General features: G+C 56.5%; 86 protein-coding genes and 3 tRNA genes (2 of these 89 only partly in view). 40 read left to right on the top strand and 49 right to left on the bottom strand.

The window, feature by feature from the left end:
* The 14 genes from LAO21_05725 to trpC all read right to left on the bottom strand — a co-directional run.
* On the bottom strand, positions 1-250 hold the 5' portion of the coding sequence (locus LAO21_05725; GenBank protein MBZ5552198.1) for a UBP-type zinc finger domain-containing protein. Its footprint begins 44 nt before the window's first position; the window shows 250 of its 294 coding nt (coding positions 1-250); the start codon lies at positions 248-250; the stop codon falls past the left edge of the window.
* Positions 251-331: 81 nt separating this feature from the next.
* The gene (locus tag LAO21_05720) at positions 332-2,011 is read right to left on the bottom strand and encodes an FAD-dependent oxidoreductase (GenBank protein ID MBZ5552197.1); all 1,680 of its coding nucleotides are present in this window, start codon (positions 2,009-2,011) and stop codon (positions 332-334) included.
* Positions 2,012-2,156: 145 nt separating this feature from the next.
* Positions 2,157-2,234 (bottom strand) — tRNA-Glu (locus LAO21_05715).
* A 320-nt stretch (positions 2,235-2,554) separates the two neighbouring features.
* A complete protein-coding gene (locus tag LAO21_05710; protein ID MBZ5552196.1) occupies positions 2,555-4,111 on the bottom strand; it encodes a benzoate-CoA ligase family protein in 1,557 nt (518 codons plus the stop codon).
* 54 nt (positions 4,112-4,165) lie between these two features.
* The gene (locus LAO21_05705) at positions 4,166-5,446 is read right to left on the bottom strand and encodes a cation:dicarboxylase symporter family transporter (protein MBZ5552195.1); all 1,281 of its coding nucleotides are present in this window, start codon (positions 5,444-5,446) and stop codon (positions 4,166-4,168) included.
* Between the two features lie 95 nt (positions 5,447-5,541).
* Entirely contained in the window at positions 5,542-6,405 is an 864-nt protein-coding gene (locus LAO21_05700) for an NAD(+)/NADH kinase (GenBank protein MBZ5552194.1), read from the bottom strand.
* 13 nt (positions 6,406-6,418) lie between these two features.
* A complete protein-coding gene (locus LAO21_05695) occupies positions 6,419-7,150 on the bottom strand; it encodes a TlyA family RNA methyltransferase (GenBank protein MBZ5552193.1) in 732 nt (243 codons plus the stop codon).
* A 999-nt stretch (positions 7,151-8,149) separates the two neighbouring features.
* Positions 8,150-10,075: a 1-deoxy-D-xylulose-5-phosphate synthase gene (dxs, locus tag LAO21_05690; protein MBZ5552192.1), complete on the bottom strand. Its 1,926-nt coding sequence runs from the start codon at positions 10,073-10,075 to the stop codon at positions 8,150-8,152.
* 74 nt (positions 10,076-10,149) lie between these two features.
* The gene (locus LAO21_05685) at positions 10,150-11,040 is read right to left on the bottom strand and encodes a polyprenyl synthetase family protein (GenBank protein ID MBZ5552191.1); all 891 of its coding nucleotides are present in this window, start codon (positions 11,038-11,040) and stop codon (positions 10,150-10,152) included.
* A gap of 6 nt (positions 11,041-11,046) precedes the next feature.
* Positions 11,047-11,322 (bottom strand): exodeoxyribonuclease VII small subunit, encoded by a 276-nt coding sequence (xseB, locus tag LAO21_05680; GenBank protein ID MBZ5552190.1) that lies wholly within the window; start codon positions 11,320-11,322, stop codon positions 11,047-11,049.
* Positions 11,323-11,374: 52 nt separating this feature from the next.
* Positions 11,375-12,769 (bottom strand): exodeoxyribonuclease VII large subunit, encoded by a 1,395-nt coding sequence (xseA, locus tag LAO21_05675; GenBank protein MBZ5552189.1) that lies wholly within the window; start codon positions 12,767-12,769, stop codon positions 11,375-11,377.
* Between the two features lie 100 nt (positions 12,770-12,869).
* Positions 12,870-14,078, bottom strand: coding sequence for a tryptophan synthase subunit beta (gene trpB, locus LAO21_05670; protein MBZ5552188.1), 1,209 nt, complete (start codon positions 14,076-14,078; stop codon positions 12,870-12,872).
* 37 nt (positions 14,079-14,115) lie between these two features.
* A complete protein-coding gene (locus LAO21_05665) occupies positions 14,116-14,751 on the bottom strand; it encodes a phosphoribosylanthranilate isomerase (protein MBZ5552187.1) in 636 nt (211 codons plus the stop codon).
* Complete coding sequence (gene trpC / locus LAO21_05660) at positions 14,748-15,536, bottom strand: indole-3-glycerol phosphate synthase TrpC (GenBank protein ID MBZ5552186.1); 789 nt, start codon at positions 15,534-15,536, stop codon at positions 14,748-14,750. The genes LAO21_05665 and trpC overlap by 4 nt, the downstream gene beginning before the upstream one ends.
* Before the next feature lie 473 nt (positions 15,537-16,009).
* Here trpC and LAO21_05655 point away from each other — a divergent pair, with 473 nt between their 5' ends.
* The 4 genes from LAO21_05655 (at position 16,010) to LAO21_05640 (ending at position 22,595) form a co-directional block, all read left to right on the top strand.
* Complete coding sequence (locus LAO21_05655) at positions 16,010-16,294, top strand: FixH family protein (GenBank protein ID MBZ5552185.1); 285 nt, start codon at positions 16,010-16,012, stop codon at positions 16,292-16,294.
* A 354-nt stretch (positions 16,295-16,648) separates the two neighbouring features.
* A complete protein-coding gene (locus tag LAO21_05650) occupies positions 16,649-20,626 on the top strand; it encodes an FAD-dependent oxidoreductase (protein ID MBZ5552184.1) in 3,978 nt (1,325 codons plus the stop codon).
* 105 nt (positions 20,627-20,731) lie between these two features.
* The gene (locus tag LAO21_05645; protein ID MBZ5552183.1) at positions 20,732-21,337 is read left to right on the top strand and encodes a peptidyl-prolyl cis-trans isomerase; all 606 of its coding nucleotides are present in this window, start codon (positions 20,732-20,734) and stop codon (positions 21,335-21,337) included.
* Positions 21,338-21,620: 283 nt separating this feature from the next.
* On the top strand, positions 21,621-22,595 hold the full coding sequence (locus LAO21_05640) for a hypothetical protein (protein MBZ5552182.1): 975 nt from the start codon (positions 21,621-21,623) through the stop codon (positions 22,593-22,595).
* A gap of 141 nt (positions 22,596-22,736) precedes the next feature.
* On the opposite strand, the gene LAO21_05635 is transcribed toward LAO21_05640, so the two are convergent.
* Both LAO21_05635 and LAO21_05630 read right to left on the bottom strand, forming a co-directional pair.
* On the bottom strand, positions 22,737-24,122 hold the full coding sequence (locus LAO21_05635) for an NCS2 family permease (GenBank protein ID MBZ5552181.1): 1,386 nt from the start codon (positions 24,120-24,122) through the stop codon (positions 22,737-22,739).
* 226 nt (positions 24,123-24,348) lie between these two features.
* Positions 24,349-24,930: a sigma-70 family RNA polymerase sigma factor gene (locus tag LAO21_05630; GenBank protein MBZ5552180.1), complete on the bottom strand. Its 582-nt coding sequence runs from the start codon at positions 24,928-24,930 to the stop codon at positions 24,349-24,351.
* Positions 24,931-25,180: 250 nt separating this feature from the next.
* On the opposite strand from LAO21_05630, the gene LAO21_05625 reads away from it, so the two are divergent.
* Entirely contained in the window at positions 25,181-28,426 is a 3,246-nt protein-coding gene (locus LAO21_05625; GenBank protein ID MBZ5552179.1) for a hypothetical protein, read from the top strand.
* A gap of 28 nt (positions 28,427-28,454) precedes the next feature.
* Here LAO21_05625 and LAO21_05620 read toward each other — a convergent pair whose 3' ends face one another.
* Together LAO21_05620 and LAO21_05615 are read right to left on the bottom strand one after the other, a co-directional pair.
* Positions 28,455-31,253 (bottom strand): SpoIIE family protein phosphatase, encoded by a 2,799-nt coding sequence (locus LAO21_05620; protein MBZ5552178.1) that lies wholly within the window; start codon positions 31,251-31,253, stop codon positions 28,455-28,457.
* A 725-nt stretch (positions 31,254-31,978) separates the two neighbouring features.
* Positions 31,979-32,521 carry a hypothetical protein gene (locus LAO21_05615; GenBank protein MBZ5552177.1) on the bottom strand — a complete coding sequence of 181 codons (543 nt, stop codon included), beginning with the start codon at positions 32,519-32,521 and terminating at the stop codon, positions 31,979-31,981.
* A 283-nt stretch (positions 32,522-32,804) separates the two neighbouring features.
* Here LAO21_05615 and LAO21_05610 point away from each other — a divergent pair, with 283 nt between their 5' ends.
* The 4 genes from LAO21_05610 (at position 32,805) to LAO21_05595 (ending at position 36,192) form a co-directional block, all read left to right on the top strand.
* Positions 32,805-34,262, top strand: coding sequence for a beta-lactamase family protein (locus LAO21_05610; GenBank protein MBZ5552176.1), 1,458 nt, complete (start codon positions 32,805-32,807; stop codon positions 34,260-34,262).
* Between the two features lie 60 nt (positions 34,263-34,322).
* Positions 34,323-34,616, top strand: coding sequence for a DUF493 domain-containing protein (locus tag LAO21_05605; protein MBZ5552175.1), 294 nt, complete (start codon positions 34,323-34,325; stop codon positions 34,614-34,616).
* Between the two features lie 107 nt (positions 34,617-34,723).
* Entirely contained in the window at positions 34,724-35,458 is a 735-nt protein-coding gene (locus LAO21_05600; protein ID MBZ5552174.1) for an SDR family oxidoreductase, read from the top strand.
* 287 nt (positions 35,459-35,745) lie between these two features.
* Complete coding sequence (locus tag LAO21_05595; GenBank protein MBZ5552173.1) at positions 35,746-36,192, top strand: 6-carboxytetrahydropterin synthase; 447 nt, start codon at positions 35,746-35,748, stop codon at positions 36,190-36,192.
* Between the two features lie 117 nt (positions 36,193-36,309).
* On the opposite strand, the gene LAO21_05590 is transcribed toward LAO21_05595, so the two are convergent.
* The 10 genes from LAO21_05590 to LAO21_05545 form a co-directional block, all read right to left on the bottom strand.
* Entirely contained in the window at positions 36,310-39,690 is a 3,381-nt protein-coding gene (locus LAO21_05590) for a hypothetical protein (protein MBZ5552172.1), read from the bottom strand.
* A gap of 534 nt (positions 39,691-40,224) precedes the next feature.
* Positions 40,225-41,016 carry an SDR family oxidoreductase gene (locus tag LAO21_05585; protein ID MBZ5552171.1) on the bottom strand — a complete coding sequence of 264 codons (792 nt, stop codon included), beginning with the start codon at positions 41,014-41,016 and terminating at the stop codon, positions 40,225-40,227.
* Between the two features lie 166 nt (positions 41,017-41,182).
* A tRNA-Cys gene (locus LAO21_05580) sits at positions 41,183-41,257 on the bottom strand.
* A gap of 146 nt (positions 41,258-41,403) precedes the next feature.
* Positions 41,404-41,479: transfer RNA gene (locus LAO21_05575), tRNA-Gly, on the bottom strand.
* Between the two features lie 216 nt (positions 41,480-41,695).
* Positions 41,696-42,697, bottom strand: a complete 1,002-nt coding sequence (gene galT, locus LAO21_05570; GenBank protein MBZ5552170.1) for a galactose-1-phosphate uridylyltransferase — start codon at positions 42,695-42,697, stop codon at positions 41,696-41,698.
* A gap of 41 nt (positions 42,698-42,738) precedes the next feature.
* Positions 42,739-43,209: a YraN family protein gene (locus LAO21_05565; protein ID MBZ5552169.1), complete on the bottom strand. Its 471-nt coding sequence runs from the start codon at positions 43,207-43,209 to the stop codon at positions 42,739-42,741.
* Positions 43,210-43,315: 106 nt separating this feature from the next.
* Positions 43,316-44,656: an acetyl ornithine aminotransferase family protein gene (locus LAO21_05560; GenBank protein ID MBZ5552168.1), complete on the bottom strand. Its 1,341-nt coding sequence runs from the start codon at positions 44,654-44,656 to the stop codon at positions 43,316-43,318.
* Positions 44,657-44,870: 214 nt separating this feature from the next.
* Entirely contained in the window at positions 44,871-46,268 is a 1,398-nt protein-coding gene (gene cysS, locus LAO21_05555; protein MBZ5552167.1) for a cysteine--tRNA ligase, read from the bottom strand.
* Between the two features lie 211 nt (positions 46,269-46,479).
* Complete coding sequence (locus LAO21_05550; protein MBZ5552166.1) at positions 46,480-47,538, bottom strand: hypothetical protein; 1,059 nt, start codon at positions 47,536-47,538, stop codon at positions 46,480-46,482.
* 151 nt (positions 47,539-47,689) lie between these two features.
* Positions 47,690-48,223 (bottom strand): TlpA family protein disulfide reductase, encoded by a 534-nt coding sequence (locus LAO21_05545; GenBank protein MBZ5552165.1) that lies wholly within the window; start codon positions 48,221-48,223, stop codon positions 47,690-47,692.
* Between the two features lie 257 nt (positions 48,224-48,480).
* On the opposite strand from LAO21_05545, the gene LAO21_05540 reads away from it, so the two are divergent.
* Entirely contained in the window at positions 48,481-49,389 is a 909-nt protein-coding gene (locus LAO21_05540) for a bifunctional DNA-formamidopyrimidine glycosylase/DNA-(apurinic or apyrimidinic site) lyase (GenBank protein MBZ5552164.1), read from the top strand.
* Between the two features lie 119 nt (positions 49,390-49,508).
* Here LAO21_05540 and LAO21_05535 read toward each other — a convergent pair whose 3' ends face one another.
* The gene (locus tag LAO21_05535; GenBank protein MBZ5552163.1) at positions 49,509-51,029 is read right to left on the bottom strand and encodes an AsmA family protein; all 1,521 of its coding nucleotides are present in this window, start codon (positions 51,027-51,029) and stop codon (positions 49,509-49,511) included.
* Positions 51,030-51,192: 163 nt separating this feature from the next.
* Here LAO21_05535 and bcp point away from each other — a divergent pair, with 163 nt between their 5' ends.
* The 16 genes from bcp to LAO21_05455 all read left to right on the top strand — a co-directional run bounded on the left by bcp (position 51,193) and on the right by LAO21_05455 (position 64,936).
* Positions 51,193-51,648: a thioredoxin-dependent thiol peroxidase gene (gene bcp, locus LAO21_05530; GenBank protein MBZ5552162.1), complete on the top strand. Its 456-nt coding sequence runs from the start codon at positions 51,193-51,195 to the stop codon at positions 51,646-51,648.
* Positions 51,649-51,707: 59 nt separating this feature from the next.
* Positions 51,708-52,253 carry an SET domain-containing protein-lysine N-methyltransferase gene (locus LAO21_05525; protein ID MBZ5552161.1) on the top strand — a complete coding sequence of 182 codons (546 nt, stop codon included), beginning with the start codon at positions 51,708-51,710 and terminating at the stop codon, positions 52,251-52,253.
* A gap of 143 nt (positions 52,254-52,396) precedes the next feature.
* The gene (locus LAO21_05520) at positions 52,397-53,887 is read left to right on the top strand and encodes an amidohydrolase family protein (protein MBZ5552160.1); all 1,491 of its coding nucleotides are present in this window, start codon (positions 52,397-52,399) and stop codon (positions 53,885-53,887) included.
* 88 nt (positions 53,888-53,975) lie between these two features.
* Positions 53,976-54,674: a rhomboid family intramembrane serine protease gene (locus tag LAO21_05515; GenBank protein MBZ5552159.1), complete on the top strand. Its 699-nt coding sequence runs from the start codon at positions 53,976-53,978 to the stop codon at positions 54,672-54,674.
* Positions 54,675-54,754: 80 nt separating this feature from the next.
* Positions 54,755-55,432 (top strand): hypothetical protein, encoded by a 678-nt coding sequence (locus LAO21_05510; protein MBZ5552158.1) that lies wholly within the window; start codon positions 54,755-54,757, stop codon positions 55,430-55,432.
* A gap of 141 nt (positions 55,433-55,573) precedes the next feature.
* The gene (locus tag LAO21_05505; protein MBZ5552157.1) at positions 55,574-55,819 is read left to right on the top strand and encodes a carboxymuconolactone decarboxylase family protein; all 246 of its coding nucleotides are present in this window, start codon (positions 55,574-55,576) and stop codon (positions 55,817-55,819) included.
* Positions 55,820-55,897: 78 nt separating this feature from the next.
* Positions 55,898-56,179 (top strand): hypothetical protein, encoded by a 282-nt coding sequence (locus LAO21_05500; protein MBZ5552156.1) that lies wholly within the window; start codon positions 55,898-55,900, stop codon positions 56,177-56,179.
* Between the two features lie 4 nt (positions 56,180-56,183).
* The gene (locus LAO21_05495) at positions 56,184-56,708 is read left to right on the top strand and encodes a nuclear transport factor 2 family protein (GenBank protein MBZ5552155.1); all 525 of its coding nucleotides are present in this window, start codon (positions 56,184-56,186) and stop codon (positions 56,706-56,708) included.
* Between the two features lie 69 nt (positions 56,709-56,777).
* Positions 56,778-57,110: a carboxymuconolactone decarboxylase family protein gene (locus LAO21_05490; protein MBZ5552154.1), complete on the top strand. Its 333-nt coding sequence runs from the start codon at positions 56,778-56,780 to the stop codon at positions 57,108-57,110.
* A 53-nt stretch (positions 57,111-57,163) separates the two neighbouring features.
* On the top strand, positions 57,164-58,117 hold the full coding sequence (locus LAO21_05485; protein ID MBZ5552153.1) for a lysophospholipase: 954 nt from the start codon (positions 57,164-57,166) through the stop codon (positions 58,115-58,117).
* 248 nt (positions 58,118-58,365) lie between these two features.
* Positions 58,366-59,085, top strand: coding sequence for a (Fe-S)-binding protein (locus tag LAO21_05480; protein MBZ5552152.1), 720 nt, complete (start codon positions 58,366-58,368; stop codon positions 59,083-59,085).
* 42 nt (positions 59,086-59,127) lie between these two features.
* Complete coding sequence (locus LAO21_05475; GenBank protein MBZ5552151.1) at positions 59,128-60,525, top strand: iron-sulfur cluster-binding protein; 1,398 nt, start codon at positions 59,128-59,130, stop codon at positions 60,523-60,525.
* Entirely contained in the window at positions 60,522-61,247 is a 726-nt protein-coding gene (locus LAO21_05470) for a lactate utilization protein (GenBank protein MBZ5552150.1), read from the top strand. Before LAO21_05475 ends, LAO21_05470 begins: the two co-directional genes overlap by 4 nt.
* 156 nt (positions 61,248-61,403) lie before the next feature.
* Entirely contained in the window at positions 61,404-62,339 is a 936-nt protein-coding gene (gene cysK, locus LAO21_05465; protein ID MBZ5552149.1) for a cysteine synthase A, read from the top strand.
* Between the two features lie 68 nt (positions 62,340-62,407).
* Entirely contained in the window at positions 62,408-63,778 is a 1,371-nt protein-coding gene (locus LAO21_05460; protein ID MBZ5552148.1) for a hypothetical protein, read from the top strand.
* Between the two features lie 96 nt (positions 63,779-63,874).
* Positions 63,875-64,936: a phenylacetate--CoA ligase family protein gene (locus LAO21_05455; GenBank protein MBZ5552147.1), complete on the top strand. Its 1,062-nt coding sequence runs from the start codon at positions 63,875-63,877 to the stop codon at positions 64,934-64,936.
* On the opposite strand, the gene LAO21_05450 is transcribed toward LAO21_05455, so the two are convergent.
* Positions 64,933-65,409, bottom strand: a complete 477-nt coding sequence (locus LAO21_05450; GenBank protein ID MBZ5552146.1) for a peroxiredoxin — start codon at positions 65,407-65,409, stop codon at positions 64,933-64,935. The two genes, LAO21_05455 and LAO21_05450, sit on opposite strands and share 4 nt — an antisense overlap.
* Before the next feature lie 468 nt (positions 65,410-65,877).
* On the opposite strand from LAO21_05450, the gene eno reads away from it, so the two are divergent.
* Positions 65,878-67,161, top strand: coding sequence for a phosphopyruvate hydratase (gene eno / locus LAO21_05445; GenBank protein ID MBZ5552145.1), 1,284 nt, complete (start codon positions 65,878-65,880; stop codon positions 67,159-67,161).
* Between the two features lie 256 nt (positions 67,162-67,417).
* Here eno and uvrB read toward each other — a convergent pair whose 3' ends face one another.
* The 3 genes from uvrB to aroB form a co-directional block, all read right to left on the bottom strand.
* Positions 67,418-69,409, bottom strand: coding sequence for an excinuclease ABC subunit UvrB (uvrB, locus tag LAO21_05440; GenBank protein ID MBZ5552144.1), 1,992 nt, complete (start codon positions 69,407-69,409; stop codon positions 67,418-67,420).
* A 204-nt stretch (positions 69,410-69,613) separates the two neighbouring features.
* Positions 69,614-70,348 (bottom strand): bifunctional demethylmenaquinone methyltransferase/2-methoxy-6-polyprenyl-1,4-benzoquinol methylase UbiE, encoded by a 735-nt coding sequence (gene ubiE, locus LAO21_05435; protein MBZ5552143.1) that lies wholly within the window; start codon positions 70,346-70,348, stop codon positions 69,614-69,616.
* Between the two features lie 11 nt (positions 70,349-70,359).
* Entirely contained in the window at positions 70,360-71,559 is a 1,200-nt protein-coding gene (aroB, locus tag LAO21_05430; protein MBZ5552142.1) for a 3-dehydroquinate synthase, read from the bottom strand.
* A gap of 289 nt (positions 71,560-71,848) precedes the next feature.
* On the opposite strand from aroB, the gene nadB reads away from it, so the two are divergent.
* Together nadB and LAO21_05420 are read left to right on the top strand one after the other, a co-directional pair.
* Positions 71,849-73,450 carry an L-aspartate oxidase gene (gene nadB / locus LAO21_05425; GenBank protein MBZ5552141.1) on the top strand — a complete coding sequence of 534 codons (1,602 nt, stop codon included), beginning with the start codon at positions 71,849-71,851 and terminating at the stop codon, positions 73,448-73,450.
* A 16-nt stretch (positions 73,451-73,466) separates the two neighbouring features.
* A complete protein-coding gene (locus tag LAO21_05420; GenBank protein ID MBZ5552140.1) occupies positions 73,467-74,711 on the top strand; it encodes a hypothetical protein in 1,245 nt (414 codons plus the stop codon).
* Between the two features lie 231 nt (positions 74,712-74,942).
* Here LAO21_05420 and LAO21_05415 read toward each other — a convergent pair whose 3' ends face one another.
* On the bottom strand, positions 74,943-75,797 hold the full coding sequence (locus tag LAO21_05415; protein MBZ5552139.1) for a hypothetical protein: 855 nt from the start codon (positions 75,795-75,797) through the stop codon (positions 74,943-74,945).
* Positions 75,798-76,151: 354 nt separating this feature from the next.
* On the opposite strand from LAO21_05415, the gene LAO21_05410 reads away from it, so the two are divergent.
* Positions 76,152-78,071 carry a LysM peptidoglycan-binding domain-containing protein gene (locus tag LAO21_05410; protein MBZ5552138.1) on the top strand — a complete coding sequence of 640 codons (1,920 nt, stop codon included), beginning with the start codon at positions 76,152-76,154 and terminating at the stop codon, positions 78,069-78,071.
* Between the two features lie 62 nt (positions 78,072-78,133).
* On the opposite strand, the gene LAO21_05405 is transcribed toward LAO21_05410, so the two are convergent.
* The 3 genes from LAO21_05405 to LAO21_05395 form a co-directional block, all read right to left on the bottom strand.
* Positions 78,134-79,387 (bottom strand): hypothetical protein, encoded by a 1,254-nt coding sequence (locus tag LAO21_05405; protein MBZ5552137.1) that lies wholly within the window; start codon positions 79,385-79,387, stop codon positions 78,134-78,136.
* A 79-nt stretch (positions 79,388-79,466) separates the two neighbouring features.
* Entirely contained in the window at positions 79,467-82,619 is a 3,153-nt protein-coding gene (locus LAO21_05400) for a hypothetical protein (protein ID MBZ5552136.1), read from the bottom strand.
* A 178-nt stretch (positions 82,620-82,797) separates the two neighbouring features.
* Positions 82,798-83,928, bottom strand: a complete 1,131-nt coding sequence (locus LAO21_05395; GenBank protein ID MBZ5552135.1) for a patatin-like phospholipase family protein — start codon at positions 83,926-83,928, stop codon at positions 82,798-82,800.
* Positions 83,929-84,756: 828 nt separating this feature from the next.
* Between LAO21_05395 and LAO21_05390 the strand changes: the two genes are divergently transcribed.
* The 8 genes from LAO21_05390 to LAO21_05355 all read left to right on the top strand — a co-directional run bounded on the left by LAO21_05390 (position 84,757) and on the right by LAO21_05355 (position 97,110).
* Positions 84,757-86,289, top strand: coding sequence for a YifB family Mg chelatase-like AAA ATPase (locus tag LAO21_05390; GenBank protein MBZ5552134.1), 1,533 nt, complete (start codon positions 84,757-84,759; stop codon positions 86,287-86,289).
* A 59-nt stretch (positions 86,290-86,348) separates the two neighbouring features.
* The gene (locus tag LAO21_05385) at positions 86,349-87,167 is read left to right on the top strand and encodes a helix-turn-helix domain-containing protein (GenBank protein MBZ5552133.1); all 819 of its coding nucleotides are present in this window, start codon (positions 86,349-86,351) and stop codon (positions 87,165-87,167) included.
* Positions 87,168-87,252: 85 nt separating this feature from the next.
* Positions 87,253-87,717 (top strand): VOC family protein, encoded by a 465-nt coding sequence (locus LAO21_05380; protein MBZ5552132.1) that lies wholly within the window; start codon positions 87,253-87,255, stop codon positions 87,715-87,717.
* 587 nt (positions 87,718-88,304) lie between these two features.
* The gene (locus LAO21_05375; protein ID MBZ5552131.1) at positions 88,305-91,775 is read left to right on the top strand and encodes a PDZ domain-containing protein; all 3,471 of its coding nucleotides are present in this window, start codon (positions 88,305-88,307) and stop codon (positions 91,773-91,775) included.
* 70 nt (positions 91,776-91,845) lie between these two features.
* A complete protein-coding gene (locus LAO21_05370; GenBank protein MBZ5552130.1) occupies positions 91,846-92,358 on the top strand; it encodes a LytTR family DNA-binding domain-containing protein in 513 nt (170 codons plus the stop codon).
* Positions 92,359-92,867: 509 nt separating this feature from the next.
* Positions 92,868-93,629: a hypothetical protein gene (locus LAO21_05365; protein ID MBZ5552129.1), complete on the top strand. Its 762-nt coding sequence runs from the start codon at positions 92,868-92,870 to the stop codon at positions 93,627-93,629.
* Between the two features lie 59 nt (positions 93,630-93,688).
* Positions 93,689-96,331: a M1 family metallopeptidase gene (locus LAO21_05360; protein ID MBZ5552128.1), complete on the top strand. Its 2,643-nt coding sequence runs from the start codon at positions 93,689-93,691 to the stop codon at positions 96,329-96,331.
* 308 nt (positions 96,332-96,639) lie between these two features.
* Positions 96,640-97,110 (top strand): DoxX family protein, encoded by a 471-nt coding sequence (locus tag LAO21_05355; GenBank protein MBZ5552127.1) that lies wholly within the window; start codon positions 96,640-96,642, stop codon positions 97,108-97,110.
* A 914-nt stretch (positions 97,111-98,024) separates the two neighbouring features.
* On the opposite strand, the gene LAO21_05350 is transcribed toward LAO21_05355, so the two are convergent.
* From LAO21_05350 to LAO21_05315, 8 genes are all read right to left on the bottom strand, one after another.
* Positions 98,025-99,146: a hypothetical protein gene (locus LAO21_05350; protein ID MBZ5552126.1), complete on the bottom strand. Its 1,122-nt coding sequence runs from the start codon at positions 99,144-99,146 to the stop codon at positions 98,025-98,027.
* Positions 99,147-100,363: 1,217 nt separating this feature from the next.
* The gene (locus tag LAO21_05345; GenBank protein MBZ5552125.1) at positions 100,364-101,239 is read right to left on the bottom strand and encodes a hypothetical protein; all 876 of its coding nucleotides are present in this window, start codon (positions 101,237-101,239) and stop codon (positions 100,364-100,366) included.
* Positions 101,240-101,427: 188 nt separating this feature from the next.
* On the bottom strand, positions 101,428-101,772 hold the full coding sequence (locus LAO21_05340; GenBank protein MBZ5552124.1) for a hypothetical protein: 345 nt from the start codon (positions 101,770-101,772) through the stop codon (positions 101,428-101,430).
* Positions 101,773-102,206: 434 nt separating this feature from the next.
* Entirely contained in the window at positions 102,207-102,860 is a 654-nt protein-coding gene (locus LAO21_05335; GenBank protein ID MBZ5552123.1) for a Crp/Fnr family transcriptional regulator, read from the bottom strand.
* Between the two features lie 1,384 nt (positions 102,861-104,244).
* Complete coding sequence (locus tag LAO21_05330) at positions 104,245-106,203, bottom strand: acetoacetate--CoA ligase (GenBank protein ID MBZ5552122.1); 1,959 nt, start codon at positions 106,201-106,203, stop codon at positions 104,245-104,247.
* A 467-nt stretch (positions 106,204-106,670) separates the two neighbouring features.
* A complete protein-coding gene (locus tag LAO21_05325) occupies positions 106,671-107,639 on the bottom strand; it encodes a TIGR04348 family glycosyltransferase (protein MBZ5552121.1) in 969 nt (322 codons plus the stop codon).
* A complete protein-coding gene (locus tag LAO21_05320) occupies positions 107,636-109,021 on the bottom strand; it encodes an SUMF1/EgtB/PvdO family nonheme iron enzyme (protein ID MBZ5552120.1) in 1,386 nt (461 codons plus the stop codon). The genes LAO21_05325 and LAO21_05320 overlap by 4 nt, the downstream gene beginning before the upstream one ends.
* Positions 109,022-109,141: 120 nt before the next feature.
* Positions 109,142-109,621, bottom strand: coding sequence for a GNAT family N-acetyltransferase (locus tag LAO21_05315; protein ID MBZ5552119.1), 480 nt, complete (start codon positions 109,619-109,621; stop codon positions 109,142-109,144).
* 220 nt (positions 109,622-109,841) lie between these two features.
* Between LAO21_05315 and LAO21_05310 the strand changes: the two genes are divergently transcribed.
* Both LAO21_05310 and LAO21_05305 read left to right on the top strand, forming a co-directional pair.
* Positions 109,842-110,204 (top strand): DUF5367 domain-containing protein, encoded by a 363-nt coding sequence (locus LAO21_05310; GenBank protein MBZ5552118.1) that lies wholly within the window; start codon positions 109,842-109,844, stop codon positions 110,202-110,204.
* Positions 110,201-110,884, top strand: a complete 684-nt coding sequence (locus LAO21_05305; protein MBZ5552117.1) for a TetR/AcrR family transcriptional regulator — start codon at positions 110,201-110,203, stop codon at positions 110,882-110,884. The genes LAO21_05310 and LAO21_05305 overlap by 4 nt, the downstream gene beginning before the upstream one ends.
* Here LAO21_05305 and LAO21_05300 read toward each other — a convergent pair.
* The 4 genes from LAO21_05300 to LAO21_05285 all read right to left on the bottom strand — a co-directional run.
* Positions 110,811-112,190 (bottom strand): amidohydrolase family protein, encoded by a 1,380-nt coding sequence (locus LAO21_05300; protein ID MBZ5552116.1) that lies wholly within the window; start codon positions 112,188-112,190, stop codon positions 110,811-110,813. The genes LAO21_05305 and LAO21_05300 overlap by 74 nt on opposite strands.
* Before the next feature lie 224 nt (positions 112,191-112,414).
* On the bottom strand, positions 112,415-114,127 hold the full coding sequence (locus LAO21_05295; protein MBZ5552115.1) for a glycosyltransferase family 39 protein: 1,713 nt from the start codon (positions 114,125-114,127) through the stop codon (positions 112,415-112,417).
* Positions 114,124-114,921: a class I SAM-dependent methyltransferase gene (locus LAO21_05290; protein MBZ5552114.1), complete on the bottom strand. Its 798-nt coding sequence runs from the start codon at positions 114,919-114,921 to the stop codon at positions 114,124-114,126. Before LAO21_05290 ends, LAO21_05295 begins: the two co-directional genes overlap by 4 nt.
* Positions 114,918-115,343: the end of a radical SAM protein gene (locus LAO21_05285; protein ID MBZ5552113.1), read on the bottom strand. The gene runs 573 nt beyond the window's last position; 426 of the gene's 999 nt are visible here — the last part of the coding sequence; the start codon falls outside the window, past its right edge — the gene reads right to left on this strand; it ends in the stop codon at positions 114,918-114,920. The genes LAO21_05290 and LAO21_05285 overlap by 4 nt, the downstream gene beginning before the upstream one ends.

The raw sequence follows: 115,343 nt of genomic DNA, 5'->3' as shown, positions 1-115,343 counted from the left end.
CCGCCATCTGGTCCACGTAACACCATACCCAGTTTTCGCCGGGCTCGATGGAGCGCACCAGGGGGTGCTTGCTGTGATGAAAATGTTTGGTGGCGTGCTTGTTCTTCGAGGAGTCGCAACAGGCCACGTGCCCGCACTCCAGGCAGAGGCGCAGATGTACCCAGGTATCTCCGATTTTGACGCAGTCCTCACAAACGTGCTTCTTAGTACTGGTATACTTGATCGCATTGAGATGAGGACATTCAGCCATTAGAATCTCCTTGACCCGGGGGGTTTAAGGATCGATGCAGCTATGGCTCGGGCGCGGGGGATCGCCCCGCCTTCGGCCTCTTCAGGGTTCTGCCAGGGCACGATGGACGAGATGGACGGCAATGGCCCCTTCGCCCACCGCTGAGGCCACACGCTTCACATTCCCCGAGCGAACATCGCCGACCGCAAATACCGCGGGAAGACTGGTCTCGAGCATCTGCGGAGAACGCCGGAGCGGCCAAGCAAGAGGTGAAGCGATGCCGCCCGCCCCATCGAGATCTCGCCCGGTCAGGATGAAGCCTTTGTCGTCCATGGCCACGCAACCTCGCAGCCAGTCGGTTCGGGGCGAGGCCCCCGTCATGATGAACACGTGGCAAATGGGATGACTTGAAGTTTCACCGGTATTCCCGTCAAGCCATGTGATGCGCTCCAGTTGGGTGTCGCCCTCCAAACCAATGATTTCCGTTCTATAATGCAGCTCAATGGCAGGGTTTTCCGCGATCCGCTGAATCAAGTAGCGCGACATTGTCCCCGCCAGTTCTCCGGATCGCACCAGCATGTAGACCTTGCGTGCGGTCTGTGACAGGAACACCGCGGCCTGTCCGGCTGAGTTCCCTCCACCCACCACGATCACATCTTCGTTTTCGCACAGTTGCGACTCGATGTACGTCGCCCCGTAGTAAATGCCTAGACCTTCGAACTTCTTCAGGCTGGCAAGAGCCGGTTTCTTATACTGAGCCCCGGTCGCAATGATGACGGCGCGCGCAGCGATTGCGCTGCCACTATCCAATACCACTTCGTAGGGCCGGCGGTTGCAGTTGAGGCGCACCACGCTGTGTGCCACCATCATCTTCGCGCCGAACTTCTGCGCTTGTGCGATGGCGCGCGCTGCCAGTTCCTGTCCGGACACGCCGGTCGGGAACCCCAGGTAGTTCTCGATCTTGGAGCTTGATCCCGCCTGACCGCCCGGAGACTCCGTTTCAATCACCAGGGCATCCAGACCTTCCGATGCGGCGTACACCGCAGCTGCCAGGCCGGAAGGTCCCGCGCCCACAATGACCAGATCACGCAACTGAGACTGATCAATGCTGACGTTAAAACCGAGGCAATCGGCCAGCGCCTGAGTCGAGGGATTGCGCAAGACGGTTTGGCCATTGCAGATGAGGACCGGAATCTCCGTCAATTTGACTTCAAAACGGTCCAAAAGCTCCTGCGAGGCAGAGTCGGTGTCGAGATCCACATAGGTGTAAGGATGCGCGTTCCGGCTCAGAAACTCCCTCAGGTGCAGCGTGTCGGCGCAGTGGCGCGAACCCATCAAAATGACATTACCCAGGCCGTGACTGATAAGTGCCAGCCGCCTCAGAATAAACGCCCTCATGAAAATCTCGCCCAGTTCGGCATCTTTAGCGACAAACGATCGGAAGGCATCCGCGCTGATCTCGAGAAACTCGCCCGCACTGGTCACCCGGCCCCGCACCAGACATCGTTGCCCGGAGATCATCGTGATCTCTCCAGTAAACTGGCCGGGGCCGTGCGTCGTTATGGGGCGTTCCCCCGTGAGATCCGGCTGTACGATCTCCAGGCCTCCCGAGAGCAGGACGAAAAAAGGCACTTCAGTATCGCCGGGCTGAAACAAGATTTCACCTGGCTCCACCCTGCGCACCTTGCCGCCGGGGCGGATCCGATGGATCTGGGGCGCCGTCAAGATTGGAAAGGCCTGGGTGCGCGCGTCGAGCGCGCTGGGTGCAGGCCAGGAAGTCATGGTTTTCCTCCAGAAGCTTGGATCGAGCGGCCGTGAGTCGCAGGTGAGGGTGGGTTCTGCACGCAGGGAAAGGCCCTCAAGCGCATATCGGGCCATTTCAAACCCTCGCCGGGAGAGCCCGAACTTGGAACATCTCTTGGAATTTTGGCGTCCTCGACGGGATTTGAACCCGTGTTACCGCCGTGAAAGGGCGGTGTCCTAGGCCGGGCTAGACGACGAGGACGCGCGGGCAAAGCAGAATCAGAGTTTATATACCGCAGGACGCAGAATCGTCAAGCGGAAAGCCGTCTTCGAGGGCATGTCGGAGGGTCGAATCGGTCAACGACAAGATTTGAAATCTGAAATTTGAGATTCAAGAAAAAGCAAAAGCTAACCGCAAAGAGCGCTAAGAAGGCGCAATGGCCGCAAAGAGTGCGGGGGATACAATTCGCGATTTTGCGAGCGATCGAGTAGTCCAGGAGTGAGAATTGTTCCAACCTGTCGCTCCGCCGCTAAAGAACGCTATTCAATTCGGACGTGGGTTCACCCCATTTTCATCCGTGTTCATCCGCGTTCGATCTCAAGTTCCCGAAGTTTGTAGCGCTGAAGCTTGCCGGTGGCCGTCCTCGGAAGATTGTCCATGAAAATAATGTTGCGGGGGACTTGATAGGAATGGAGCCGGCGGGACAGGAACTCCTTGAGCTCGGCCTCGCTGGCCTGTTTATCTTTCTTGAGGACGACATGAGCGCGTGCGGTAATGAGTCCGCCCTGGTCCACAATGCCGACGACCCCGGTTTCCAGAACGGCCTCGTGCTCGAGCAATCTTTCCTCAATCTCAACGGGTGAAACCCACAATCCTTGCACTTTGAAGTGGTCGCTGCTGCGGCCGCAGAAATAGTAGTGGCCGTTCTCATCACATCGATAAATGTCGCCCGTTCTGACCCAATCCGTGACCGGCGTCGATGAAAACCCGTGTGTCGGTGTGTAGTAGGGACCGAAGGTATTTCCCTTGACCCACAAATTCCCCGTGGCCCGCCCCTCGACTTCCCTGCCCGATTCGTCGAGGATCCGGATCTCGTATCCCTCGACCGCAGTTCCGCTGGAGCCTGCACACGCCTCGCCGGGGCGGTTTGAAAGAAACATGTGAAGGGCTTCGGTAGTTCCAATTCCGTCGAGGATCTCGACTCCAAACGTCTGCTTCCATTCTTGGAACACGACTGCCGGCAAGGCCTCCCCCGCCGATACGCAATATCGCAAGGAGTCCATTCTAAGTTTGTCGACGTGGCGGTGATGCTCCAGCAACGCCCGATACACCGCCGGCACACCAAAAAAAACAGTGGGAGCCTCGTCTCGCATAATTTTAGAAATGGCTTCGGGTGTCGGTCTCTCGGTGCACAAAATAGTAGTCGCCCGCGCCCCCAGAGGGAAAGACAGCGAGTTCCCCAGACCATAGGCAAAATATAAGCGTGAGGATGAAAACGTCCGGTCATTGGGAGTGAGCTTCAAAACGGACCGGCCGTAGTTCTCGACCGTGTGACGAATATGAGAGTGGCAGTGGATGACCGCCTTGGGCTCGCCTGTCGATCCGGACGTAAACAAGAAAAAGGCGGGGTCTCCGGACGTGGTGGGGCTGACCAGTACCGTGGCCGTGGACTCCTCTTCATAGGAGAAGGGCGAAATCCAATCATCGCTTGCTGGGAGATTCGCGTAGGCTTCAGACCCCACCACAAACGCGTACTCAAGGTTTCGCAAGCGGTGATGGACTGCATGAAGGCTTTGAAACGATCCTTCCCCCACGATCGCCAACCGCGCCGCACATAAATTCAGGATGTGTTCGAGTTCCCTGCCCTCCGCAAAGGTGGAGATCAATGCAGGCACGGCGCCAATCTTCATGGCGGCCAGGAAGGTGGCGATGAAAGTCGGGGAGTCTCGAAGGATCACCGCGAGACATTGCCGGTGACCCAATCCGCGGGACTGGAGGAAACGGGCGATCTGGTTTGTCTGAAGAACGAGGTCGCGATAAGTGATCGATTGCCCGTTCCATCGAATCGCGGGGCGAGCTCCATCCTTCGATTCCGTGAGCGACTCGGGTAACAGCCAGTCTGTGGCGTTTTCTAGCATGGATGGTTTGGACGCGGACAACACAGGTGACACGGATCTCCATTGCGGCCGTAATCACTCGGTGATTTCCACAGCGCCCGGCTCAACCTGAAGCATCTTGGCGTCGTCCAGGACACCCTCCCATCGAGCGACCACTGCCGTGGCGACGCAGTTCCCGGTGACATTCACGGCCGTACGTCCCATGTCGAGGATCTGATCGATCCCCAGCAGCAGGGCGATCCCTTCCATGGGTAGGTTGAAACTTGCAATGGTTCCCGCCAGCACGACCAGGGATGCCCGCGGCACACCCGCCACCCCCTTCGAGGTGAGCATCAGGGTGAGCATCATGACCACCTGCGTCTTCACATCAAGCGAAACTCCGAACACTTGCGCGATAAAGATCGAGCAGAGCGAGAGGTAGAGTGTCGCGCCGTCGAGGTTGAAGCTGTATCCGGTGGGCAGCACAAATCCGACGATCTCGCGGGGGCACCCGAACCGTTCCATCGACTCCATCGCGGTCGGTAGCGCCGCCTCGCTGGAAGCAGTCGTAAAGGCGATGGTGAACGGCTCGCGAATGGCCCTGAAGAGTCTAAAAAAGGGAACCCGGATAATGAGACAAATCAAAAAGAGCACGACGAAAACGAAGAAAACCAGGGCCCCATAGAAGCAGATCACCAGGCTGGCATAGCCCTTCAAGACCGATAAACCCTTGGCCCCCACCGTCGCGGAAATGGCAGCCATCACGCCCAGCGGGGAAAAGCGCATCACGAAATCAGTGAACCTGAACATCGTGTCTGCGACGGCGGTCAGAACTGAAACCAGCGGCTTTCCTTTTTCACCCACCGCCGCCAGCGCCAGCCCGAAAAAGATTGAGAAGATGACGAGCTGCAGGATATCCCCTCGGGCCATGGCATCGACGACACTGGTCGGAAACAAGCTAATGAGAAAGTCTTTTCCCGAGGGCGATTTCGGGACGGGCACAGTCTTACCCTCCGGGACGGGAGCCGCGGCTGTCTGGACGGCGGCTTGAGCCGGCCTGGCAACGTATTCGCCGGGTTTGAAAACGTTGACGGTCACCAATCCGATGAGCAGGGCGATGGTGGTGGCCACCTCAAAATAAATAATGGCCTTCAGACCAATGCGTCCAACCCGCTTAAAGTCGCCCGCTCCGGCGATGCCGATGACCAGGGTGGAAAAGATCAGAGGAGCGATGATCATCTTGATCATGCGCAGGAAGATGTCGGCCATCGGCTTGATGGCCACTCCCCAGTGGGGGGAGATCCATCCGAGGAGGATGCCGGCGGCCAGACCGATGAGGATCTGTGTGGTCAGCGAGGGCCGGAGCCATTTTTTCATGAAAGCGTGGACCTTGGGGTGAAGTCAGTCCGGTTGATCAATGAAGTATTCGCTCAAATATGACCGCAAAGGCGCGGAGATCGCAGAGAATCCAACTATCGCTCGCCCCACTTCAGTTTCTCTCGAAGCACATCGAAGTAACTTTTCTGTCTCGGCTTGACGAGGATGAGGCGTCGTTTCGATTTGCGCGCAATGACAGAATCATGCTCGCGCAAAGCGAGGCCCACTTGACCGTCCATCGTGAGGAACGTCGACTCTCCTCCCCGTCCGATCTCGACTCGAACCACCGACCGGTCCGGAATCACGATGGGCCGGTTGGTCAGGGTGTGGGGGCAAATGGGGGTAATGACAAACGCCCCCATCGTGGGGAAAATGATCGGGCCCCCCGCCGCCAGGGAATACGCGGTGGATCCCGTGGGCGTAGAAACAATCAAACCGTCCGCCTTGTACTCCGACAACAACTGGTTGTCGACCTTGACCGAGAAGTCGATGATGCGGGCCATCGCGCCTTTGTTAATGACAGCGTCGTTGAGGGCCTGGTGCCGGGAGATGATCTCTCCCGACCGCATGACTTCAACTTCCAGAAGGATGCGCGAGTCGGTGGTGTGCTGATTCGCAAAAACCAGCTCCAGGGTCGGAAAGAGCTCTTCCAAGGTCATTTCGGTCAGAAATCCGAGGTGGCCGAAATTCACGCCCAGGATGGGGACTTCCCTCTCGTTCATTACGCGCGCGACCGCGAGCATGGTGCCGTCGCCCCCCAGGACGATGATCAGATCCACTTTCGCCGGGATTTCATTGCGCCCGACGCCTTCGTTCGATCGCCCCAGCAACTCGCAGGTCTCATGATCGAAGAGGATGGATACCTTGCGGAGCTCAAGCCATTCGACCAGTTGCCGGATGACCGCGGCAATTTCCTTCTTGCGAGGCTTGGTAATGATCCCGACGGATTGAATTTGCATGAGTATGCCCCGCTCACTTAGGCCGCAGCCACAGGAAGAACTCTTTGTTCCCTTGGGCTCCGGTGATGGGCGATTCTACGCTACCTTTGATTTCGAATCCATACCTCTCCCCTGCTTCGGTCACCTTTTCGACGGCCCGCTGATGGAGGGTCGGGTCCCGGACGACGCCTCCTTTTCCCACCTCCCCTTTCCCCACCTCGAATTGAGGTTTGACGAGCAGCAACACCTCCGTGGATGGCCTGCAAAATGGGGGGAGCACGGGAACGATCAATTCCAGGGAAATGAATGAAACGTCAACGACGATCAAATCGACCTGGGTTCCGAGGCCTTCGAATTTGAGGTACCGGGCGTTTGTGTTCTCGAGCGAAACCACCCGCGAATCACGGCGTAACTTCCAGTCCAATTGATTCGTTCCCACATCGACGGCAATCACACCCACGGCGCCGCGCTGCAGCAAACAGTCGGTAAAGCCCCCGGTCGAAGCCCCGATGTCAAGGCATAGCCTGCTCATGGGGCTAATCGAGAAATGGTCCAACGCCGCCTCGAGCTTTAACCCTCCCCGGCCCACATACTTCATGGGCACGCCCTTGAGCCGGATCGGAGAATCGATTGGAATCTGTTGGCCGGCTTTTTCGATACACCTCCCATCGACCAACACTTGCCCCGCCAGAATCAGAGCCTGGGCCTTCTCCCGCGATTCCGCGATTCCAAGGTCGACGAGAAGTTTGTCGATTCGTTGTTTCATGGAGCGGCTTCAAATTCCTTCGATGTGAAAAGGAGGAAAGCAGATTCAACCCGAATTCCGAAGTTGAAAGCCATGATCAATGTGGGAGGAAGATTCGATTCCCATTCTTCGATGTTTTTCGACCGAGGAATTTGTCCCTTTAGGCCCGGAGGGCTCTCAGATCGTAGCCCCACCTGTCGAAGATCCGCCGTGGCGGGAAGCTCCGTCCCGCGTTCTTTGCGGGGCGCAGCGAGGGTGGGGTACCGATCTCCCCAATGACATCCGAGCCCCGCTGGCGGGGCGAAAGGCGTTGCCGAATGGATCTTCAAAGTACCAGACAATAATCCCCTTGCCTGTTCCTCTCTGCAATGCTTTCTCTCCGCTCCCCCGTTACCCTTCTCATTTCACGAATTAGGGGAGCCCAAATCCGCCGGTTGGATTCTCGAAGCGACATCGGGACACTGGAGGCTTTCCTGGCAGGCGAAGCGCCCTCGGAATCTCTCTTTTCTGCAGGAAAGGGCGAGCTCTTTCCGAGTGCAGGGCATCAATTAGGAGGTTCGGTATCTTGGAACGGTTGGCCTTGTTTCGCCCCGCAAGCGGGGCTCTCACATTTTATCTCATTGGTCCCCCACCCTCGCTCCGCAAAAAACGCGGAGCTTCAGGTGGGGCTACAATCTGACAGCCCTTCGGGCCTAGAGAGACGACCGCCTTACTCGAAAAGCATGGACCGAAGAAACAGAGTCAGACGTCTCTCCCTCTCTTTCCTGTCCCTTCAAGGGCGGAACAATTGCGCCCTTCCTTCATTCCATCCCAATCGATTTGAATCGAAGAACCTAACACTTCCTTGACGCCCTTAACTTCGGAACTCAGACTCAAGGAATATGAATCGGTTGCTGGGCAGGCAATAGGAACTCCTCGCCCGCCTTCGGCAAAGGGTCGAACCGAGAGTTGACTTGACGGATCCGTGTTGATCGGAGCACGTCCATCCAAAACTTGGACAATGGGACTAAGCCGGGTTCGCTACAATTTTGACCCCAGTCGATGGCTCTTGCTGGTGTGAATGCCTTCTTCGGTCACAAACGACTTGATGCGCTCAAAGATGCCGTCAGCATCCAGGCCAAACTTGGCATACAGCAAGTTGGGAGCGCCCTGCGGGATCACCCGGTCCGGAACCCCGATCCGCAGCATGCGGACGGGGAGCAGTTTGCGTTCGACCAACAATTCGGTCACGGCGCTGCCGAATCCACCCATCAACGCGGCATCCTCCACGGTGACGAGGCATTTCTTTTCGCTGGCAAGGACGCAAAACAACTCCTCATCCAGGGGTTTGGCCCAGCGCGCATTGATGATGGTGCAGTGGATCCCCTGCTCCTCGAGTTTCTGCGCCGCCTGCAACACGGCCGCCATGATATGGCCATAGCCGATAATGGCCACATCCCCGTGGTCCTGGAGAATCTCCGCCTTCCCGATTTCCAACGCATGCAAGGGCTCATCCAGCGATGCTCCCACGCCATTGCCGCGAGGGTAGCGGACCGCCGTGGGGTGAGGAATTTCGATCGCCGTGTAAATCATCTGGCGCAACTCCGCCTCGTCTTTGGGCGCCATCAGCATCATATTGGGAAGCGTGCGCAGGTACGCGATATCGAACAAGCCATGGTGGGTCGGCCCGTCCGCGCCCACGATCCCGGCTCGATCCATGGCCAGGGTGATCGGCAGGTCCATCAGGCAGATATCGTGATAGATCTGGTCGTAGCCCCGCTGCAGGAAAGTCGAGTAAATGGCGCAGACCGGCTTCATCCCCTGTGTCGCCAGTCCACATGCGAATGTCAGCGCGTGCTGTTCGGCGATTCCGACATCAAAGCAGCGATCAGGGAAGTGTTCCTTGAATTTCTCAAGGCCCGTGCCTTCGAGCATGGCCGCCGTGACCGCAACCACCTTGGGATCGCGCTGGGCGATTTCGATGAGTGTCTTGCTGAAGACCGAGGTGTAAGTGGGGGGACCGCCCACGGCCTTCTTCATCTGCCCCGTTTCCGGGTCGAACGGGGTCACACCATGATACTTATCCTGCGAGGACTCCGCCGGCGAGTAACCCTTCCCCTTCTTCGTTACCACGTGAAGGATGGTCGGGGTTTCGTTGTTTTTTATGTTCTGCAGGGTTTCCACCAGCGTGGGGATGCTGTGTCCGTTGAGCGGACCGACATAGTCGAAACCGAGCTCGTGAAACATCAGGCCGGGCACCATGAAAGTCTTCATGGCATCGACCGTATCCTTGACGATCCTGAAGATGCGCGGGCCGATATGCGGAACAGAGGAGACCATTCGTTCCACTTCTTTTTTGAATCGCATGTAGGTTTGTCCCTGGACAATGCGGTTCAGGTAACCGGGAATCGCACCAATATTGGGGGAGATCGACATCTCGTTGTCGTTCAGAACGATCAACATCTTCCTTTTCAGGTAGCCCGCCTGATTGAGTCCTTCCAGCGCCACTCCCCCGGTCAGTCCGCCGTCCCCAATGATGGCAACCACGTAGTTATTCTCTTTCTTTAAATCTCGCGCTACCGCCATTCCCAGGGCGGCCGAAATGGAGGTCGAGGCGTGGGCCACGTTGTATTCGTCGTATTCACTTTCCTGGCGCATGGGAAATCCGGAGATCCCCTGGTACTGACGGAGCGTGTAAAAACGGTCACGACGCCCGGTCAGGATCTTGTGACCGTAGGCCTGGTGCCCGACATCCCAAACAAGCTTGTCCCCGGGTGCGTCAAAAACGTAGTGGAGTGCCAGGGTAAGCTCGACGGTACCGAGGCTTGCACCCAAATGGCCGCCTACTTTGGAGACCACGTCCACCATGAAATGACGCAACTCTTCCGCCACCACGTCCAGTTCTGCCAGCGAAAGCAGTTTTAAATCAGCGGGTGAGTTTATCTTGGTAAGATATTGATATTCCATATTGTAGGATCTTTCATGGTCAGAACTTTGAGTCCTTCAAAAGGCCGCCGAATCTGAGGTCCCAGCAAGCTGGTTCACGCGGCTCGCTCGACAAAAAACAGGGCCAGCTCGCGCAGATGATCGGCCTTTTCCCCCAAAAATTCAAGTGATCGAATAGCCTCATCCACTAACTTACGTGCCTTCTGCCTGGACTCGTCCAATCCAAACAGGGCTGGATAAGTGGCTTTCCTCTCGGAACGGTCCTTTCCAGGGGTCTTCCCCAACACCTCGCGGGAGCTTACCATGTCGAGGATATCGTCTACGATTTGAAACGCGAGTCCAATCCTCGTGCCATAAGTGGTGAGCGCCTCAAGTTGGCTCTCTGAGGGATCTCCCATAACCGCTCCAGCGCGAACCGAAGCACGGATCAACGCCCCTGTCTTTGAGCTGTGAATGTAGTGCAGCTGGTCCGCCGAAATAACCTTTCCCTCCGCTTCGAGATCGGCCACCTGTCCGCCGATCATCCCGTTCACGGTGCCGATGGCACAGGCAATCTCGCGCATGGCGGTCAACCGCCGTTCCGTGTAAGGATAGGAGCCATCAATCCCCGACAGGATCTGGAACCCGCGGGTCAGCAGAGCGTCTCCTGCCAGAATAGCGATCGCCTCGCCGAACTTCTTGTGAACGGTGAGCTGGCCGCGCCTAAGGTCATCGTTGTCGAGGGCCGGCAGATCGTCATGAACCAGTGAATACGTATGGATCATTTCGAGGGCACAAGCCAACGGAATCAATTCCTGCTCAACGGCCCCCGCCACCTTCCCGGCTTCGAGGCACAGAGCAGGGCGCAATCGCTTGCCGCCGGCAAAGATGCTGTACCGCATCGCCTGGTGGATGGACTCGGGCCTCTGGTCCACTCCGGGCAATAATCGATCCAGCGCCTCATCGACCTGGCGGTTTCGTTCTATGAGAAACTTTGGAACTTCCACGGGGATTCAATCCTCTTCGGAACCTTCCTCTGCATTCGAATCGCCGCCCGATTCTTCTTCAAACGGGGTTCGCTTCAACTCGCCCTCGGCGTTTTTGAGCAGGACTTCCACCTTGCGCTCAGCCTCGTCGAGCTTGGTATGGCAAAAGCGCGACAGCTTGATGCCCTCCTCAAACAGTTCCAGGGACTTCTCAAGTTGCAAGTCCCCGGATTCGAGTTGTGCGACGATTTCTTCCAACCGCTTGATGGCAGCTTCAAAATCCTGGTTTTTTGACTTGACCATGGGTTTCCTGTGGATTCCTCGGACTGGTCTATTAAATCACTTTCCGTCGGAGCTACTCCTCAAATTTTAATGCACCCTGCTGATCTCCGGCGTCAGTGTGGGAATGGGCGCTGGGGCCGGTCACACGAGCCTTCAGGTAACCTTGCCACAGCTGGATGAAGAGCGTTGTCCCGACGGAGATTCCTTTCGCATCGTTCAAAATTACGCCGCCTTCCGTTTTTACGATGGCGTAGCCGCGTTCAAGGACCTTAAGCGGGCTGAGGCTCTCGAGTTTCCCGCCCAGGACCATCAGTGAATTTCTCGCGGTCGAGAGGGAGGTTCGAAACCCCGAAGCGGCCTCCTTCTCCAATTGGTCCAACCTCAGAACGGCCATCCGGATCAGTTTTTTCAAATCGAAAAACGCCACCCGGTTGTGAAGAAGTTGCAGCCTGGCGCGCCGTTCGCGCACGATGTCGTGCATGCCCAGGGAGAGTTTGAATGCCAGCTCATCGAAAAACTGACGAAACTCTTTGAGACGGTCATGGGCCAATGAGAACCCCCGACTCCCGGTCAGCTCCAGGAGCGTCCTCCGAGACCGGTTCAAGAGCAAGGTCAGGGAGTTTTCCATCCGGTCGAAAAGTCTCTCCACGTGTTTTGAAATCTCATCCTTGGCCGACGCCACGATTTCCGCGGCGGCCGAGGGGGTCGGGGCCCTCAGGTCGGCCGCAAAATCGGCAATGGTAAAGTCGATTTCGTGTCCCACGGCCGAGATTACAGGAATAATTGATGCCGCGATGGCCCGCGCGACAGGTTCCTCGTTGAAGGCCCAGAGGTCCTCGATGGAGCCGCCTCCCCTCCCCACAATCAAGACGTCCACCTCTTGTTCGCGATTGAAGTATCGGATCCCCTCGACAATCTCCTGCGCCGCCCCTTCTCCCTGCACCTTCGCGGGGTAAATCAGGACGTTGATCGATTCATTGCGCCGCTTCAGGATGCGGAGGATATCCTGAATGGCGGCTCCCGTGGGAGAGGTGACCACGCCGATGGTCTGCGGATACGTGGGGAGGGGTTTTTTACGAGCCGTCTCGAACAATCCTTCCGCTTGCAGCTTCGCCTTCAACTGCTCGAACGCCAATTGCAGGGCCCCGATGCCGACAGGCTCCATCACCTCAACGTAGAGCTGGTATTCCCCCCGACGCTCATAGATCGATAAACTGCCCCGTGCCACGATCTTCAGTCCGTCCTCCAAACGAAAACGGATCCCCCGGGCATGGGTCCGGAAACAAACACAGCGGAGTTGAGCGGTGTCATCCTTGATCGTAAAGTACAAATGGCCCGAAGCGGCGCGGGTGAAGTTCGAGATTTCACCCTCCACCCACACGGACGCAAATTCCGCTTCCAACAATCCCTTAATGCGGCCTGTGATCTCGGAAACGGTAAAGACTCTTCGATCAGATTTTGGCGTCATCAGATCCGTCGAACAGTTTTGTGCTCAAGTGAAGGCAAGTTGCGATTTAAACACACTCCCAAGGGAGCGTCAAAATTATTTTGCCTCTTGCCCGCCCCCTTCAGCTCTTGATGAGACGCACGGCTTCAGCGACATCCTTATCGCCGCGCCCCGAGAGATTTGCGATGACCAATTGGTCGGGGCGAAGGTCAGGCGCCAGTCTCTTCAGGTAAGCGACAGCGTGGGCTGATTCAAGGGCGGGGATGATCCCCTCCAACTGACTGAGCCACTGAAATGCTTCAAGGGCCTCCTCATCGCTCACGTGGGTGTATTCGACACGATGAAGATCGTGGAGCAAGGCATGTTCAGGGCCGATGGCAGCATAGTCCAGTCCCGCTGACACGGAGTGTGTCAGGGAGATTTGACCGTCGTCGTTCTGCAAGACATAAGAGTAGGTTCCCTGGAGAATTCCGGGGCGTCCCCCGCCTCCTTCGGCGTCGATAAACCGGGCCGCATGTTCCCCCAGGCCGTGCCCCCGGCCGCCTGCTTCAACGCCGACCATGCGCACACTGTTTTCTCCCAGAAATTCGTACATCAAACCCATGGCATTGCTTCCGCCCCCGACACAGGCGACCAGCGCATCCGGCAGCCTCCCCTCGCAGGCAAGAATCTGGGCCCGGGCTTCCTGACCGATGATCTTCTGAAAGTCGCGGACCATCATGGGGTAAGGATGGGGACCCAGGACCGAACCCAGCAAATAATAGGTGTCCACGTTGGTCACCCAATCGCGCAAAGCCTCATTGATGGCATCCTTCAGGGTTCGACTGCCTGAATCAACGGGAGTCACCTTGGCGCCGAGCAGGCGCATTCGGAAGACATTCAATTCCTGGCGGCGCATGTCTTCGGTCCCCATGTAAATTTCGCATTCCAGGCCCAGCAGAGCGCAGACGGTTGCGGTGGCCACTCCGTGCTGCCCCGCGCCGGTCTCCGCGATGACGCGCTTCTTGCCCATCCGCCGGGCGAGCAGGCCCTGGCCCAGACAGTTGTTGATCTTGTGCGCACCGGTATGCGCCAGGTCCTCGCGTTTCAAATAGATTTTGGGTCCGTTGAGACGGCGGGTCAGTCGCTCCGCAAAAAACAAGGGCGTAGGACGTCCAACATAATTCTTGAGGAGAGCATCCAGCTCGGCGTGGAACTTCTCGTCGGCCTGCGCTCCCCGATACGCCTGATCGAGCTCCTCCAGGGGGGCCATCAGGGTTTCGGGCACAAATCTCCCGCCGTATTTTCCGAAATGCCCCGAGGGGTCAGGATAGTTGTAAGGTCTGGTCATAGATTTTCCATTCTGCTCCTCCGAGCACTTGCTCCACTTAAGGACGACTCTCCCGGTCCGCCTTCTCCACTGAAGCAAAGAACGTCTTCATCTTCCGGTAGTCCTTTTTGCCAGGCATGCTTTCGACACCGCTCGCAACGTCCACGGCATAAGGATGCGCCGCCCGGATGGCTTCCCCGACATTGGCAGAAGTGAGTCCTCCCGACAAAATGATACGGTGGAAGCGGGAGGCGCGGCGAGCGAGATTCCAGTCGATCGTCTTTCCAGTGCCGCCAAATTTCCCGGGCTCAAAGCCGTCGAGAAGAACCGCTGACGCCGGATTGTGCTGGAGCTCGGTTACCTTAAAGTCCTCAGTCACCCGAAAGGCTTTGACCACCATCAAGGGCTTCAGGGTAACAGCCATTTCTGAAGGCTCATTACCATGAAGCTGGATGCCGTTGAGACCCAGCGCCAGGGCCAGCCGCCGGATGTCCCGCGCCGGGCCGAAATTAACCACCACCCCAATCTTCAATACAAAAGGCGGGAGATTTTCAAGGATCTTTGAGGCCTGCCGGATTGAAATGTACCGGGGACTGCGCGGATAAAAATTAAAGCCGAGGGCCGCGGCACCCAGGTCGATCGCCACGAGCGCGTCAGCCAGCCGGGTAATGCCGCAAATCTTTACATGGGTCATGGCTTCCCTCTTAGACGGCCCAGTTCAGCGCCCGGATCTGCCGACTTCATGAAATGCTCTCCGATCAGAAAGGCATCATATCCGGCAGCATGAAGGCTCTTCAACTGTTCGTTCGAAGTCAATCCGCTCTCCGCCACGAAAATTTGACCGGAACGCTTATGCTGAATCAATCGCTCGGAGACCTTCAGGTTCACTTCCAGCGTCTTCAAGTCCCGATTATTGACCCCGAGTAAGGTTGCGCGGGCAAGGTTGGCACGAACCAGCTCTTCTTCAGTATGCACCTCCACGAGCGCGGCAAGCGAGTACTTGCGGCAGGCGATAATCAGCTTCTCTAAATCGGGTTGCGTCAAAAACGGTACAATCAAAAGGACGGCGGAAGCGCCATTTGACCGTGCCTGGGCGATCTGAACCTCATCCAGGATGAAATCCTTCCGCAGGATCGGGAGCGAGCAGGACAATGCGATTTGTGCCAGCGCGCGAACACTCCCCTGAAAGTGTTTTTCTTCAGTCAGGACAGAGAGCGCAGCCGCCCCGTGCTCCTCATAGACTCGCGCCAACGCGACCGCATCGAAATTCTCCCGCAGGACGCCGCGCGAAGGAGAGGCCTTCTTAATCTCAGCGATGATGTTCAGGGAGTCGGGCCGCGTGAGGACCGAACAGAAATCCGCCTTAACGCTTCGACGGAGCGCCCGTTCTTCCCACTCCTCGGGCGCCATCTCCTCCTTCAGGAGGGCGACGTTGTTGAGAACCTCCGGGCGGATCTGGTCCAGAAAACTCTTCGGCATCAACAGAATATAGAGTTAAGCATGTCTTTGGTCAAGACAGACGCCCTGGGTGAATTCCAAGTCAGCTCCAGTCTGGAGTTGAGAGGGTGGTCCCTCCGGTTGGATGTGGGTGCGAATTTGAGGATGTGTTAGCATACTAATACAAATGTTGGAACTAGAGTTACATGGCGTATTTGTGGGATCTTCGCGGTAGGGGTGCATAGCTATGCCCCCCTACGTTGAATCACGCACGATTTTGTCACATTTTCAATGACGTTCGTATTGGACGACCTGCGATCATCATTTCCTTCAGGGAATTTCTCATGCGTATTTTTGTCTTGGTGAAAGCCATTCTGCCTCTTGCTCTCCTCCTTTTCTTCTCGGCCTGCGGACGGCAACAACCTCAATCCGGTCCCGCTCAACAGACCGCCGACGCAAATCACTTTTCGATTCTGGAACAATCGTCCAGGGAGCTGGGATGGAGGGGGACCTTAATGCTTGCTCCAATGCCGGCTGCGAGCGGCAAAGAGACGAGTTTCACGTTAAAGCTGGTTGGTCCCAATGGGGCGCCGATTGGAGGGGCCCAGGTCCGCTTCGCCTTGGTCATGCCATTGATGGACATGGGCAAGGAGGAATTTGAGGCCACATCCGCCGAAAACGGAATGTACCTCGGGAAAGGGACCTTTTCAATGGATGGCGTCTGGCTCCTCCAGACGGACATCGAACGGGACAACCAAAAGGCCCACATGGAGTTCGAAATACACGTGAATGTGCCTTAGGCTTTGGAGTGCGGCAGCTTGCTGCCGCTTTCCAAGCCTGAAGTTTTCTTCGCACGGAGCCCTTCGGGGCAGCCCTGCCACACCAGGCCAAAGTGCAAGCAAGCTTGCGCATTCAAAGGGGACAGGCCACTCAAACCGCTTGAAGAAATTTCGCTCTGCATGCGATAATGGATATTCATGTGCATCTGCCGCGAGCACCCCTTTTCAGCCCAAGCTGGAATCTCTTGAGGTGACAAAGACCTGATCATGTCCAAGGCCGTCGACGCGTCTCTCAATCGGTATGAAGTCCTTTTCTGTCATCAGCATGAGAGCCAATCGGTTCTCTTTGAGATCAAGTTACCCAGCGACGACGTCATGTACTTGCCGGGGACGCGGCTTTCCATCTGCGTGACTGAGGGAAGCAAACCCGTGGAGGGTGTCGTCCGGCGAATCAAACCTCTGGAATGCGTGATCGAAATTGAGGTGGCCCTTCAGGCGCACCAGCCCGCAGCCATCGCCCATTCAAAAGTGGGCGATTTTTTTGTCTCCATCACGCCTTCCGGTCCGCACGATAACGATTTTGAGTTGGGAGTGGAGGGCTTTCGCTATTCCGATCTCTACCAGCCTGACCGGCTGAAGGCTTTGGCCGAAATGTTCTTTGCAGGGGTCGCCGACAAGAATCCGACCCTGGCCAAGGACTTCGCGGCCTATTCTGAATGCCAGGGCCGTGGGATGACTCCCCTCTCGGAATCCAATTTGATTCTCCACATGGCCCCTTATCTCAGTGTCTTTCTGGCGCGCCTGTTCCATGTGGATACCGCGCGGGAACGGATGATCGAGGAGGCACAAGAAGAGCAATCCATTTTTGAGTACAAGTTCTTTGTCCAGAGGCGTGCCGGCAAGAAACATAAAGCGGACCAACTGGCCCAGTTGGATTTTTCAAGGCTAGACCTGCAGGTCGATTTCCTTCGTCAATCGGCCTTTCCTCAGACTTTAAATAAGAAAGATCCTGAACTCGGATTTGCGCTGATGGTGGGCGAGCTTCTAAGATTGGAGAAGCTGGCTTCAGCCGCGCTGTCCACGAAGGAGGATCTGGGACCAGAAGACAGAGCGCGAATTCATGCCCTCCGGCGAGCGCTCCAATCCAATTCCCAGGCAACTGCGTTGTTCTCAGGAATTCCTGGCGTCGAATCGAAGCAGAATTCGATTGAGCAAGACGCTGAGTTTTTACACGGTTTGATTGTATTGACCGAAGACTGGTCTGCCGCCGTGGCACACGATCCCCGCGGAAAAATTAAGACCAGGGACTGGGTGTCTTTCAAGCGTCCTGAAAATCTTGACTACCAACACCTTGTCAGGGTCGCTCAACCCCGGCCCGAGATGGGGGAGCTATTCACAGGCCCGGAGGAGAAGCTGCGGCGACGCGACGGCTTCAAATTGACGGACCCCCGTTATTCTTCGAAGCAGGTTTATTCAGAGGTGGACTATTGCATTTACTGCCACGAACGCGACAAGGACTCGTGTTCAAAAGGATTTGAGGAAAAGACGGGAGGGTATAAGAAGAATCCCCTTGGAATTCCACTGGCCGGCTGCCCGCTCAATGAAAAGATCTCGGAGGCTCACCTGCTGAAGAAGGCCGGCGACTCGCTGGCCGCTCTTGCCGCGGTCGTGATCGACAATCCGATGCTTCCCGGTACGGGACACCGCATTTGCAACGACTGCATGAAGAGCTGCATCTTCCAGAAGCAGGAACCAGTGAATATCCCCCAGGCCGAAACGGGGATCCTCACCGATGTTCTGGGCCTGCCTTACGGATTCGAGATCTACACGCTTCTGACCCGCTGGAACCCCCTCAACGTGAAGCGGCCTTATGCCCTGCCCTACAATGGCAAGAACGTTTTGGTGGTTGGACTGGGCCCTGCGGGCTACACCCTCGCCCACTACCTCTTGAATGAAGGTTTTGGAGTCGTCGGCATTGATGGGTTGAAGATTGAGCCGTTGCCTCGAAGTCTGACCGGAGATGCGGATCATTTGCCCACGCCGATCGCGGACTGGAAGGCGGTCTATCATCAACTGGACCAGCGGATCCTGGAGGGCTTTGGCGGCGTCAGTGAATACGGTATCACGGTGCGGTGGGATAAGAATTTTCTCACCCTGCTGCATTTGGCGCTCTCGCGCCGCCACAAGTTTCGCATCCATGGCGGCATACGCTTTGGCGGGACGCTGACCATCGAAGATGCGTGGGAGTTTGGCTTCCATCACATTGCAATCGCCACGGGGGCAGGCAAGCCCACCCAGGTCGGCATGAAGAACAGCCTCATCCGCGGGGTGCGAATGGCCAGTGATTTTCTCATGGCGCTTCAGTTGACCGGGGCATTTAAGCGGAATGTGTTGGCCAATCTTCAGGTCCAGATGCCCGCCCTCGTCATTGGTGGCGGGTTGACTGCGATCGACACCGCTACGGAGCTGATGGCGTACTATCCGATCCAGGTGGAAAAGTTCCTCGACCATTATGAAACTCTGGTGGCGGAATACGGCGAGGATAGAATCCTCTCAATGTACGATTCGGAAGAACGCGAAATTGCAGGACGGTTCATCGAGCATGGGCGGGCCGTCAGGGCCGAGCGGCGACGGGCACTCGAAGCTCACGAAGAGCCTGACTTTGTTCCCCTGGTGCGGCAGTGGGGAGGCGTTTCGCTCTGTTACCGCAAGTCCATCGTTGACTCTCCCGCCTATCGATTGAACCACGAGGAAATCATCAAGTCTCTTGAAGAAGGCATCTACTTTATCGAACGCGTTTCCCCGGTCGAAGCCCTCACCAATCAACATGGCTCACTCGACGGCGTGGTCTTTGAGCGGCAGACCTTGAATGAGAAGGGGAAATGGACGGGAACTGGAGAAAACGTGAATCTGCCGGCCCGGACCTTGATGGTGGCCGCCGGCACCAACCCCAACATCATCTATGAGAGGGAGCGTCCCGGAACTTTTGAGCTCGATGAACGAAGGGAGTTCTTCAAGGGCTATCACCTCAAGTCCGGGTCCGGCAATGGTGTTGGCCCCTCGAATAGAGAGGAAAAGGAATTCGAGCTGGTCGCAGGAGAAGACGCAGGGGTCCCGGCCTTTTTTACATCCTATTCCAGCGCGGCGCCGGACGGGTCGGGAGAGGGACGTTATATCACCTATTACGGCGACAATCACCCCGTCTTTGAAGGCAACGTCGTCAAGGCGATGGCCTCCGCGAAGCAGGGTTACCCGCATATTGTGAAGGTCTTCGAGAAACATATGAAGACCTTGACCCCCGAAGGGCAGCCCCAACGGGAGCCGGGTTTCAAAAGACTGATCGACCGACTCGATGAGGAGCTGATTCCCCGGGTGGTCAATGTCCACCGGCTGACCCCGACCATCGTTGAAGTGATCGTCCATGCGCCGATGCAGGCCAGGAAATTTCAACCGGGACAGTTTTTCCGGTTACAGAACTATGAAGTGGACAGTCCGAAGATTGACGAGTCCACCCTGATGATGGAAGGACTGGCGCTCACGGGAGCCTGGGTGAACCGCGAGAAGGGTCTGCTCTCCATGATCGTTCTGGAGATGGGAGTCAGCTCCCGCCTCTGCGCCACCCTCAAGCCGGGACAGCAGGTCGTGGTGATGGGACCTACCGGAACCCCGACCGTGATTCCACGAAATGAGACCGTGCTGCTCGCGGGCGGCGGACTGGGGAACGCGGTCCTCTTCTCGATCGCCAAGGCGCTCAAGGAGAATGGATGTCGCGTCATTTATTTCGCCGGGTACAAGAAGAAGGAAGATTTTTACAAACGAGAGGAAATCGAGTCCGCCTGCGACCAGGTGGTCTATAGCGTGGACCAGGGGGAGATGATTGACACGCTCCGGCCCCAGGATCGGAGCTTCCGGGGCAATATCGTTCAGGCCATGAAGCACTATGCCGAGGGGTCGTTGGAGCCCGAGCATGGCACGCCCTTGTTTAATTTCCATGGCATCCAACGCATCATCGCCATCGGCAGTGATCGCATGATGGGGGCTGTCAAAGTCGCCCGGCGAAGCGTGCTGTGCGATTACCTCACCCCGGGCCACACCGCCATCGCTTCCATTAATTCCCCGATGCAGTGCATGATGAAGGAAGTGTGCGCCCAGTGCCTGCAGATGCACGTCGACCCGCAGTCCGGTGAACCGACGGGCCCGGTCTTCTCCTGCTTCAATCAGGACCAGCCCATGGATGAAGTCGATTTCAAGAATCTGAATGACCGGCTTCGCCAGAATACGGTGCAAGAGAAGCTGGGCAATCTGTGGTTTGAACATCTGATCAAGAAGCGACCCGAATTGATTTTGATCTGAAGGATCATTTACCGCGGGGACGCCGAGCTCGCAGATGACTCTGCGGGCCCTGCGTCACTGCAATGAAAAGTTTCTCAATTCGCAGTTCTTTCTCAGGAAACGCTAATGAAAATTCTTCGATTATTGCTGACAGCGCTCTGCCTTGTCACTCTTGGGTCTGTTCTTACCGCAGGAGCCAACGGATCTGCGGAGCCCGCTCCCAAAAACCCGCTGGTTGTCCTGCAGACCTCCATGGGAGACATCAAGATCGAACTCTATCCCGATAGAGCTCCGATTACGGTGAAGAACTTTCTCGAATACGCGAGGATCGGCTTTTACAACGGGACCATTTTTCACCGGGTCATGCGGGGGTTTGTGATCCAGGGTGGAGGGGTGACACCGGATCTCAAGGAAAAGGCGACGCGGGCCCCGATCAAGAACGAAGCCGCCAATGGCCTGCTCAACGACCGTGGAACCCTATCCATGGCCCGTGAAGAAGAGCCCGACACCGCTACGGCGCAGTTTTTCATCAACCTCGTCGACAACAACAGGTTGAACCATCATGGAAGCTCCAATCGGGCGATGGGTTATGCGGTCTTTGGAAAGGTGATGGAAGGAATGGATGTAGTCGATAAGATTGGAACGACTCCGACCAAGGCAGTGAACCCGGAATACGCGAACGTCCCCATGACCCCGATCGTCTTGAAGTCAGTCAAGATTATTTCCGAGTAATTGCAATCGCGGCCGCCCTGGCGTTATAATGGAATGCGGTTGGATCGGCGTCCGTTTCCCCCGGCCAGATAAAATCATCGAACGCGCGATCCCGTTGGATTGTTCCATTGTGGTCATTGGAGCGCTTTAGAAGTACCCCATTTCCAAAAAGCGGATTCTTTCAAGTGTTTTCCAGCGGGCACAGTTTCATCCCGGCCCGGGCCATTCAGCCATCCGTGCCGGGGATGCTGTCGTTTCGTCCGCCATCCCTCACTGAGGTCAATTCAGAGGAGGATACTTAATTATGAAAAGAACAATTCTATTTCTGGCAGCAGTGTTGTTATCGGTCGAATACCTTGCAGCACAGCCCCTCCAGGGCCAAAAGGACATCTTTGTGTTTGGATACCAAGGAAGAACAAAGATAGTGACGCTTCCTTCAGACAGGGCCGGAGACGCTTTTTCGATTCAGGAAGGCGTCGTCCCCGCGAAAAGCGCCGTTTTCCAGGACGAGACCGCCGTTCATCGGTACGCCTCCCAGATTGTGGTCGGCGGAAATTACCGCACCCATATCCTTTTGGGCAATCCTACCAGTGATTCTAAGACCGTCTCGGTGGACTTAAACGAATCTACTCGAGGGGCCATGGCTGTCATCATGGTCATTGATGGTATTCCTAATTTTCCACCCCTTCCCGCCAATTCCATCATGACAACCTTGAAGGCCGGGCAGGCATTCGCCTTGACTTTGACGGCGCTGACCAGTCCCGAGGTGGTCCAGGCCGGCTATGCCGACGTGTCGATGACGCAAACGTGCTCGACTGATTGTGACGACGACACCACTGTTCAGGTCGTGTACGACATAATGGATGGGAACGAGGTGATGGGATTGGTTGGCGTACCGGCCACCGAAACAGGTACAGAGTTTTGGATCAATGCCCAACAAACACCGAAGATCGGAACCGGCATCGCCATGGTCAACCCGGGATCCTCCGACACCACGGTCACGCTGGAAGCATTAGGGCTCGTCAGTGTTCCCGTGAACGGCATTCCCTTTGCCAGCGTTACAGTGACGCTTAAGGCAAATAGCCAAATGTCACGCTTTGCTAATGAGTATATGAGTGCAGATCCTAATTGGACCATCTTTCTCAGTTTGCTGTCAGGGGATTTGTCGATGTTGGGAATTCGAATTACCTCGCCCACGCCGATTGCTGTGACCGCTCTGCGCACGGTTTCAGGGAAGACTTTCGTGATTGGAGGCATTCCGGTCCATAAACGAAAGTAAACAAGAATTTGGAATCAGAAATGGAAGCACTCCGAGCGAAGAAGTGTGATTTCACCTCGCGTAAGACTCGCGGATGTGCCCTCTCCGAGATGGGCGGGTGGCCGGCTCCTGTTCCCCGGAGGGCCTCACCCGCCTCAGCAATCAGTGTGGCATCCCAAACACATAGTAAACGGCACACAGCAGGCCAAGCACCACCGACCCCCAATTCAGTTCCCTGCCCCGGCCCGAGAGAAGCTTGAGTACAGGATATAGGACCAAACCCGCCGTCAGTCCGTTCCCGATGTTATAGGTGAACAGCATCATCACGACCGTCGCAAAAGCCGGCACCCATTCCGTCAAATCTTCAAAATCGATCTTTGTGATGGAGCGGACCATCAGGACTCCAACGGCAATCAGGGCCGGTCCATACGCGTACTTGAGTTGTTGCAAGGGCTCCAGCAAAGGGACAAAAAAGAGTGAAGCTGCAAACAACAAGCCGGTCGTCACCGCAGCCAGGCCGGTGCGAGCGCCCTCGCGGATGCCCGTTGCGGATTCAATATATGCCCCGCTGGTAGTGGTGCCGATCAGGGCGCTGAACATACAGGAGACGGCATCCACCATCATCGGCTGTTCGATCTTAGGGAAATTTCCCTTTTCGTCCACCAGGCCCCCGGCGGCGCCCACCCCCACGAGTGTTCCCAGCGTGTCCAGAAACCCCATCAGGAAAAGGGTCAGCAAGACGGGAAGAAAACTCAGCCGGAGCACTCCCGCAATATCCAGCTTGAAGGCAATCGAACTGAGCGAATACTCACCGGTGAACGGGAGGGTGACCACCGCTTGGGGCGCATGGCCAAGATGCAGGAAATAACCAAGGACCGCTGTCACCCCGATTCCCAGGAGAATCGCTCCGCGCACCTTTCGATACAGCAGGGTCACCGTCAGCAGAAATCCAAAAATCGCTAAGAGCACCAGGGGATCGACGAGATTGCCGATTTTCAATGGAACATCGGGAGCCCGCAGTCCAGTCGCATTCGCCGCGAGCAGGGCCTGCGGAGGCATACCGGCGACCGCGCTGGTCACGATGCCGGTTTCATACATTCCGATGAAGGCGAGGAACAACCCGATTCCCACGGCGAAGCTGTGCTTCATGCTGACCGAGATTGAATTCGCCAGCCAGGAGCGGATTCTTAAGAGCGTGATCAGCGTGAACCCCACGCCGCTCACGAAGACCGCCCCCAGGGACAGCTGCCAGCCGATCCCCATGGCGGTGAGCCCGTAGGCGATGAAGGCGTTCTCGCCCATGTACGGGGCAACGGCGATTGGCCGGTTCGCATAGAGCCCCATGAGCAGACAGCCGAATACAGCGGCCAGGATGGTTGCGACCGTGCTCGGCCCCGCGGGGATTCCGGCGAATTTCAAAATGGCGGGATTGACCACGATGATGTAGGCCATCGTGACGAAGGTGGTGGCTCCGCCGAGCAGTTCCGTGCGAACGGTCGTGCGATTTTCCGTGAGCTTGAAGAAGGTATCCAACATGCGGCCCAGCATAAGGAGGAGGCCGTGGGGAGTCAAATTGAATTTGGGGAGATAAGAAATAAACCGGGGATACACCGCGGAGACGCAGAGATCGCGGCGGAGCGAATGTCAGCGAAATCCGCCTCGTCCGCGTACTGATTCGCGGTTTCGTGGCACAGGATTTGAATTCGTTCCTAAGGCGTGCGGTCCATCGTCTCCTTGAACAGGCAGGACAAAAACGGAGGCCCGCCCCCCACATTTACCGACCCTTGTGAAGTTCATGCGCCAGCCAGGCCCTGGCCACCCGCCAGTCGCGGAGAATTGTGGCTTCGGATACCTCCAGCAATTCCGCAGTCTCGCTGACGTCAAGCCCCGCAAAGAATCGGCTCTCTACCATGACGGCATGGCGGGGGTTGAGACGCGCCAGTTCATCGAGCGCGATGTCGAGCCGCAACATGTCCTCTTCGCAACAGGCCGGCTGGCTGAGTGCCTCGTCAAAGGTGACAACAACGGCCTGGCCTGCTCCGCCCCGCTTGTGTGAACCGCGCCGTCGGGCTGCTTCGACCAGAAGCTGTCGCATGGCCCGCGCGGCGATCCGCTTGAAGTGGAGCCGGGAGGTGACGACAAAGCCGGGGGACTTCGCCAGCTTGAGCCACGCTCCATGCACCAGCGCGGTGGGATTCAAGGTCGCTGCGGGATCGCCACTCCGCACCGAGGCGGCGAGGCGGCGCAACTCCTCATAGGTGGCGCTGAACAGCGAATCCAGCTGTTCGCGATCGAGCCCCGGCGCTATAGCGCCATTCGGTCCGGAAATGACGGTTTTGTCTCCGCGTTTGCGCATTGCGTAGTGAATGCCAATAACTTGAGAATCCAGGCATCGCCGCGGACGCAGGATTACCCGTAGCCGAAACCTCTATTCGGTTTCCCGTCCCCATCGACGAGAGTGTCCGAAAGTGCCTGATCCACAACACACATTCGGACACTCCCTGCATGCGAGGCGGACCGCTAGTGGCCCAGATGCGGGTCGGTCGAAAGTGACTCGATTCGCGACATTCGGCGTTTGCGGCGTATTCAGGAATGGAGAGGGTAGCATGAAAAATTGGGTAGCGCTAAGACATTTGATTGTACTGGCCTGCGCCTTACTCGCGCTGGCCACACACGCCTCCGCTCAGACTTCGATCACCGATGTAGTAAATGCAGCGGGGAGGATTCCCAGCGGTTTTCCCGGATATGGCATCGCCCAGGGCGCACTGTTTGCGGTCACAGGAACGGGTCTCGGTCCCGGCACGTTGCAGCAGGCATCCTTCCCTCTTCCGACCACCGGAGGACTGGGCGGCGTTACCGTGACGGTTCAAATTGGGGGCACGACCGTGAACGCCATCATGGTGTATGTCTCGGCCCACGAAGTGGGGGCGATTCTGCCCTCCAACACTCCGATCGGTACCGGCACGGTGACCGTGAACAACGGCGGAGTCACAGCCGCGGCGCCGATCACCGTGGTCGCGAGCGCCTTCGGAGCTTTCAGTCTGGACTACTTTTCCGGTACACAATCTGCCGCCGCCTTCAACGTGGCCGGGAATGGAACCGCGACGCTCAACCTCCTGAGCCCGCCCGGCTCGCCTGCCCAGTCCGGTCAGACGGTGATGCTCAACGGCACCGGGCTGGGAGCGATTTCGAGCAACGAAACACAGAGCGGCGCGACCGACGTGCCTAACGTCCAGATCAGGGTCTTCGTCGGAACCCAGCCAGCAACCGTGCTATCAGCCGGCCGGGGCGCGTTTCCAGGTTTGCCTGCTGGCTTGCCCAGCTTTCCCGTCCCGCCGGGGATTGCAGCGTGGGATGTCATCCGGTTCATCGTCCCCAATGGAGTGACCGGATGTAAGGTCCCGGTCGCCGTGCAAACCGGGAGCTTCGTCAGCAACTTCGCCTGGATTGCGATTTCATCAGATGGAGGTCCCTGCGTGGACTTGAACACTGCGGACTTCGGCGACACGGTCACGCTTTCCGGGACCGTCAAAACCGCATCCATAAACCTGCTGCGGACCACGGAACGGGACACGTCGGGCGGTTTCACGACGGAAATCGGCACTGAGATCGGGAGTGGCATTTTCATTAAGTTCGACGCGCCTGCTCCCACCACGGTTCGAGTGTCTGATTTCACCTTCGGGGCATTAGCGAACAACCTCGACCCCGGAACCTGCCTGGTCCAGACCTTCCGGACGGTGATTCCAGTAAACCCAATCCCCGCTCCTCCGCCCCCTCCCCCGCCGGCAAATCCCACCGTGTTTCTCGATGCCGGTCCTGCCATCAACCTCAAGAATGCTGGAGGGGCCACCCAGCAGTTGAAGAAAAGTTCGCCGGGGACCTATAGCGGTGGGATCGGCTCCTCGTTTAATATCCCTGGCTTGCCCCCGGATAACAGCAAACTGTTCCTCAATCCCGGGACCATTACAGCGGATAACGGCGGAGGAGGAGCGGATGTGCCTGCGTTCACGGGGAGTGTCACGCTTCCCAGTCCGCCTCTTACCTTCGACAATATCGATGCAATCGGTAACAGCATCGACCGCGGGAGTGGCGTGACCGTCAAGTGGAGCGGCGGCGATCCCAGCTCGTTCGTCAATATCTCCGGAAACTCCATTAATGTGAGTGGTAACGTGACCCTGACTGGAGACTTCACCTGCAGCGAGCGCATCAGTGCGGGACAGTTCACCGTGCCGCCGTTTGTTACACTCGCGCTGCCGCTCACCGCAAGCACGCCTCCACTCCCCCCAATCGGGACGCTGTCCTTGTGGGGGTACGCAGTCAATCGAATCCAGATTCCGGGCATCAATTTGGGATTGCTCTCGGCCGTCTTGGAGACACAAAAGAACGTCACCTTTGTAGGCACGTCGGGTACTTCCACCGGCGGGGGGCAAAGCCAGGTGAATCTCAGCCTCGGCGGCAATGCCGCCAGTTCCACCACGAGCTTAGGGACGAGCAACCCGCTCGCTGTCGGATATGCCACGGTCGAGGTGAACTCGGGTTCGACACCTTATGGCACAGCCGTGTTCAGCTTCACTCAAAACGGGCAGGTCATCTCAGAAGCCGGCGTGCCTGCATCACCCCCCACCACCCACGCCGAGGTGTTCATCGATCTTCGAACCAATGTTCCCGCCAAATCGGGCGAGCGCGACGCCAATGTGATTAATATCAACACCGGAGTTGCGGCGGTCAATCGGGGAAGCGCCCTGGCGCACATTCAAATGATCCTGCGTGATCTGACCGGGACCATTATCCGGCAAGGCGCGACGACCCTGGCGGCCAAAGGCCATTTCGCCAAATTCATCGATCAGTTTGCTCCCGACCTGGTGTTGCCCCCGGACTTTGCCACCGCCACCCGGAACGCCACGTTGGAATTGATCAGCGACCAGCCCCTCTCACTGCTGGCCTTGCGAGTTACAGAGAATCAACGTCAAGAAAGCCTCATTACCACCACGCCGATTGCGGATCTGACCCAGCCCGATCCTCGAGACATGGTCCTGTTCCCACAGATAGTCGATGGGGGCGGCTACCAGACAAGTCTCTTCCTATTGAACACCACCGGAGCCGTGGAAACCGGCACCATCCAAACCTTCGATGACAACGGGGCCGCTCTGCCCACCCTGTTAAATGACGGGGGCCAGGCCGCAGCGTCCATTTCCTACACACTTCCGCCGCGGGGCGCCCGGCTTTTGACGACGGGAGGAAGCCAAAGCGCCATCCGGGCCGGATCGGTCCGAGTGATTCCGGACGCCGGAAATGTAACTCCGATTGGCGCGGGGGTTTTTGGCTTCACGAGCGCGGGTAACTTGATCACCGAATCCGGGATTCCGTCTTCGGCGCTGACCACCCGGGCCCGCATTTACGTGGATAAATCGGGTGGGCACAATACGGGACTGGCTATTGCCGATGCCTCAGGATTGCCTCGAACGGTTCAGGTCAGTGTTACGAACGCGGATGGAACAACGCAAGCCGCCAGTATCTCCTTGCCCGCTAACGGGCACACGGCCCGGTTTGCCGATCAATTGCTGAGTGGTCTGCCGAACGGATTCCAGGGAGTCATGGATATTACCTCGAGCTCTCCCTTTGCCGCCTTGACGTTGCGGTCGCTTAACAACGCCCGGGGAGACGGCTTGCTGACGACGTTCCCGACTGCCGATCTGACGCGTCCGGCCCCGAGCCCGGTCGTTTTTCCACAGATTGCGGACGGGGGGGGCTACAGCACGCAGATCATTTTGATCAATTCCGGCAGCTCTTCATCGAGTGCGTCGGTGAGCTTCTTTGGCGAGAGCGGATCGCCGTTGCCTGTCGGAAAATGATGTTGGGGGTATTCCAACGGCTTTGAGGTCAGTCGCGGACGGCCAGGACCAGCAAGGTGGCGTCGTCCTGGAATTCTCCAAGGCAGAACTGCGTCACCGTGTGCATCAATTTCTGTTGCAGGGCGGAGGCGCTCATGTGGATATTGGGCCGGACCGCATCCACCAATCCTGATTCACCGAATTCCTGTTCTCCATCATTGGTAGCTTCCGTGATGCCATCGGTGAACAAGACCAGGCGATCTCCCGGGAGGAGCGTGAGCGCCCCCTGTTCGTAACTCCAATCCTTGAATACTCCCAGAACGGCGCCACCCTTTTCCATCCGTTCGACCGATCCATCGCCCCGGAACAGGAGAGGGGCACTGTGGCCCGCATTCACATAAATGAGGGTCTTCTTTTCCGAATCGACGCACACGTAGAAGAAGGTGATGAACTTTCCCTGCGCGATATGACTGCAGATCATGCGATTGACTCGGCCACACAGTTCCTTTGGCTCGACCGATTCACCTGAAAACGCCTTGACGGCGGCCTGTAGATTCGACATCAACAACGCGGCCGGCATCCCTTTGCCGGAAACATCCGCGATGCAGAGAGCTGCCCGGGTATCGCTGAACTTCAAGACATCGAAATAATCGCCGCCCACCATGCGCGAGGGTTGCCAGGCGCTGGAGATTTCACACCCCCACAGTTGTGGGGTCTCCTTGGGCAGCAGCGCCTGCTGGATTTCCCGCGCCTCGGCGAATTCCTGGGTCTGCTTTCGCAGGTGCAGGTTGTACACCCCTACTGCCATTTGCTCCGCCACTGCGGTTAGAAACTCCCGATCCTCGCGGTCGTAGGCGGCGTCCGACAGCTTGCCCGCAAGGCTGAGGAAAGCGAGCAGTTCCCCCTTCAAGCGTACCGGAACAATGTACTCGCTCTTCACCTCGCGCAGCCGGTGCAGCTCCTCCAAAGGGAGTTCTTTATCCTTGACGAGGAAGGGTTCCTCCAAGAGCGACAAGACACGGCTCTGTGCCTCAAATCTCAATCGTCCCAGGACATCGTCGGGGACTCCGATCTTTGCTGTCGCCCAAAAAATATGCTCGCCCGAGGCCCGCGAGAATATGACCACCGCCCGGTTCTGCAGCGCTTGCTGAAGATGTTCCGCCAGGGAACGCAGCAGGGGAGCCAACTCGGTACTCTCCGACGTTTCGCGGCTGACGTTCCTCAAGGCTTGGGAGTAATCATATCGGGTGCGGAAAAAGCGCCGGTCCACAAAATGTTGCAGGCGGCTGCGCGCCGGCACAAAAACCGCCGCGACGATCAGCGTGGAGGCCACCGTCATCCACTTGCCCCGGATGGGCGCAAACTTCAGCAGCAACAATCCCACTCCGCCTGTCAAGGAAAAATAGAGCACCAGAACGAATCCTGTGAGCAGGGAGTAACTCACGGTCCGCTTAATGAGGAGATCGATCTCCATTAGCCGATGCTTGAGAATCGCAAACGCGAAAGAGATGGGAATCAACAAGTAGAGCAACTTCTGAATGATCCCCACAGAGGCGTTGACCGTATAGCTGGTGACCCGGCCCGAGGGCAAAAGCACCACCAGCGTGAAAATGACCACCGCGAGCGAAATAACCAGATGGCCCGCGACGGCCGTGAGGGTCCCCCACAGGGGCCATTTCACCTGTCTCTTCTCTTCCGGCCCGCTCTCACGATAGCTTCGCACCAGAACGACACAGGTGGCGACAGGCAGGAACACGATATAATAAATCGCAAGGAGTATCCCGGAGAGCACAGGCACGAAGAGGCCCAGCGAGGTCTTAAGCCACAAGGTATGAGAAACCCGCAGGCCCAGTCCGATTGCCCCCACCAGCAGAACCTCCACACTAATCCACAAAAGCAATCCGGCGACCGGCTCCGAAAAAAAGAGTTGCCTCCATGGCTCGACCCGCCAGCGGCGCAGGCCACTGAACCGGATGAGGGCACCCATTCCAAGCAGTGGCAACACTATCGTGGCTGCGATGGCAGCCCGGTTGGTCGGGAGCAGTGCCACTGCCATCGTTCCCAGGATGACTCCGGTGACCGCGGCAACCGGGATCCCATACACCCACCTGAGGATCTTCGGGTAGGCATGAAGAATGGGCCGGCGGCGGGGAAAAATCAAGGTGAGATGGAACAGCAGGGGCACGACAACCAATGCGAAGAAAGCAAAGAACAACGTCACCATCAATTCCGCTTTGCTCAGCGCACCGGAGGGCATCAATCCGCGCGTCGAACTCGCGTCCAGTTGTGCCAGCGGCTGCATCAGAAAATAAGCGGCCGTGACCGCGGACATGAGGTAAAACACGAACGCTCGCCGGTCGTCAAACTTCTTCCAATAGACCAGCAATCCAATCCCAAAAAACGTTATCCCGACTACCAGGCTGCTGCTCAACGCAAGCCACACTTCCCGGGATTGAAGAGGACTGCGAATGGAGAGGAGCAACTCACGCTGCTCGCTGCCCCGCTGAATGGTAAAGCGAACCACATCTCCCGTTTTCAGCAGGCTCATATGCTGGTGCAGTTGTTGAATATCATGGGTGGGAATTCCATCGATCTTTACCACCTGATCACCCCGCTGAATCCCGGCCATCTCGGCGGGGCTTCCCGGATGAATGGCCATCACGGAACCTTGCTTGAATCCCCAAAACGACATCCGGGAACTGGACTGTTGGGCGTCAAACATGTAAATCATCCCTGTCCAGCCTGTCCGATTCCAGATCGACATGCGCCACCCGATCAACGCCAGAGTGGACGCCATCACCAGGCCTCCGATGCTTACCCATAGCAATCGCTTGGACTTGAAATCCATGCTCTCCTCTGTAGTCGGAACCGTTTCGACCCCGATTGTACTTCCCCAGCCTCATCTTCGCAATCCTGGAAGGGCCAGTCAGTTCATTTTCGTCCGGAGGAAGGGTTCTAAAGCGGAGTAGGGTCGTTGGTGGTGCCCATAGCCAAATGAAAATTGAAAAGATTAGACGCCCATTTGTTCGCCTGAGGTCAATCTAACCCCAAAGGACGCCGTGAAAGGCGCAAAGGCCGCAAGGGACTATAAACAGTGAATGGACGGCGAGGGGAATGCCGAATGCAGCGCAAAACAATAGATACCGGGGCTCTCGCAAATTTCACTGTCCCCGAAGGGGATATCTCCAATAGCCCAGGGTTGCGCTTTCGGCCACCCTGGATGAAAATCCATTTTGTCGCCGCTTGCAGAACTCCGAAGGAGTTCCGGAATCCAGCGATCTTCTGCGACCCCTTCAGGGTCGGATGTCAATCGAAGCGTACTCTCCCCCAGGGTAGCCGAGAGCGCAACCCTGGGCTGCAGAACGTAACCGCTGCGGGGTAGAGCGGAATTGGTGAAGCTCGCAGGGCTTTTGCTAGGTCCAAGCAAGCGCAGAGTCAGATTATTTCAATTTTCATTCTGCTGTGGAAGAGGTCGCTCGGCCGATCAAGATTCAACATCTCATCGAAATTGACAATTATGAAAATCTGAAGCCCGATCATTGTTGATTCGCCATCTCGTCGTTTGCTAGTGAACTACTTGGGCTCATTAAGGCCAAGAGAAGTAAAATGCTGCCCGAAGACGGACTTCTTTGCCCACTCTCTTTTGAACTCCGGAAATCTGTCATTAATGCGTTGAAGAATTAAGGCAGTCTGCTGTTTGTCTACATCAGGGAGAAGGCAGATACTGCGACGTGCGAGCACGGCATATATTCCCCCCGGATGATGAGAAGTTGCAGGACCGCTGGTGTCGTCCTGGTACTCAAGCCATTGGATATCAGCAGTGGGTACCCTCCGATTCGAGCCAAAGTTGTCCCCAACTCGTCCCTGCGACGCGAATTCGAGCCGAGTTATTCGCAGTTCGACATTCCTTTTTCGTCTTGCAAACAAGAAAGCAAGGATTGCAGCCAAGAGCGTTAGGCCGGATAGTTCCAGCTTATTCACAAAATGGAAGGCAACGATCAGCACAAAGCCTCCAGTGCCTGCAACAGACAGCATGACGCCAATGAGCGACGGCTTTCGCGCTGTTCGGATTATGAGTGCATCTTCGAGGTTAACAAAACTAAGTTCCGTTGGCATTGCACACCCCCCCAAGCACATTTAATAATGAAGGGGTAAAATCTTCACATTTCTTAACTGTAGGTACGTAGTACGGAGGATCATAGCTGAGCTAGTACTATATCTCGAGTGAAAGGACTGGACAACTGATAGCGAGAGCGACTGCCGGAAAATGCAAAAAGAAAAGATGTGCCGACCGGGGTTCGTTTGGTGGCAGTCGCAGAATCGTGCGGCCTGGGTTGACTCTCCTCCGAGGCGATGATAGTTTTACGGAGCATTTCAACTCAAGAGGATTCACATCCCCATGTCATTATCATATCAAAGTAACCCCTGGTTAAGGATTCGGCGTCTTGCCGCCTCCGTTATCCTTGGCCTTTGTCTCGTGCCGCTCTTGGCTCAGGCTCAATCTCCCGGACCCACTAGCAGCTCAAAGAAGACCTCAGCGAAGAAACCAGCTTCAGTCTCCACTTCGCCGGCAACGACGAGCGCGCCCAGACTGTCCGTGATCAAGCCCGAGACCGTAGGAATGTCGAGTGAGCGGCTGGCGAAAATCGATGCGGTCGTCAAAGAAGCCATCGAGCATCACAACGCACCGGGGGCCGTCGTTCTCATCGGGCATAAGGGAAAGATCGTTTTTCGGAAGGCCTATGGGAATCGCTCCGTTGAACCCGAAATCAGGCCCATGGAGTTGTCGACGGTCTTCGACATGGCCTCAATCACTAAGGTGGTGGCCACGGCGACTTCCCTCATGATTCTGTTGGAACAGGGGGCTTACCGGCTGGATGATCCGGTATCAAAATACCTGCCGGAATTTGCAGCCCCGGCAAAAGAGATGGAACCGAAGGCTCCCTCTCCTCAATCCGCGACGGCATCTCAGGCTCCAGCGGTCCCTTCAACCACGCCCACCTGGGACGCCGCCGACAAGAGCAAGATTACGATTCGCCAGCTCTTTACACACTTCTCGGGACTTAAGCCCGATTTCAACCTCTCCGAGAAGTGGTCGGGTTACGAGGAGGCCCTCCGGCGGCTTAAAACCGAAACACTTCAGTCTCCGCCGGGAACAAAATTCGTCTACAGCGACCTCAATTACATCGCCCTGGGAGAACTGGTGCATAAGCTGTCAGGATCGTCGCTCGACATGTTCGCCCTCCAGCATATTTTTGTACCGCTTGGAATGCGCGACACCGGTTTCAAGCCTGATGCTTCACACCGCCTCCGGGCGGCGCCTACCGAGAAACGCGCCGCTACAGAAGCCTACCTGGGTGGCAAGGATGCGAGTGACCCCGGCGATCAGATCATCCAGGGTGAGGTCCATGATCCCACGGCCTGGAGAATGGGCGGCGTGGCAGGCCACGCCGGGCTGTTTTCGACGGCCGACGACCTCTCGATCTATTGCCAGATGATCCTGAACCTCGGTCAATTTGGAGGGAGACACATCTTGAGCCCGCTCGGGGTGAAAACCATGACGTCCAACCAGGTCCCTGCAGCACTTGCACGGAATGTACCCTTGGAGCCACGCATTGCTCGGGGAGTGGGCTGGGACATTGCCTCCTCTTATTCCAGCAACCGCGGGGATATGTTCCCTGCGAATTCATTCGGGCACACCGGGTTCACCGGCACGGATCTCTGGATCGACCCATCCACCAACACGTTTCTCATTCTTTTGACCAATCGCGTTCATCCCAACGGGAAAGGTAATGTCACGGAATTGCGGGCCAAAGTGGCAAATATCCTTTCCGCGTCGATCCTCGAATCAAAATGATGTGCGGCACTTCAAGAGGATTTGCCAACTCCCGGAAAATATCTTATAAATATAAAGGTCATGAGCGAGCCGTCGGTATTCAAGAATCCGGAGGTGGTGGAGCGATGCCTCGAACTGCCGAATCTCATCTCGTTTCGCTTTGTCGGCAGTTCCGGCCACCGCTATTACTCCCAGCTGCTGGGGGCGATTGAAGGGGTCGTTCAAACAGCCCAGATCAAGCGGCAGTTCCAAAGGAGTTCCAGCGGCGGGCGGTACGTTTCGTATCGCTTCGACATTTTTTGCACAGAGATGAACGAAGTCGAAGGCATCTACCGCGCCGTCGGCAAACTTCCGGATACGAAATTTGTGCTGTGAGTTCTGGCTACATCCCCCTCCTCGAATTCATACTTGCGCGCCTCCGGCCTTTCGTCTACCATCGAAAGTTCCGCTAGATTAACGCCACACCTTCGGGGATGAAGAGAATGGAACTTCGTGGCAAGACAGCCCTGGTCACCGGGGGCGCGCTTCGAGTCGGCCGTGTCATCGCCCTGGCGCTCGCAGAACGCGGCGCACACGTGGTGGTCAATTACAACCGCTCCGCTGAAGCCGCCACCCAGACGGTCAAAGAGATCGAAGCTCACGGTGTCCGGGGTCTGGCCATCCAGTGCGACATATCTCACGTGGCCCAAATCGAGGGCATGATGCAGTCGATTGTGAGTCACTTTGGGGCGATTGACGTTCTAGTCAACAGTGCAGCGATCTATGAGAAGACTCCCCTTGAAAAAGTTACTGAACGTGATTGGGACAGTCACCTGGATATCAATCTGAAAGGCTCGTTTTTTTGCGCCAAGTTTGCAGGACAACAGATGCTGAAGCAAGGCCGCGGCAAAATCATTAATTTTGCGGATTGGGCCGGGGTGCGCCCATATGCGGATTATCTCCCCTACTGCATTTCCAAGGGAGGGGTGATCTCTATGACCCGGGGTCTGGCGAAATCCCTCGCGCCCAATGTCCAGGTGAACTGCATCGCGCCGGGCCCGATTCTGCTTCCCCCCGATTTTACGGAAGAAGAGACGCAAAAGGTGATCAAGGCCACGCCGCTCAAACGGATAGGGTCGCCGAAGGACATTGCTTCGACGGTTATGTTTCTGGTGGAGGGCTCCGATTTCATTACCGGCGCAATGATCAGTGTGGACGGGGGCCGGCTGATAGCGTGAGGGAGGTTCCAGGTGCCAGGAAAACAGAGGTCAGACGGCAGAAGTCAGAGGTCGGAAGAAGCCAGAGGCCAGAAGCCGGAGATGCGACGTCAGATGACCAACAGAGAATGGAATAGACAGTTTTGCTTTTCTCAAGACTTCCGACGAAATTGAAATACGTCCTATGTCTGGTTTCCGGCTTCTGGCCTCTGGCTTCTGGCCTCTGGTCTCCGGCTTCCGACTTCTGACCTCCGACTTCTAATCTCAGGCTTCGTTCTCAAAGAGCAACCACTTGGAGGGTTGGATCCATGTACAAGGTCACGAAAGAGCTTCGCTTCTGTTACGGTCATCGGCTTTTGAACTATCAGGGCATCTGTATGCATCCGCATGGACACAACTCCAAGGTGGAAGTGGAGTTGACGCTTCCCAGTCTGGACGAACGGCACATGGTGGTTGACTTTGGAGAGATCAAGCGGATCGTTCAAGGCTGGATCGACGAGAACATCGATCACAAGATGGTGCTGCACAAGGACGACCCGCTGGTGAAGGTTCTGGGCGAATTACAGGAGCCCATGTTTCTCCTCAACACGAACCCGACCGCCGAAAGTCTGGCGCGACTGATCTATGAATTCGCCGCCTCCAAGGGGTTTCCGGTAAGTGAAGTACGCCTCTGGGAAGGGTTTACTTCCTACGCCTCATACAGCCAGTCAAAGCAAGAGGTGGCGGAAGAGGTCGTCGCCTATTCAAAGGCGTAAGTTGTACTCCCACAAGACGTGACTCTACATCCTCCCTCCCGCCCTGAGCGTGGCATGCCCTAAGGCGCCCTTGTTGCGGTAAAGCGTCACTGAACCCTATCGTGTCCTTGAGTCGTCCTACCTTCCCACGGGAAGCGGTGTCCCGTTATCCCCGTAGAAGTTGAGTGTGGTACTTGAACCGGCCCCGCTGGAATTCAAGAGTATAAACTGCGTCTGATATCCCCCTCCATCGACAATCTGAGGAAAGATGAGCGGTGCGGGCGCCGGCTTGGTCATATCTGCAATGGGAAAGGTCGTTAACAGGAAATCACTCCGGGAGTTAGTGAATGACCTTAGAGTCAACGCGACGAATGGTGAAGGTGCCGAAATATCCAGGACCCCCGTGAACCCATCCGGCAATCCTGCGATCAATTGTCCAACGAACTGGGCCGCGTGCCCTAAACTGACCAGGAGCAGATCTGCGGGGCCGGTACCGGCCCCATTGACTCCATCCAGTTGATATGCTCTTAGCGTGACATGGAACCCTGTGGTGTCAGGAGCCGCGATTGCAAATCCGGTATTGTGACTTGTGGATGTGTCGACGTAAACGCGCGCATGGGTTGTCGGTGCCGCCGAAGGAACGCCGGATTCCGTGACCAGATTCCCGTTTTGAGTGAGACTGAAGAGTCCTGACCCAATGGGCGTGGAGCTTCCTGCGTCTGGAATGACCTGCACTGACCCCGCCCCGACAACCGGGTTGGACCCATCCGTCACCCCCACATAAACTCCTCCCGGAGGTATCGTATAGGGGATCCTGGAACCGGAAGGGCCGGTCGTGAGGTGAACCTCCCTCGGTAGTCCGCCGTCATCATAGAAATTGATCTTGCCACTCACCGTGTTGCCTGAGGTGTTTAACAGCATGATCGTCGTACGGTACCCGCCTCCATCGGCCATTTGTGGGAAGAAAAGCGATCCGACAGGCGCGGGCTGTGTCAAATCAGCGATGGGTGTTGTTGTCAGCAAAGTTTCACCCCGCTGGTTAGTGGTTAACCGAAGGGCCAGAATTGAGACCGGGAGATTGCTGGCCACCTCCAACGAACCGGACGTAAAGCCGGAAGGCAGATTCAGTCCCAGCTGATCGATGAATTTAGCGACATGTGAATGAGGTTCCACGGTCAGGCTGCCCGCCGTCAAAGTTTGCCCGTTGGGATCCCGGAGAGTAAGAGTCAGGCTGGCCGTTGCCGCCCCCTGGTTCACGGCGGCGAATCCAGTATTGATGTTGAGAACCCCGGCGTTCTCGACGTCGGATTTGCCTGGGACATTTGTCCGATAATCGATGAAGAAGCGTGCATTTCTCGTTGGCGGCGATGCCGGGACACCGACTTCACTGACCACGGTCCCATTCTGTACAAAACTGAAGACAGCCGTCCCGTAGGGATCTGTCCCACTGTTGACGGTCAGGGCGGCATATCCGGCATGCTGCAGGGCGCCATTGCCCCCTGTAATCGACGAAACAGCACCGCCGCCGGGAAGCGATAAAGCGACTTGGGCATGAGGTCCCGTGGTGGAAGAGAACTTGAAAACACCGGACTGAGTCGCGGCATAAACTGTCCCCGGGTTCATGGGATCGAGGGCCAGTCCATTGACTTGCAGGTTGGCGAGTCCCGCACTCATCGCTGTCCATGAGGTCCCGCCATTGGTGCTTTTGAACACGCCTCCGTATGTCCCGACATAGAGCGTGGAGGGGACCATCGGGTCAATCACCAAGGACGCCATATAATCGTCGGTCAAGCCTGTTGTGATTTTGCTCCAGCTGACACCGCTGTCGATCGATTTCTCCAATCCGCCATGCCCCCCGATATAGAGGGTACTGGATGAGGTCGGGTCGATGACGATCGTAATCACCACATAAAGCTTACTATAGGTCATCGCATTCCAGGTTGCTCCGCCGTCGCTGCTCTTGTAAAGGGCAAAGGCGTTCGTACTGAGATAAGCAATGTTATGGTTGGTTGGATCCACAGCCACACTTCTGATGTAGCTATTGTTCGGCAGGCCCGTATTCGCAGGGCTCCAGGTGGATCCGTCATTTACACTCTTGAATGCTCCCGCCGAGGTCGTTCCGGCAAAAAGCACGCTGGGATTTGCGTGGTCTATCGCCAGGCAGGAAATGTTGGTGGACGGTAGGCCGCTACTTGAAGAATTCCAGGTCAATCCCGCATCTGTACTTTTATAAATGCGGTCACCGCCGACATACACGACGGCGGGAAGAACCGGATGAACCGAGACCAAGGCGCCATTGAATGGGGGGGAGTTACTCAGATGGGACCAGCTGCCATCGTCCGATCCTTTGAATGTGCCGTTGGTACGGGTAACTGCATAAGGTTTTCCAAGATTGTCGGTTGCGATGCCGGTGATGCTGTGACCGTACAGATTGGAATTCATGTAGTTCCAGTTCTTCCCATGATTGGTGCTCTTCATAACTCCCAGGCTCTGTGTTGCAGCATAGATGGATCCTGCGGAGTCCACAGCCAAAGTGTTAACGAAGTCGGTGCTGACATGGTCCCAGTCTGAACCTCCCGTCGAGTGCTTGTAGACGCCAGAGCCGGTCGCTACATACACTTCGTCCGAGGAAATTGTTATGGAGTAGATAGGACCAGAGGATGACAAGCCCGCGGGAACCCAGTTGGCTCCCCCATCGATGCTCTTGAAAAGAGTCCCAATACTGCCATCGATGACATAAGTCGCAGCATAAAGAGTTCCGGTGGCATTGGGATCCACTGCCACTGCAAATATATTGAGACTGTTCAACCCCTGGTTCGCCGCAGTCCAGGTTTCCCCGGCATCAGTGCTCTTGTAAACTCCCTGATTTGTCCCGACGTAAAGGTTACTTGGGCTGTGGGGGTCGAGGGCAAGATCGCTGGGCCAAGGATTGGAAGGGAGGCCGCTCGTTTTGGCGCTCCACGTCAAACCTCCATCGGTACTCTTCAGGACGGAGAATTTGTTGACTGCAAAAATCTTGTTCGGCGAGGACGGATCGAGAACCAACCCCGTGATAAATGTGTCGAGGCTGGGAGGGGTTGTCGCCACCCAGCTCAAACCCCCGTCCGTGCTCTTAAATACTCCTCCACCGTACGAACCTAAATATAAAGTCGTGGGGGTGGTCGGATCGACCAGGAGCTCGTGAACGGGACAGGATATTCCTGAATATGACAGTCCTGAGTTCACGGTGGTCCATGTGGCGCCCCCATTGGTGCTCTTGAAGACACTTCCACCGTACGACCCGGCGTAAACCGTATTCGGGTTGGTTGGATCAGTCGCTAAGGCATAAATCCATCCGCCTTCGGGGCCGTTGCTCGTCCAAACATCAGTTCCCGCAATGAGGAATGCCTGGGGGCTCCCCCAAAGGAGAACGAGCAGTGCCACGACCGTGATGAGCATCAGGGGTAACCTCGTCCCGGATCTTCTCTCTTTTCCGGATCGTTCGGCCCTTTTTGTTGAAACCTGGATCGGATTAAACATAATTGCCTCCTTATTCCGCAAAAAAAAACCGAATTGCCAGGATGACTCTCTCCTCGGCAACTCGGCCGACCACAATGATGGATAGTATGACTTAAAGAACTTGCTTTCCTTACAACGGAACTTTACGGGAACCGCCCCTCGTTAGATGGGGCTAAAGGTGACTCTCTCCCCCGCTCCAACTGCCGCCAACGGAGGACTTGAGCGTCTCGAAAGCGGAATTTTAAACCCCGGGTGCCGCCTTCGACAGATCTTGAGGAAGTTGCCTTTCTTGGACGGGGGATTCGACAATGTGTTGACAACCATCGGGGAAAGCGAGAATTGGATCACCGGAAGCTGGGAACCCCGCAGAGCCTGAAATCCATCGGCGAAAGGTCCTTCCCTGTGACTCGTCTCATTTGACTCCCTTTGGCCATCCAAGTCAAGGGCTTTAACCGCTTATTCGGCAGGAGTATCTATAGAGAGGCCGAGGAATGGGCCTGAAAACGGAAGCTATTCAAACCTGCGGGAATGCAGGGAGAGGTGTGGAAGACCGGTTCAGTAGATCCCCTTTATGAATCCGCCATCGACCTGGATTGCCGCGCCGGTAATGTAACTCGCGCGCTCGGAGGCCAGAAACGCAATCAAAGCTGCTAATTCTTCGGGCTTTCCCAGGCGACGCATGGGAATCTGTTGGACCCACTCGGCGATGACTTGGTCCGTGGAAACCCCTCGCGTCTTGGCTTGTGCTTCGGAGAGTTCGGCCATCCGCTCCGTGAGCGTGTACCCGGGGAGAACCGAATTGACCAGGACGTTGTCAGCGGCATACTCATTCGAGAGGCTCTTCGACAGGCCTGAAATTGCCGTGCGAATTACGTTCGACAATAACAAGTTTCCGGCTGGCTGTTTCACGGTGATCGAGCTGATGAAGATGATTCTTCCCCATTGTCGTTGTCGCATCTGAGGGACGAGGGCTCGACACAAATTGATGGCGCTCATCAGGGTCAGGTCAAATGCCTTTTGCCAGGCATCCGGGGGCGTCGTGGAAAAAGTCGTGGCCGGAGGGCCTCCCGCGTTAGTCACCAGGATATCCACCCCGCCGAAGCGGGCCATGGCATGATCGGCCAGTCTTTCAATATCAGGAATCTGTGTGACGTCGGCAACCACCGGCAGAACTTCCATGCTGGTTGCGGCACGAATCTCTTCCGCCGCGCTTTCGATGGCCGATTGATCGCGCGAACAGATGACCAGACGCGCCCCCTCTTTGGCCAACTCCATGGCTGCGGCCTTGCCTAACCCATGACTTGCGGCGGCGACCAATGCCCGCTTGCCTGAGATTCCGAGGTCCATAATTGTCCTTTCCACCCTGCAACTTGCGTTCGTTTCACACCCATGCGCCATGCGGCAATACCGGGTTCAGTTGAGAACCTGTGACCATGCCCGGGAGCAAAAGGCAGAGCTGCCCGCGCAGGTTAGAATCCCGGCAAGGGACATGGAGATGGAAGAATGTCATGAATGGAGGCGGCGACCCGAATCGAACGGGTGAATAGAAGTTTTGCAGACTTCTGCCTTACCACTTGGCTACGCCGCCGGTTACCGAAGGGCGCCTGACAAAAAAATGGATTCTTTCGAATCCATTTTCTGATTAGGCAGGCGCAAGAGTTCTCTTTGGAGTTGATGTCAGGCTGAGAAGTCCGACGGTTCCCTTGTCGCCTGCCTAAACTCAATACGGCAATCTGGAGCGGGAAACGGGATTCGAACCCGCGACATCAACCTTGGCAAGGTTGCGCTCTACCAACTGAGCTATTCCCGCCCAACACACCTCAAAGAACCATGAATCAGTCAATTATCCTGGGTTTTCTGATCCGCTTCCATTCTAGTGAGCACCCTCAAAATTGTCAAGATACGTGATGCTTCCAAAGGAGTTTTCAGCGGCCAAGTTGCTGATTTCGAGTTTCGGGATTTCTCCGGAGAGCATATTGAGTTCCGTCAACCGCCCCTCCGAACTCCGGAGCCGCGTAAAATTCGATTACACCATCGCTTCCCGAAGAAACTTGGCGGCCTCTTCGGGCGGTGTGGGATTGATGTAGAAACCGGTCCCCCACTCAAAGCCCGCCACCTTGGTGAGTTTCGGCATGACCTCAATGTGCCAGTGATAAAAATCATTCCGTTCTTCCCCAAAAGGCGACGTGTGGATCATGAGGTTGTAGGCGGGTCGCTCCAGGACCTTTTCCATTCGCGCGATCATGTTCTTGGTAATCTTCGCGAGGCTTTCGTATTCATAGCTTTGCGCTTCCTCGAAGCAGGAATCGTGGACCTTGGGAAGGATATGTGCCTCGAACGGGAAGCGCGGGGCGTAAGGAGAGGTAATCACGAAATCCTTATTCTCCAGGATGATTCGCACCCCATGCTCGCGCTCCTGGCGGATAATGTCGCAATAGACACATCGTTCTTTGAGCTCAAAATAATTCTTCGCGCCGTTGACTTCCTCGCGCACACGTTTGGGGACAATCGGCAAGGCAATCAGTTGGGAGTGAGTATGTTCGAGCGAGGCGCCGGCCGCCGCCCCATGGTTCTTGAAGATCAGGATATAGCGAAATCGGCGGTCTTTTTTCAGGTCCAGCATTCGATCGCGAAAAGACCAGAAGACATCCTCAATTTCCTTTTCCGTCATGGTCGCGAGGGTTTTATCGTGGGTCGGGGTCTCGATGATGACCTCGTGTGCTCCGATGCCGTTCATCTTGTCGAACAGTCCTTCGCCCTGCTTGTTGAGTTCTCCCTCGATGCCAAGGACCGGGAATTTGTTGGGCACGACCCGGAGTCTCCATCCGGGGGAGTTGGGTGCAGTTCCATTCGCACGGTAAGCCAGGACTTCCGGCGGGGTTTTGGTTTCGTTCCCGGGGCAGAACGGGCAGTTGTCTCCACCCTTCATCTCCACGGCTTCACGGACAAAGTCGGTGGGGCGCTTCGCGCGCTCGGTGGCGATAATGACCCATCGCCCTGTTACGGGATCCTTTCTAAATTCCGGCATTTCTTTCTAGCGGCTCCTTTCGATTGGAAGTTTCACGGAGCTCAATTCATCCGAGGTCCGAATGCCCGCGCCGTCAGCTCACAGAGCGGGGACCCGTCCGGATTGAACTGAACGGAAACTATGTCAAATCGGATGTCCACGGAGTGCAAATTGGCTTGGCGCAGGTAATCAAGTGAGGTGTTCAGAATTTGCCTCTGTTTGAAGGTGGTCACAGCCTCTTCGGGCCGTCCGTGCTCAGTTGTGGTCCGAGTTTTCACTTCAACGAAGCAGAGTATACCACGATCCCAAGCGACCAAATCAATTTCCCCGTGATTCGTTCTGAAATTACGAGCTACGATCATGTACCCCTGATGTTGCAGAAATATGAAGGCCGCCCGTTCCCCGCGGCGGCCGAGGGCAAGCGGGCTGTGCGGGTCAGTGGGAAAAGGAGAATCGACCCGGAAAAACCCGGCGCGCACCGAACTCCAGTACTCCGTCAGACTCTTCAGAAGCCTTTGCCAAGCCGTGGACATGTCCCTCCGCCCCACCGGCCCGTCAGCCGGGGCAATATGCTTCACCGAAGCGGGGGGATGCCTTCGCACAGCATGCCAGGATTCCTGGCAAAAAACATTCTCCTGCTCAACGCCGTTCCGTGCGGGTAAGGACCTCTTCAAGAATTTCGACGGCGATATCCGCTTGGCGCTGATTGATCAAGAGTGGAGGCATGAGGCGGACCACGTTCTCCCCACACCCGAGGATCAGCAGCCCGCGTTTGAAGGCCTCATGGAGCACCTGATCGCGTTCCTCATGCGCCTTGACGCGAGTAATCTTGTCGCGCACCAGTTCGATGGCAATCATAAGCCCCAATCCCCGCACCTCGCCGACCAGCGGATGAGTTCTGGGCCAATCGGAGATCTTTTCCAGAATGTACTTTCCAATTCGCGCCGCATTTTCCGTGTACTGCTCTTCCAACAATTTGATGGTGGCCAGCGCTGCAGCACAGGAGACAGGATTTCCTCCGAAGGTTGACGCGTGAGCGCCCGGGGGCCAGTTCATCAGGTCAGCCCGGGCGATCATGACGCCGATGGGCATGCCCGAGGCAAGCCCCTTGGCCGTGCACAGGATGTCCGGCTCAATTCCAAAATGGTCAATGGCCCACATCTTGCCGGTGCGTCCCATCCCACTTTGCACCTCATCCGCCACGAAGAGGATGCCGTAGTCCTCACAAATGGATTTCAACTCCTGGAGAAACTCGACCGGGGGAATGACGTAACCCCCTTCGCCGAGGATCGGTTCCACAAAAATGGCAGCAACCTCCTCCGGCGGCACGGTGGTCTTAAAGACGACATCGCGGAGAAACGTTCCGCAATCGATGGAACAGGTTTGCGGCGTGAGATTATAGGGACAGCGGTAACAATAACCGTAGGGAACATGCGTCACACCCGGAACCAGTGGGCTGAAACCCCGGCGCTGCGTGACCTTGCTGGCCGTGAGCGACAAGGCGCCGAAAGTGCGGCCGTGGAAGGCGCCGTAGAAGGCGATGAACTTGTCGCGCTTGGTATGAAAACGGGCCACCTTCATGGCCGCTTCAATGGCTTCCGCACCGGAGTTCCCGAAGTAAACCTTTCGAGGCGCTTTTCCGGGGACGGAATCCGCAAGCTTCCGGGCTAACTCCACCATCTGGGGGTAATAGAAGTCAGTTCCGGACATATGGATGAAATCCGCCGCTTGCTTCTGAATCGCGGCCACAACCTCAGGATGCGCATGCCCGGTTGAACAGACCGCGATTCCAGCGCTGAAATCGAGGAACGTGTTGCCATCCACATCCTCCACCAGGGCGCCGCGACCACGCCTCATGACCAGCGGATAAGGGCGTGTATACGAGGGAGACACGAACCTCCGGTCTCCCACAAGGACTTTTTTCGCCTTGGGGCCCGGGAGTCTGGTTTTGATCCGGGGAAGTAAACTCTTTGTCGCCATAGTATCCTCCAAAATTCCGATATCAGGGAAGTTCACAAAGCGGATGCCTCTTCACTCAGGCACTTGTCATTCAGGGACTCCCGTGCGAACGAAGCACTCACAAGGGATTGATCGGGGGGGATTCGAAGCTCGAGCTAATCGCCGCTAAAGAGATTCGGGCGCACATCGAGGGGACGATGGCGATTCCGAGCCAAACCGGAGGAAGAAAACAAGACTATTCTTTTCGCTTCCATCTTAAACCCGCTCTAGTATCTTCCAGAATGATCCCCTGCGCAAGCAATTGATCGCGGATTTCATCGGCCTTTTTGAAATTCCGCTCGCGGCGCGCCTGGTTTCTTTCGGCAATCAATCCTTCAATCTGGGAGTCGAGAATCTGGCGGGTGGGATCCTTCAGGACAGGGAAAATGGCCTGGAAGTCATCGAACAAGGCACGAATGGAGGCCACATTCCCCTTCCCGAGGCTTCCCTCCCCCAGGGCGGTATTGCCCTGACGGACGAATTCAAACACCGCCCCGAGCGCCCCGGCGGTGTTCAAATCGTCATCCAGTCCGGCCGCATACTTGTCGCGTGCCGTGCGGCAGGCTTCCTCCACGCGCTCATTGACGCCTTCAGGAAACGTTTCCGTTTCAAAGCGCAGCAAGAACTCTTCCAGCCGCTCGATCGCCCTCTGGGACTGCTCGACCGACTCCGATGTAAAGTTGAGATGCTTCCGGTATGGGACCGAGGAGAGGGTGTAGCGGATGGCCCGCGGGGAGTCTCCCTTGCCGAGCAAATCCCGCAACGTAAAAAAATTTCCCTTGGACTTCGACATCTTCTCACCGTTCACCATCAAATGCTCCCCGTGCAGCCACAATCGGACGAACGGTTTCCCGGTGGCGGACTCGCTCTGGGCGATCTCGTTTTCGTGGTGTGGAAATATGTTGTCCACAGCACCACAGTGGATGTCGAACGTGGCCCCTAGATAGCGCATGGACATGGCCGAGCACTCAATATGCCATCCGGGACGCCCCTTCCCGATGGGCGTCTCCCAATAGGGTTCACCATCCTTGGGGGCCTTCCAGAGCGCAAAATCCCGAACGTCCTCCTTCTCATACTCATCGACATCCACACTGGCCCCCATCTTCATGCCGTCGAAGTCAAGTTTGGCGAGCTGACCATACCGGGGGTAGGTGGAGATCTTAAAGTAATATGAACCGTCTTTCTCATACGCATGACCGCTTTCAACCAGCTTTTGGATGAGTTGGACCATGTCGGGGATATGGTCCGTGGCATTCACCACCTTATCGGGACGTTCGATGGAAAGGGCCATGCAATCCTCGAAGAAGCAGCGGGTATAGCGGTCCGTATAAGCTCGAAGCTCGGCCGGCTCCTTCGCCTTCGAATCCCGGATCGTCTTATCATCGACGTCCGTGATGTTCATGACGTGGGTGAGTTGGTAGCCTCTAAATTTCAGCCACCGGCGCAGGATGTCTTCGTACACATAAGTTCGGAAGTTGCCGATATGGGCAAAATCGTAAACAGTCGGGCCGCAGGCGTACATGCGGACGTGGTTTCCTTCCAAAGGCTGGAATTCTTGAAGCTTCCCGGTTAAGGTATCCGTCAATTTGAGCATTGGACCGTCGGAATTGGATCCCCTGAACGCCCCTGGAGACCTCAAACTCAAACCCTCGCCCGATCATTCTAGCGGGCACTTTCACAGGGAGTCAAGAACACCAAGAAGTCTCACCCACAAAAAATCCCCACAAACTTCGTGGGGATTCAATGTTTTTCGTACTTCGAGCGGGCACGTCGCACCACAAGATTACAGGGTCACCCGTACTGGTTCAATGGCGAACCGGGGTAGGTGAATGCGCGCCCCCCTCAGAGCGCGATGACCCGGCCGACGAAGAACCCACTGCCGAAGGTCCCACAGAGGGCGAAGGAGCGGGTGAAAACCCGCCGCCCGAACCGATGGATTCATGGCCCCTCGAGAATCCTTCGCTGCGGCTTGTGCCAATTCCGCGATGGCCACCGTTCGAAACGACAACAATCGGTGAAAAAAGGAATCCGCCGCCGTATGAGGAGAAGAAGTCGTTGCGACACGGCATGTAAGTGTAGTAACCAAAGAACGGGTCATAAAACCATCCGCAGCCCCAGCCGTAGGGGCTGAGACCATAGGAACCGTAATAACTCCCCGGATAGTATCCTTGCGACAAGGATCGGATCACGCCGCGATTGGATTGGGCCAATTGTCCCGCCCTAAAGGCGCCCCATTCACTCAGGCTGTCCATCTGTTTGGTGTCGAAGTGAACAAAGGCCACGTCGCCTTTGGCGCTGGTAAGGGTGGCCGCGGAGGACTTCTTCATTCGAGTCGTCTTCCCGTTGGCGGACACCGTCACCATCTCCCCTCGAAAAACCCGCGCCGTTGCTGATCCCGGTTCATTCACATCAAAACGATAAACGCCGTCTTTCCTGATGTTAAACAAGTGGCCGAATACGGATACGTCAATATGGCCGATGGACTTGACATTACCCGCCTCCACCTCCATTGAGCCGGACACCAGGTCGAGGGAAAGCTCAGTCAGGCGATCATTGACCAGCCGCACTGTGGACTCCGGTCCTAAGCGCGCAAATGAACCCGGATTGAGCAGCATTTCAACGCGGCTGTTTTCACGAACTCTTACCTCATCGCCCCGACGGAGTTGTAACAAGGGCCGGGCTTTCTCCCACCGCATATCTCGGGCATTGTGGACATCCACGCGACCCTCAATCACATTGATCAAACCGCCCTTGGTTGAAATGTAAGGCTGACCCGAAACGATTTCAGGCAGGATGGTCAACAGGGCCCCGAGACCCATGAAGAATACGATCCACTGTCGAATTCCTTGAGTGGTTGTTTTCATGGCTTCTTCCTTTTTGGTTGGTGGTACCAGACTACTTTGCTGTTTCTTCTGTCTCCCTACCCTGTGGGATACATAAACTCAAGAAAAGGTTGGCCCTGCTGGAATCTTTATTTCCCATCCAATGGAACAGAGAGACCAAGGAGAACTACCGCTAGGAACGCAACAGAGAATCGAAATATTGCAGGGCTTCGGGAGCCATCCAGTTATAAGCGCCTATGATCTTACCACGTACGATGCCCGAAGGATCAATAATATACGTCTCCGGATATTTAAAAGTCCCATACTGGTGAGGGACCGACTGGTGAGTGTCGAGCAGGATGGGGAAGGAAAGGTTGTGCTCCTGCGAAAACTTGTTGACCGGGTCCCAATCCGAATCGACACTTACCGTGAGAACCGTAATCCTCTGGGGGGTGGTTGCCACAAAGCGCTGGTTCAACTGCTCCAAAAAAGGGGCTTCCTCCACACACGGAGGACACCACGTTCCCCAGAAATTCAACACAACGAACTTGCCGCGATAGTCAGAAAGGCGCACGCTCTGACCAGCGGCATTCTTCAACGTGAAGTCGGGAGCTGACTTCCCCACTTCAGCGGGCTCGTCTTGCGATACATGCTTTTGGGAAAAATACCACCCGAACCCCACCAGGATGACGACAATGCCCAGGATGAAAATTTTAACCTGCTTCATGAAATTCCTGATTTCCGCGCCCTGGCGGACGCGAACCCTCCGCAAAACTCATGTTCTCGATCACCTTCTGTCGAGCCGGAGCGGGCCTTCTCTCCAGACATTGAATTGTAGGTATCTCGGTCGAGTTTGACAAATGAAAAAGATAGGATAAGGTTTCAGATCGCCGGGAGAAGCGTGGCGCCTTTTTGGCCATTACAGGGAAGGGTCCAAGTCAATCCGGCGGTAGCAATCAAAGGAACTGGCGAGGTCATACCCTGATGCCGGAACTACCCGAGGCGGAAACTATCGTACGCGGTTTGCGCTCCCATATCTTGAACTCCAGGATTCGTTCGATTGAATTCCCGCAGGCCCGGTATTTCCGGCCACAACTGGAGGAACCGACCGAGCGATATCTGGCATCCCGGATCAGCGATATCTTCCGTCACGGAAAGTCGGTCATCCTTCAGTTGGAGACTCGCCACGGAGAAGAGCGGTTCCTGGTCATCCGCCTGGGGATGACGGGCCAACTGCTCCTCGGAAATGAACCTGATCGCCACACGCATGCGATTTTTTGGCTCGATCCTCCCGGACTGCGATTATGCTTTCGCGATTCCCGGCAGTTCGGCAGGATGCTGTTCGTCAAGGACTGGCGGCCCATTTTTCGATCCCAGAAAACAAGGGTCCTTCGCCAGCGGGGAGTGGCGTCCTACAGTGCGGAACGATCCGACGAGCCGGATCGACCGACTCCCCTCCTCCCAGCGTCCGACCCGTTGAAAATCTCTGCCGGAGAGTTCCTTGCAATCTTTTGGAAACGCCGCGGGATGATTAAGGCCGCGCTGCTGAACCAGCACCTGTTGGTGGGGGTGGGCAACATCTACGCCGACGAAAGCTTGTTCGCGGCACGCATTCATCCCAGGCAGAGAATACATCGGCTCCCGAAGCAGCGCCTACTCAAGTATTTCACGGTGCTTGTTAAGACCCTGAATAAAGCGATTGACCTCGGAGGCTCATCAATCTCCGATTTTGTGGGGGCCACCAATATTCTGGGGGAATTTCAGTTGACACACCGGGCATACGGTCGTACGGGAGAAAAATGTTTACGGCGGGGCTGTTCCGGGATCATCCAACACACCGTGGTCTCCAGCCGCAGCACCCATTATTGCCCGCAGTGCCAGCGACGCATTTGAATGCCAGAAGGTTATTCGGGGCGTGGCAAAGTCTCCAGGAAGGAAGAGGAGACGCCGGGGCCTTCAAAGCTCCCCGTGGGCACGCCCTCACTCTGACCCTGCGCCGCTGCGTATCCTTTTCATTTTTTCTTCTTCTTGAACAGACCCTGGATGGACTGGATGGTACTCTCGATGTTGGACGGGCTGTTGGTCTTGCCGGTCTTCAACGAGAGGAGTCTTTGGGTGTCCAGCTTGAAATGCGGAGTTTGAAACGTGCCGGTCACCTGAAAAGGGACCAAAGCCTGCTTGTTCTGGTCCAGCAAAAGAGCGGACAACAAGCCGCCGATAGGATTTTGAGACTGTATCTTCTGACTGGCCCCGGGTGAAAAAGTTGCCAGAACGTCGAACTTCATGTCACTCTCAAAGTTGAACCCTCCCTGACACAACAGGCTGAGGTCGGGAATCTCAATCTGAAGGTCGCTGGTTCGTGCCCAGTTGTCCGCAATCTCGAAATGGCCGGTCAATTTATTGATCGGAGTCTCTCCCTCCGCAAAGTTAACACCCGCCAGTTTCGCCAGGAGAGCCACCTGGTGACCGATGCTGACATGGGCCAGTTTCCCCTCCTGCACCTCCAGACCCGCTTTTCCAACCAGCCCACGCAGCACCTCCGCTTCATTCTCGCCGCTCAACCGCATCGTGAGATCGCCGCTCACCAAGCCGTAGAACATGTTCTTGGCCGAACTGTTGCTCGAGAGAAACCGGTTGGCATCAATTTTGTTCAGATGGCTGGTGAGTTCGAGCGAAGGCCGGGCCTGAAGAAGGTTGACGGTCATCGCCCCACTTTCATGGCCGGAGTAAATGTCAAAATCCAAGGGGTCGACCTTCAAGGTCCCTTGCGAAAACATGAACTGCCCTTTCAGATTCTCAAGTTCGATTTTGCCGGAATGGAGGGTTTTTGCCTCAATGGTGCCCTTGGCGGGGGAATTCGCCATGTTGTTAAGGTTGAGAGGGCCGGCTTCACCCTCGAGATGAACGGGCTCTTTTTCTTTGGTGTCGCTCACGGTCAAGGAGAATGGGAACGCGGAGCGGGCTGAAATATTCCGGGCGGTCAATTCAAGCACATCATAACTTTCCGTCTCGCCTGGGCGGGACTGATCGAGGATCACCACCCTTCCGTTTTTCACGGATAGATTCGAAATATCGAAGGAATTGAGATTGGCGGGGGTGGCTGGACCCCCCATGCTCGCCGCCGTTGGGGGAGGAGCCGTAACCTCGGCTTTCCCCAGCGTGGAGAAATTCCATTCCCCGCGTGAATTCTTGGCCATCCAAACGACGGGCGCAGTCATTTCGAGGGAATTGACTTGGATATGGCGTCGCAGGAGTGGCCACAAATCGAGGTGCAGCCGGAAGCTTTCAATCGTGACAAAATCATCACTCCGGAAAGCAGGGTCGTCACTAATACGAACATCCTTGGTTTCAATGGCGACCGGAAAAAGGGACAGCCTTAAGTCGTTCAGGGTGACCTTGCGGTTGATTGCCTTGTTCAACTGGGCCTCGATCACGCCCCGGTAGACATTCACATTGATCAGGAAGGGCGCGGCCAGAATGGCCCCCACCACGACGACGGCCACCACCAGAACGATCCACCATTTTTTGACCATGGCTGGGTTCCCTCCTCTGCGACACCCGGATTTTACCCCCCGGGAACAAGCCCTTCAAAACAATTCCTCTCCTGACCGTTGACAAAGAAGCCAGTCCACATAGAATAGAGACCGTCCCAAAACGATCATGATTATGGGCAATCCGATTCTGAGGTGATTACTCATGCTTAAAGAAGGCGGCCGGGCTCCCGACTTCACTGCCCTTGACAGCGCAGGTCAAGAGGTCAGCCTGAAGGACTTCAAAGGTAGAGTCGTTGTCCTGTATTTCTATCCCAAAGCCAATACCCCGGGCTGCACCCTGGAGACGTGCGATTTCCGGGATCAGCACAATGCAATTCGGAAGCAGGGTGCCGTGGTCCTGGGCATGAGCGCCGACAGCGTGAAGGCCCAAGCGAATTTTGCCGGTAAATATGAGGTCTCATTCCCGCTGTTGTGTGACGAAGGGAAGCGGATTCTCAAGGCCTATGGTGTCTGGAAGGAAAAGAGCCTCTACGGAAGAAAATTCATGGGGATTGAGCGCACTACGGTCATCATTGACAAAGATGGGAAGATCAGTAAGATTTTTCCCAAGGTGAAGGTCAAGGGTCATGTCGAAGCGGTGCTCCAGGCGATAAGATGAACCCCTCCCATTTCAACTCTCAGAAAGGTCCATCCGTCACAAAGGCCGGAATATCGGAGATGGAGCGAAAAGAGGAACCACGTTTCCCGTCGGCGGATCAGCCTGAAGACCTTATCCAGCTGAGGCAGTCTGCGATTCACCGGCAGGGAGTCTTTGCGACCTCAGCAGTTCAGTCCGGACGTAGGATCGTCCAGTACCTGGGGGAAAAGATCACCGCCGAAGAGAGTGACCGACGAGAGGAGTTATACAGCGATAGGGGGGTGACCTACCTCTTCGACATGGAGAATGGCTATGCCATTGACGGAGGCGTCAATGGGAATATTGCGGTCTACATCAACCACAGTTGCGATCCCAACTGTTTCATTGAAATCGAGGGGGATGAAATCTGGGTGGTCGCTCGACGAGCGATCGCGCCGGGTGAGGAGCTGACATACGATTACTGGTTTGACGCCGCCGATGACGAAGCGGCAGCCATCCCCTGCTGTTGCGGGGCGACGTCTTGTCGCGGAACGATCAATCGTCCCTGGGACGCCGGGGGCGGCAATGACATCGCTGGGGTGGAGGGTGCGCGCACCTATCCATCCGCCGAAGAGGGGCCAGATTAGCTCTCCTCAGGTTTGTCCAACCCTGCCTCTCGAGACTGTCCCCCAGGAAGAAGTGGGGAGCTTGATTCCCGTGTTTACGCGGGGGCGCCTTCTGGCCCTCCAGACCACAGGCTTTTGCCGAAAATGAGAAACCATTTCACCCGATGAGCTTCCGTCCCAACAATGCGGGCCCCATCGTCCTTTCCCTTGCCGCCATGATTGCTGCGGGAGCCCTGCTCGTCCTCCAGCCTCTCTGGGCTTGGGCGGCCTCCCCGGGATCATTTCCATTCCGAAAGACGCCGGCGCCGCCACTTTTGATTGTCGGCGTGACCGTCGTCAACGTGAATGCTCCCAATTCGGCCACTGCTCTGAGACAGGACATGACCCTTGTGGTTCAAGGGGATCGAATCGCCGAGGTGCGGCCTGCAACGCAGGAGGATCTCGACGATCTTAAACTCCACATGAGGGAAGCGGGATCAAGAAATGAGGTCTCGGAGCACCTGATCGACGGCCGGGGACTGTTCGCCATTCCCGGCTTGATCGACACTCACGTCCATCTGGAGTGGAACAGCGATGAAGGGTCAATGTTGAAGATTTTCCTTGCAAACGGGGTGACCGCGATACTTGAGGCCGGAAACCCTTCTGAAAAGGTTTTTCGTATAAAGCGTCAATCGTTGTCCCGCGAATTCTTAGGACCTCGAATAGAAGTCTGTGGATCCCTCATCACCTCCCCTCCCGCGGCCTGGCCTCATATGACGGTCGTGACTACGGCCAGTCAGGTCAAACAAGCCATTCGGGCACGGGCCATGGCGGGGGCCAAATTTGCCAAGATCTATGCCCAATTGACACCCGACCTTTCTCAAATCGCCATCGATGGGGCTCATCGAAGAGGGATGCGAGTCATGGGGCATCTCGGCCGCACCAATGCCATCGAAGCGACTTCGCTCGGCATCAACATCATTACCCATCTTTCAGGGGTTGCCGATGCGGCGCTCCCTGATCCTGAGATCGCCCGCGTCCAACACGCATTGGGATTCGCTCAAGGTTGGCAAACCACCAATGCGGCATGGGGTCAGGTGGTCCCCGAAAAACTGTCGGACCTGATTCGCCGTATGGTGGCAAATCGGGTCGCCCTCTCCCCGACGCTCTGGTTTCAGAAGGTTTTCGCGACCTGGGGACAGGACACTGAGGAAAAGCAGGAAGCGGTGAAATACTCGCACGCCCCTCCCGCCATTGTGAAGGGGTGGCAGCAATTCACCATGGAGTTGGGCGATCCCAATATCTATAAGTCGGCCTGGCCGCTCCAGAAGCAATTTGTGAGGGCTTTCTATGAGGCCGGAGGGTTGCTGATTGCCGGCACGGACACACCCAATCAGTTTGTTGCTCCGGGATTTGGCCTTCATCAGGAAATGGAAACACTCGTCGAAGCAGGAGTCCCCCCTTTTGAGGCCTTGAAGGCCGCCACCGTTAATGCCAGCCGCGCCTTGGGTCATGAGGAGGATTTCGGTTCCATTGAAATTGGAAGCCGGGCGGATTTTGTGCTCATCGAAGGGAATCCCCTTGAAGACTTGAAGAACGCTCGAAGGATTCGCTTGGTCTCCCGGGGTGGAATTCCCTATACTCCTGCTCGACTTTTGGCGGGACTCGCTCCTTAGAGAAGTAACCATTCCACCCTCAAAGAGGCATTCCCTTTTTGAATGTTATGCAAGAAACCTATAGAATCGCGTCGGAGAGCAGACCCGGATGATTCCCTTCCGCGACAACATCCCTTCGCGAACCTTTCCTATCGTCACGGTGGCGCTCATCGTCGTCAATGCGGCGGTTTTTTTCCAGGAACTATTGCTGGGGAGACATCTTACTTCTTTCATTCAAGTCTACGGGTTAGTCCCGCTCCGCTGGATTGATTCCGTTTTCTCACTGGATCCTGCAGCGCTGCCGAACCTGGTCACTCTCCTCACCGCGATGTTTCTTCACGGGGGCTGGCTTCATCTGATCGGAAACATGTGGTATCTATGGATTTTTGGAGACAATGTCGAAGACTATCTCGGGCACATCCCTTACCTGGGTTTTTACCTGATTTGCGGAGTGCTGGGCAACCTCGCTCACATTTTTTTCAACTGGTCCTCGACGGTGCCTTCCATTGGGGCGAGCGGCGCCATCGCGGGAGTGCTCGGCGCCTACCTCCTGCTTTTTCCAGGCGCCCGCGTGTTGACCCTGATTCCCCTTCTTATTTTTTGGCCCATTATTGAGCTTCCCGCGGTAATTCTATTGGGCTTCTGGTTTGTGGAGCAATTTTTCAGTGGGTTCTCATCCTTTGCGATGAGCCCGCAAGCCGGTGGTGGGGTCGCATGGTTCGCACACATCGGCGGGTTCATTGCAGGAATGGTCCTCATTGCCAGAACCAGGAGAACTCGGCGACGGCGATCGTACTCCGGAGATTAGCATGGGCGGGGCTTATCTTTGCCCCGGACCCCGCACTAAGAGAAGGAAGTATTTTTCGAGGCAGATGGCGAGAGGCATGTATGAAGTATCTGGCGGGTCTCTTTGGTTTGTGTCTAATTGGTTTTAATGCGCCGGCCCAGGCGCCGGTGCCCGTCTCGCGTGAGCTGTTCCACCATCTGAAAGTGGAGAATTCCGTCGTTAAGATCTTCGATGTCAGGGTTCCTCCTTGGAAGACGACCATGTTTCACATCCATCCGGAGGACTATGTGTTTGTTACTTTTGGGGACTCGACCCTCAAATCCCAGGTATTCGGCCAAAAGGAAGAGGATTTGAATCTAAAGAGGGGCGAGGTACGCTTTAAGGCGGGGCCGATTACCCACCGTGTCCGGAACCGGGGCGGGAAGCCCTTTCACAACCTGACGATCGAACTGCTCCGCCCTCACCCGGCAGGAGGCCCACTAAACACCTCGGAGCCCCCGCTCGGCCAGCACCAAGGCCTCGTGCTTGAAAACGAAAGGATCCGGGTGACCCGAACGGTCTTGCGGCCCGGTGAATCGACGAAACTCCATTCCCACAGACAGCCGCACGTTGCCGCCGTCATCAGGGGAGGAACCCTCCTGGATCGGATGGAGGGCATAGGGATGGAGGGCCGGAACCTGAGAGCAGGTTCTTTCATGTGGCGAGAGGGGGCAGTGACCCATTCGATTAGCAACACCGGCCGGACGGTGATTGAGTTGGTCGAAATTGAAATCAAGTGAGCGGACGCCATCGCGGTAATCATTATTCAAATGGGCCCTCAGGTTAGGAACGTTCTGAAGTTACAAGGCACTCGGCCTGCTTCAGCTTGCCTCCCGGAAAGATAGTGAACATTTGAGACTTCTGAAGGGATTTGGTATTTCATGACCTGGATCAAGACAATTTCCTTGGAACGCGCAACGGGAAGACTCAAGAAAGAATTCGAAGCAGCCCTCGAGCGCGTGGGCAGGGTTTTCAACATCGTGACGGCACAGAGTCTGAATCCCGACGTCCTGCACGCCTCCATTAATCTTTACAAAGCGATCATGCTGGGCCCCTCGAGCCTTTCCCGGACCGAGCGCGAGATGATCGCTGTGGTGGTTTCTAAAACGACGGGTTGTGTTTATTGAACGGAAGCACACGGAGAGGATCTCCGTCAACTCACCCATGACGACCGGTTGGTCAGGCTCATTAAACTGGACTATCGCATGCTCTTGCTGGAAGACCGCGTCCGCTCGATGCTCGACTTCGCAGTTCAGGTCACCAAACAGGTCCACTCCATCAGCCCATTGACGATTGAAGAACTGCGCGCCAAGGGGTTAAGTGATGAGGACATCTTGAACGTCGTCCAGGTGGCTGGATTCTTCAATTACTACACGCGCCTTGCCGATGCCTTAGGCGTGGAACCGGAACCCTTCACCCCTGCGACAGTTCCTACCCCGCAGTCCGGGGCGGATCTGACGATCCCGGATCCCGAGAAAGTGAAGTGATGTCATGCGACGATTTCTTCCAATTGCCTTTGTGTTGGGGGTTGGCGTTCTGAGTCAGGTCAGTGCATGGCCGGCCAGCTCTCCTGCGGTCCCTGCCCGGTCCCCTCAGGACGAGATTCGACTTGTCCTTGAGACCCAGGTGTCTGCCTGGAATCATGGGGATATCGAAGAATTCATGAAGGGTTACTGGAATTCCCGGGAGCTCCTCTTTACGAGCGGGGGGAAAATCCGGCGCGGCTGGCAGGAGACGCTCAAGCAATATAAGGCAACCTATCCCGATCACGCGCGAATGGGTGAGCTTTCATTCAGTGATTTAGAGATCCATCTCCTTCCGACTTCTTCTTCTGAGAAGGGCGCGCCGGTTGCCGCGTGGGTATTGGGTAGATGGCTGCTGAAGCGTGCGGGGGATGAACCACAGGGAATCTTCACGCTTATCCTGCAGAAATTTCCGGGCTCGCCAGAAGGCATGGCGCCGGGATGGAAGATTGTCCATGATCACACGTCCTCATCTTTGCCGGAATCGAAATAGGTCCACGGTCCGTGTGACGGCCCGCGAAGCGATCATCTCGAAATGAGTCCAAAACCAAAAGGAGAGGCCATGCCCCGCGAATTCTACAAGCAGACTGAGCAAACTAAATTTGTAAAAGCGAAAGAGATCACCCCCGTTGCCTTTGAAGCCTTCGTGAATTTTGACAAGGCTGCCATGGCCGAAGGTGCCCTTTCCCGAAAGACCAAGGAACTCATTGCGGTTGCTGTTGCTCATACCACCCAATGCCCGGCGTGCATCGACATTCATGCGCGGGGGGCCAAATCAGCAGGGGCTACGGAACAGGAGGTGATGGAAGCGGTCTGGGTCGCTGCCGCCCTGCGTGCCGGCGCGGCCGTGGTCCATTCCTCCCTCAGCCTGACCTCTTACGAGGACTCGCACTAGGGCGACCCCCGCCGCCTGATATTTAATGTCGGGATGAAAGGGCAGGCGCCAGCGTGGGATCGCGCTCACTGAAAACTGAGATCGCTCAAGAATCGATCGGGGACCTTCGGATCGAAGTCCACAAGATCTTCCTGTCGCCATCCATCGCCATCGCGCTTTCCCATGTCCAGCACAAAGGCACGCCTCGGGGTCGTTTGCCGCCCCTGGTCCTCGCTCATGGGGTTTTTGTCAACCGGAACATCTGGCTGAGCGCCAAGGGAAAAGGGATGGCGGCCTGGCTGGCTCGCCGCGGCGTGGACGTGTGGCTGCTTGAAGTCCGCGACCACGGGAGAGCCTTTGTGTGCGGGCCCCGCCGGAGTAAAGCAGGGTTTGATGATCTGGTGGACCTGGACGTGCGGGTGGCGATCGAGACTGTCCTCGAGGTGACCGGCGCAAAAAAGCTTTTCTGGATTGGGCACAGCCACGGGGGGATTCTCATCTACGCGTTTCTTGGGAAGTATCACGAAGCCAATCCCTCCATTGCCGGCGTCGTGACCCTGGGCACTCAAACCACCGAGCAAAACAGGACCTGGCGGCAACGGGGCCGCTTGATCTCGATTCCGGTGATCGTCTCGCTGCTCGGGTATTTTCCGTCACGTCGGTTGCATCTCGGACCGGAGGACGAGTTTGGGCGAGTCATGACGGAATGGTTTTGGTGGAACTGGATGCACAAATGGACCAATAACGAGTTTGATTACCAATTGGCCCTTAAGAATTTCTCAGCTCCGTTGCTTTGCCTGGTGGGGGTCAGGGACGACATGGCCAACCCGGAGGGTTGTGAGAGAATCTTTAACGGGGTGGGTTCGGCCGACAGGACCTTTCATGTTCTGGGTCGCCGGTATTCAAACCGGGCCGACTACGATCATACCTCCATCATTATCGGCGCCGATGCGGAAAGGGAGATTTGGCCGATGATCCTGCATTGGATCGAGCGCCGGGGGATTTCGAAAGGTGAAGCAGAGGTGTGAGAGCAGTCCTTCTGGGGCCATCGGTCTTCCCCTGGTCGCGTGTGGTAGTATCATCCTTTAGTGTTCGTCCAACCCCTATCCATCCATGATCCGGATGCGCAGGAACCAAAGGTTCAGCCTATTAGGGAGTCAGGAAAAGGAGGTTCCGGCTTTTTTCCGACATCTGACTTCCGACTTCGTCAGGAGCGTAGTGGGCAGAAGTTGAACTCTTTCCACACCGATGAGATAAGTTAAGGGCAGTTGTCCCCATGAAAATTCATCTCTTCATCCCCTGCCTGGTTGATCAGTTTTATCCTGGCGTGGCTGTCTCCATGTGCCGTGTGCTGAAAAAACTGGGGGTGGAATATGTTTATATGAGGGATCAGACCTGCTGCGGCCAGCCGGCGTTCAATTCCGGCTATCACGCGGAGGCCACCGAACTGGCGGAGCGCTTCCTGAGGGTGTTCGAACCGGCAGATACGCTCGTGGCGCCTTCCGGTTCCTGCGTCAGTATGGTGAAAATCTACTATCCACAGTTGGAGCTTTCACGGGCTGGAAGACGGACACTCGAGCGGCTGGGGCCGCGAATCTTCGAATTCTCAGATTTTCTCGTGCGAGAATTGAAAGTGGTCGACGTGGGTGCACAGTTCAGAGGCAAGGTGACCTATCATGACTCCTGCCACCTGTTAAGAGAGTTGAAGATCCAGGAGCCGCCGCGTCAGCTCATTCGAAATGTTCGCGGCCTCGAGTTTGTTGAACTGGACGACCTGCAAACCTGTTGTGGCTTTGGCGGGACCTTCGCAGTGAAATTCCCCGAAATATCGACCGCCATGGGGGCCGACAAAGCGGCGGCCATTGAACGCTCCGGGGCGGATGTCGTCGTCGCAAACGATTCGAGCTGTCTCATGCAGATTGCGGGAGTGCTCTCGAGGCGAAAGAGTCGTGTCGTGCCGATGCATCTGGCCGAGTTGTTGGCGCAGGGAATTTGATTGTGAGGCGGGCCTTCTGCCCGCGTTGCGGAAACGAAGCAAATGGCAGAGCAACCCATCAACTTTAAAGAAGCCGCCCGGAGGAATTTGGCGGCGCGGGATTTGCGCGAAAACCTCAGGCGAGCGACCACCCATTCCGCCAGCCTGCGTCTGCAGGCGGTTTTGGGCGTTCCGGAATGGGAAGATCTGCGCGCTGCGGCGCATGCCATCAAGGCGGAAGCCATCGATCACCTGGCGGAGTACCTGGAGCAGTTTGAAACTCAGGCCATAGAGGCCGGCTGCAAGGTTTATTGGGCCGAAACGGCGAGTCAGGCTGCTGAATACGTTGTGAATGTCTGCCGCCAAAGGGGGGCGTCTTTGGCCGTAAAGGCAAAATCCATGACCAGTGAAGAGATTGGGCTGAACGCTGCTCTGGACGCGGCCGGAATTCATCCGCTGGAAACCGACCTGGGTGAATTCATCATTCAACTGGCCGGCGAGACCCCCTCTCATATTACGGCCCCGGCACTGCACAAGTCCCGCACTCAAATCGGAAAACTTTTTTCTGAGAAACTGGGGATCAAGTTCTCCGATGACCCGAAGGAACTCACCCGCGCCGCTCGAGCGGTCCTGAGGGAGAAGTTCCTCGAAGCCAGCATCGGGATCACCGGGGTGAATTTTGCCGCGGCGGATACCGGCTCCATCGTGCTCATCACCAACGAAGGAAATGGGCGAATGTGCACGACCCTTCCACGCACCCACATCGCCCTCATGGGAATCGAAAAAGTCATCCCTCGATTGGACGATTTGCGCGTATTTCTGAAGCTCCTGGCCCGCAGCAGCACGGGACAAAAACTGACCAGCTACGTGACGATCCTCAATGGCCCTCGAAGGGCTCGAGATGCGGACGGTCCGGACGAAATGCATGTTGTTATCCTGGACAACGGCCGCAGCCGGCTTTTGACACACCCTCACACCCGCGAGGCGCTTTATTGCATTCGGTGCGGCGCTTGCCTCAATGTCTGCCCGGTTTACCAGAGGGTGGGCGGACACACCTATGGATGGGTTTATCCTGGCCCCATTGGCTCTGTGATCACCCCGGAACTGCAAGGTATTTCTCGTGCTCAGGAGTTGCCGTTCGCCTCCTCCCTGTGTGGAAATTGCTCCGCCGTCTGTCCGGTCAAGATTGACCTCCACCATATGCTTCTGTGGCTCCGAAAGAGTGCGGTCGATTCCTCTTTGACCTCACGCGGTGAACGGTGGATCATGAAAATGTTCACCGCGACGATGAAACGGCCTGTCCTGTATCACTGGACTCGAAGGCTGGGAAGGATGGCTCAGAGGATTCTCGCTCCGCGGGGGAAAGGCCTGCGAGTTCCCCGCTGGAGTGCGGGGAGGGATTTTCCGCCGTTACCTGAAAAATCGTTCCACCAGTTGTGGGAAGAAGGAGAAATCGATTGAACTTCCCAGCCGATGGCTCGCGCCAGCCTCTACTCGCAAAACTAAGACAACTCTGCGTGCCGGCTTCTTCCCTTTCCGAACCGCCCGCATCGAACGATTCTCTGCAACGGGGCCGGACACCTCAAGTCAGACTGCGGGAGGCGGTCACCGAAGCGACGATATCGCATCTGGCCCACGAGTTGAAGCGGCTGGGCGCTGAATTTCGGACAGTGGCTGGTCTGGAGAACCTTCCGGCCGCCATTCTCCAGTTGGCCCGGGAGTCGCACTATAAACGCTTGGCGGTGGGCACAGATCCGATTTTGAAAGAGGCCAATCTGGTCACGGGACTGCAGAATTTCCAGGATTTTAAGCTGATGCTTAACGAACAGACGTCTTCGCCTCCGGACCAACTCAGAGAGATGCTCTCCTTGTGTCAACTCGGCGTCACCGGCTGCGACGCCGTGATCGCTGAGACTGGAACGATGGTTCTTAGCCATGCCGGGTTCGGGGGGCGCTCGATTTCACTTCTGCCGGAATGTCACGTGGTCGTGGCAGTCAGATCGCAGATTTTCATCAGCCTGGATGAATGGATGGACTCACAGTCGCTGACCCCCGGAAGTTTCCCGACTTGTACCACCCTCATCACGGGTCCCAGCCGCACGGCCGATATCGAGAAGGTCCTTGTAACGGGTGTGCATGGCCCCCTGCGGCTGGTGTTGATGCTGGTCCAACGGGGGGATTGAGGTCCGTTCGTTGTGCGTGTGCCTGAGCTCAGGCCTCTTTCCGGTTGCGTTCTTTGCGAAATTGCATAGAATACCCGCTTCACTTCATCCGTTGTGAAAGTCTGGGCGGGGACGATCGGTGTGCTCGCTTGGAATGACCCTCTGGAGGAGATGCGAATGGCGAACATTAAGAACTCCATCACTGAAACGATTGGAAACACGCCACTGGTGCGTCTGAATCGAATTACAGGCGGCGCCGTGGCCGACGTTGTGGTGAAGCTGGAATCGATGAATCCCATGTCCAGCGTAAAAGATCGCATCGGGCTTTCCATGATTGAAGATGCCGAACGGCGAGGCCTCCTCGACAAGGAGACAGTGGTCATTGAGGCGACCAGCGGCAATACGGGCATTGCCCTCGCATTCGTGTGTGCGGCAAAGGGCTATCGGTGCATCCTGACGATGCCCGAGACAATGTCGCTGGAACGCCGGAAGGTGTTGCGCGCGTTGGGTGCCGAACTGGTTTTGACGCCGGGGACCGAAGGAATCAAAGGCTCGATCGCCAAGGCGGAAGAACTCGCCCGGTCCCTGCCCAAGGTGTTTCTGACTCACCAGTTCGACAATCCCGCCAACCCGGAGATTCATTATCAGACCACAGGCAGGGAGATCTGGGATGACACGGGCGGAGCGGTGGACATCATGATTGCAGGGGTGGGTACTGGCGGGACGATCACAGGCGCTGGAAAGTATTTACGCGAACGCAAGCCGTCGGTCCAGTTGATAGCGGTTGAACCGGACACCTCACCCGTCCTTTCGGGCGGAGCCCCCGGTCCTCATAAGATCCAGGGCCTCGGGGCCGGCTTCGTACCAGCCATTCTGGACACGAAGCTCTACAATGAAGTTTATCGGGCGACGCTCGATGAGTCCATCGCGATCTCACGACGCTTGGCAAAAGAGGAAGGAATTTTTGTCGGAATCTCCTCCGGCGCCATCGCAAGTTGCGCGTTGAAGGTGGGCGCACGCCCGGAGAATAAGGATAAGCTGATTGTCGCCATCATCCCCAGCTTCGGCGAGCGGTACCTCTCCACTGTGTTGTTTGAGGACATCGTGGCGTGATTGCCCCTTAAGAAAGCGCGTCTCTTCTGGTATCGCTCCTCAAGGAATCGGAAGTTTGTTGAAGGTCCATGATAAAAGCACGGCTTCTTTTGCATTTACTGAATCATCGCCGTAAGTTGAAAAGGCGGGAACGCTGGAACCGTGAGCAGTTGGAGTCCTACCAGTCTCAAGCCTTGGATCGACTTCGGACGTTTGTATACGGGCATTCTCCTTTTTATCGCGAATTTCACAAGGGTCGGCATCAAGCGCCTCTGCATGATCTTCCCATCCTTACCAAGTCCTTGTTGATGGAGAACTTCAATGACTTAGTCACTGACCGCAGCATCCGTCTCGACGAAGTCAGGGCTCATCTGGGTCGCCTTCCCAGGGAGGAGAAATATCAAGGCCGCTACTGGGTCAGCCTGACTTCGGGCAGTGCGGGATATCCGTCAATCAACCTCTTCAACGACAATGAATGGGCGTGTGTGCTGGCGTCCGCCATTCGATCTTATGAATGGGCCGGAGTCAGGATTCGCCCATTGCGACGCGCACGGGCGGCCGCGATTATCTCGGCTAAACCTGCTGGAATGACGGCGCGCGTAACGGGAACGTTTCGTTTCTGGTGGTTCCCCACCCTCCGAATGTTCTCCAACGAACCTCTCCGGAGCATTGTGGAACGACTCAACGCATGGCAGCCGGAAATCCTTCAAGGGTTTTCTTATATGATCGCTTTGTTGGCGGAAGAACAGTTGGCCGGCCGGCTGCGGATATCGCCCAGCGTTGTCGCGACGGGAGGAGACCTATTGCCAAAATCCCAGGTGGAACATATCGAGGCAGCCTGGAAGGGGCGTCGCTTTGATCGATACGCCAGTGGGGAGAGCGGGGTCGTGGCTTCGGAGTGCGCCGGGCATCATGGTTTACACCTATACGAGGACCTGTCGATTGTGGAAGTGGTGGATCAGGAGAATCGTCCCGTCCCTCCCGGCGAATCGGGCAGCCGGGTATTGATTACCGCCCTGACGAAACATACCCAGCCCCTGATTCGTTACGAAATGAGTGACCTTGTCCGACTCTCTACTGATGTTTGTCCCTGCGGGCGCTCCCTCCGTCTCATCGATGAATTACATGGTCGTGTCCAGCAGACCCTGTACTTTCCTTCCCCGACACTCGGCCTGGTGGCCGTGCCTCCCGATGTGTTTCATCGAGTCATCGATCTACTCCCCATCGCCGGGTGGCAAATCCTTCAGCAGCGGGACGGTTTGATTGTTCATTTGCGGAAGGTGCCGGAAGGATTCTCGGATGAAGCCCTGGCGGATTCCCTGCGAGGTGCGATTTCAGCCATGGGAGGCATCGCCCCGCCCATTACCGTGAAACGAGTTTCCCAAATCCTGTGCGAAGCCAATGGCAAAGCTCCCCTGATCAAATCGTTCGACCAGGAATCGGTGGCCCCTGCTCCCTAATATACGCGGAAGAACACCCCCCCGATGAGTGCCCCCTCCCTGTCATCCGCGGCATAAACATCGCATCGAGGCGGGCTGGGATTGGGTCAACAGGCCATGTTCAAGGCACAAATTCTCCTTCGATTGTTGAAGCTCCGGCGCGAGTTACGCCGCCGGGAGCGCTGGGACCGGGAGCGGTTGGAGTCTTACCAGTCTCGAACCTTGGATCGTCTTCGAGCGTTTGTATACCCCCGTTCCCCGTTCTATCGCGAGTTCCACAAGGGGCGGTACCAGGCGTCGCTTCAGGAACTTCCCATCCTCACAAAATCCATGATGATGGAGAACTTCGATGACTTAGTCACTGATCGCTCCATTCGTCTCAAGGAAATCGGGGATCATCTGGCTCGGATTCCTGAAAAGGAGAGACATCGAGGACGCTACTGGGCCAGCTTCACCTCGGGGAGCGCAGGATCTCCCGGGGTCTACCTCTTTAATGACAAGGAATGGGCGGTCGTCCTGGCATCGGCCATACGTTCTTATGAATGGGCGGGAGTCCGGGTCCGCCCTCTCCGCCGGGCGCGGGCCGCTGCAATCGTCTCTTCCAATCCCTCTGAAATGTCGTCTCAGGTGACAGCTACTTTTCATTTCTGGTGGTTTCCCACCCTGCGATTGTTCCCCGACGATGCCCTTCCGGGCAATGTGGAGCGACTCAATGCATGGCAACCCGAGATCCTGCAGGGGTTCTCCGAAGCGATTGAGTTACTGGCCGAAGAGCAATTGGCGGGCCGCCTGCGGATTTCCCCCCGGATCATCGCCACGGGGGGCGAAGTACTGCCCACGTCCCAACGAGAGAACATCGAGGCTGCCTGGAAGGTCCGTCCCTTCGATCGGTATGCCTGTACGGAGACCGGGGTCGTGGCTTCGGAGTGCGCCGAGCATCGGGGATTACATCTCTACGAAGATTTGTCGATTGTGGAGGTGGTGGATCAGCAGAACCGCCCCACTCTTTCCGGTGATTTGGGAAGCCGGGTACTGGTTACGGCCCTGACTAGATACACCCAGCCGCTGATTCGTTATGAATTGAGCGACATGGTCCGTGTGTCGGCGGATTCCTGCCCCTGCGGTCGTCCGTTTCGCCTTATCGAGGAATTACAGGGCCGAATCGAGCCAACCCGTTAGTTCTTGACGTCTCTTCCCGGGAGATTCTGGAGGGCCGCCAACAGTTCTGCGCTGTGATTGCCGACGTTGACTTTGTCAAAAATCTTGCGAATGACGCCGGACTTGTCGATCACGAAGGTCGTCCGCCGGGCATACTTCAACCCCAGGAAGCTTCCCATCACCCCATATTCAGTGGCGGCGACGCGGTCGTGGTCACTCAGCAAGGTGAAGTTCAGCCCATATTTCTGCGAAAACTTCTGGTGGGATTCAACACTGTCCAGGGAAACGCCGAGGACCTCGGTGTCCCTCGAGGCGAACTGCCCCAGGTCGTTGCGAAAACTGCAAGCTTCCCGAGTGCATCCCGGCGTGTTGTCCTTGGGATAGAAATAGAGCACGACGTTCTTCTTGTTCTGAAAGCTGGATAAGCGTATCTGTTGTCCGGCCTGCGAGGGGAGCTCGAAATCGGGGGCCGGATCACCTTCCTTGAGCTTCATCGTCGTCTCCTTTGGATTTGAAAACGCCTCGTAGTAGAACATTACCGTGGCGGTCAGGCCAACCATGGCGACCAACACGTACAACGTCTTTGTCATCGGGGTGTTTTCCATTTCGAGCAATATCTTAGCATAGAGCGCTGACATCGGGTGCCGCAGACATGCGGTCCTTGCGGGTCTGCAATTCAGGGATAAGCAGGAATCAACCTCATCTGCCGCCTTTTTGTGTCTCCAAGGTCGGAAGCGGGCGATGCCGGCGGCGTGACGCTCTTTGCATGAACCCGGGGTGTCGATCTGACTATTCGAGACCATCGATCGATGAGATTTCAAGCGGGACCGTAGCGGAATCATCGGCCGTTTGCTATGATTCCCCGGTCTTTGAGTCTTACTTCGGCAAAAGTCAATTGCAGGGAGCTCTCCCTCGAGGGGTGCACTCTTAACGATCTCCCTGACAAGAAAGGAACCTTTTTCATGTCGATATTGAAGTCAATTCATGCGCGAGAGGTTCTCGATTCTCGTGGAAATCCCACCGTTGAAGTGGAAGTTACTCTCAAGAACGGCATCAGAGCCTCGGCCATTGTTCCCTCCGGCGCGTCGACGGGAGAGCGAGAGGCCATGGAGTTGCGCGATACGAAGTCGAAGAGGTACTCCGGCAAGGGCGTTCAAACCGCTGTGGCCAATGTCAACAAAATCGTCGCTCCACGACTCCGGGGAATGAATGTCTTTGACCAGGCGGCCGTTGACCGGAAGATGATCGCTTTGGATGGGACACCGAACAAATCGAAGCTTGGAGCCAATGCGATTCTCGGCGTATCGTTGGCGGTATCCAAAGCCGCCGCGCACACAAAGGGGATCCCGCTCTTCCGTTATCTGGGCGGAAGAAACGCCAATCTGCTTCCCGTTCCCAGCATGAATGTCATCAACGGTGGCCGGCACGCGGATAACAACGTCGATTTTCAGGAGTTCATGATCGTCCCCCACGGCGCCTCAAGGTTCTCAGAAAGCATCCGCATGGGGATTGAAACGTTTCACGCGCTGAAAGGCATCCTGAAAAAGAAGGGATACAGCACGGCGGTGGGTGATGAAGGGGGATTTGCGCCCGAGTTAAAATCCAATGAAGAAGCGGTTGAAGTCATCCTGCGAGCCATCGAGTCGGCTGGATACAAACCGGGCAAGCAGGTTTCTATTGCCCTTGATCCGGCAGCCAGCGAACTTTACGATTCAGGCCGGTACTTCTTCTGGAAGTCCACTCGAGTCAAGAAGACCACCGCCCAGATGATTCAATTGTGGGAAAAATGGGTGCGGCACTACCCCATCGTCTCCCTGGAGGATGGGCTGGCGGAGAACGACTGGGAGGGCTGGAAGGAGTTGACACGAACACTCGGCAGAAAGATCGAACTGGTCGGTGATGATGTCTTTTGTACCAACCCTCAAATCATTGCTCGTGGGATCAAGGAAGGTGTGGCCAACTCGGTTCTCATCAAGCTCAATCAAATCGGGACCCTCACGGAAACCCTCGATGCCATCCGGACGGCCCGCAAGGCGGGGTATGGGATTTTTGTTTCCCATCGGTCCGGCGAAACCGAGGATGCGACCATTGCCGACCTGACCGTGGCCGTCAGCGGCGGCAAAATCAAAACCGGCTCCGGGTGCCGGAGCGAGCGCATTGCCAAGTACAACCAGCTGCTTCGGATCGAAGAAGAGCTGGGATCGCGCGCCCGGTTTGCGGGGCGGAAGGCGTTTGTGCACGGGTGAAGAGAAGGTGTCAGGTTCCGGGTGTCGGGCGTCAGAAAAGAAAGAAGCCTGAGGCCGGAATACAGAGGTCAGAAATCAGAAGTCAGAGTTCGAAGGCAAGAGGCCAGAGAGCAGGAAGCCAGAAAGCCGAAGAAGCACTAGGGGTTTTAACTTTGAATTAGAACTTTGAACTGGGTTTCCAGACTTTGGACCTTGGACTTTGGACTAGGTCATTTGAACTTTGAACCTTGAACTGGGTTCTCTTGAACTTTGAACTTTACATTACAGAAGACACCGCTCTCGATTTCAAGTCACGAATCCGGTCCCTCAACGACGCCGCCTTCTCAAATTCAAATTTCTTGGCGGCGTCGCGCATTTGCCGCTCCAGCGTGGCGACGAGTTCATCAAGCCGCTCGGGCTCAGCGACCCACATCTCGTCAGGAAGTTCGGTTTCCACCTCGACATAGTCCGCGGCGGCGATCGCCACCAAGGTCATATCGATCGGCTTGATGATGGACTCCGGCGTAATGTGATTCTCTTCATTGTAGCGCATCTGAATCGCCCGCCGGCGGTTCGTTTCCGCGATGGCAGTTTCCATCGATTGCGTGCTCACATCCGCATAGAGGATGGCTTTTCCATGGAGGTGTCGTGCTGCCCGGCCGATCGTTTGGATGAGCGATCCCGAGGAACGCAAAAATCCCTCTTTATCGGCGTCGAGAATCGCCACCAGCGAGACCTCCGGCAGGTCGAGTCCCTCACGTAACAGGTTGATGCCGATCAGGGCATCAAACTCTCCTTTTCGCAGGTCTCGCAGGATCTTGATGCGATCCAGGGTTTCGATGTCGGAATGCAAATAACGGCAGCGCACCCCCGTCTCCGTAAGGTACTCCGTCAAATCTTCCGCCATGCGCTTGGTCAGGGTCGTCACGAGGACCCGCTCCCGGCTCTCGGCACGCAGTTTAATTTCGTGCATTAAGTCATCGATCTGCCCTTTAACGGGGCGCACCTCGACCGCGGGATCCACGAGCCCGGTTGGCCGTATCACTTGCTCCACAAACGCTCCCCCCGTCTTCGTCAATTCATAGGGACCGGGGGTGGCAGAGACATAAATGGCCTGGTTCACGCGTTTTTCAAATTCCTCGAACGTGAGCGGCCGGTTGTCGAGGGCGGACGGAAGGCGGAACCCGTACTCGACCAGGTTTTCCTTCCGGGAGCGGTCGCCGTGGTACATCCCGCGGACCTGCGGGATGGTCTGGTGGCTTTCATCGACAACCAGCACGGCGTCGCGAGGAAGGTAATCCAGCAGCGTCGGGGGCGCCTCGCCCGGCTTCCGATCAGTGAAGTGGCGCGAGTAGTTTTCGATGCCGTGGCAATACCCGATCTCACGTATCATTTCGACGTCGAAGAGGGTGCGCTGGCGCAAGCGTTGTGCCTCGATCAGTTTCCCCTTGGCCTCCAGCCGCGGCACCCAATCCTCCATTTCTGCCAGGATCCGCTCAATGGCAATCTCCAGCGTGGAGCGCGGCATCACAAAATGGGTTCGCGGATAGATCGGCATCCGAATGAAGGTTTCCTTAACCGCCCCGGTCAGCGGATCCACGCGCGAGAGACTTTCTATCTCGTCCCCCCACAAAGCGATTCGAAGCGCATCGTCGGAATAGGTGGTGAAGACCTCAATCACGTCCCCGCGAACCCGAAAGGTCCCGCGCTTGAACTCCGTGTCATTCCGCTCGTAAAGAATCTCGACCAGTCGGTGCAGGATTTCCTTTCGGGCGATGCGCTGTCCCTTTTCCAGAAACATCAACATGCCGTAATAAGCTTCCGGTGATCCGAGCCCATAAATACAGGATACGGAAGCGACAATGATGCAATCCCGCCGCTCGAAAAGAGACTTGGTCGCCGACAGCCGCAGCTTGTCGATCTCCTCGTTGATCGTGGCTTCTTTCTCGATGTAAGTGTCGGTCGCGGCCAGGTAGGCCTCCGGCTGGTAGTAATCGTAATACGACACGAAATACTCGACTGCATTGTGTGGAAAGAAGGCGCGAAACTCGTGATAGAGCTGTGCCGCCAGGGTCTTGTTATGGGCAAGCACGAGGGTGGGACGATTCACCGTCTCAAGGACTTTGGCGACGGTAAACGTTTTTCCCGAGCCCGTCACCCCGAGCAACACCTGGTGCTTTTCACCATCGGTGAGGGCCTCAACGAGCTCGCCAATCGCCGTGACCTGGTCACCGCGGGGAACAAATGAGGTTGCGAGTTTGAAATCCATAGTAGTTGCCGGTTGCCAGTTCTCAGTTGCCAGCTCTCAGTTGTCGGTTGCGAGTAGTCAGGAATTAGCCTTGGGCACTTAGATCGTGCTGCAAGTCACCCAATGAACCAATATTAGAACTTAGTTCACGCAGTGAAAAACCATCGACCTTGAACACTAACAAACGGGAACTGACAACTGAGAACTGAGAACTGGCAACTGCACTTACGCCTTCGTTCCCAAATGCAGCGCCGCAATGCCGCCGGTCAAATTGAAGAAGACGACATTGACAAAGCCAATCTTTTCCATCAGCGCTCTGAGTTCCTCCCGGGTCGGAAACTTCGATACGGAATCCGGAAGGTAGTCGTAGGGTCCTTTCACCCCGCTCAGCTGCGCCCCCAGCCAGGGCAGCACCTTCGAGAAGTAGACCTGGTACAGATGTCGAAACCCCGGCATGCGGGGCCTGGAGAATTCCAAAACCGCCAGGACTCCGCCGGGCCGCAGGGCTCGGCACATCTCCGACAACCCGTCCTCATAGTTTTCCAGATTCCTCAATCCGAAAGCGATGGTGACCGCATCAAAGCTTGCCTCCCGAAGGGGCAAATTCAGGGCGTCGGCTTCATATAGAGCAATCCGGGAACGATGATTCTGCCGGGCCAGTTTGTGGGCGCCGATCACCAGCATGGGATGACAGAAATCCAGTCCCACGACCCGCCCGGAGGTGGCCGCGCCCAGGGCGGCAGTGAGGTCTCCCGTTCCACAGGCAAGATCAAGCGCATCGAAGTCGCGGCGATTGAGGCGCGCCACAATTTGTCGAACTGCAAATCGACGCCACCGCCGGTCAAAATTAAGCGAAAGCACGTGATTGGCCAGGTCATAGCGAGGTGCAATGGCCCCAAACATGGCGCGCACATTTTCTGCTTTTCTTGCCTGACTGCCTCGGGAGGTGGCGGTCTTCATTCGATCTGCTCTCATAAGGATCGTCGACGGCTGTTTTTCCGCTCGCCTTGGCTAACCGGGCTCACCTCGACGAAACCGATGGGCCGGGAATTCCTCACCTGGCTCCAGGCTCCATCGTCTCGCAGGCTTTCGTTTTGAATCTCGCGGTACGCCCCGCGGATCATTTTGGCGTCAACCCCCTCGACGACCTTTACGGAACCGATCTCCGTGGGGAGAACCAATTGAAGTTTACCTGCAATCGCCTTCTTGTCGTGCCGCATATGTTTGAAAATTGTATCCGCGGCGAGGTCCGAAATTCTTGGCAATGGGCCGGCCGCGCCGATGCACGCGACCACGCGCCTGGAATCAGCCGGGGACATCAACGAGAGCTTTTCCGCCAGGCGCGTTGCCATGAGCATGCCCCACGCCACCGCTTCTCCATGTTTGAACCGCCGGTAGGAGGTTCCGGCCTCCAGGGCGTGCCCAAGGGTGTGCCCGAAATTCAGGGTCTTGCGAATTCCGGATTCCCGCTCGTCCTTCCCCACGATCGCGGCCTTGGCAAACGCACAATGGCGGATAACCGTCTCGAGTGCTTTCAGATCGCATTGCAGCAGATCTTCAATCCGGGATTCGATGAATGCAAACAGCTCCCGGTCCTCAATCACGCCATACTTAATGGCCTCATAAAGGCCTGCCCGAAGCTCTCGAGGAGGCAGGGTTTTCAAAAACAGCGGATCGGTGACCACCAGAGCAGGCTGGTAAAAAGCCCCGACCATGTTCTTTCCTTCAGGCAAATTCACGGCAGTCTTTCCGCCGATGGAACTGTCGATCTGCGCCAGCAGCGAGGTTGGGATCTGAGCCAGTGGCAGCCCCCTCAAAACAGAGGAGGCCACAAATCCGGCCAGGTCTCCCACCACGCCCCCGCCCAGCGCCACGATCAGGGACTTGCGGTCTGCTCCCCGGCGGACGAGTTCCCGGCAGAGCCACTGGTACCATCGCATATTCTTGAAACGCTCCCCGTCCGGGATCAGCAGGGGAACAGCCGAAGCCAGGATGCTGCCTTTGGAGCGGACCCGCTGCGAGTACTTGCCCCAGATCGTGCGGTTGGTGATCAGGAACACCTTGGTGCTCGACTTGACAAGGCTCTTCAATGCGGGATTCTCAGTCGCTTCGCCTCGTCCCAGGATAATGGAATACCGGCGCGTGGCGATTGGGACTTGAATTTCAATCATAGCGCTTCCCCATGGCCGCCTCGTGGGTCAAGAGTCTCAAGCCGATGGCATGAGGTCGGATTAAATTTCAAGGCCCGGGGCGAGCCCCCTGAGGGGAACCGGCAGGCTCCCTGGCCCGATCGTTCCTTTGTGGACGGGAACTCTCGAGTACCCTCCGACCGCGTGTTCAAAACAAATAACGTATCACACCCCTTTGAGTGCCAGCAATCGAATTCCCCATCCCCTGCTTGTGCAGATTGTGAAAAATCCTCCGCTGAAAAACTATTGCTCAAATTTTTTTTGCTAGGGTATGATGACCTTGCGTATGAAGTCCTGCGAGTTGGAGAAAACAGATTTCTTGATTGTGGGGAGCGGGGTCGCCGCCATGCGGTGCGCCCTCGCGCTCGCCGACTCGGGAAGTGTCCTGATGCTGACGAAGCAGTGTTCCGTCGCGCAACCCTCCAAGCACTCGGACGGGGTGATCGCCATCGCCTCCAGCGACGAGGAGGAGATCCGGCTTCATTATGAAGACACCCTCTGTGCGGGAGAGGGGCTGTGCAAGACCGAGGCGGTGAAAGTGCTTGTGGAGGAGGGTCCTCGCTACATGGAGGAATTGGTCTCTTGGGGTGCCTCCTTCGAGCGCCACGCCGGAAGGGTTCTATCGCCCAAGCCCGGGGCCGAGCCAAGATCATACGTATTCAAGGGACGTTCTCAGAGCACAACGAACGAAATACTCGAGACCCTGAACCGTCGGATCGCCGGTCTTCCGAACGTCAAAGTTCTAAAGAACACGGCGGCAGAAGATTTGATCATCAAGAATGGCTCGGTAGTGGGGGCGCATTACTGCGATCTCAAAACGGGTCGTCAACATACGGTCTCTGCCCGCGCAGTGTTTGCAGGAACGGGCGGAATGGGCCAACTCTATCCCGAAACCACGAATACGGAGCTTTCGACCGGCGATGGACTGGCCATTGCATTCCGCGCCGGGGCGGAACTGAGCGACATGGAGTTCATCCAGTTCCATCCCACGGTGCTTAACCTGAAGAACGCTCCCCGCGTTTTACTGCCGGAGTCCTTGCGCGCAGAAGGGGCCTATCTTCGCAATGCCGATTTAGAGCGGTTTATGCACCACTATCATCCCCAGGAAGAACTGGCCCCGCGCGACGTGGTGAGCCGGGCCATCCTGATGGAGATGGTCAAGACCCAAAGCAGCTACGTTTATCTGGATTGCACCCATCTCGATGGGGAAATTCTGAAGCGTCGATTTCCCGCCGTGTACGAGATGTTCCTCGAATTCAATATCGATATTTCGGAAAACATGATTCCGATCCATCCCGCTGCTCATTACTGCATCGGAGGCATCAAGATCGATACTCAGGGGAGAACCTCCCTGCGGGGTCTTTACGCCGCGGGTGAGGCATCCTGTTCAGGCGTCCACGGCTCCAATCGCCTGTCCTCAAATTCGCTTCTTGAGAGTCTCGTGTTCGGTGCCCGGGCGGGCGAGGCGATGCGCGGAGAAAACCCTCCTCCTCCGGTCCCGATGCACTCCAACGGTCATTCCGAAAAGGCCGCTTCAAGCGGGAAAGGACACGTCCTGGCGGAGGAACTGGTCGGACGGTTGAAGAAGGTGATGTGGCAATTTGTCGGGGTCATCCGCTCAGGGCTGAGTCTCAGGCATGCTCTCAAGGAACTCGAAGAGTGCGAGGCCCACGCCCGCCCCTGCGACAGCACCCCCCACGCCTTACGGCTCCGCAATCTGCTCTCCGTGGCCAGCGTCGTCACGGCCTCGGCCCTGGCGCGAGAAGAGAGCCGCGGGGCCCACTATCGCGAAGACTTTCCACTCCGAAAGGATGCCAGGTTCTTAAAACACTCCAGCATTTCGAAGAACCACGCGGTCTGCTTCACTGAATGAGACCCGCCCTTCTTGAATGAGACAAAAATTCAATGGTTTCCTCCTCGGATTGATCCGGTTCCAACCCCCTCCAACGGTTCCGGCTGCGGGGTCCCCCCTCTCAGCCCTGTGGACCTTTCCCAGCGTGCTGGTCGCTTCTTTGATGATTGCCTGGGCCGCCGAAGCCGCCCAATTCTTGATCTCTCAAGGATTGGCGCTCGCGATCCTGGCCTGGCTGCAAACGTTGCCCGAATTCGCAGTTGAATTCGTTATCGCCTGGGAAAAGAGAGTCGATCTGATGACGGCCAACCTGACCGGGTCGTTGCGTCTCCTGGTCGGGCTGGGCTGGCCGCTGATTTACGCTACAGCGGCGTTCTTCAACCGTAGGAAAACCAAACAGCCGCTCCGCGAGATCGTGCTCGAACGCGAACACGCGGTCGAGGTCGTCTCCCTGGCGGCACCCATCCTCTATTTCTTTATCATCCTCCTCAAAGGGCAACTCTCCGTCTTTGACAGCGTCATCCTGATGGCCATCTATTTCGTGTATCTCTACATTCTTCAGCGAATTCCGCCTCAGAGCGAAGAGAAGATTGAAGAACTCGAATATATGCCCCGGAAAATCATGACCTCGTCGCGGGGCGTGAGAAACACCGCGATTGTTGGCCTTTTTCTGGGAGGGGGCCTTGTCATGTATTTTGTGGCGGAACCCTTCCTCCACAGCATGCTGGTGCTCGCTGTTTCTGCGGGAATTTCCCAGTTTGTCTTTGTCCAGTGGGTCGCCCCGTTTTTATCGGAGTTTCCCGAAAAAGTCTCGGCTCTTTACTGGGCGCGAACCGTCAGGAACGCCCCCCTGGCCCTGATGAACATGGTGTCCTCAAATATCAATCAGTGGACCTTGCTGGCCGCCATGTTGCCAATCGTCTATTCGATACGGATGGGGGCGCTTACACCCATTCCCTTCAACGCCCACCAGAAACTAGAGATTGCCCTGACCATCTCGCAGTCCCTCCTGGGATTGGTCCTGCTCATTAACATGCGGTTCAGCTGGTTTGAAGCCTGCCTTCTGTTCACCCTATGGTTTGTCCAGTTTGTGTTTTCAGCGGTGACCCCCAGTGAATCCTTCTTTTCCGTGCATCTGATCGTCACGATCCTCTATTTTGTCTGGTCTGCCGTGGAGCTTGGCCGAATGACTTTTGGAAACCGGGAATTCACGGCATTCAAGGTTTTCCGCGATCTGGCAAAGACTCATCTGACAAAGCCGGCCAAGTCATCCACGAAATAAAAAGCCGGCAACCGCAAATTGCGGTGGCCGGCCAATTTGAAATCGGCCTTAAATTCTATCCCACGTTATTCGCCACAATTTATCCCAAGGTAGCGACGAAATACGGGCCGATACCTCTCAGAATCGCCTCGCCATGCTTCAATCCGCATTCCGAAATCCACAATCCGCAATCGAAACGCCCCCGGCATAAGATTGCCTGGGCGGTTCTACACAGCTTCGAGTCGCGAGCCCCTAGAATGGATAAGGAAACCTTCTGCGATCCCTGGGGTCTGCTCCGCCCTGTCGTGGGGGCGGCCCGGGACGTTCGTAGTACCGGTCGCTGGACGGGTCGCGCCCAAAGTGCGTCAACTCGCCCTCATCAAAGACCAGATTCCGGTCCAGGGTCATGTCCACTTCCGTCCCGCGATAGAGATCAACCTCATTGCCCCGCTGCACCAGTGCCACGATCAATCCCGCCACAGCCCCTGCTCCCGCACCGATGGCTGTTCCCATCCCAGGATGACCGGAGGCACCCCCAGCGATGGCCCCAATCGAAGTCCCGGCCGCCCCAGTAGCGGCAATAGTACCGGCATCCCGGCCCTTCGTTCCCTCGGCTTCGATTTTCCCTTCCTTCAAGTTTCCAGGAATTCGCGCGTCGGCTTGTGAGACCGTCGCCGTAAATTCCCTGGTCGTTCCATTGGGCAGCGTGAGGCTGTCGAAACGGAGATACATCTCTGCACGCCCTTTGACCCGCCCCGACCGTTTGACCTCAGTGATTGTTCCACGGACGTAACTGCCCACCGGAATGATCACGCGGTTGCCTATCGTAATGGGAAACATGGTCTCCAGATAAACCGGATCCCCAGCCTTCGCGTTCCGGGAACTTACAAAGTTCACCACCGACAGAGGGATGCGGGTGCCGGATGGAACGATCACTTCCCGGCGCTCCACCCTGGGATCCTCCGAAGCCGGCTGCGCCTGTGTGGATGGGGGTCCCGCACTGGCTTCCTTCACGTCTTCCGCCTTCTTCACCGGCGGTTCCTGTGTGGGGCTCTGTCCCAAAGCGATGCTGACGACTCCCGCCAGGAGAACCGGTAATATTCGCATCTGGCGCCACCTCTTTGTCAACATAACTCCTCCCGTCTCTTGATTTCTGGCCAACATTCCAAGTCACTCACCCTTCGATTCTGTGTGGGGCCCTTCGGGTTCTTTGAACCGCCGAGAATCGATCCTCGGCTCAACCTTAGTTGGGCAGTCCTCAGTTCTACCCTGATATTATACTCCTCTTCGGACCGCGTATACCTCAAGACCTTCTTTACTTCCACAGCTATGCACATAGATTCATCAGCATTTACTTTGGTTGTTTAATACTGTAAAAATGCCGTCCAAATTGACTCTCCCAGGGGGCTCGTGTAAGATGAGCGCGGTTTTTCTTTATTTTGAGTGCGGACTCATTGCCAGATGGTTTCATTCAAGAGAGCGGCGACACCGGCCAAATTTCTTCTCCTCCTTTGTCTGGCGTGGGTTTTCGCCTCCTGCGACAGCACGAGTGCCCGAAAGAAACCGATCGTCAGTCCGCCCGTAATCACCGTTCCCTCTCCCCTGCTCTCAAAACTCCCGGTGCCAAACAGGTATCCCCTCCCGGCAGACCTGGCTCCCGAACCCTTCGACGCCGCTAAAAAGATCATAGAGCAGGCGGAGGCGGACTTCCGGCAAGGAGAAGACGATTACCATCAGGGCCATCTGGATCGTGCCAAGAGGTCGTTCGACCGTGCAGTGGACGTGATGTTGCAATCCTCTCTTCCATTACATTCGGACGAACGGCTTGAGAAAGAGTTCGACAGCCTGATTGACCGCATTCATGCCTACGAGGTCATCGCCCTCAAGGAAGGCGATGGATTTACGACTCAGAAATATGAACCGGCCCCCTCGGATGAAATCCTGGACATCGAAACCTTCCCCTCGAGAATTGATGAAAAACTCAAAGCGACGGCCGAAAAGGAATTGACCGAGGTCTCCCACGACCTTCCCATCACGGTCAACGAGCGCGTCTTGAATTTTCTTGATTACTTCGCGCGTGGACGGGGGCGCGGGGCGATGGAAAACGGGCTGCGTCGGGTGGGCGCCTTCCGGCCGATGATTGACCGAGTTCTCCGCGAAACGGGGGTTCCGAAGGACCTTATCTATCTGGCTCAAGTGGAGAGCGGATACCAGCCGCTGGCATTGTCCAATAAGAAAGCCAAGGGGATCTGGCAATTCGTGCCCTTCCGGGGCGCAGAGTATGGGCTCGTGCAGAATTGGTGGGTCGACGAACGCCAGGATCCGGAAAAATCGACCCGGGCCGCCGCGCAGCATTTGAAAGACCTGTATGAGGAGTACGAAGATTGGTATCTGGCCATGGCGGCTTATAACTGCGGTCCGGGCAATGTCCAAAAGGCCATCGAGCGCTCCGGTTATGCCGATTTTTGGCAGATGGTCGCTCACCATGTGTTGCCCCTTCAAACAGAGAACTATGTTCCTGCCATCCTGGCAGTCACCATTATTGCCAAGAACCCGGAAAAGTACGGATTCAACGTGGAGCCTTTGCCCCCACGGGTGACCGAGCGGGTGACCGTATCAACCCCTACAGATCTGCGGCTGATCGCGGAAACGATCGATACCTCCGTGGAAAATCTCCAGATTTTGAATCCCCAACTTCTTCGGATGACGACCCCTCCCAACGAGCCGGATTTTCAACTCAATCTCCCCCCCGGAACAAAAGAAAAATTCACCCAGGAAATTGCCGTGATCCCGGAGGACAAACGCGTGCTTTGGCGTCGACACCGCGTCGGCCCGGGAGAGACGCTCTCCACGATAGCAAGCAGGTACCGCACCACGGTGAGCGCCATCGCGCAAGTCAACCAGTTAACCCAGGGATCCAAGTTGGAAGAAGGGACTAAGATTATCATCCCCGCCGCCTCCTCAGGCACGAAAACCACGGTGGTCAAACACCGTGTGGAGCGGGGGGAGACGCTTGGAATGATTGCGGCAAGATACGACGTGACGCAGAGCCAGCTTCGGAAGTGGAACCGGCTCGGATTGAACTCCAGGATCCGTCCCGGCCAGCGACTGACAGTTCGAATGGCGGCTGAGGACATTCCAAGCCGGGTCGCCGGCACACCAAGAGGACAGATAAAGACGTCCGCTGCGAGCGCCCCCCGAAAAGCTGTTTCCTCGAAGCGGTCCGGGACGGTAGTTCACAGTGTCCGGCCGGGAGAAACGCTCTTTTCCATCGCCCAGAACTACAACACCACAGTGGAGTCCTTGAAACAAATCAACGGAATCCGAAATGTCCGGCAGCTCCGGGTCGGAGACAGGATCCGGATTACCGTGGTTCAATGACGGAGCTGTAAGCCCTCCATCCATCTGAACTCCAATCCGTGTCCCGTCCTCTGGTTTCCACCTCACCCCGAGCTTTGCTCACTCTCCTTCTGTTGCTTTGTAGCAAGGACCGGCCGCAAGTTCGTAAGGGTCTTCAAGGTGTTGAACCAGAATGGCGCCCCCAGGCTCAGCAAGGCGGCTGCACAGAGAATCCCGGCCAGGTGCCGCTTCCAATGGGGGTGGCGGGGCAGAAAATCCCATCCCGGATAGGGGTCCGGAACCAACTGGAATTCGGTCTTATTCAATTCGTCTTTGAGGGAGTTCACCTGCATCTTCAGCGAATCCATGCGGGTCCTCAGGGTCGCCTGAAGTACCTCGCGATACTCCTTGACGAGCGTTTCGGCTTGATCACTGTCTTTTACCTGCTCCCTGATCCAGGTTTCAGCTTCCTCATTGCTTTCAAGGACCGGTGGGAAGGGGAGCAACTGGTTGGCGAGCGGGTCCTGACCTTTCAGTTGCTTCATCGCTTCAACAAACGGTGAAGACGAAGTCTTGCCCAGCACATCCCCCGCCTGGTGGGTTATCGTTTCGGCGCTCGCCACAAGGCTGGCGCGCACCGTCGCATCGGACGACAGCTGTGTCGAAAGCCGGAAGGCGTCCAAGTGCAAGACAAATGCAAGAAGGAACGACATGATCACCGTCCAGATCCGCATCTGCATGGCAAAACGCTGCGACACGCGGTCCATGGTGGAGTTGAATCCCTGCTCGATATCCCCGATGGCTTTCTGGGCGCTCGCGGCCAGTTGTGGAAAAAGGGTATCCAGGGTCTTGATCAATTCGGGGGACAGGTCCTGGATCTTTCGGGTGACCAGGTGAAACCGGGCCTCAGCGTTGGCATCGCTCTCGGTCAACGCCTCGGCAAGCTTTTCCTGCCATTCGCCTGATTCCCCTTTCTGGAGAGGTGCATGCGCCAGGGTTCGTAACGAGAATAGAAACTCCTCCGGGCGTATCGTTGAGGCCAGCCGCCATTGGGATACCAGCCGTTCGACCCAGCCGATCTTCTGGGCCAGCCACGCCAGCCATGGCAGCCGTTTCTCAAATTTCGAAAATGTGGAGTCTGAAATTGAGGGTTGGTGCAGGATTTTGTCAGCAATCTCCCCGGTGTGCTTATCGAGCGCCGGATCGATTGTCCGGAGCAATTCTTCAATCCCCCATTTCAAGTTGGTTCCACGCAATCCGAAGAATGCGGAAATCATTTGCGTCATAATGGTAATCAGAAGGCTGACCCCCACCATGACCACCGCGAAGGCGATGAACGTATCAAGATGCTGAAGCATGCTGAGTCCTCCCATCTTCCCTCACGGGAAAAATCTTTGTGCAACCAGGGTCCTGGATAAAACCATCCCCGGCCGTCCCTCACCAGCCCGTGCTGACTAACCGTTGCTGAACAAGCATCTCTGACTTGGGGGGGATGGTCCCTGTGAGAAAGTCCGGCAGATTGAATTCGGATTGTTGCTTTACCACTATCAAATCCAGAATGGCTTTTGTTTGAGCAGCCGTGGGATCGAAGATCGAGGCCGCTTCAAGGAAGACCATTGAACCCAATGGACGGACGGCATCGCCTCCATAAACGCTCTTGATCCTGTCATTGAAGGTCTCAGTGATCTTTGAGCCAAAGCTTGCAAGGGTGGCCACTGCGTCGGAAGGCCGGGTTCCTGCCTCCTGCAGGAACCTTGCGAGGGCAACAGCGGCGTCCCGCGCCCCACGGGCGGTGCTGGCCTCAACGGCCAACAAGCCGGTAAGAAGGACATCATTCATCCCCTCCACGGCATCTTTCTGCAGGCGGGGGGCCTGGTCGGGTTTGAAGAATCCGGCGGTGACTCCCATTCCGGGTGTTTCGGCCAGGAGATCATGAACGCTCTGCAAGAGTATTCTAAGGTTTTGAGATGTCTGCTGAGAGCCCACCAGGCTTTTTCGCTTCTCCCCATCCTGAAAATCCCAATAGACATCATCAGGGGGCGCCCACGCCGGCATGGCGGCATAGACGAGCAGGACGCCCGCCGGTTCGATGTTTCCATAGTTCTTAAGGTTTTGAAAGTAATAGAACGGGATCAGGTGTTTCAGCTTCGACTGGAGACGCAGCGAAACGTCCCGGTATTGAGGAGAGTTCTTGTCCGGTGACGCCTTCAGCCAGGCCGAGGCGACAACACCCGGTACGCTGACTTCAAGCGAGATGAGGGTGTTCCCAAAATTATCGGAGCCAGGGCTCGCCTCCGGATCAGCCACTTTGTCCAGGGCGTCGATCCACATAAGAAATGGATCGCCGGCGGTGCCGGCGCTGGAGGCGAATACATCCGGAAAATACGAGGCAACATACGGTTTGAGCTGAAACAACAGATCCGCACGCCTCATGCCTTTCTTTGCTTGCCGAAACGTATAGGAGTAGCTCAACGGCGCCGTGGAATGCACGCGAACCTGGTTGTTGCCGACTTTTAGATATCCGCCTACAGCCAGCCGGCTGTTTCTCCTGTTCTTTGATGTCACGACATCTTCGGCATCCAGTTCATACAGAAGGAGGCGACCCTCTTCGGCTTCCACTGCATTGACCTTGGCCAAGGCCGTGTTGATATGGTCGAGCGAGCACTCGAAAAAGGGAAAGTTGATTTCGACATGAGTGTTCCGCTGGATTTGGTGTGTCAGAGTGGCCACGTTGAGCGTGATGCCTGGCCGGCGCTCGATGAGGAGGGTGTCAAACTTCCCTGAAAGGGCCTGCCGGAAGGCGTCCAGCGACCCCGTCACGCCGAAGTCAAAAACAATGTCCAGCAGCGCCGTGCGGGACGTTGACGACTGGAAAGCTGCATTGAATTGAACCCCGTACGTCCGCGTGAGCGCTTTCAGGCTCGCGTCAAAGAACTCCTGACCCTTATCGAGGACCAGGTGCATTGTCTTCCGGATCTCATCCAGCCTCGCAAGGTCCAAAGATTCACTGAGAAAGCCTGACAATCGGCCTTTGAGCCATTCATCGAGGGCATCGAACCCGGCCCGGTCTGAAACGCTTTCAATGAGCTTGAGATCTAGGTGGGATTTGATAAATTGGCTGAGTTTCACGAGGACAGTTTTCTCGACGACATCGTCTGCCAGGAGATCACCGGTCACCCGGGCGATGCGCTGAAGCTCCTCAAACTCGCGGGTACCGGACAATGCTTTCAGGACCGCCCCGGCCGCGGCAGACTCCAGCCACCGCCCCACCGCACTCTGAAAGAATTCAACGTCTCCTAACAGAGTGCGGATGAAACACGCGGCGTCATCCTGCTGCCCCCCGGCAATCTTCCTGGCGGCCTCCCGAACCGCGATCAGATGATCCTGTGTATGCGAAGGATCCGCGTCAACGAGGCTCTCCAAAAGAGTGGCCACGCCATGGGGAAGGCTGTCCCACAAGTCGAGGAAGCCGAGGAGTTTTTTCTTCGACTCTTCAAACAGCTTCAAGGGGTCAATGCTGGTAACTTCACGGAGGAAATTCAATCCGTAGTCCGCGCTCACACCGGCCAAGCCTTCAGACGGGGAGAGTTTCGGGTCGGTCCACTTCTTGAGAAGCCGTAGATCCCTGACAATCTGAGCGCCATGCACCCCGAAGACAGCTTGGATGAAGCCCTGCATCTTTGCGGGCAAGAACCCCCCTCCTTGAACAGTGGCTCCAGCATCGAACGCAAAGTTCCAGCCTTTTTTGCGCTGCTTGAACAACCTCAGGCGGAGGCGTTTGTCCTGGTCGTCAGCCGACTCACGACTGACCACGACGGCATATTGCCCGCTGGCTTCAAATCCCAGCGCCGCTGAGATGCCCAGCTGAAGTTGCAGACCGATGTCTCCCTTGAGTCCACCCATCTGCGCCTGTTGAACCCAATTGAAGTTATAGCCGAACTGAGCACCCAACTGGAGGGCGATTGAGCCTTCGACATCGGCGATGAGCCACGTCCCGGGCGTGAGGTCGTCAACCGAGCCAATCTGGGAGGGCATCATCCAGCTATTGAGCGTCTCGCCCACCGTCGTCAGCGCCCCGGTGTTCTTCTCAAGTCGTCGAATGACAGCATAGAGGCCCTCCTGCCCCCCATCCACGCCAAACGTGACCGCTCCGGGGGCTCCCATTGCGATAGAGCCGCTGGCCGAGCCTTTGACGTCATACCCCCACCGCAGGGCGGAGTATAAGACGTCGGGGTCGTTCTCCAGCTTCATTCCCGGCTCAATGTTGTCGTTGAGCTCGAGGCCTCGAAGCATTGCGTCCGGGTCGAAATACACGCCGAGTTGTGCAAAGGCGCTCGCGCTACCATTGAAGCTGACTTCGGCGTTTCCACTTCCAAAGAGAATATCCCGGCCTGCGCTGGCCTTGATCGCCTCGCGTCCCAGCTCGATTGTTCGTTGAGGAAATGGCGAGTCCGTAGCCAGAGCAGAAACGACGTCCAGATCGGCGACCGGGAAGACAATTTCCAAACCGACAGCCGAACCGCCGCCAAGGAATTTCTTGTTTCTCTCGAATTCAATGAGCTTTGACGAATTTGAAGGTGGAGAGCTCAATTCGGTGCCTCTTCCAGTCGATTGCGAGCAGGATAAGAGACCTCAGGATTAGATTCAAATTTGCGACAAATAATAAAAGAGAGTTCAACCGATGGAGATCATGATGTCGAAAACAGAGGTCAGCTGTCGGAAGTCGGATGAAATACACAAAGGCCTGATTCGACTTAAGGACCTCCGACTACGAACCCGGCCGTCGATACTTCGCCACGTATCCCGCGAAGCCCCCCATGGCGTCCCAGCACTCAAAAAACTCCTTTGCGCCTTGTCCCCCCCGTTCATACAGGGCATCGCTGTCGGCAGGCTTCAAATCAAATTCGGTAGTCTTGACCTGTTCAGTGCGGATCTTGATAGTGCGCACCGCAGTTTCTTCATCCATATGGCGTTGATCATGCGCTTCCATCATGGTAGTGAAGAGGGCCGCGAATAACGTCAGGGGGCCCCCGATGCGGTTGGGGCGGTCATCGTTGGGGCCGACCAGCTTGAAGCCAAAGGTCGGCCATCGGGGAAGCCGATCGGGCGGCGCATCGAACAGATCGACCGGAAAATTACTCAGCACGCCGCCATCGACGATATAGCAGCGACGCTGCCTGGCACTGAAGGGGATGGGCTTGCCCTGGGCAGTCTCTGCGGCCCGCTCTTCCTCAGTGCGTGGAAACTTCTCGTCGCGGGAGGTCAATTCAACCGGCTCGAAGAAGAAAGGAATACTCATCGACATTCGGACGGCCCGGGCAATCTCCAGCTTGTCCGGGTCGCCGCCGAAGTCCTCATAATCAGCGATGTCTTGTGGGAGCACCAACATTCGCCGCCGCGTGATATCGGAAGCAACCACCCTCAGGCGATAGCGATAGGGGCTGTTCTTGGGATCCTGCTCATGGCCGGGATTAATCAGGTCCGAAAAGGTGCGCTTGTTCTTCTTCTCCAGGAGCCCACGCAACCACTCCTCAAAGAACTTCCCTTCATAGATCCCCTTTTCGAAGCCGAGGCTCATGACCGGCCCCAGCAGCGGAACCTGGTCCAGCAGGCTCTTATCCTTGAACCGTTCATAGCCCACGGCCCCATCGGGAGATGCCTCCCGCATGAGGCGGTCGAGTTCGGCTTTGATTTCGGCCGCGTTATAATCGGCCGCGACCAGCGCAGCAGTAATCGCTCCGGCTGAAGTTCCCGCTACGTTCTTCCACGAGTAACCTTTTTCCGATTCGCAGCAGGACAGGGCTCCGACCAGCCCAATGCCTTTGACCCCGCCTCCTTCAAAGACCGCATCCGCAAATTTGGGTTCAGTAGCAGGACCTGGGGGTTTTATATCCGGCATGTTCGTCCTCCTCGAGGCTCAGCCACGATCTCTGGGCGGGCCTCCTGAATTGGCACAACAATTCGACACGTGAAGGGAATTCTCGCAATGCAACCTGTTCAGATGACGCGATCGTATCTTCGGGGAAAATAGGCGGAGGGAACAGCAAATCGCCTCCTCTCCCGAACGAGTGAAGAGCTTGCCTCTTGCATGGATTCGAATGGCGGTGCGACTCGAACCAGGCACTCGTCGAACGACAGAGATTGTTGACGATGAAGACGGCGCTAAAATTACACCTTCCCTTGCGAATACGTCAAATCCTTTCAAGGAAAGCGGGCTGCAGGGCCGGAGGCCAATGGGCAAGCTCCAATGGGTTGTTGCTTAAATCAAATCACATGATCAATCTGTCCACGCGGATGGCGTACAACGCAGAATTAGGCGGCAATGTTGAAGACCCTTCCGCAGGATCGGACTCACGGAGCGCTCCCGGGTTTGGGTATCGGCGTGCCGAGAGCATGCTCCAGGGCCCGAAGGGCAGGCAGAATGTGGCCCCACCTGAGCCCGTGTTCTTTGCGGGGCGAGGGTGGGGTGAGATCATAGAAGGGGTTAGAGCCCCGCTTGCGGGGTGACAGACTGCTCTCAACTCCATCAAGCGATTCTGCGCGATCCGTCCACTCAGGCCACCTTCGCGCGTAGGAGCAGACATCCCGCCCCAGCCGAGCTTCGACAGGTGGCTCTCGCTTCTAGCGATCCACCAAGCACCAGGATACCTTTTTTTCCTTTGCTATCTTCCTCTTTTCGTCGATAATAACAGCGTTCGATTAACCCTCCCCCGACAAACTTCCTGCCATGCTATTCAAAACCTTGAGTGCGGCCGTATTCGGAATTGATGCGTACCTGGTCGAAGTTGAAGTCGATATCTCTGCCGGCAAAGGCGACTACATCACGGTGGGCCTGCCTGACCCCGCGGTTAAGGAAAGCCGGGAGCGGATCAAGTCGGCGATCAAGAATTGCGGGCTTGACTTCCCTTTCCAAAACATCACCGTCAACCTGGCGCCGGCGGATGTGCGAAAGGAAGGGTCGGCCTTTGACCTGCCGATCGCCATTGGCATTCTCGGTACAAACGGAATCCTTCAGCAGAAGAACATCGACCAGTACCTTTTTCTCGGCGAACTCTCCCTTGATGGGGGTCTGCGGCCGATCAAGGGGGCCTTGTCGATTGCAGTCCGGGCCAGGGGATCACAAGTCAAATATCTGGTCCTGCCGGAGACAAACGCCCGTGAGGCTGCGGTGGTGGATGGGATCGAAGTCTACGCCATGAAGAGCCTGCCGGACGTCCTTGACCTCGTGAATGCCACAAGGGTCTTCGAGCCAACCCGCATTGACAAGGAAGCCATGCTCACCGAGGCGTCCCAATACAGCGTCGATTTCCGAGACGTCAAGGGCCAGTATTATGCAAAGCGGGCCATGGAGGTCGCGACGGCAGGCGGACACAACATCCTGATGATTGGTCCCCCGGGATCCGGAAAGACCATGCTGGCGAAACGGATTCCGACGATTCTGCCGCCCATGACCTTTGAGGAAGCCATTGAGACCACCAAGATTCACAGCGTCAGCGGCCTGCTTCTCCCCTGTCATGGACTGGTCGGTACGCGCCCCTTCCGCTCCCCCCACCACACCATCTCGGATGCCGGTTTGATTGGCGGTGGGATCATCCCGCATCCCGGCGAGGTCTCGCTCGCCCATCATGGGGTGTTGTTCCTGGATGAATTGCCGGAATTTCAACGAAACGTCCTGGAGGTCATGCGCCAGCCCATGGAGGACGGTCAGGTGACGATTTCTCGCGCCTCTATGTCGCTGACCTTTCCCGCGCGCTTCATGCTGGCCGCTGCCATGAACCCCTGCCCCTGCGGCCATTTCAACGATCCCACGCGGGAGTGCAATTGCACGCCCCCGCAGATTCAGCGCTATATCTCGCGGGTGTCGGGTCCGCTGCTCGACCGCATCGACATTCACATCGATGTCCCCGCCGTCAAATACAAAGACCTCGCCTCGAAGGAAACCACGGAGAGCTCCGCTGCCATTCGCGAACGGGTGGCATGCACGCGGCGCATCCAGCAGGGGCGCTTTGGAAGTGAGAAGATCTATTCCAATGCCCAGATGACTCCCCGGCTGATCCGGAAGTATTGCGTCATCGACGAGGCCTGCCATCGGCTCCTTGAAAACGCCATCACCAAGATGGGTCTGAGCGCCCGCGCATTCGACCGCATTCTCAAAGTCGCTCGCACGATCGCCGACCTGGAACAGTGCGAGCACATCGGGGCCCCCCATATCAGCGAAGCCATTCAATACCGGAGTCTGGACAGGAATTACTGGGCGTAGCTTGTCCGCGTGGCTCAGGCAGGTTATGATGGCCCGTCAAAATCCAATCGGACAGTCCCATGGCCTTTCAGACTTACATTCCGCGAGCGCCGCTCGCGTACTTTGTGAAATGGATGTGGCTTTCACAGGGCGATCCTCCCTCGCACCGGCGCGAGCGCGTCCTTCCCAATGGAACGATGCAACTGCTGATCAGTCTCCAAGAGAAGACCTTGCGCGTGTATGACCGGCAGAAAATAAATCAATTCCAGAGCTTTCCCGCATCCGTGGTGGTTGGCATGCAATCGGAATATTCGATCATCGACACGGCCCCGCAAGCGTCGATGATCGGGGTGGCCTTCAAGCCCGGAGGGGCTTCCCCGTTCTTCAAATGCCCTGCCAATGAACTTCAAGAGGCGCACGTCCCTCTGGAATCACTCTGGGGAGCAGGTGCCAGTGATCTGCGTGATCGGTTGCAGGAAGCTCAAACGCCGGCGGACAAATTTCGAATTTTGGAGCAGTTCTTGATCCATCGCGTCGTTCGCCCGCTGGAACTCCATCCCGCGGTAATTTATGCACTCAGTGAATTCCAGGGGGTCGCGCGTTTAAGAACTATTTCCCAGGTGGTTGATCAAATGGGTTTCAGCGCCCGGCGCTTCATCCAGCTTTTCCATGAATCCGTCGGACTGACCCCAAAACTGTTTTGCCGGATTTTCCGTTTTCAGGAAGTCCTGCGCATCCTCAGCGACGGGCATGAAATCGATTGGGCGGAGATCGCGTTGAATTGCGGCTACTTCGATCAGGCCCATTTCATCCATGATTTCCGAAGTTTTTCCGGAATCCACCCGACCGCCTACCTCGCCCATCGAAGCGAGCATGTCAACCATGTCCCTTTTTTCTGAGCAGATCAATTGTTTACAATACAATTCGAATCGGCGGCTGACATACTGACTGCCAGAAAAGTCAACCATGGAAAGGAGAAGGTTCATGGCAAGTAAAGTCAAACCGATCCCCGAGGGCTATCACACCTTCACACCCCACTTGATCACCAAGGACGCTCCCCGAGCGCTGGAATTTTATAAGAAGGCTTTTGGAGCGACCGAGTTGATGCGCCACTTGGGTCCCCAAGGTAAGGTCATGCATGCTGAGATCAGGATTGGAAATTCGATTATCATGCTGGCCGATGAGTTTCCGGAAATGGGGGCGCTGAGTCCGGAGTCGGTGGGCGGATGTCCCGTGACTTTTTATGTTTATGTGGAAGATGTGGACGCGATGTTCACTCAAGCCATCACCGCCGGGGCCAAAGAGAAGGAACCCGTCAAAGTAGAGTTCTACGGGGACCGACGCGGGGGCGTGACGGATCCCTTTGGATACGTTTGGTACATTGCTACGCATGTGGAGGACGTTTCCGCAGAGGAGCTGGCGAGGCGTTCTGCGGCACGCGGCCAGTGAATGCTCTGAGGGAGTTTGGACGGGTGACGCCGCGGGCCATCCTCCCGCGGCGGACTGCCACCTCGTAACCGGGGCTATGTCGAACAAGCGCCACCAAGAGGATGCCGCATGCATGGGTTGCCGGGAAGCATGCGAGGGGAAGTCAACGCAAATTCTTGATCCCGTGGGATGGCGGACACCAGGGGCGCGCACCCAGTCCCGCCCACGGGATGGCAAGGGCCGCAACGGATCATAAACGCATGCAGGCTCAGTCCCCCACCCAAGCAACAGGTTTCTAATTTCCTCGAAACTATCACCCGGCTTCCTACGTCTAATAAACTTGAATCTGAGCCCAAGCTCAATTTCTGTCTTTAGAAGCTTCCTTCCACTGTAATCCGGATCCGGATGGGCTGGAACAAAAACCGGATATCGTTAGGAACCCATGAACCCGGGGAATTCTTCAAGATGAGATCCAAGCCGGTGCCGAAAACCAAACCGGCCTCAGCCCGATTGCTCTTATCTTGTTCCTGGACTCCTGGTCTCCGACTAGAATTGTTTCCAACTCTGTGCACGCATATTCCATAGATAAGTCCAAAGGAGAGACTCGCATGAAAACTGCCTTGTCCCTGACTTTTCTCGCGGCAATGATACTGCTGTTGTTTCTGTCGGGCTCGTTGCTGCCGGCGGCTCCACCCGAAACACGCCTGATGCGCTTCCCCGACATCTGGCACGACCAGGTGGTGTTTGTCTATGCAGAAGACTTATGGGTGGCTTCGACCCAGGGCGGGGCGGCTCGTCGTCTGACTTCGCATCCCGGCGACGAACTCTTCCCCAAATTCTCTCCCGACGGCAAATGGATCGCTTTTACAGGGCAGTATGGCGGAAATTCCGACGTGTACGTGGTGCCCGTTGCCGGTGGCGAACCGAAACGCCTCACCTACCACCCGAGCTTTAACATGGTCCTGGGTTGGTCCCCGGATGGCCGAATTCTGTTCCGTTCCAACCGGGCGAGTGAACTGCCGGATTACGACCGCCTCTTTCTGATATCGCCTGAAGGCGGGGTTCCGGAGATGCTGAGCGTCCCGCGCGCCTCGCTGGCGAGCTTCGCGCCCGACCGCCAGCGGATTGCCTACAACTTCACCTCACAGGAATTCCGGACCTGGAAGCGCTATCGAGGCGGCTGGAAGAGTCCCATCGCTATCTTCGACCTCAAGAAACACTCCTACGATCCCCTGCCGACCACCGAAGCCATGGATATGTTCCCCATGTGGTCCGGCAACTCCATCTATTTTATTTCCGATCGCGACGGGGTCATGAATCTCTATCGATACGAGATGTCCGCGAAGAAGACCTCCCAGTTGACCCACTACACTGAATTTGACATCAAGTGGCCCAGCCTGGGACCCGATGCGATCATTTACGAGAACGGCGGCCAGCTTTTCGCGTACGATTTGAAAAAAGGCGAGGCCCAAAAAGTTCCGATCTACGTCGGCAGTGACGAGGTGGCGGCGCGGCCGGAGTTTATGAGCGTCGGCAGCCGCCTCGACTGGTTCGACATCTCACCTTCCGGCGTGCGGGCCCTGTTTTCGGCCCGGGGAGAGGTGTTCACTGTCCCCGCCGAACACGGCAGCCCTCGCAACTTGACCAACAGTCCGGGCATCCATGAACTCCACCCGGTGTGGTCACCTGACGGCAAATGGATCGCCTATTTCTCAGATCGCACCGGTGAAAACGAGATCTACATCCAACCACAGAAGGGCGGAGACGAGGTCGCCATCACGCACGATGGTAATGCGACTCGGTATCGCTATAATCTTGCCTGGTCCCCCGATTCCAAGAAACTCGTCTACTCCGACAAGAAGCTGAGGCTCTGGTATGTCGACATCGAGAAGAAGCAACCGGTCCTTGTGGACACCGCCGAATTTCAGACCCGGTTGCCGGCCTCCTGGTCGCCCGACAGCCGGTGGCTGGCGTACGCGAAACCCCTTAATGGCTCGGGTAAGGATTTGATCTTTCTGTACTCGCTTGAGCAGCAGAAGGTCCACCAAGTCAGTGAAGGCTTCTACGATGACAGCAGTCCCGTGTTTGATCCTGAAGGAAAGTACCTCTACTTCCTCTCCGATCGCTTCTTCTTTCCGACCGGCAGCGCCATTGATTTGCGGTTCAACTATTACAGCACCAGGGGCATCTTTGCTCTGACACTGAAGGCCGACGAAGCCGCTCCGTTCGGACCTCAAAATGACGAGGAAAAGGACGTTGACGAGAAGAAGGCTGACGAGAAAAAGGCCGAGGCTGAAAAGAAGGCCGACAGCGACAAGAAGACCGATGACAAGAAACCTGATGCCGATAAGAAGCTCGAAGGCGACAAGAAGGGGGATGCAAAATCCGCCGCCAATGGGGAAAAGAAGTCTGAAGAGAAGAAGGCCGACGAGAAGAAACCCGAGGTCAAACCGATTCAGATCGATCTGGCAGGCCTGGGCCGCCGCGTTTCTCAGGTGCCCGTGCCCCCGGGGATTTATGCACGACTGCTGGCGCGCAAGGACAAGCTCTTTTTCATCAGCGCCCCCATGGAGGCCGCAGAGTTGGGCCGGCCCGGTCCCCCTCAACCCCAGGGAGCGCTCCACCTTTACGACGTCAAAAAGCGCGAAGACAAGGTCCTGCTTCAGGGAATTGGCGGCTTTGAGCTCGACACCGAAGGCAAGAAGCTCATCTATGGCGCCGGCGAAACCATCGGGATCATCGAGGCCGCACCGGGAAAGAAGGTGGGCGACGGCAAGGTGAACACCGCCGCCATGCAGGTGTATTCCGATCCCAGGGCAGAGTGGAAAGAGATTCTGCACGAGGCATGGCGCATGGAGCGAGATTTCTATTGGGACCCGAACATGGGTGGCCTCGACTGGGAGGCGGTGGGCAAACGGTACGAGTCATTGCTGCCTTGGGTGGCCCACCGCAGTGATCTGAACTACATCATCGGGGAGATGATCGCCGAGCTCGATACCTCGCACACCTACGTCGGTGGCGGAGATCTTCCCGCCCGTAAGCGCGTCGGCGTGGGCATGCTCGGGGCCGACCTCGAGGCCGACGGCGGTTTCTTCAAAATCAAGAAAATCTACCCCGGTGAGAACTGGAACGACGAAACCCGCTCCCCGCTCACCGAACCCGGTTTGAAGATTAAGGAAGGCAATTACCTGGTCGCCGTTGAAGGACAGTTGGCCCGCGCCGATCGCGAACCCTATGCCTACTTCCAGAACATGGCAAACCGGGTGGTCACGCTGAAGATCAACGATAAACCCAGCACAGAAGGTGCCTGGGACGTCGCCGTTAAAACCATCGGCAGTGAAGGAAACCTGCGTTACTTCAATTGGGTCGAGAACAACCGGCGCAAGGTGGAGGAGGCGACCGGCGGCCGAATTGGCTACATGCACGTTCCCGACACTGCCGTCTCTGGCGTCATGATGTTCGACAAGTACTTCACCGGACAGTTGGGCAAGGACGGCATGATCGTGGATGAACGGTTCAATCATGGCGGTTGGTCGCCTGATTTCTACACGGAGAAACTGGGCCGCCGCTTGCTTCTGGCGCTGTCGCCCCGTGAAGGCAAGGAGTTTGTGCCGCAGTCGGCTTTCTTCGGTCCGAAGGTGATGATTGTGAACGAGCAGGCGGGCTCCGGGGGCGACCTGTTCCCCTTCTACTTCAAAAAGGAAAAGATCGGTCCGCTCGTCGGGACACGGACCTGGGGTGGGGTCGTTGGAATCGGCGGTTTCCCGCCGACGCTCGATGGCGGGTTTGTGAGTGCACCGGGTTGGGCATGGTGGGAGCCGAATGCGAAGGGCGGCGGAGAATGGGTCGTTGAGAACCATGGGGTCGATCCCGACTACGTTGTCGAGCAACGTCCCGACCTCCTCCTGCAGGGCCGTGACCCGCAACTCGAGAAGGCCATCGAGCTGGCCAAGGAAGGATTGAAGACCATGCCTGCGCCGCTGCACCGCCCTCCCTTCCCCATCAAAGCCCTGCGTCCTACCGCGGCCCAAAAGGGCTCGCCCCAGCAGGACAAGGGTCAGGCGCAGCAGGAACGATAACCTTGGAATGCGCAAGCTTGCTTGCGCTTTCTTTCGACGCAGCTGGGTGCCGCAGGCATGCGCTCCTTGCATGCCTGCGATCAATATGTTGGATCAAACCATCGTCTTCACAACCGCCTACCCGGATTATGCGGTGAGGGCCTTTGAGATCAGCGCCCTTGACTATCTATTAAAGCCCATCGCCCCGGAACGCCTGGCATCGGCACTCGACAAAGTGCGGAAAGTCGTCGCCCGGCAGCAAGCATCGCCTCGCGAAACCAAGCGCGTGTTTCTCCGCGACGGGGAGCGTTGCTGGATTTTGGCGGTGGATCAAATACGGCTTCTTGAGTCGGAGGGCAATTACACGCGGGTCTATTTTGAAGGCAATCGCCCGCTGATTTACAGGTCTCTGAACGCCCTTCATGCCCGCCTCGACCCCGCCCTCTTCTTTCGGGCCAGCCGCTCACACATTGTCAATTTGAGAAAGATTGTGTCTGTTCAGCCGCAACAGGAGGGCGGACTCGACGCCATCCTCGCTGAAGGTCCGCGAGTAGGCATCTCCCGGCGCCAATCCCGAAAACTGCGCGAACTCCTGAGTCTTTAGATATCCGAAGTCTTTTCCGGTCGCGTGGACAAATCTGAATTCCGAAATTATGGACTCGAAATGATTCCCCATGAAAATCCCAAAGAGTCCGATTGACTCTATTTATCTTCTTTTCAGTCCCGGTCAGGATTGTGCTTCCAATCGTCACAGTAGTGCCTCCGCCCGTGACTGCATTGACAGCGACCATTCATCCCTCAGTTTGACCTTTCATCCTAATTTTTTCTGCTTCCATCTGAGATTGCGATAGCTTGCTGCACTTATACACCAGGAAAACCTTTATAGAGGGTCGGTTTGCGCCTGATTGCACACAGGGCTTTATCACACGGCTAGGCCTTAGGTCTGGTAGCCGGGATCCCGTTCCTTGGGATCCCGGGCTCGTGCCTGCGGTCGGCGCCGTCCGGGATCTCCGCCGCGGCGGAAGCGGATCCCGGCTACCGATCAGGTCAACTCCTGCAGCGCTGTTCTTAGTCGTTAGGATTTCTCATCCCTGTTAGTGAGGCGGAGGATTCATGAGAATACGGGCCGATATTGCTTTGGCGATCGGGTGTTTGCTGACGTCAGCGATTGTTGCTGCGCAGGAAGTCCGCAGTGGCGAGGCGCTTTTGGCCGCGATGCACGCCCGCTACAAAGAAGCCTGGTACGACACTGTGACTTTCACGCAGAAGAGCACGACCTACAATCCCGATGGCACCACCAAAGTTGAGACCTGGTTCGAGACAGCGATGCTGCCAGGAAAACTACGCATCGATTTTGGATCCCCGGAGAACCGAAACGGGGCCCTCCTGGTCGACGGGACACTGACCTTGTTTCAAAACGGAAAGGTGTCTGCAACGCGTCCGCTGGTTAATCTGCTGCTGGTGCTGGGATTCGATGTCTATCGCCAGGGCCCGGAGATCACCACCCACCTGTTGAAGGAACAAGGAATTGATCTCACAAAATGGCACGAGGACACATGGGAAGGCCAGCCGGTCTACGTAGTGGGAGCCGAGAAAGGTGATCTGAGGTCGAAGCAGTTCTGGGTCGAAAAAAACCGGCTGTTGTTTGTGCGGCTGATTGAGCCGGCCACGGCCGATCCGAAAAAGCTTGAGGACATCCGGTTTGCCGACTACCGCCAACTTCGGATCGGATGGATTGCCGCGCGAGTCGAAGTCCACGTCGACGACAAGATGGTTTTCACGGAGGAGTATTCGGACATAAAGATCAACATGAAGCTCGACCCCAATCTGTTCGATTCTAAACAATTTACCTCCCAAGGTAAGGAAGAACAATGACAAAGGGAACGGATTTCATCATTTCCGCCGGGGACGCGCAGTCCGAAGGAGACGACCACATGAAGCGAATTTTTGGGTATGTATTTCTTTTCCTGCTGCCCGCCCTAGCCAGTGCGCAGCGCTTGCCGGAAACGGCGGTTCCCGACAACTACAGGTTGGTCCTCACGCCAGACCTGGCCAAGGCCAGCTTTGCCGGGGATGAGACCATTAGGATCCGGGTTCTGAAGCCGACGTCGCAGATCATTCTCAATGCGGTCGACATCGATTTCCAGGAGGTCTCGATTTCGAGCGGCGGCGCCACTCAGAAGGCCGGGGTTACTCCTGAGAAAACGAAGCAGCAGGTGACCCTGGTCGTCGACACCGCCCTCCAGCCGGGACCCGCAACCCTCCATATCAAGTACACGGGGATCTTGAACAGCGAGATGCGCGGATTCTATATCGGTCACGATGACCAGGGCCGGAAATATGCGTCAACGCAATTTGAAGCGACCGACGCGCGGCGAGCCTACCCATCCTTCGATGAGCCGGCTTACAAAGCGACGTTCGACATCACCGTGGTTTTGGACAAGGACCTCACCGCCCTCTCCAACAACTCAGTTGTCTCCGATACCCCGGGCCCGGATCCCGACAAACATACGGTCGAGTTTGCAACGACAGCCAAAATCTCATCGTACCTGGCCGCCTGGGCGGTTGGCCATTTCGAGTACGTCGAGGGCGCGGCGGACGGCATCCCGATCCGCGTTTACAGCACCCCGGGAAAAAAGGAATTGGGCAGGTTTGCGCTGGAAACGGCAGAGTTTGCACTCCATTACTACAACCATTATTTCGGAATCAAGTATCCCTATGGAAAGCTGGATTTGATCGGACTTCCGGACTTTTCCTCGGGGGCGATGGAAAATATTGGGCTGATTACTTCCCGCGCGTCGTTATTGCAGCTTGATGATCGAACGGCTCCGCTGTTCCTGAAAAAGACAGTAGCTGTGGTCATCACCCATGAGATCGCCCACCAATGGCTCGGCGATCTGGTCACCATGCAGTGGTGGGACGACGTCTGGCTGAACGAAGGCCTGGCCACGTGGATGGAAGGCAAACCCGTCGATGCCTGGAAGCCCGAATGGAATGTGGGACTCGACGAGATGAGCCGGGGCGACATTCTCACCACGCTGGGCGCCCTGGATGTGGACTCGCTGGCGAGTACTCGGGCAATCCACCAGCCCGCAGAGACACCCGACCAGATTCTGGAGCTGTTTGACGGCGTGGCGTATGGGAAGACGGCGGCCGTGCTGCGCATGTTGGAGGCCTATTGGGGACCGGAAGGCTTTCGCACTGGGCTGAACGCCTACTTGAAGCAATACGCCTATCGCAATACTACAGCGGCTGACTTCTGGACCATGTTGCAGAAAGTTTCTGGTAAGCCCGTGGACAAGATCATGCAATCGTTCGTCAAACAGCCCGGCGTTCCCATGATCAGCATTAGAGCGGAGGCATCAGGCAATTCCACAAAGGTGACACTACAGCAGCAGCGTTACTTCTATGATCGGGCCAAGTTCAACGCAGGCAACGACCAGTTATGGCAGGTTCCAGTTTGTCTGAAGATGGCTCCCTCGGCGGCAAGAGGGAAAAGCAGTCAGCATTGCGAGCTTTTGACCAGGAAGGAAGACACCTTTACGATTCGGGGAAAGCCATCCTGGGTGCTGGCGAATGCGGGTGCCACCGGGTACTACCGCAGCGGGTATGAGACCGCCGCCGTGCGCGCCCTGGCCCACGATACCGAAGCGGTATTGACGCCGGTGGAACGCATCCTCGCGCTTACGGATACCTGGGCCGCAGTGCGAGTAGGACGGCAGCCAGTCGGAGATCTTCTGACACTGGCTGAAGGCCTGCAGACCGATCGAACCGGCGCTGTTCTCACTCTCCTGTTCGGCTATTTGAACTACATTGGGGACAATCTGATCAACAACACCGGCCAGCCGGCGTACCAGGCATGGCTCCGGCGTCTTCTCACTCCCGTGGCCAACGATCTGGGCTGGCAGGTGCAGCCGGGTGATAGCGAGGACCGCAAGGACTTGCGGGCAAAGGTCCTGGCGATGTTGGGCGGTCTGGGGCGAGATCCGAAGGTGCTCGCCGAGGCGCGCCGGTTGACGGAACAAGCGTTGCAGGATCCCGCCTCAGTGGACAGCAGTCTGGCGGCTGCAGCCTTCGGCCTAACTGCGCGCAACGGGGATGCCGCGCTTTACGACAAGCTGCGCGCTGCGATAAAGACCGCCAAAACGCCCGGTCAGTATTACCTCTACTTCTTTACGCTGGGCAATTTCAACGACCCTCAGCTCATCGAGCGCACCTTACAGTTCGCCATCTCTTCCGAGGTCCGCTCCCAGGACAGCTTGAACCTCATTGGCGCCGTCATGGGCAAGCCGGCGCGGCAAAGGATAGCGTGGAATTTTGTCAGGACACACTGGGACGAGGTCGAAAAAGCCGGGGGCCCGTTTGCGAGTGCTCAGGTGGAGGGCAGCACGGGCGCATTCTGCGATGCCAAGCTGCGGGATGAGGTTGTCGAATTCTTCTCAGCCCATAAAGTCGCGGCCGGCGAGCGTACATTGAGACAGTCGCTGGAGCAGATCAACAATTGTATCGATCTGAAATCGCTGCAGTCCGAGCAGTTGGCCTCCTGGTTGGGGGCCCGCAGTGACAGCGGAAGGTAATCTTCACTAGGGACAGACACCTTTACGTTGTCAAACTCCGCACAATTCTGCAAGCCCGGTGTCTGTCCCTTCTCTTCGACGCGCCGGGAGAAATGGACAGGCACGTTATGTTGTTGACCTGCGCAAAGCTTTGGTGACCCCGCCGAGCGTTTTTCTCGGCGGGGGCTCTTGGATTCAGGCAGGCAAACGCCAGGGAAAGGGCTTTTTTGCGTCCTTCGCGCCTCCATTGCAGTCTTTGCGCTTAATCCGATCTCCCATGACTACACAATCTCCGGATGCCAGCAGTGATTTCGCCGGCGAATCTACCTATGTCAACCACTAACACGCCTAAGTCCGGAACCCTTGGCATTGATGCCGGCCTGCTGTTCCTGCGCCTTGCAGCCGGGCTCTCGCTGCTGCTCCTCTTCGGACTGACGAAGCTCCGGGACACATCGGCCTACCTTCATACGGGCCAATGGCAGTTTGTTGATTTCAACCGAAAGGTGGGATTACCCGCTCCTGTCCTGGTGGCCTATTTACAGACGCTCAACGAATCTATCGGGGCTTTTTTACTGGCGGCTGGAGTGGTGACTCGATATGTGGCGGCGGCGCTGGCCTTCGGATTCGGCGTGGCCGCGGCCTGCAGCTTGAGGATGGGCGAGCAAGCATGGCTGATTGCAGCTTTCTACTGCGTGATGTTCGCGACCCTGCTCCTGACCGGTCCCGGCAAATTCTCTATAGACCATCTGCTTCAATCAAGGACCGCAGCAAGAATGGAAGAGAGGGTGCCATCGAAATGACCTTTCCTGGGGAGTCGGAGGCGACCTGGAACACTGGTGACCGAAAAATCGACGTGGGCCTGCTTGCCCTCCGCATAGGTATTGGGCTTTCATTCGTCCTACCTTTTGTCCTGAAACAAGCTGAGGGAACAAAGATCTTCATCTTCTACCCCGGGCGTCTTTGGCCGTGTCGTCGCTTTGTCGGTCCCTGCGTTTTCGGTGGAGTCTGGATTCTGGACTGAGTTGGCCTCGGCGCTTTCAGTGTTGGGGTGGCTCTGGGTCGCGTACAGTGGTCTCCAGGCTGGCGAGCCCTGGTACGGAATGCCGGTCAGGGCCACTCTGGCAATCATAGGCCTCGGCAAATTCTTGCTCGACGAGTAGTTTGGGCTAAGACTGGAAGGAAAAAAGCATTGAGGATGTCGGTGTTGACGGGTTGGCGCCCCCATCACGTTTCTGGTGATGTGTGCGGCTGTGCGAACCGGAGAGGACTGGGTGAATTTTTGGAGTCGGCTCTTTCCAGGCTGTTGTCCGGATAATTCCATGAGCGCCCGGCTTGCCGCAGGACTTTTTATGATAACCTCCTGGGGTCACACATTTCCAATTTCCAATCGTGGATTAAGCTTGAGGAAGGATGGGTGCCAGCCCCTCACTTTTCTAGATCCATCCCTTCATCGTCGGGTCGCAACAAACACGGTGATATAGTCAAGCGGTCTTGGGCTTCATTGAAGCAAGGACATTCTCCCCTACCGGAGATCGCAAGAGCCAATAACGAGGGCTGTCTGGTCCCGGTTTCGTGAGTTGCTCATGTCACCACAGAATGGAAATTCGAAAGGGCTGATCCCCCTTATTTTTCGGACGCTTTCCCTGCCCGGCGCGGCGACTAACCAATCTCATAGCGACAGTTTCTTCCTGGCTGACCACTTGTGAAATTTTCTTCACTGTTTCTGCACGGAGCTCGTGGGCTGACTGCTCTTTTGCACCAGACCGCTCAAGTCTTTACCCTGAAAGGTAATTCCCAAAGCAAAACGACCGGTCCAACGATTCACACCTGTTGGTGTGCCAGCATTGGATGGAATTGGGTCGCCGGGCTTCTGAAATCCTTGAGGAAAATCAGAAAACTCACCAAAGTGCACGCCGGCGGTCACGAACAGCCGCTGCCAGAGGTGTACGGACCCGCCCACAAACACACCAAACCTTGTGGTGTCAGCTTGTCCGTTCGCGACGTCAATGACCGGACCCGCGGAAAGAGCCAAACCGAAGTTCGGCCGGTTGAGTGGCCACGAGAAGGGATCGTGGTAGTTAAACAGCGCCACAAGTGCCGGACGCATGCCACTACCCAGCCCGTTAACTGACAGCACGTTTTGCGAGCCAGGGAGCGTGTTGGGCGGCGAGCCAGCAGGTGGCGCAACCGGCTGGGCCACTGAGGAGTAACTTCTTGCCTGCAGCTTTGTGACCAGAAAGCCGCCTGACAAGGTGAGAATGTTGAATCCACGTTCCAAGTGAAACACTTTGGATTTGGCCTCGGTAGCGGCGTTATTGTAGAGCTCCGCGACGGTTGTGTCGTATCCACTTGTCCGGTCGAGCCGGTGCGACAAATCCTGCCAGGGCGCATCGGCCTTCTTTTGAATCTCATCTACACGGTCTCGCATAGGTGGAAATTCATCCAAAACGAGCTCTACTGCTAGTGACAGGTCGGATTCTTTGGAACAGGCTTCTTTACTCAACTCATGTTGAATAGCGGTCACATCCTCTTCGAACCCATCGTACTTGGGTCGGATATCCGCCCAAGCTTTTTCCGATGTGTCGAGGGGAATGCTCTTATAGTTGCCGCCAGAAAGTCTGTCCGGAACCATCTGCTGTATCTTAGTGCGGATGTCTGTTAGTTTCCTATTCGTTTCTCTCAAGAGCTTTTTCAGCTGACACTTCTCAGGAGCATACGCCTCACGAGGGACGCCGCTTGGGAGGAGCTTCGTAGTATCCGTGATTAGTTTGGCCCACTGAGAGAGATCGTCGCCGCTCCCTTTGATCTCATTTACCTCGAATTGATACGTGTACAAGATCGTGTTTGCGTTGGTTAGGCGGAGGAGCGAGTCGCCTGATTCATATATGGTACCCGGCGAGGCAATACCATTGTTCCAGTCAAGCTGATACACCAAAAGGGCGCTCTTCGGCTGCTGAGGATGCGGCGGTTGTGCACGAACAAGAGGGATCTTTGCCCTAGTGAGACGCTCGTCGTCAGATCCCGTAGAGGAAGGCCGTAAAGGCACAGGGGCTCTCGGCTGAACTGAAGCCTCTAAACTGACGACTGGAGCTCCCGCCGCGGGCACGGCTCCTGAAATGGTCGGGACCGCGGGTGAGGGCGGCTGTGGAGATGGGGGTGCAGCCTGAGGTTGCGGTGGAGGCTGGGGCGTCGTTGTAATAGCTTTCGGAGAGGACGGTGTTTGCGAAATAGCCGACGACAATCCGATGTGCTGAGATGCTTTCATTGTCGCCCTGTACATGGCGTCGAGCACAAGTGGCGTCGCACCAGCTTTCGCGAGCATCTGAATGCTCTCCGGGGTTAGAGTGAATATCGTGTTCTCACCGCTGCGGTCAATAAGAGCCACGATTTCAGCAGGCTTCATTTTCCAGCGAAACATCTGGAGGACAGAATCGTTCGTAAGGACGTTCGTCTCATCTTCACCTCGAAGCGGGAGCCCGAGGACGAGCAAAAGAATGGCAAGCAGAGCTACACTGAGCGCATTCTTATACATGTGAAGACACCTCTTTTGACTACAAATGGGGGCATGGTGCGACTTTCGAGAATTCCAATCAGTAGGCGAATCACGCACACTCGCCATTTGTGTTTTTCTTCCCTCTAATTTTCGGCTCAGGCTTCCACGCTCCACGATTTGGAACTCGCCTGGACCAATAGGGCGGCCAAGTCCAAATTCATTTTCAAGCGGTTCAATAAGTCCCTGGGCTCAGACATTTCCAAATTCAGATTTGTGATTGGGCTCGAGGCAGGACGGCCACCAGCTCCTCACTTCTGCAAATCCTGCCTTCCAATCTTCGGATGGTGCACGATAAGGTGATATAGCCCTGTCTTCCGGAACTACACGGAAATATGGACACTTTCCCCTCCCGGAACTCCAAAAACCAAAAACGAAGGGTGTCTGCTCCTGCTTGTCTGAGTTGTCTCATGTCACTGAAATGAGAATTGAAAAAGTCAGCCCCCCCTTTTTTCTACCTTTCTCGTGCCTTTACTGTCCGAAAGTGGCGAGCCGAGCGCATCCTAGACGAACAAACGGTAGCCTGGATCAATGTTTTGGTAACCAAGCAGGATCTCGTGAATGTCGTACGGATGGGTAGGACGATTTGCAAGGAAATTGCCCAGCACTTGAAACACATGTTCCAGGCCACGAGCATTGTCGATATCAACGTCGGCCACCCAGTCAGTTCCGTTTGAGAAGAAGCTCAGTTGCAGGTTGCCGTAGCGATCCAGACTCTTGAAGCTACCGGCACCGGTGAATCCGTCCGGAGGCCTGTGGAGAGCTTCAGAGGCCACTTCGAATAAACCGGCGGCAACACTGTTCTTGGTGTTTTCGCGCAGCTGCTTGGTCACCACCGCATAGAAGCGGTCGCCCCGCAATTCGTTCAGGCGCTGAATATAGGAGAGAACCAATGTGCCGTCCGCAAGCAGGGTTTTGCCCGTCTTGGCGAAAATGTTAAGCAAGCCTGCTTTACGGATCTCATCGAATGCGTCGTAGAGATCCTCGCCGCTCTTTCCTTCAAACCCTAAAACCTTTCCACTGGCTTCGAGCACAGCTCGGGCGCCGTTTTCCAACTCTGCGTAAGGACACCAGTCGATGCGCTGGACTTTCCTTGGATTTACCGGAAGCGTCATGGCAACGCTGCTGCCCGGTGCAGCTGCAACGTTCACGAATTGAATGACTGGCAGGTACCCCAGGGTGTTGACTTCCAGACTATAGAGACCCTGAGGCACTGCATACAGTTTCTTAATCTCTAGACGTTTCGATCCATCCAGTCCTCTAAGAACAGGGTTATCAGTGAGCACTTGGTGGCGGAGCAAAATGTCGACATTCTCCTGTAAGGGTTCCTGATAAACGTCATGCAAATCCAGCTGCAGAATACCTTCTTTTTCTGTCATGTCAGTCACTCCCGCCCGACGAGAAATCAAATTCGGATATTCCCCCGAGCATGCCAGGACGTGCTGCCGACTTATGAGGGTGTTCGCGCGCCGTCATTTTTCCTCCAACCTGACTTATGCTTTGTGCCATGCGATAATTGGGTCAGATCATCCTCCAACCCATCTGACCCTATGACCTTTGTTCCGGGTTATGAGATCGTCAGCGTGTTCACGACGCGCGAAAACTGTTTGCCGATGCGTGAAGCAAAGCTCGCCGACGCCGCGCTGACGCTGCCGATTTCGCCGCCACTGTTGAAGTCGTGGGCGCCGTGCAAAGTCATGTTCTCCGGCGGCTTTCCCTTGAGGAAAAATAAGGTGATCCACAACATCGCGGTGTTCTGCTCCTGCGTGCCACAGCTCACTCGCTTCACGCTCGAGTAGTTGGCCACGTGTTCCTTTTTCTCAAACACCTTTCCCCCTTCAATCTGCCAGCGGCCGGCGTTGTCCTCGACATTGTTCAAGCAATCACGAACGAGCGTATACGTTAGTGGCATGGTTCAACTCCTTTGGGTGAGGTTTCTGAAAGTGTTCCTGGGGGAAAGATCTATTCTTCGACAGGACCGTGACTGGTTCGAAAATTATCTGTTCCGGCTTGTCCGTTTCACTTGTTGTTCAAGGCGCCCCGGCCTCCAGATGTGGAACAATAGAATCGAAAGAGCAACCGACTAAGTGTGTGAGCGCCTCATTGTGGTCAGGAAACAACAAGAATGAAGGAGGAATAAATCTGCCCCCACTGTATTCTCATTAGTAACATTCAAAACATTCATCTGAACATCAGGCCGCGAGCATCCAACCCTGAGACTCGCGGTCGTACCGACCACTGAGAAAAGAGTACATCTCAAAATTACTTTCGTCTGTCCTGAATGGGACAGGGACACAGGATCCTGCCCGCGCAGGCGCGCCTTGACGTGAGGATTATCGGAAGGACTCAATCACGGAGCAGGACCGTGAAAAGTGAACGGTGCACTTGCAGGCGACCGCCATATTCAATGAACCCCAGCTTCCTGAATTTGTTCATGAAGAAATTGACCCTTTGGCGCGTGGTGCCTACCTTCTCCGCCAGCATCTGTTGATTGACTTCCGGAAGAGTGGCCTCATTCTGATTGTCCTCGCCAAAGTGGGCCAGTTTGAGCAGTACCCGGGCCAGACGCTTCTCGCTGCAATTGAACAGTTGGTCCTCCAGGTCCTCTTTGGATCGAACATTGCTCGAAAGCAGATAGGAGATGAAGAATCGTGAGAAGGCGGGTTGCTGCTTGAGGACATCGATCATGATTTTCCGGTCAATTTTCACAAGGGAAGACTCGATCAGGGTGGTGGCGGTCTCCATCCGGAACGGCTGACCCGCCAGGCATTCCTCCCCGACGAAGTTGCCGGCGTCAAGAAGGCCGAGTACCGCTTCCCTTCCCTGCCTGGAGACAACGGTGAGCTCCACTTCGCCCTTTTGAATGAAAAAAATGGCATTGGCCCGATCCCCCTGGGAGAAGACGGTCTGCTTCGGTCGAAGAGCTAGAATTCTTTCTCCCCCTTCCACTTGGTTGAGCACTGCAGTGAGGTCCGAAGGCAACGTCCTTTCGGTTTTCATGTCGGCCTCCTCCGAAGCAACAAGACGGCGCGGTGGGGTCAACCTGAGCTCCCCATTCACGCCGGAAGGCGCCTTATTGTTTCGCTCCCCGCAGCCAGCTCCCCACGGCCCTCGATTGAAGACCTGGCCGCTCAATTCTTTTTACGCAATTGCCCCCGGAGACATTTGAAGTCTCGCCTCCTGTAGACTGTAATCCTCTCCTTTTCTTCAGATTTCAAAATTCAGTTCCATATGAGCCTGGTCATCATCTCGTTTGCCTGACGGCCCTGAAAGAGGCGGACCAACACGAGCGGGTCCGAAATGGATTGAAAAAGGGACCTCAGCGGACGGGGAGTTGTTCTGGGTGTCGCACCTTCATAACAATGATCCGACAGCTGCAGGGAAAACCGACCCCTCGCGCACAGTCCGGACGGGCGCTACCAACGCGTACGGGTCCGTTCCAGGATGTGTACAATGTGCGCACGTTCAACGGGACCAAACCACGCGAGCAGAAGAGCGACCAGAATTCTTCGGACCACAGGACCTCCTTCCCTCCGACCGTAAATTTAATCTTGAGGAGTCTCCAAGACTTAAACCAGGCTCCCGGTCATGAAGGAAGGAGCATCTGTCCACCCTCGTCCCGTTCTATCAAGGCCATGCTCTCATCATCCATTTCTACTGGAAAAGCTCTCAAAACAGCGGCACGATCTATTTGCCTCTACCTTTTAAAGCGGTAAAACAACTGAAATAGGCTCACCGATTGAAAATTCTAATATAACGCTCACGTGAGGAGGGGAGATTGGAATGGCGGGAGGGTGGTCTACAGCAGGAAGAAGCGGAGTGCACGGTGAGGCGGGCTGAATTCCGTGAATCATTAATAGAGCCATGTGCATCAATGCCCCGTGGGGGTGTGGGAGCTCGCTCCGGCTTTCAGGGGACTAACAATGCTTCACGCGCTTGAGGATCACACGAAATTGGCGGAGTCCAAGATCCCTTAATTATATGGAGCAAGATGGCAGTCCGAATAGATGGGCTCTATATCGTCTCTCAGCTGTGGAGACGTCCTGCCTTGTCCGGATTTGTTTAACGACTGACAAATTGGAGGATGCCAATTCACTTTTCTGTCGGCCCTACGGGCCTCTTGGGTGATTTTTGTAGGGCCGGCATACCCCGCCCTTGCCCCGCAAAGAACTCGGGGCTTCAGGCGGGGCTATGCGCCGCGGCGCACTGGCCCTCCGGGCCTAATCGGTCTCCCTTCTTAATTCCTTTGACCTCCCTTGCCCTGCATACGGCACAGAACACAGATTGGACAATATTCTGCGCGCGCTCCGGGTCATATCGGTCTCCTTGCCCGTCTTCTTTCAGAGTCCTCAATTTCGGAATCCACGTTTAATCCGCGAGCCACTCAGTGCTTCAACTTCGGCAGTATCTTTTCAAAAGCCTCCAGTGATTCGGGATTGCGGAGGACGTCGCGGTTGGTCACCGGATTGCCGTTGACGATGTGAGCCACCGCGCTCTCGACCTTTTTCATGTTGAAGGTGTACGGAATGTCTGGGACTTCGACAATCAGCGCCGGGACATGCCGAAGCGAGGCATTCACTTTGATTTCTTCCTTGATCCTGCTTTGAAGCGCTTCACTGAGCAAGACGCCCGGCTTCATCTTGACGAACAAAACGACACGCTGGTCCCCTTCCCAGTGTTGTCCGACGGCCAGCGAATCGGTTATCTCTTCGAATCCCTCCATCGCGGTATAGATTTCTGCCGTGCCAATGCGGACGCCGGAAGGCTTCAGCGTCGAGTCGGACCGCCCGTAGAAGGTGATGCCGCCGGTATCGCTGTGGATTTGGATGTAATCCCCGTGCCGCCAGACGTTGTGTTTGGGAAAGAAATTAAAATATGCCCCCCGGTATTTCTCCTGATCGGGATCGTTCCAGAAGGAGAGCGGCATGGAGGGCGACGGTGCTTCGCACACCAGCTCTCCCTGGCGATCGCGAACCGGATTGGCCGCTTCGTCGTAGGCATTAATTTTCATCGCGAGGGCGGGACCCTGCAGTTCGCCGGCATACACCGGGCTGATCGGATTGCCGGAGGCGAAGCAGCCGTTGATGTCGGTACCCCCGGAAATCGAATTGAAATACAGGTCCTGTTTGATGGAGCGGTAAACGTACTCGAAGCCCTCTGCTGAAAGGCTGGAGCCGGTTTGTGATATTTCCTTCAGGGACGAAAGATCGTATTCTTCGCCAGGTTTTATCCCCTGACTCCTCAGGTAATTGATGTAGGTTGCGCTGCATCCGAAGATGGAAATGCGCTCGTCCTGGACCATTTTCCACATCGCCCCGGGATTCGGATAGAATGGATTGCCATGGTAAAGGATGAGCGTACCGCCCGTGGCCAGGCCGCTCACCACCCAGTTCCACATCATCCAGCTGCACGTCGTGATGTAAAACATCCGGTCGTCCCGCTTCAGATCGGTATGGAGCCGGTGCTCTTTGAGATGATTGATGAGCACCCCGGCCCCCTGCACGATGCACTTGGGTTTTCCCGTGGTGCCCGAGGAAAACATGATGTAAACGGGATGGTCAAAAGGGAGTTGCTCAAATTGGATGGGGCCTCCCTGAGGAGAGATAAAATTGTCATAACGGACAGCCTGAGGAATCCTGCGGAAGGTAGGATTGCCGGTTGAGCATTGCACCACCACGACCCTTTTAAGTGATGGAATGTCTTGGGCAAGCCGGGCCGCGTTGGCTCGGGTATCGAACCATTGGCCCTTGTGGAAATAACCGTCGGCCGTGAACAACACCTTTGGGTCGACTTGGCCGAGTCGGTCGAGCGCGGCGTGCGGCCCGATGTCAGTCGCGCAAGCGGCCCACACGGCGCCCAGCGATGTCGCCGCGAGCATCGCGACCACGGTTTCAATCAGATTGGGCATGTAGGCGACTACACGATCACCGGGGACTACCCCGACCTCACGCAGCGCTTTGGCCGCGCCCGCGACCTCGGTGTAAAGCTGAGCGTACGTCATCGTACGCGAGGTTTCGTTTTCCCCTTTGAAAATCAGCGCGGCTCGGTCATCGCAATACCGCAAAAGATTTTCTGAAAAATTGAGGCGTGCCCCAGGAAACCATCGAGCGCCGGGGAATCTGTCGAGATCGTCAACGACCACATCGTACCCGTGCGAGGCCTTGATCCCTGCGTAGTCCCATACCATCTCCCAAAAGGCGGGAATATTCTCAACAGACCACCGATAGAGCTCGGGATAGTTTCGAATCTCAAGGGAGCATTTTTCGTTGACCTGATGAATGAACGCCGTGATATTCGCGTTGCGTTTGCGCTCTTCCGAGGGCGTCCAAAGGGGTGTCTTCATGGGGATGTGTTCCAATAGACGAATTAGGGCCGGGTGCCGCCGATATGCGCTGTTTGCATGTCGGCGACGGAAGGCTCCCGGGAAAGGAGCTCCGGGCTCATGGGTTCCAGCGCCGGCATGTCAAAAGCACATGCCTGCGGCACCCCGAGGGATGGCCAACCGGACCCGTCCTTCTATCCAACGGGGATCGAGCGTTTTCAGCTGCGAAATGTCCAATCCAAAGAATGAAGCCGGGTGCCGCCGATATGCGCTGTTTGCATGTCGGCGACGGAAGGCTCCCGGGAAAGGAGCTCCGGGCTCATTGGTTCCAGCGCCGGCATGTCAAAAGCACATGCCTGCGGCACCCCGAGGGATGGCCAACCGGACCCGTCCTTCTATCCAACGGGGATCGAGCGCTTTCCGGCTGTCGAATGCGCAGCCCAAAGGATGAAGCGGGAGGCTTCCAGGCCCAAACTTCGGCTGCTTTCTCATCTGCCCAGCTCCTTTAACAGACGCCTCCAGGCCTCCCGTTCGCGGGCCGGAGAAAATAGCGGCGCAAGTTTCGCGCATCGGGATCGAAGTTCCGCGAGAAACTTCCCATCCGTTTCAGCGTGGATGAAGAGTCGGGTCAGCTCCTTTGTGTTACCCACGCTGAAATAGCCCGCGTAATCTTCACCCAGGATGCCCACCGAGCCGGGTATCCGTGAGGCCAGCACGGGGACCCCGGAGACGATGGCCTCTCCCAGGACATTCGCTCCGCCCTCGGCCTTCGAAGAAAGCACACAGACTGCACACCGTGCCAGGGTCCGTTCGACGTACCGGCGCGGCCGGTCCTCCAGCCAACGGTACCGCGGATTAATTCTGGTCTCCCTGAGCGCGCGGCGTCTCATGGCGACGGTCATCGCGGCACCCAGGTGGAGTACCCGGAGGCGGGACGAAGATGGGAGCCGCCGCGCGGCGAGCGCCGCCCTGAAGGGATCCTTGATAGCACGAAGATGGGCGATTACGCAGACATTGAAATTGCGGACCGAATCACTGACAAGAGAACCGCTCGATTTTCTCCCCGTTGGCGAGACAGACTGATAAATGACGCGGAGCTTCTCCCGGAGCCGCGGTTGCAGCTCCATCCGTGCCTGGGGCTGAAGGGCGACGATGCGGGTGGCGAGTTCCAGAGACATCTGTGCAGTCCGGCTTCGGGGGAGGTCATGGTATAGATCCGTGCCCGTCAGGGCGACCACTAAGGGGCGGTCCCGATGGGCACGGTGAAAATACCGCGCGGAGGAGTAACTGCGCCGGGCATGCAACGCAATCAGCATCTCGTAAGGCTCCCCTGCATAAGCTTCCGCGATCCGTACCTGATGTCCCAGCCCTCTTAAGATGGAAGCCCACCGAACCGCGGTAATCCGGTTGCCGGAGTGAGATTGGGGAGGCGACGGAGTGATAATCCCGATTCTCATGTCCTGTCCGTCAAGGCACAAGTGCGGAAGCCCGCCCAGACGTCCCGGCGGTGGGGTTGGTAAAAGTTCCGGTACTGGTTCCGAATCAGAGCGGGGCGCGTGACCCAGCACCCGCCGCGCAACACCTTGTGGTCTCCGAACCAGGGTGCGGAGTATTCCTTGTAAGGTCCCGGGGAGAATCCCGGATAAGGCCCAAAGTCAGTCGCTGTCCATTCCCAGACATTGCCGATCATCTGGCGGCACCCGAAGGCGTTCTCTCCCGCCGGCAGGGCATCGACCGGGAGACAGCCCATCCGCCGCCACTCGAGGTTGGCGCGATCCGCGTTCGCAGGCCCTTCACCCCAAGGATACTCTAGCTTCGACTCTATGGGGCGATTGCCCTGCCCTCTCTCAGCGCCGGCTGCGAACTCCCATTCCGCCTCGGTGGGCAGGCGACGTCGGGCCCAGCGGCAATAGGCATCCGCTTCGTGCCAGTTGACGTGAAGGACTGGCAAGCGGGGTTCGAGTGAAACCCAAGCATCAAAGTTGCGGCGCAGCCATCGGCCGCCTCCTTGATTCTGCCAGTAGACCGGATGTTCAGCTCCAGCCGTCTCGCGCCATATCCATCCCGCGTCGGTCCAAAACTCGCGTCGTTTGTAGCCCTCGTCCTCGACAAAGGCTGCAAATTCCCGGTTCGTTACCGCCCCCCGCGCCATACGGAATGCCTTCACCGTGACGGGATGTGCCCACTGCTCGTTATCAAATACAAATGGCATGTCGGGCGTGCTGCCGAGATGAAAAGTCCCCCCAGGAATCTCAGCGTCTCCAAGATCCGGTCCGGAATCATCGGTGGGTCTCTCCATTCCTGTCGTGGAAAGTTGATCCTTCTCGCCCTCGGAGCTCGACCTCCCGGTGATGCGGATCCGAGGAGGAGGGTACCCTAATGTCTGTCGGGTATAGGTGATCGCTTCGGCGTGCATGTACTCGTGAAGAAGAGCCAAGCGAATGAAATACGCTTCATTGTACCTGTCAGGCTCTCCGAGAGGGCCCCGCCCCTCCCCCTCCACGACGCGTTTGAGAATTTGCTGAATATAGGCAACCGTCTCTGCCTTTGAAGGAAGCAGCAAATCCCATCGTGTGTCGTGGGCGACCGCCGCAGAATCGTAGAGGCGGTCACGGTCGGCCCCGATTGGCATCTGTCTGCGGTAATGGCGCAGGATCCAGTACTCCTGGAACCATCCCACATGGCCAATCTCCCAGCGCAATGGATTGACGATCGCGAGGCGCGGGCCGATCATCTGTTCATCGGTCAGGTCCTCGATGAGTTCGAGCGTTCGTTCGCGGGCTTCCTGCAAATCGTTGAGAAGCCCAGTCAAAGAGGGCTCGGTCGATGGAGTGATCATGAGAGAAGCATAATACAACTGAAGATGCCAGGAACCAAGCCTGAGTCCGGAGATTATGGATCTTTGAGGTGGAATGCTCGCCCCTCACGGCCGGAGAAGACCTCGGAGAAATCCTCGCTGTCACGCCGGTCTTTTGTAGAGGGGGAGGTCGAAATCCTCGGCGATCCGTGTGGCCAAACGCTTTCCCTCGGCGCTGAACGCCCAGTAGAAGAGGTACTGGATCGAGTGGTCTTTCTGGATGGACTTAATGGTCTTGGAAATCAACCCCCGGGCCACTCCCCTTCCTCGATATTCCGGCAATACGAGGGCGGAGCATAAGTAGAGGGCATCATAACTCCTCCCCAACGGGGTGTGGTCGAGGAGTTCCTGCTCGGTGATCTTTCTTCCCACGAACCCTTTCATCAAGGCCTTGGTCGTGGGGATGACGATAAACCAGGCAATGGGTCCGTTCTTGTCATTCTTTTCCGTCAGGGTGTCGGGATGAATCTTCCTGAGTTTGTCGATGCTGGCCGGGGTGATGGAAATTTGAGTCGGATCGTTCTTTGTGTCGAAAAACTTCTCAGCCAGCTTCATCATTCTTTTTAAATTATCTTTAGGCATAGGTTGATTGTAATTCCGCAACCCGGAATTCCGCCACAACGATCGGCGGGGCGTCCTTTTGTGATTGCGCGTACCGACCGCCGTGTCCGGTTCTTGTCCATATCAGGGGGCCATGGGCCACTGGGATTGATGGAGCGGATAGGGGCAGACCCTTCGGTGACAATGTGGATTTTCCTTGACACATGCATGTCAATATATGAATATGAATTCAGGTTCATATATGGCACGCATCCTTCAACTCGGATTTATCCTCTGGATGGTGGGGAGCATCGGCATTCGCTTGGCCGGGCAACGTCTTCTGCACCCGAACCAGCCTCTCGAGGCGGTCCTTCTTTACCTGGTCAGCTTTGTTTTGATGGGCGTGGCCGCTCGCAGGATCTTTGAGCGCCTCGGACTGGCAAGGGATTCCTGGCGCCAGGCGGCCTCCCTTCTCATCCTCCCGACCTTGTTGCTGGACCCGTTCTCGTGTGCCTTTTTTCCCACGGTCTTTCCCAATATTGACCCCGCCGCCGCAGGGGTATTTGGCGGCTGGATGTTGATTTGTTGTGCCGGCGCTGTTGCAGGGTCGTGGGTGAAACGATGAGGCGAATGCCGCCGGTTCCTGCCCTCCGAGCGAGAGCGAAAGCCACCGCCCCCCCGCAGCAGGCACGGAGCGTTGAGAAGCGACGCAAACTGCTCGAAGCAGGCCGGGTTCTATTTGGGCAGAAGGGATATGAGGCGACTTCCATCGAGGGAATCACAACCCGGGCCGGGGCCGCCGCCGGCGCGTTTTATCAGTATTTTTCCTCAAAGCAACAGTTTCTGATCGTCCTCATGAATGAACTGATGGGGCGATTGAACCGTCTTGACCTGCGCCCGGGCGGCGGCACCGATCCGCAGATGGGCCTGCGCCAGTTCTTGGCCGCCGCGTTTCGCGTTGATGTGGTCTATTTTGGCGTCGTTCGAGCGTGGCAGGAGGCCGTTCTCACCGACAGAAAACTCAGCACAATGCAGCAACAAATCGAATCGTGGACCCAAGCCCGGGTGCTCGGGGTCTTCCGACAGCTCCAAAAACTCCCCAATGCACTGCCACGGCGAGATCTGCCCACCTTCGCCCGAATGATGGACCGCCACTTCTGGTCCCTCCTGGCCCGCGGCTCGCGCCTGACACCTCGCGAGTTCAACCGAGAGGTCAAAGTGGCGGCCGACGTCATCTACCACTATCTGTTTTGCGATTCGATACGGGGTGGAAATCGTCGCGGACAACCACGCCGCCCTTCATGACGTATCTCACCTTCTCCAAATCGACCAAATTCGTGAGCGGATCTCCCTCGAGGGCGATCAGGTCGGCGTATTTTCCTGGCTCGAGAGACCCCAGGAGGTGTCCGATGTTGAGCAGGTCGGCGGCGTTCACGGTGGCGGCGCGCAGCGCATCTGCCGGGGGCATCCCGTAGGTTTGCAACGCCTCCAGGAGGCGCCGCGTCGCTTGTCCGCGAGTCTTGTCGGGCCAGGCGTACCACTCGTCAGAGCCGAACGCCATCTTGACTCCGACCTTTCTTGCCAGGTCTAACTTGGCGCGTTGCTCGGCGACGATCTGGTCTTTCGTCGCTTCCGGGTCAGGGCGTGTACCGGGCGGCGGGTTTGTGGTCGATCTCGCCACGACGAGCATGTCGCGCGGCCATAGTGTTGGAACCAAGTAAATGCCCTTGTCCCGCATGGTCTGGAATTGCTCCGCCGAGGCCTCATCGGCGTGTTCAATGGAATCGACGCCTGCGTCTATCGCCACCTGAATTCCCGACGGGGAGGTGGCGTGGGCCGCGACCCGCACACCGACACGATGAGCTTCTGTGACGATGGCCTTCATCGTCTCATCATTGAGCACGCGGGCCCCCTCGTCCACCACCACCTTGATCAAGTCCGCTCCGACGCGCAGGTTCTCGAGAACCGCGCGACGCCCCTCCTCCGGATTACTCACCGGCAGGTACTCCTGGTCGACAATGGCTTGGGCCACCCCGGACTGAAAGGGCATGACCTGGGCCTGCCCGCCGTAGGGGGTAATCTTGCGGGCCGAAGCCACGATCCGCGGCCCGGGCACCCAGCCGTTGCGTATGGCATCGCGCAGCGACACGTCACCGTCGATTCCCGAATGACCCACGACGCGCACCGTGGTGAAACCCCCTTCGAGCTCCTCCCGTGCCATCGCGGCGCCAAGCAGTACCCGCTTGGTCGGAGCGAATTTTGTGATCGTGAGCGTCAGCTCATCAGCGCCATTGATGGTCGGATCCATGGCATCAAGCAGGTGGGCGTGACAGTCGATCAGGCCTGGGAGGATGGTGGCATGACTGAGGTCAATGACGACGGTGTTGTCAGGCACGCCCCCCAGGAAGGTGTCCAATGCCCCGATCTTCCGGATGATTCCCCCTTCAATAAGGATCCCCTGATTGAGGAGGTACTGGCCTGACTTCACATCGAGCACTCGTCCCGCTTTCACCAAAGCGGATTTGACCACAGAGGCCGGATTGGCCTCCCCCAGAGTCAATCCCACCATGGCGAGACTAAACGCCAGGGCGGTAAAGATTCGAATTTTCATAGATTTTCTCCGTTGCAAATCATACCAGCATTCTGCTCCCGCGGGCGAGGGTGCCGCAGACATGCGTTTCTTTCACGTCTGCGAAGGAGCATTTCCGGATAAGTACCCGCGCGTCCTGGTTCCCATCGCCCGCATGCAAAGAGCGCATGCAGGCGGCACCCCGGGCCCTGGACGATTTGCTCCCCTTCCCCGTCGTATCGATGAAAGCAATATCCTGACAGGGATCATCTGCATCGATAAACTTCGATTCTGTCCAATGGAGCACTCGAGAATGCGAATGGAAGCAAGCCCACATTAGTTCCATGCAAACCCGCGTGGGATAAGGGGCCGTAAGTTCGGATCGGAAGACGGGAGGTCAAGGTCCTTGAATCGATCATTTCCGACAGCTCCAAATCAGACGAGAGGGGGTATCGGAGGAAGCTTTCCGGGCGCACCAGCAAGTCGTTTGAGCGGGGACGCCCAAAATGATCTTCCCCCCACTTCACTCCCGGGAGGCATTCCGGATTCGTAGGGCTGAAGGCATTCACCAGGGTCCGGCCGCCTTCAAGCTCCATGTAGAAACGCAACCCCGCTTCAGTCCCGACCCAGAACGTCCCTTGAGCCGGTGCATATTTGTGCGAAAACCATTTTGAAAAATCGCGATAGGAGTTCACAAACTGATAATCAGCATAGGCAACCGCAAGGGCCAGCCCCCACGTGACGATGAATGTCGCGCCCAGGATAGTCCGGCGGACTTCGGCGCGATGGAAGAGGCGCTCCACTTCGATCACAAAGATAATGGACACTGCCGGTGCGATCGCAACAATGTAACGTGCAGCTGAGAATTCAAACAGAAGAATGGTGTATACGATCACCCCCAAGACCCAGCAACCCAGGAAAATATGACTTGCTGACACTCGGTCCCCCGCAAATGTCCCTTTGATCGCGGACCATAGAAAGCGCATGACCAGTCCAATCAACGACAGCCCGCCGAGGGCAAAGATGATGTACTCCCCTCTTTCGAACGCGGAATAACTTTGCGGCATCCACGCACAGGCTGCCAGCGCCAATCCTAAGACCACTATCAGTCCTTTCCATCTTTCTCTTTTGACAAACACGAGAAAGATGGAGAAGCAAATCAAAAGGGTTCCGCCCAAGGTCGATATCATTCCGAGCAGCTTCTGCTGAAAATAGTCGACGCCAAATACGTGGGCGGTCGCCAGGTACTTGATGCTCACCCTGGCCGGCCAGAATCCGTAGTGAAGATACCCTGCGCACCAAAATACAGTCAAAGCCATCCAAGGCAGACCCAGGCTGCTCAAAATCCAGAACCAGGGAATTTTGCGGATGCCCCCGCCCTTCTGAGTCACCACTGCGTAAAGGAGCAACAATAAACTCATAAAGACTGCCTGGTAGCTGACCGATGTGCCCAGCGACAAAAGAACGCCAGTCAGTATGACTTTCCAGGGTTTTCCCTCATCAAGACCGCACACGAAGCTCAGGGCGGACAAGAGCCAAAAGGTGGTCATGGGAAGGTCCGGCATCAACGTGGATGAAAAGACCAGGACGGCTGGTGTGGCCATCATGAGCGCGGCTGCGGCCAGAGGGCGCCGGGTAAATCGGCAAGCCAGGAGATACCCCGTGAAGGCATAAGCCAATGGGAAAATCAAGAAGCCCAGACGCATTAACCACACGGTCTCCCCCTGGAATAATTGCATCATCAGATCGAGGAAATACGGAAGACCTGGCGGATGAGTGTGGGGCGCGAAGTTCAGAGAGGGAATGCCAAACCAGAGGCTGGCAAAGTCCTCAGGAAACCAGAAGTTGTGCGAAACGTGACGGGCAATCGCGAGGTAGGTGTTTTCATCCAGGTGTATGGCACGGTTGACAAACGGCAAGGTCTCTGCCAGGACCAATGCCCCCAGGAGGGTCAGATCGCGGCGAGACCGATTGCTCATGCCCGGTCCGGTCTCGTTTCGCAGACCAGGAGAATGGTGGGAGACAACCACTTCAGCCAGTTCCACGGCAGGAACTCCCTCCGCCGAATAATGAATTGCGACTCGATGGCATCAATATCCTCCCGGTAATCGTAACCGACCAGGCTTGCCGCTTCATTTTCATCCGGCTGCTGCCGGGGTGAGAAGAGGATGGCACGGAGCAGATCGGACGTCTTATAATTTTGCTGAAAACTGCCTGAAAGCCTCCGCAGCAACTCGCGCAGCACCAGGCTCGCTCCCATTTCGACAGGCAAGCTGATGATGATTGTGCCGCCCGGTTTCAACACACGGCGAAGTTCGATGATCACCTGGGCACGCGAATTCTTCCGAACATAGGGCAGGGTATCCAGGCAGAAAACAATATCGAAAAACCCCCCGCGAACAGGCAATGATTGGCCGTCTGCTTTGACGAGGCGAAGATGCGAGGTGGATGGACTCTCCTCCGAGCAAAGGCTGCGCGCGCACTGAAGGATCGTCCATGTTCCCGGGATCTCTTCTACTACCGAGGCCCTGTCATTGTCCACCCCCCAAACCTGATGGTAATTCGCCAGTAAGCTGGGAAGGAAATGGCCTTCCCAGCACCCGAAATCCATCACGCGGGATTGAGGGGAATCAGGACAGCAATTGAGGGCCCGCTGAAATCTCTGATAAAAAAACCACCGCCCTAGGAAGAGGCGGTTGTCGTAGGGGCAGAGTCGGGGTCCCAATCGACTCCGCCATTTCTTTACTCGATAGACATTAATTCGTTGCGTCATTCAAATAGCTTCCAGCCCAACCGCCGCTGAACATCTTCCAACTTTGGAAATATTCTACGGATGTGCCGGGTCGTGACAAAAAAACCGAGTGAGGCCAGCAGCCGGTGAGGCTGGTGGCGCGGACAATTCGCGCAAGCTGGGTATTGAGATAAATCTCCATTCAAGTGTGCCTCCCGGAGTTGTTGCATGGGTTTGGAATTCCACGCTTCGAGGGCGGTCTGCCGGCGAAGGTCGCCAAAGGGCCCTGCCCCATGGTAGTAAGGGCAGGGAATGATCGTCCCCCCGGCTTGTACAAAGAGGGGACCTCTCCACAGAAAAAAACAGGGTCGGGTTGCATCGGGCTTGTGCCGCGATGGACCCGCGCTGCGGGACGCCTGTCCCGAGAGGTCGTCCTTGACGCGGATGCTATCGACTCCCATTTG

The organism is Terriglobia bacterium, from assembly GCA_020073085.1.
Classification (GTDB): domain Bacteria; phylum Acidobacteriota; class Terriglobia; order JAIQFV01; family JAIQFV01; genus JAIQFV01.
This window is presented reverse-complemented; position numbering and strand designations above follow the sequence as displayed.

Bases quoted from the DNA above. Each gene is read 5' to 3' on its own strand.
- LAO21_05720 (MBZ5552197.1), bottom strand. From the start codon at position 2,011: ATGACTTCCTGGCCTGCACCCAGCGCGCTCGACGCGCGCACCCAGGCC.
- LAO21_05710 (MBZ5552196.1), bottom strand. From the start codon at position 4,111: ATGCTAGAAAACGCCACAGACTGGCTGTTACCCGAGTCGCTCACGGAA.
- LAO21_05705 (MBZ5552195.1), bottom strand. From the start codon at position 5,446: ATGAAAAAATGGCTCCGGCCCTCGCTGACCACACAGATCCTCATCGGT.
- LAO21_05700 (MBZ5552194.1), bottom strand. From the start codon at position 6,405: ATGCAAATTCAATCCGTCGGGATCATTACCAAGCCTCGCAAGAAGGAA.
- LAO21_05695 (MBZ5552193.1), bottom strand. From the start codon at position 7,150: ATGAAACAACGAATCGACAAACTTCTCGTCGACCTTGGAATCGCGGAA.
- dxs (MBZ5552192.1), bottom strand. From the start codon at position 10,075: ATGGAATATCAATATCTTACCAAGATAAACTCACCCGCTGATTTAAAA.
- xseB (MBZ5552190.1), bottom strand. From the start codon at position 11,322: ATGGTCAAGTCAAAAAACCAGGATTTTGAAGCTGCCATCAAGCGGTTG.
- xseA (MBZ5552189.1), bottom strand. From the start codon at position 12,769: ATGACGCCAAAATCTGATCGAAGAGTCTTTACCGTTTCCGAGATCACA.
- trpB (MBZ5552188.1), bottom strand. From the start codon at position 14,078: ATGACCAGACCTTACAACTATCCTGACCCCTCGGGGCATTTCGGAAAA.
- LAO21_05665 (MBZ5552187.1), bottom strand. From the start codon at position 14,751: ATGACCCATGTAAAGATTTGCGGCATTACCCGGCTGGCTGACGCGCTC.
- trpC (MBZ5552186.1), bottom strand. From the start codon at position 15,536: ATGCCGAAGAGTTTTCTGGACCAGATCCGCCCGGAGGTTCTCAACAAC.
- LAO21_05655 (MBZ5552185.1), top strand. From the start codon at position 16,010: ATGCTTGCTCCAATGCCGGCTGCGAGCGGCAAAGAGACGAGTTTCACG.
- LAO21_05650 (MBZ5552184.1), top strand. From the start codon at position 16,649: ATGTACTTGCCGGGGACGCGGCTTTCCATCTGCGTGACTGAGGGAAGC.
- LAO21_05645 (MBZ5552183.1), top strand. From the start codon at position 20,732: ATGAAAATTCTTCGATTATTGCTGACAGCGCTCTGCCTTGTCACTCTT.
- LAO21_05640 (MBZ5552182.1), top strand. From the start codon at position 21,621: ATGAAAAGAACAATTCTATTTCTGGCAGCAGTGTTGTTATCGGTCGAA.
- LAO21_05635 (MBZ5552181.1), bottom strand. From the start codon at position 24,122: ATGCTGGGCCGCATGTTGGATACCTTCTTCAAGCTCACGGAAAATCGC.
- LAO21_05630 (MBZ5552180.1), bottom strand. From the start codon at position 24,930: ATGCGCAAACGCGGAGACAAAACCGTCATTTCCGGACCGAATGGCGCT.
- LAO21_05625 (MBZ5552179.1), top strand. From the start codon at position 25,181: ATGAAAAATTGGGTAGCGCTAAGACATTTGATTGTACTGGCCTGCGCC.
- LAO21_05620 (MBZ5552178.1), bottom strand. From the start codon at position 31,253: ATGGATTTCAAGTCCAAGCGATTGCTATGGGTAAGCATCGGAGGCCTG.
- LAO21_05615 (MBZ5552177.1), bottom strand. From the start codon at position 32,521: ATGCCAACGGAACTTAGTTTTGTTAACCTCGAAGATGCACTCATAATC.
- LAO21_05610 (MBZ5552176.1), top strand. From the start codon at position 32,805: ATGTCATTATCATATCAAAGTAACCCCTGGTTAAGGATTCGGCGTCTT.
- LAO21_05605 (MBZ5552175.1), top strand. From the start codon at position 34,323: ATGAGCGAGCCGTCGGTATTCAAGAATCCGGAGGTGGTGGAGCGATGC.
- LAO21_05600 (MBZ5552174.1), top strand. From the start codon at position 34,724: ATGGAACTTCGTGGCAAGACAGCCCTGGTCACCGGGGGCGCGCTTCGA.
- LAO21_05595 (MBZ5552173.1), top strand. From the start codon at position 35,746: ATGTACAAGGTCACGAAAGAGCTTCGCTTCTGTTACGGTCATCGGCTT.
- LAO21_05590 (MBZ5552172.1), bottom strand. From the start codon at position 39,690: ATGTTTAATCCGATCCAGGTTTCAACAAAAAGGGCCGAACGATCCGGA.
- LAO21_05585 (MBZ5552171.1), bottom strand. From the start codon at position 41,016: ATGGACCTCGGAATCTCAGGCAAGCGGGCATTGGTCGCCGCCGCAAGT.
- galT (MBZ5552170.1), bottom strand. From the start codon at position 42,697: ATGCCGGAATTTAGAAAGGATCCCGTAACAGGGCGATGGGTCATTATC.
- LAO21_05565 (MBZ5552169.1), bottom strand. From the start codon at position 43,209: ATGTCCACGGCTTGGCAAAGGCTTCTGAAGAGTCTGACGGAGTACTGG.
- LAO21_05560 (MBZ5552168.1), bottom strand. From the start codon at position 44,656: ATGGCGACAAAGAGTTTACTTCCCCGGATCAAAACCAGACTCCCGGGC.
- cysS (MBZ5552167.1), bottom strand. From the start codon at position 46,268: ATGCTCAAATTGACGGATACCTTAACCGGGAAGCTTCAAGAATTCCAG.
- LAO21_05550 (MBZ5552166.1), bottom strand. From the start codon at position 47,538: ATGAAAACAACCACTCAAGGAATTCGACAGTGGATCGTATTCTTCATG.
- LAO21_05545 (MBZ5552165.1), bottom strand. From the start codon at position 48,223: ATGAAGCAGGTTAAAATTTTCATCCTGGGCATTGTCGTCATCCTGGTG.
- LAO21_05540 (MBZ5552164.1), top strand. From the start codon at position 48,481: ATGCCGGAACTACCCGAGGCGGAAACTATCGTACGCGGTTTGCGCTCC.
- LAO21_05535 (MBZ5552163.1), bottom strand. From the start codon at position 51,029: ATGGTCAAAAAATGGTGGATCGTTCTGGTGGTGGCCGTCGTCGTGGTG.
- bcp (MBZ5552162.1), top strand. From the start codon at position 51,193: ATGCTTAAAGAAGGCGGCCGGGCTCCCGACTTCACTGCCCTTGACAGC.
- LAO21_05525 (MBZ5552161.1), top strand. From the start codon at position 51,708: ATGGAGCGAAAAGAGGAACCACGTTTCCCGTCGGCGGATCAGCCTGAA.
- LAO21_05520 (MBZ5552160.1), top strand. From the start codon at position 52,397: ATGAGCTTCCGTCCCAACAATGCGGGCCCCATCGTCCTTTCCCTTGCC.
- LAO21_05515 (MBZ5552159.1), top strand. From the start codon at position 53,976: ATGATTCCCTTCCGCGACAACATCCCTTCGCGAACCTTTCCTATCGTC.
- LAO21_05510 (MBZ5552158.1), top strand. From the start codon at position 54,755: ATGAAGTATCTGGCGGGTCTCTTTGGTTTGTGTCTAATTGGTTTTAAT.
- LAO21_05505 (MBZ5552157.1), top strand. From the start codon at position 55,574: ATGACCTGGATCAAGACAATTTCCTTGGAACGCGCAACGGGAAGACTC.
- LAO21_05500 (MBZ5552156.1), top strand. From the start codon at position 55,898: ATGCTCTTGCTGGAAGACCGCGTCCGCTCGATGCTCGACTTCGCAGTT.
- LAO21_05495 (MBZ5552155.1), top strand. From the start codon at position 56,184: ATGCGACGATTTCTTCCAATTGCCTTTGTGTTGGGGGTTGGCGTTCTG.
- LAO21_05490 (MBZ5552154.1), top strand. From the start codon at position 56,778: ATGCCCCGCGAATTCTACAAGCAGACTGAGCAAACTAAATTTGTAAAA.
- LAO21_05480 (MBZ5552152.1), top strand. From the start codon at position 58,366: ATGAAAATTCATCTCTTCATCCCCTGCCTGGTTGATCAGTTTTATCCT.
- LAO21_05475 (MBZ5552151.1), top strand. From the start codon at position 59,128: ATGGCAGAGCAACCCATCAACTTTAAAGAAGCCGCCCGGAGGAATTTG.
- cysK (MBZ5552149.1), top strand. From the start codon at position 61,404: ATGGCGAACATTAAGAACTCCATCACTGAAACGATTGGAAACACGCCA.
- LAO21_05460 (MBZ5552148.1), top strand. From the start codon at position 62,408: ATGATAAAAGCACGGCTTCTTTTGCATTTACTGAATCATCGCCGTAAG.
- LAO21_05455 (MBZ5552147.1), top strand. From the start codon at position 63,875: ATGTTCAAGGCACAAATTCTCCTTCGATTGTTGAAGCTCCGGCGCGAG.
- LAO21_05450 (MBZ5552146.1), bottom strand. From the start codon at position 65,409: ATGAAGCTCAAGGAAGGTGATCCGGCCCCCGATTTCGAGCTCCCCTCG.
- eno (MBZ5552145.1), top strand. From the start codon at position 65,878: ATGTCGATATTGAAGTCAATTCATGCGCGAGAGGTTCTCGATTCTCGT.
- uvrB (MBZ5552144.1), bottom strand. From the start codon at position 69,409: ATGGATTTCAAACTCGCAACCTCATTTGTTCCCCGCGGTGACCAGGTC.
- ubiE (MBZ5552143.1), bottom strand. From the start codon at position 70,348: ATGAAGACCGCCACCTCCCGAGGCAGTCAGGCAAGAAAAGCAGAAAAT.
- aroB (MBZ5552142.1), bottom strand. From the start codon at position 71,559: ATGATTGAAATTCAAGTCCCAATCGCCACGCGCCGGTATTCCATTATC.
- nadB (MBZ5552141.1), top strand. From the start codon at position 71,849: ATGATGACCTTGCGTATGAAGTCCTGCGAGTTGGAGAAAACAGATTTC.
- LAO21_05420 (MBZ5552140.1), top strand. From the start codon at position 73,467: ATGAGACAAAAATTCAATGGTTTCCTCCTCGGATTGATCCGGTTCCAA.
- LAO21_05415 (MBZ5552139.1), bottom strand. From the start codon at position 75,797: ATGCGAATATTACCGGTTCTCCTGGCGGGAGTCGTCAGCATCGCTTTG.
- LAO21_05410 (MBZ5552138.1), top strand. From the start codon at position 76,152: ATGGTTTCATTCAAGAGAGCGGCGACACCGGCCAAATTTCTTCTCCTC.
- LAO21_05405 (MBZ5552137.1), bottom strand. From the start codon at position 79,387: ATGCTTCAGCATCTTGATACGTTCATCGCCTTCGCGGTGGTCATGGTG.
- LAO21_05395 (MBZ5552135.1), bottom strand. From the start codon at position 83,928: ATGCCGGATATAAAACCCCCAGGTCCTGCTACTGAACCCAAATTTGCG.
- LAO21_05390 (MBZ5552134.1), top strand. From the start codon at position 84,757: ATGCTATTCAAAACCTTGAGTGCGGCCGTATTCGGAATTGATGCGTAC.
- LAO21_05385 (MBZ5552133.1), top strand. From the start codon at position 86,349: ATGGCCTTTCAGACTTACATTCCGCGAGCGCCGCTCGCGTACTTTGTG.
- LAO21_05380 (MBZ5552132.1), top strand. From the start codon at position 87,253: ATGGCAAGTAAAGTCAAACCGATCCCCGAGGGCTATCACACCTTCACA.
- LAO21_05375 (MBZ5552131.1), top strand. From the start codon at position 88,305: ATGAAAACTGCCTTGTCCCTGACTTTTCTCGCGGCAATGATACTGCTG.
- LAO21_05370 (MBZ5552130.1), top strand. From the start codon at position 91,846: ATGCCTGCGATCAATATGTTGGATCAAACCATCGTCTTCACAACCGCC.
- LAO21_05365 (MBZ5552129.1), top strand. From the start codon at position 92,868: ATGAGAATACGGGCCGATATTGCTTTGGCGATCGGGTGTTTGCTGACG.
- LAO21_05360 (MBZ5552128.1), top strand. From the start codon at position 93,689: ATGAAGCGAATTTTTGGGTATGTATTTCTTTTCCTGCTGCCCGCCCTA.
- LAO21_05355 (MBZ5552127.1), top strand. From the start codon at position 96,640: ATGTCAACCACTAACACGCCTAAGTCCGGAACCCTTGGCATTGATGCC.
- LAO21_05345 (MBZ5552125.1), bottom strand. From the start codon at position 101,239: ATGACAGAAAAAGAAGGTATTCTGCAGCTGGATTTGCATGACGTTTAT.
- LAO21_05340 (MBZ5552124.1), bottom strand. From the start codon at position 101,772: ATGCCACTAACGTATACGCTCGTTCGTGATTGCTTGAACAATGTCGAG.
- LAO21_05335 (MBZ5552123.1), bottom strand. From the start codon at position 102,860: ATGAAAACCGAAAGGACGTTGCCTTCGGACCTCACTGCAGTGCTCAAC.
- LAO21_05330 (MBZ5552122.1), bottom strand. From the start codon at position 106,203: ATGAAGACACCCCTTTGGACGCCCTCGGAAGAGCGCAAACGCAACGCG.
- LAO21_05325 (MBZ5552121.1), bottom strand. From the start codon at position 107,639: ATGAGAATCGGGATTATCACTCCGTCGCCTCCCCAATCTCACTCCGGC.
- LAO21_05320 (MBZ5552120.1), bottom strand. From the start codon at position 109,021: ATGATCACTCCATCGACCGAGCCCTCTTTGACTGGGCTTCTCAACGAT.
- LAO21_05315 (MBZ5552119.1), bottom strand. From the start codon at position 109,621: ATGCCTAAAGATAATTTAAAAAGAATGATGAAGCTGGCTGAGAAGTTT.
- LAO21_05310 (MBZ5552118.1), top strand. From the start codon at position 109,842: ATGGCACGCATCCTTCAACTCGGATTTATCCTCTGGATGGTGGGGAGC.
- LAO21_05305 (MBZ5552117.1), top strand. From the start codon at position 110,201: ATGAGGCGAATGCCGCCGGTTCCTGCCCTCCGAGCGAGAGCGAAAGCC.
- LAO21_05300 (MBZ5552116.1), bottom strand. From the start codon at position 112,190: ATGAAAATTCGAATCTTTACCGCCCTGGCGTTTAGTCTCGCCATGGTG.
- LAO21_05295 (MBZ5552115.1), bottom strand. From the start codon at position 114,127: ATGAGCAATCGGTCTCGCCGCGATCTGACCCTCCTGGGGGCATTGGTC.
- LAO21_05290 (MBZ5552114.1), bottom strand. From the start codon at position 114,921: ATGACGCAACGAATTAATGTCTATCGAGTAAAGAAATGGCGGAGTCGA.